Below are 113232 nucleotides of genomic sequence, written 5' to 3' on the forward strand. Positions count from 1 at the left end.
TGGCCCGGCTAGCGGATGTCCTGTGCTCACTGACTGGCCAGCTACGCGGCACGCTGCCTCGCCGCCGGTCGGTGCAGGCCGGAACAAGCCTGATGCCTGACCCTGGCCACCGCCGCAGCAATCGCTTGGACCACAGGTATTACGGGCTGGCCGTGGAGCAGATACGCAGGGCCGGGCAGCGGATCGACGACGAAGTCGCGGCCCACACGATATAGATGGGAACAGGACTGACCAGATAGATGGGAACAGGACTGACCAGCGGTTTCTTGCTGGAAAGTTGGTGATCGAAGCCGATTTCGCCCTGAATAGTCGCAAAGCGCCAGGCGGTCGTTGAATGGCCACTCCCGCTGACGTCGGCGCGATGGGAGGGTTATAGCATCGCCGCGATTTTGAAGAGGGTCGGTTGGGCCTGCTCTAGGCTCGGGCCGTGCAGGGCTGTATCGATCTCGTAGAGCTTCTCCCATAGGGCCTCTGACTCGCTGGCAGCGTCGAATGCTTGTCCTTGTCTGCATGAAGCGCTCAGCAGATGGCACGATTCAAGAGGGTCCGCGCGAGGTATCCCTTCCGAGAAAGCGGGGGAACCTCAAGTCGCAGTTGCTCACTTTTCGCGTGACCAGACTTGCCGCTGGGGGCTTACAACCGAGAAGTGACCAGCGGGGGTGAAAGGCAGATCGAAATCAATCTGCGCAATGGGCGGTCAGGGGAACATAGGCGAGAGTTTCGGCTGTCCGTCCGCGTAGCTGCAGGGCGCGATGGAACTGCCAGTGACGGGCCTCGGCAGGATCGGCGGTGATCGTGAGGGAGGAGGCGAGTACGCCCTCGGGTATCGCTTTGGCGTGTTCGGTCAGTCGCGCTGCCTCGTTCACCGCGTCGCCGATGACGGTGTACTCGTAGCGGTCGGCGGCGCCGATGTTGCCGGCGAACACTACGCCGGTGGAGACGCCGATCCCTGCGTCGAGGTCGGGATGCCGCTGTCGCAGAGTGATCAAGCTCCTGCGTAGTGCGCGGGCGGTGCGCAGTGCGGCGGCGGCATGCCCGGCGTGGTCGCCGGGCGGGCCGAATACGCACAGTGCCGCGTCACCTTCGAACTTGTTGACCCAGCCGCCCTCGGCACTCGCACAGGCGACGACCGCGGCGAAAACATCGTTGAGCATGACGACCATTGCTTCGGGTTCGAGACGCTGAGCCAAGGCGGTGGATCCAATCAGGTCGATGAAAAGCACACTTGCCGAACATCTTTCGCCGCCCATGTGGACGCCGTCGGCCAGCGCGGCGCGCGCGACCTCGATGCCTACGTGACGGCCGAACAGGTCGTGCAACCGCTGACGCTCCGCCAGGCCGTGCACCATGTGGTTGAAGCCGGCCTGCAGCATGCCGATCTCGCCCGCATCCTCGACGGGCACATGAACGGACAGATCGCCGTCCTGAACGCGATGTTGGGCCAACCGAAGACGGGTGACCGGTTCGATCAGTGTGCGCGCCATCGCGGAGGTGACCGCGACGCCCCAGGCAATCGAGACACAGGCAATCACGACCGAGGCGACCGACACGGCTGTATGCCCTCGGGCCGACGGGCCGGTGGGCGCGGTGGCCAGCAGCACGACAGGCACGGCGCCGGTCAACATCCAGGCCAGCAGCAGGCGCAGGCGCAGGCCGATCGTGGTGGCCTCGGTCGGCGCGTTACCTGCCAGCGCCAACCGGGTCAGTGGCCGAGTGGCCTGTTCCAGCAGCAGAAACGACAACGATGAGGCCGTGAGGCTCGACAGCAGACTCGCGACCAAGGCGCGCACGACCGCCGTCGCCCCGTATCCGAGCCCGGTGTAGACGGCGAGGGGGATGATCACGGCGATCAGCCATCCGATCAGAACGTCCAGCGTTGTCGACCACGGCACCCGCAAAACCGCTACCTGTTCGGCTGCCGACGGTGATCGACGCTGCGGCATCCATGCGGTCACTCGTGAGACACGACGCCGTCCACGCAGATCCACAACCGCGACCGCACAAAGCGTGTACAGGGCGATGGCCGCGACCAGACCCGCCGTCTCTGCGACGGATGGCCCAACGGGCCCGCCGCCGTAGACGACCAATTGCGCTGCGGCCAAAACGAATCCGGCCAGGTTCGCGGCAAGCAACGTCCGGCGAGCTCGCCGGACGACTTGCCCGACCTCACGCGAATGCCCTGGGTTGTCGTCGAATCGGGTTTGTCCCGCATCGAACATAGGCGCCTCGGCGTCGCTCATGGCGCAAACACTAGGCCGTGTCATCGAGACGCGGAGCCGTTGCGAACCGGCTCTCGACCGTTCGGTGTGTTTCCGTCTCGCGGTCATCGCCCGCAATCGACGCGGTCGGCTATCGGCTCGGTCAGTCGTTCATCGGACGTGCCGATCAGGCGCGACGATCGTGCCGTAGTTCAGGCCGCCGTGGGTGAAAGTCGGGATCAGCGGCCACTGTCGCTTCCACGACACGCATTCCGAGGACGGCACCACCTGCAGCCAGCGTGGATCGCGCGGCGAGCGCGATGCCATCGTCTTCTCCTTGATCATGGAATCGTATTGATCGAGGCTGTCTTCGAGGGTGTTCGCATTGAGCACCACTTCGCGGCCGTAGAACTCGGCTTGCTGTTTGATGCCGGGGATTTTCGACAGGTCCGGCTGCCAGCTGTCGGCGGCCATCCCGTTCTCCGAGGAGACCCACACCCCGTCGGGTGTATTGACGCACAGGGAATGGTTGCCGTCGGTGTGGCCGGGAGTCCACAGCAGGCTCACGCCCACGCCGAGTTCGACATCGCCGTCGAAGATCTCGAGCCGCTCGGGCGGGACACCGGCCATCCCGTCCTTGACGTACCACGCCCATTGCATCGGGTGCATCGATTCGAAAGTGCCGAGTTCTCTGCGGTGCACCAGCAGTTTCGCGTTCGGGAACATCGGTGCGCGCGCTGTGGCCTCGCCCTCGATGGGCGTGTCACTGCCCATGATCATCCGTACGTCCTGCACGTGCAGGTGGTCGAAGCTGACGTAGTCGACATCGGCGTTGCTGAGCCCCAGACTGGGCAGCACCGTGTGGGGGTCGTTGTAGTACTTGACGAAGAATCGGCTGGCGCGCACGGCATTGCCGAGCTTTTCGATCTTGTTGTAGAACGGTGCCTCCGCCGATCCGGCGGCGACGGTCGGTTCCCACACCAGTGTCTTGAGTTTGCCGTCGAAACCGTCGAACTGGATCACCATCATCCGGTTGACGATGCTCATCACCGGATTGACGTGCAGCGAGTAGCCCTGGAATGCGAAGCGGGACGGGTACGGGGCCGCGGCGATGTCGACACTGCGGATGGCCCGCACCTGCCCTTGGGTCAGAAACCGCTGCCGGTATTCGCCCGCCGCCTCACGGATAGCCTGCAGGCGGTCGCCGCGTGGCCAAATCTCGTGCACGTCTTCGAATTCCGGTATCGGGCGCAGGGCCGTGGTCGGTTCGAGCATGGTCATCAGGTGGTCTCCGTTTCGGTGGCCGAGTGGGCCCGTGCGGCGAGGTCGCGGATGTGATCGGCGATCTGGGTGGCGCTGTCCTCGGGGAAGAAATGCCGCCCGGGCAACACGACCGGGGCGTCGAGATGGGCCACCCTCGCGGCGTATCGGCCGTGGTGTTGCAGGGGAATGGCCGGATCGTCCGCGGCCCACAGCACCTGGACCGGGTAGCGGCGATCGGCCACGACCGCGGTGTACAGCGCGGTTTTGGCGCGAGTGGTCTGGAAGGAGTGCATGATCCGCAGGAACGCCTCGCCCTCGTCACCTCGGGTGAGCAGTGTTCGGTGGACGTCCATCTCGGGTCCGGAGACCGTCGTGTGCGGGGCAAGTCCGACGCGCCGCATCACCAGCCGGAAGATCGGCTGCTGTTTGGAGCCCGCGAGCCACAGCCGATCCAGCACCGGAATGCCGTAGGGGCGCATCGGCCACGGTTTCACGAACGTATGGGCTTCGACCATGGTGTCGAGCACCGTCAACGAGGCGACGCGTTCGGGCCGCTGTGCGGCGGCCTCAAACCCGACGGGACCACCGATGTCGTGGACCACCAGGTGGCAGCGCTCGATTCCCAACGCGTCCAGCGTATTTCCCAGGTGCCGCCCCAGACCGGTCCACGAATAGTCGAAATCGGTTGGCCGGTCCGACAATCCGAGACCGGGCAGGTCCGGAGCGATCCCGCGCAGCCCGCGGTCGGCCAGTGCGGGCAGCACGCGACGCCACAGATAACTCGACACCGGAACACCGTGCACACAGACGACGGGGACCTCGCCGGTTCCCTCCTCGCGCACGAAGGTGCGCACCCCGCCGACGTCGACGTATCGTCCTGCTGCCTCGTGTGCCGCGATCAGCGCGTCACGCTCCATACCGTGTTCCTCCTAGTGGTCGTTTGCCGTGAACCGCGTGCCTGGTTGGCAGAGCATCACGACAGCCGTTCCAGGACCATGGCCATGCCCTGGCCGCCGCCGACGCACATGGTTTCCAGCCCGATCTGCTTGTCGTGGAACTGCATCGAGTGGACCAGCGTGCTGGTGATGCGGGCCCCGGTCATGCCGAACGGGTGACCCAGGGCGATGGCTCCGCCGTTGACATTGAGCTTGTCCATCTCGACGCCGAGCTCGCGCGCGGACGGGATGACCTGCGCGGCGAAGGCTTCGTTGATCTCGACGAGGTCGATGTCGGCGATGCTCATTCCGGCCCGCCGCAGCGCCTGCCGCGACGCCTCCACCGGACCCAGCCCCATGATTTCGGGTGACAACGCGCTCACACCGGTCGACACGATGCGTGCCAGCGGTGTCACGCCGAGTTCGGCGGCCCGGGTGTCGGACATGATCACCACGGCCGCGGCGCCGTCGTTGAGGGGACAACAGTTCCCCGCAGTCACAGTCCCATCGGGCCGGAACACCGGTTTGAGGGCGGCGACCTGGTCGAGGGTGACATCGGCGCGGGGCCCGTCATCGGCGGAGACGACACTGCCGTCGGGCAGCCGGACCGGGGTGATGTCACGCTGCCAGAAGCCGTTCGCGATCGCTTTCTGGGCGAGGTTTTGGCTGCGGACGCCGAACGCGTCCTGCTCGGCGCGGGTCACCCCGGCGAACTGCGCCACATTCTCCGCGGTCTGCCCCATCGCGATGTACACGTCGGGCAGCTCGCCACGCGTACGCGGATCCGACCAGATCTGGCCTCCGGCAGCGGATTTCGCGGTGCGGGTGATCGCGTCGGCGAACAGCGGGTTGGTGGTGTCAGGGGAGAAGTCGGCGGCGCCACGCGGATAGCGGCTGACCGTCTCCACCCCGGCGGAGACGAACACGTGGCCTTCGCCGGCGCGGATCGCGTGCATCGCCATCCGGGTCGTCTGCAGGCTCGAGGCGCAGTAGCGGTGCACGGTGGTGCCGGGGACGTCGTCGAGACCGGCCAGCACGGCGACCACCCGGGCGAGATTGAATCCGGCCTCACCCGCGGGTGATCCGCACCCGACCATCAGGTCGTCGATGTCGTGCGGATCCAGCGCGGGCACCTGCGCGAGCGCCGCACGCACCATCTGCGCGGTCAGATCGTCGGGCCGCAGCTCCCGCAGCGACCCTTTCGCGGCCCGGCCGATGGGTGAGCGTGCCACGGACACGATGACTGCTTCGGGCATGAATGCCGACCTCCTGTGCGGGTGCTGAGCGGCTAGTGGGTGTGGAAGTACTCAAGTGCGGCGGCGGCGATCGTGTCGCCGTGCTCCTGGGTGAAGTGCCCGGCGTCGAGGAGCATCAGCGGTGGTGGGCAGCCGTTGATCAGTGCGGCCAGCGACTGCATCACGGCGGGGCCGAGGACCGGATCACGGTGTCCGACCGCCATGAAGGTCGGACCGTTCCACCGTGCGCTCCAGAATTCCGCGGCCTCGCGGCTCACCGGCACTCCGGGCATGTCGGGCTCGGTCATCACCAACTGCGGGAAGCGCCGCACCCCGGCCTTGAACGTCTTGTCGGGAAACGGTGCGTCGTAGGCGCGGGCCTCGGCATCGGTCAAGCGCGGCTCGGAGCGGGCGATCAACCGCCCGACCGCCAGGTCGTCGGTCGATGCGGCATAGGCGCGCCACGCGTCGAATCCCGGCCCGGGGCTGCGGCCGACGGCCAAGCCGGTGTTCATCAGCAGCAGCCGCGTGATGCGCGGGGTGATCGACGGCTCCACGGGCAGGGTGAGGCCGAGCAGCCCGCCCCAGTCCTGTACGACGAGAGTGATCCGCTGTAGATCCAGTCGGCCGATGAACTCGATGAGGCTGTCGCGGTGGAAATCGAAGGTGTAGGCCGCGTCGTCGGCGGGTTTGTCGGAACGACCGAACCCGAAGAAGTCGGGGGCGACCACCCGGGCGCCGGATGCGGTGAAGACCGGAATCATCTTGCGGTACAAGAAACTCCACGTCGGCTCACCGTGTAGACACAGGAAGGTGTGCTCGGCGTCGGCGGGTCCCTCGTCGATATAGGCCATGCGCAGCCCGCCGATGTCGACGTAGTGCGGCTGGTAGGGGAAATCGGGCAGATCGGCGAATCGCTCGTCGGGTGTCCGCAGAATGACGGCCATAGGAGGTCGAGCCCCTTTCACGCATCTTGGAACAATCATTTCAAGATTGATGCGGCGGCGATGGGTTGTCAAGAGTTATCTTGGAATCGTCGTTCCATGAAGGGAGAATGCGGCGTGGCCGATATCAAGCATTTCGATCCGGACCGGGCGCTCGCGCAGGTCGAGCGGTTGTTCTGGGAGAACGGCGCCGCGGCGACGTCGATTCAGGACGTCTCGAGTTCCACCGGGCTCAATCGGTCCAGCCTGTATGCCACTTTCGGGGACAAGCGTGAGCTGTACCGCGCGGCACTGCGCCGCTACCTCGACCGTCGGGCCCTGCCCGCGTTCGAGGCGCTCGCCGCCGACGGGCGTGGTCTGCCGGGTGTTCGGGACTTCTTCAGCGCGCTCATCGACTACCGGAGCTCCGGTAAATACGCGGGCTGGGGGTGTCTGGTCGTGAACGCGCACGGCGGGACCGAGCGCGACGATCCCGAGGTGTCCGCGGCGCTGGACGAGCATCACGCGCGGCTGCGCGACGCGTTTCGCCGGGCGTTGGCGGTCGCCGAGGACGCCGGGCAGCTGCGGCCGGGGACCTCGCTGGACGCCAGCGCCGAAATGCTGGCCATGCTGGCGTACGGAATCAACGTGCGGTCGCGTGCCGGGGCCTCGGCCGATGTGCTGCACGAGGTCGCCGCCGCGTCGATCGGACTGCTCGCGGCGCCCGAAGCGCAGCTCTGACCACCGCCCGCCGCCCGGATGTGAGCCTGCCCGATCGGATCTCACGGTCCTGTCGGCCGCGGAATCCGAACGGGCACGCGGTCCATGGCTCAGCAGCCCAGTTGTTGTGCCAGGTCGATGAACGAGGTGACGGCCAGATCGCTGGTCGTGTCGTCCGCGCGGTCGGCGTTGCGGTGTGGTCCCTTTTCTTGTGGGCGTTCGAGGAAGGCGGTGCGCAGACCCGCGCCGCGTGCACCGTCGATGTCCCAGCCGTGCGCCGCCACCATCAGTATTCGCGCCGGGTCCATGTCCAGCAGAGTCGCGGCGCCACGGTAGGTCTGGAGTGCGGGCTTGTAGGTGCGCATCATGTCCGCGGACAGAATGCAGTCGAAGGGCAGACCTGTCGTCTTCATCAGGCGGGTCTGCATGGCGAGACCGCCGTTGGACAGGGTGGCGACCACATAGCGTCCGCGCAGACGCGCCAGTCCTTCCGCGGCATCCGGCCAGGCCGGCAGCCGATGCCAGGCGCGCACCAGACGTTCGCGCGCGTCGTTGCCGACCAGCCGGTCCACGCCGTGCCCGTCGAGTAGCCGATCCAACGATTCCCGGTGCAGCACATCGAGATTGGCGAAGGGGCGGGCGCCGGACTCCACCTGCTCCAGGGCGGGCAGATACATCGCTCGCCAGTCGTCGGCGAAGGTGGCGGTGTCGAGATCGACGCCGAGCGGGCCGAAGACCTCGGCGGCGGTGTCGCGGACTCCGCTGTACCAATCCACGGTGGTGCCGAAGACGTCGCACGCGACGACGTCGATCGATTCCGGGTCGAATGCCGACATGTGCTGGCTTCCTTTCGCTGTGGTCATGCTCGGGTTTCGGGCACGAGGAGGAGGTTGTCGTGGTCCGGGCCGAAGTGCAGGCTCGTCGTTCCGGCGAAGCGCTCGGCGGGGCGATCATTGGGATCGGTGTGCAGGAACAGCGAGATCTGTAGGGGGTGCTGACCATCGCGGGTGAAATCCGAGCCCGCGATCGTGAGTGCGAGACGATACCCGGCGGGCAGATGCATACCGGTCGGCCAGATCTCGACGTCGACGGTGTACACCTCGCCCGACCGCACCTCGAGTGCGCCGGTGTGCGGATGCCAGGGCCGCCACGGCAGCGAGCGTTCGGGATCGAGCGCGCGCTGCGACAGCCGCAGCCATCCGCTCGACAGCGGCTGCGCCGAGGCGGCGGAGCCGACGACGGTGACCTCCGTGCCGTCGGGACGCAGCGCCCGCACCGTCACCACCAGATCGGCGTCGGCCGCGGTGGTCGACACCTGTAGTCGGGCGGCCAGCGGACCGACGAGGTCCACCGCTTGCTCGAGCGGCGCGGTGGTGAAGGTAACACCGGCCCCGTCCGGGTCGAAGTCGAGCCTGCCTGCGGGCGAGGAGCTTTCGGCCAGGCCGCCGTCGGCGTGCAGGTGCAGCGGAGACCAGGTCGTCGTGGCGGGCGGCCACAGCTGTGCGGTTCGCTCGGAGAGCGCGCCGTCGGGATCGGGCAGGCTCATCGTGATGCGGGGGGTGTCGGTGAACCTGTTGTCCTCGCCCTTGAGGAAATGGTCGAAGAACCGCAGGAGCAGGGCGACGCTGCGCGGCAGGTAGAACCATTCCTCGTGGCGGCCGGGGTGGATCTCCAGCCATTTGTCGGCCGAGCCCGCCCCGGCGAAGCCTTCGAAGTTGCCGCGATTGTGCATGCCCTGGCCGAACCAGTTGGCCGCCGAGAGCACCGGCACCGTGATCTTCGACAGATCCGGGGTGCGGGCCCGATGCCAGGCGTCGTCGAAGGGATGCTCGCGCAGGGCGGGCAGGGGGTCGGTGCGCCGCGCCGCCAGCTGCTGCTCGGTGAGGGTCTCGGCGCCGGTGGCCGGCGCCGCGGTCCAGGGGTTGATCGGCCCGTTGTCGCCGAGGCCGTGCTGATTCGACAGGACCTGTAGGGGATACCAGAGCTCGTAGAAGACATTCGACAGGATGCCGCCGTGACGGCTCATGTCCCGGTAGCTGTCCACCGCCCCTTCCCAGGGGCAGATCGCCGCCAGATGCGGCGGTTGCAGGGCGGCCACCCGCCACTGGTTGATCGCGTAGTACGAGATCCCGCACAGGCCGACCTTGCCGCTCGACCACGGCTGGACACCGGCCCATTCGATCGCCTCGTAGAAGTCGCGGGTCTCCTGTTCGGAGAAGATCTCCAGATGTCCCGGCGACGCGCCGCTGCCTCGTGAATCCACGCGCACCACCGCGTAGCCCGCCGCGGTCCAGACCTGCGGATCGACCGTCTCGTAGGTCAGGTACTCACACGGTGAGTGCTCCAGGATCTCGGGGTGCTCGGCGACCAACGCCAGCCACCGCGAGGCATATGGTTCGTCCTGGAACCGGCGGCCCTTGCCGTAGGGACCCATCGTCATGATCACCGGCACCTGCCCGACGGTCTCGGGCAGGTACACATCAGCGCACAGGCTGATGCCGTCGGCCATGGGGATCGCGAGATCGAACCCGATCCGCATGCCACCCCGATGCTCGAACTTCATTCGGTTTCTCCGTGTCTGCCTTCGCGGGCCGAGCGCCCGCGCTGTGCCCAATTCCGTTGCACCCAAATCCGTTGTGCCTGCCGTGGTTTCACGGCACCGCCCTGGCCGCCGCGTTGGTGGCGCCGTGCGAGCGGGCTCGGGTGTTCATCCACGACCGATACCGCGCCAGCGCCCGCCGGTCCCCGAGCTGGTCGCGCACCAGCGCCGGGATCGGTCCGATACCCGGGCGCGGCTCGCCGCCGCGAGCCACCCGCTGTATCTGGTAGCGCACCATCGCCATCCCGGCGGCGAAAGCGATCGTCTTGTGCGGCAGGGTGACCGGCTTCAATTCCGCTGTGGCTCCGTCGTTTTCACGCCAGCGGCGGGGAAGCTCGGGGTTCAGCGCCATGGCGGTGCCGATTCCGGCCACGGCGACACCGGCGTCGATCACCTGTCGCGCGGTCTCTCGGCGTCTGATGCCGCCGGTCAACATCAGCGGCAGCGGACTGGTGGCGACCAGTTCGGTGGCCAGATCCAGGAAGTAGGCTTCGCGCGCCCGGGTGCGGCCGTCGGCGGCCCGGCCTGCCATGGCAGGGCTTTCGAAGCTGCCGCCGGACAGTTCGACGAAGTCCACACCCAACGGTGCGAGCATGTCGATCACCCTGGCGGCGTCCTCGGCGTCGAAGCCGCCCCGCTGGAAGTCCGCGGAATTGAGTTTCACCGCGACCGCGAACCCTGGCGACACCGCCGCGTGCACGGCACGCACCACCTCGAGCAGCAGCCGCGCACGGTTGGCTAGTGGGCCGCCCCACTCGTCGGTGCGGGTGTTGACCAGCGGGGACAGAAACTGTGACAGCAGATAGCCGTGCGCGGCGTGGATTTCCACGCCATCGAACCCGGCCTCCTCGGCGCGGGCCGCCGTCACCGCGAAACGTGCGATGGTGGCCTCGATTTGCGCGGTGGTCATCGCGACGGGTTTGCCGATTCGGCTCGAGAACATGCCCAGATCGACCGCGGCATCGGAGGGACCCCAGACGACACCGGGCTGATTGGCGGGAATCTGACGGCCCGGATGACCGATCTGCATCACCATCACGGCCCCGGCTGCCTTGCCCGCTCGAGCCCATGCGGTGAACGGCTCGAGCGGTGAATCGGCATCGAGCACCACACATCCGGGGGCGACCAGCGCCTCGGCATGGATCATGACGTTACCGGTGATCAGCAGACCGGCGCCGCTCGCGCCCCAGCGCCGGTACAGCGTGGCCAGCCGCTCGTCCGGTTGCTGCCCGTAGGCGCCCAGCCCTTCGTCCATCGCCGCCTTGGCGATGCGGTTGGGCAAGACCGAGCCCGACCGCAGCGTCAGGGGAGAGAACAGATCACTCGACATGGATGCCATCACCTACCCTCAGTAAAGCAGAATAATTTGCTTTAGCGAGCGTAGGTGGTCGGGTGATGTGATGGCAAGGAGCGACACGTGTCCGATCCTCGTCGACGCCTGCGGGCTCAGCGCATGTCGAGATCGCGCATCCCACTGGCGAGGTCGTGCATGACCTTCGCGCCGAGCCGGCGTTGGACGTGCATCGCGAAATGCGGAACGGCCAGCCCGAACGCCGAGCTCGCCCGCAACGCGGCCGAGGCGACGTCGATCTCGGCGATGTCGTGTTCGACCGCCCGCACAACCGCTGCCGCGACATCGCCCGGGGAGCGTGTTCCGGCGCCGACCGGCGCGGTCGCGCCCGCTTTGGCGAACATTCCGGCGTCTCGGATGAAACCGGGGTAGACGCTCGACACTCCGACACCTCGACCGCGCATGTCTTCACGCAGGGCGAGCGCGAAGCCGCGCAGGCCGAATTTCGTGGCGTTGTAGATCGATGCCTGCCCGGAGGCGACCTTGCCCGAGAGGGAATTGACGAAGACCAGATGCCCGCGGCCGCGTGCGAGCATCTGCTCACCTGCCAGCCTCGCGAGCAGCATCGGTGCACGCAGGTTGACGTTGAGCGCACGATCGATCTGCTCGGGCGTGAACTCGTAGAGATCACCGATGCCGGGCAGCGCGGCATTGGCGACGACCACGTCCAGATCGCCGACCTCGGCGAGCAAGCCCTCGACCGCGTGGTCGGCCGACAGGTCGGCGGTCACCATCTCGGCGTGGACGCTGCGTGCGATCGGTTCGAGGGCGTCGGCGCGTCGCCCGGAGGCGATGACACTCGCCCCCTGCGCCGCGCAGGCGGCGACGATGGCCTCGCCGATCCCTCCGGTCGCGCCCGTCACCAGCACTCGGGCGCCATTGAGTTTCATTTGTGGGTGGACCTTTCCGGAAATGCGAAGGGACGAAACGGTTACGGGTGTGGACGGGAGCGGCGGCCGTCAGACCCACACGCGCGTGAGGGCGGTGATGAGCGCGGAGGCGGCGAACACCACCAGCGCCGCGAGAATGACCAGCCCCGTCGCGGTCGTCAGGTGGCGCCATTCACTGAGCAACAGGACCAGCGCGATCAGGACCAGCAACCCGTCGAGGGCTACCTCGACGAGCAGGGTGGATTCGTCGCTGAACAATTTCCGGGCCGCTGCGATGGTCCCGATACCGTGGCCGATGAGCACGACACCGACAGCGCTCAGCGTCGCGGTGACCAGACGATCGCCCGGTACCAGACCTTCGACCAGGAAGTACATCGGGAGCAAGCCGTACACGATCTGCACGATCCCCAGACCGCGGATCACGGACTCGGCACGCATCAAGCGGGTGCCGGCGTGGCCCGAGTCGAACGGATCGGTGTGCGCAATGGTGGTGTGCATGGTTCTCACCTTCGATGTGGGGGAGTGGGTTCCTTCGCGGTGTGGGAATGGCCCGGGCTGTCGGGAGACGCCCGGTCAGTGCTGCTCGGCGACGGGGGTGTTCGCGAGGGCCTTGCGGGCGCCGTCGAACATGGTGGTGATGAGCCGGTCGAGGACCAGCTTCAGGACCGGTCCCGGCACCCGCAGGCGGGGCTCGGATTCGATGCGGTAGACGACCTGGGTGCCGCTCGGCGCGTCGGCGAAGGTGATGGTGCCGACATGCCGCCTCACCGGTAGGCCCGCGACGACCTGGTAGACCATCTTGCGGCCGGGGACCAGTTCGATGGTCTCCTCGGTGGGGCCGAGGCCGGCAAGTCCCAGGTGGTAGCGGGCTCCGACACCCGAGGGGCTGTCCGCACCGGGTCGCACGAGCGAGACACGTACGGGCAGAACCGAATCGAGGCCGTCGCGTTCGCGGAACAGTTTGTAGACCACATCGCGTGGGGCGGGCAGGACGGTTTCGACCGTCGTAGTGGCGAGCATCGCGAGATGTCCTTTCGAATCGTTTGGGGCGTACGGACTTTCACGCGTCGACGTGACGGGGTCCGCCCCGTCGGAGGCGGCGCAGCCGCGGCACGAGCCTGAGCTGGGCGGTCATCAGCGCGCGCAAACCACGGCGCACGACCACAACGACGACCGCCGGGGGCTTGCGCTCCCCGACCGCCCACAGCGCCCGGTCGGGGAGCAGTGAGAGCACGATGGAGCGCCCGAGCGGATGCAGCGGTCGCGGCAACCATCGGTTGTCGAACTGCTCGATCAGCGCTTCCGCGCAGCGGTAACCTGCCTCGGTCGGCCGATACCACTGCGGGTCGGCCTCGTAGACGTCCAGCGCCCGCTGCATGCCGGCCCAGGAGTCGGGCATATCGCGCACACGCATCTGCTCGCCGATCGCGTACCAGTGCGCGACCTGGGCGGCCTTCTCCTCCTCGGTGAAGATGTCGAGCCCCAGGACCTGGAAGATCTCGTCGAAGAGCACGGTGAACAGCGCGATGGCGTGCACGAAGGTCTCATTGGACATCGAGTACGACTGCCCGAAGTGGTCGTGCATCCGCACGACCTTGGCGATATCGGCACGACCGTGCTCGCTGTGGGCGCCGTGGGTCATCCAGTCGAGGAAGTAGTTCGTGGTGTCATCGGCGCGGCGATCGCCGTGACGGTGGATCTTGCCCTTGCCCGCCCGGTCCACAGCGTCGGCGCCCTCGACCGAACCGGAGATCCGCATGAATCCCACGGCATAGATGAGGTTGTTGAGCATCGCCGCGCCCATCGGCGGCGTGACGCGCGACCGGATAGCGGTCAGGACGGCGACGGCGTCAGCCGCGTCGGGCGCCGACGTGGGCGGGTTGCTGGGCCGATCGGCGGTGTCGATGCCGCGCGGCGAGGACTGATTCGTGCGGGTCTGACTTGACATGACTGCTCCGGGAGACGAATTGCGTGGGCGGATCGGTGGATCACCGAATGGGACGGACCGGCGCGACGGTGGCGTCGCGCGCCCCGGCTCTCGACTTCATCCACGACCGGTAGCGCCGTGCCGACCGCTGGTCTCCGATCTGGTCGCGCAGTAGCGCGAAGACCGGCCCGGCGCTCATCCGCGGATCCTTGCCGTCGGCCATGCGGTGGATCTGGTAGCGGGCCAACGACAATTCCGTGGCCATGGCCAATGTCTTGTTCGGCCAGTTCACCGGCTGAAGGGTCCCGCTCGCCTCGAGGTTCTCGCGCCAGCGATTCGGCAGGTCGGGGGTGAGGGTGAACGCGGTGCCCATGCCGACGACCTCGACGCCGCTGGCGACGACTCGATCGGCGGTCTCCTGGCGGGTGATGCCTCCGGTGAGCATCAACGGCAGCGGGCTGCCGACGGCCAGTTCGGCGGCCAGATCCAGGAAGTAGGCCTCGCGGGCACGGGTGCGGCTGTCGGCGCGGCGCCCCGACATCGCGGGGCTCTCGAAACTTCCTCCGGACAACTCGACCAGGTCCACGCCCGCCGGCGCGAGCAGGTCGATCACCTTCCGGGCGTCGTCGGCATCGAAGCCGCCACGCTGGAAGTCGGCGGAGTTGAGTTTCACCGCGACGATGAATTCCGGTGAGACGGCCTCGCGCACGGCGTGCACCACCTCCAGCAGCAGCCGGGCCCGGTTCTCGAGCGACCCGCCCCATTCGTCGGAGCGGTTGTTGACCAGCGGAGACAAGAACTGCGACAACAGGTATCCGTGCGCGGCATGGATTTCCACGCCGTCGAATCCGGCCTGTTGCGCCCGCAAGGCGGTGGTCGCGAATCGCTCGATGGTGGCGCTGATCTGTGCGGCATCCATCGCCACCGGCTTGCCGATCCTGCTGCTGAGCGCGCCGATATCGACCGGCAGGTCCGACGGGCCCCAGACGACGCCGGGCAGGTTGGCCGGGGCCTGGCGGCCGGGATGGCTGATCTGCATGAGGAGCGTCGCACCGGCGGCCTTGCCCGCCTGCGCCCACGCGGCGAAGGGCTCCAAGGGGGAATCGGCGTCGAACACGACGCAGCCCGGTGTAACCAGCGCCTCGGCGTGCACCATGACATTGCCGGTGATCAGCAGACCGGCGCCGCCGGCGCCCCAGCGCCGGTACAGCGCCACCATCCGTTCGTCGGGCAGCTGCCCGTAGGCCGCCAGACCCTCGTCCATCGCCGCCTTGGCGATCCGGTTGCGCAGCACCCGGCCGGATCGCAGCCGCAATGGGGAGAACAAGACACTCGACATCCGGGACCTCCTGGTAACCACTGAATGTATACGGCGTTCACATAATGTGGGCGTCGTTAACATTAGCGATGCATGTAAACGGCGTCAACACTTGTTAGATTTGAGCCATGTCACGTGCCCGCACGCCCTACCATCACGGCGATCTACCGGCCGCGCTGGTGCGCGCGGCCATCGAACTGCTCGAAGAGGGCGGGTCCAACGAACTGTCGTTGCGGGCCGCCGCGCGCCGCGCCGGTGTATCGATCGCCGCGCCCTATCGCCACTTCGCCGACCGCCAGGCCCTGCTCTCGGCTGTTGCGGCGGTCGGCTACCGGGAGCTGGCGGCGCATCTGATCGGCGCGCACCCCGCGCCGGAGACCGTCGAGGACCTGGCTGCCATCGCGGTCGCCTACGTGCAATTCGCGATGCAACGGCCGGGCTTGTTCCGGGTCATGTTCGTCGAGCCGACCGACCCCGACAGTCCCGATCAGGTTGCCGCCGTCGACGCGATCCACGAATACCTGCGATACATCGTCGGGCATGCGTTTCCCGACCTCGATCCCGATGATGGGGCCAAGGCGATGTGGTCGGTGGCGCACGGTCTGGCGTTCCTGCATCTCGACAACAAGCTCGATGCCTCGTCGCCTGAGATCGTGGCCGATACGGTCCGCCGGGTCGTGCGCGCCACACTCGCCGCATCCGGCCGAGACCTGTCGGCCTGAAGTCACCCCGCGCCCGGTCGTGCGAAAGCCGCTGTCTCTCAACCTGTCTCACTCTCAGTGTTGACGGCGTTCACATATGGTGGCTAATGTGAACGCCGCACACATTATGTGAACGACGCAAACATCCGGCGGCCGTGGCTCGAGCGGGATGGCAAGCGACGGATCTCCTGGCGAGGTCGGGCCAGTGGCCTTCCCGGACGGCATCGCGGTCCCGGCGTCCCTACCGTCTCGAGCGCACGGCCCACGGTGGGACGGAGCGAGCGATGAAGCCGCAGTTTTGGTTGCGATGGCTGTTGATGCAGGGCACTCCGCGGTTGGCTCTGAAAAGCCTTGCCCGGCGGGGAGATCCGCTCGCACAGCTGCTCTGCACGCCGCAGGGCATGCACGATCCTTATCCGCTGATCGAGTCCGTGCGCGCGCAGGGGCCGATGGTGCGCGGTCCGTTGGGGTGGAGCACCGCCGATTACGAACTGTGCCGGATGATCCTGCGCGACAACACGTTCAGGGTGCGGGCGGCCGAAGGGTTCGTGCCGCGGCCGCTGCGTTCGCTGGCCGGGGCGGCGGTGTTGCCGCCCAACCCGGTGGACCCGCCGTCCATGCTGGTGATGAATCCTCCCGAGCACACGCGGCTGCGTCGGCCGGTGGCGTCGGCGTTCACTCCGCGCGCCGTCAAGCGCCTGCACGATCGGGTCGTATCGGTGACGGCCGAGCTACTGGACCGATTGTCGCGCAGCGACTCCGCCGATCTGGCCGCTTCGTTCGCCGCTCAGGTGCCGATCGCGATCATCTCCGAAATGCTCGGATTCCCCGACGAGGATCGGGACACCTTCCTGGGCTGGGGCGAGCAGTTCTCTCCCATGCTCGACATCGGATTGTCCTGGCGCGCAACAAGTCAGGCGATCTCCGCGATTATGGAGTGGGATCACTACCTCGACACCCACCTGGCCAGGCTGCGCAGCTGCCCCGGCGACGACATCCTCTCCGGCTTGGTCGAAGCCGGCCAACTCGACGACCACGAGCTGAAGGCGACCGCCAGCTTGCTACTGGGCGCGGGCTTCGAGACCACGGTCAATCTGATAGGCAATGGCATCGTGGCCTTGCTCGAACACCCCGACCAGCTGGCCCGTCTGCACGCCGAACCCGACCTGTGGCCCAATGCGGTCGAAGAGATCCTCCGGTTCGACGCACCGGTGCAGCGGTCGGCGCGCATCGCCTCTGCCGACCTCGACATCGGCGGGGTCCAGGTGCGGGAGGGCAGCACGGTGGTGCTGCTGCTGGCCGGGGCGAACCGTGACCCCGCGGTGTTCGGCAATCCCGAGGTTTTCGACGTCGGCCGCGTCAATGCCCGCGATCACCTGACGTTCTCGACCGGAATCCACGCCTGCCTCGGCGCCAGCCTGGCACGCATGGAAGCCACGTACGCGCTGCGGGCATTGTTCGAGCAGTTCCCCGATCTACAGCTCGCAGGCCCGCCGCACCGCACTCCGATGTTCACCCTGCACGGCTTCGATCACATGCCTGCTCGACTGGGCACTCGCCAACTGCAGCCCGCCACGACCTGAGACCACTCCCCGGCGGCTGGCCACCCCCGAATCCGGTCAGCCGCACCGGCCGTGACCCGATCTCCCACAGCGTCGGGTCACGGCCGGGTCATGTCCGTCCATCTCCACCTTTTCCCGAGCATATCGGGTGATGCCCTCACCGTCGCGAACGAAGGACAGCCATGTCTGCAACCATCCGAGCAGTACAGATTGCCGCAATCAACGGCCCGCTCAGTCTCACCGGTCTCCCCGTCGCCGAACCTGGCCCCGGGCAGGTCCGCGTCACGGTGGAGGCGTGTGCCATCTGCCACACCGATTACAACGTGGTGCGCGGCGACTTCGGTGCCGTGCCCTTCCCCCTGACCCCCGGCCACGAGATCGCCGGCCGCATCGACGCGGTGGGTTCGGACGTCGAGGACTGGGCGCCCGGCGACCGAGTCGCCGTCGGCTGGTTCGGCGGCAACTGCGGGCGGTGCGTGCCCTGCCGGGAAGGCGATCCGATCAGCTGTGCCGACGCACAGGTCCCGGGTATCTCCTACCAAGGCGGGTACGCCGAGGCGCTGGTCGTGCCGGTGAGCGCACTCGCACGCATTCCCGACGGCCTGTCCGCGGTGGACGCCGCCCCCATGGGCTGCGCCGGGGTAACCGTTTTCAATGCACTGCGCCGCAGCTCTGCTCGCCCGGGAGACCTGGTCGCCGTCCTCGGGATCGGCGGCCTGGGCCATCTGGCCATCCAGTTCGCCACCAAGATGGGTTTCGCCACCGTCGCGATCGCGCGCGGCGCGGACAAGGAGATCCTCGCCAAGGAACTCGGTGCCGACCACTACATCGACAGCACCGCACGCGACGTCGCCCACGCTCTGCAATCCCTGGGCGGCGCGAAGGTCGTGCTGGCGACCGTCACCGAACCCTCGGCCATGAGCCCGGCGATCGACGGGCTGCGGACCCGCGGCGAATTCGTCGTCGTCGGCGCGTCCCCGCAGCGGCTGGAAATCAGCCCCTACCAACTCATCGCAGGCCAGAAGACGCTGCGAGGCCACGCCGCGGGCACGTCCCGCGACATCGAGGAGACCCTGCGCTTCGCGGTGCAGTCCGGGATACGCGCGAGGTCCGAACTCGTACCCCTGCACGACGCTCCCGCAGCGTTCGCCAAGATGCTGGCCGGACGCGCCCGTTTCCGTGTGGTGCTCACCACCGGTCGGTAGGGTCCTCACCCGGTCCGACAACGATTCCGCAGGCGTCGCCCGGCGCACGTCGTCACCCCGTGGCGCGGTGGTGAAATCGCCACAGGCGCAACCGGATCGGACGGCCGTGTCCGATCTCTGTTCGACCGGTGCGCGGCCCGCGGCAATTTCGAGGCGCTCACCCTTGGCCTGTGTCATCCCGTGCGGCACGCCCGCACCGATCGTCGAGATGACCCCTCGACGGGTGTCGGGTCAGGATCGGACGGCGCGGATCACGCGATTGACGTGCTGGTCGACGAACCTCGCATCGCAGTGTTCACGGGTGAGCAAGTGGCGGAAGTGGATCGGCGCCACCAGCAGTTCGATGACGACCCGGGCATCGGTGCCGGGCGGCACTTCGCCGCGGGCGATCGCGCGGGTGATGATCTCCTCGTTCGCGTGATATCGCGTGTTCCAGAAGCTGTCGCGCGCTTCGGCGATCTCTTCGGAGTCGGTGACGAAGGCCAGTGCCTTGGCGACGCCCTGCCCCAGCGGGGTGTCCAGGTAGTCGATGAGCTGGAAGGCGAGTTCGCTCAGGTCGCCGTAGAGCGAACCGGTGTCGGGTAGCGGCACGGTGCGCTCGCTCACCGAGAGCATCACGTCGAGGATCAGATTCTCCCGGGTACCCCAGCGTCGATAGATGGAGCTGTCGCGGATGCCCGCGCGCCGGCTGACATCGGGGATGCCGACCTTCTCGACACCGTGCTCGAACACGGCCTCGAGTACCGCTCGGTGCACTGCTTCCCGCACTCGAGCCGCACGACCGCCGGGTCGCCGCTGCGGCTCGGCCTTCTCAACTCCGGTCATGCCGAAATTCTAAAGCAGAATTCCTTGCCTTTGCGGCCGCCCCCGGCCTACGCTCGCTAAAGCAGAAGTTTCAGCGATTTGGAGGTTGGACGATGCCGATGCCGGAAATGGCGAAACGCGTCATGGTCACCGCGTGCGCGATCACCCGCACCACCGAACGCGCCACCCACAGGTTCGGCGTCACCCCGTTTCTGCCTAAGCTGCACGCCGACCGGTTCACCCATCTCGGCGGCATGCCCGAGGATCAATTCCGGCTCCAGATGGCCGGGTGCCGCTCCTTCGAGGACACCCACTGGAGCACCTATTGGGGCAGCTTCGCCAGCGAGTATCTGGCACGCGCGGACGAAGCACTGGCGAAGCTGGGCGGGCCGAGCACCCAACGGTTGCTCGATCCCACCGCTACGACCGATCTGCGGGCGCTGGGCGATCTCCTCGCCCCCGCGGTGACACTGCTGGCCGACCGCGGGACGGTCGCCGATCCCCTTGCCGCACAGCGGTTCTGCGCCCAGCATCCGGAGTCCGCCGACGCGGCGGTAGCGCTGGACGCATTGATCAAAGCGCTGGTGTACGAATTCCATGCGGGCTGGCCGGGCTGGAGCCCGGGCCGATTGCGCGCCTACGAACGCTCCTATCGGCTGTGCGAGATCCTGGTCACCGCGCTGGCACCGGCGATGGGTGTCACGGTCGAAGCCGTCGAGATCCCGGTCGGGAATTCCGATCGGGTGCGCGGCCTTCTGATGCTGCCCGCCACCGCCGCGGCGCCGGTGCCCACGGTGCTGGTCACCAACGGGCTCGAAGGCACCATCGCCGAGGCCCTGCTTCCGCTGCTGGCACAACGTGATTCGGGCCTCGGCACTTTCGTGATGGAGATGCCCGGCACCTACTCCTACCGCGAGCCGATGTCGGACGCGTCGCAGGCGGTGTACTCGAAGGTCATCGATTTCCTGGCCGCCGATGCGCGCATCGATGCCGACCGGCTGGGCATGATGGGGTTCAGCTTCGGCGCCTACTGGTCCGCACGGATGGCCGCGGTCGAACCCCGGTTGAAGGTCGCGGTCGCCAACGGTGTTCTGACCGATCACAGCTTCGGCGGATCCAGCTCCATCGGGAAGCCCGAGATCCTGATTTCGACGTTCCGCCAGACCCTCGGCGCCAACAGCCCCCTGGATCTCTCGCGCAAACTCGCGAATCTCTCCCTCGCCGACCGATACCGCGACATCGAGATCCCGATCCTGGTCGTCAACGGCGCCAACGACAGTCTGGCCAGCCCGCAGGACTCCATCGATCTCGCCGCCGGTGCCGTGCGCGGGCAACTCGCCCTGTACGCGGACGACGACCACTGCGCCATGGGACATGCCGTGTTGTGGGAGGAGCTCTCGACCCAGTTCCTGCGCCAGCATCTGCTGCCCGCCGCGACCGCGGCGGTGACCGTATGAACGAATCCGTTGTTTTCGCGCCCCGTTGGCGGCGCGGCCTCAACCGTGCCCAAGGACGCATCGACCTCTACGTCGACACCGGTGAAGGGTGGACGATCGTGGAGGAATCGGTGCCCGCCGCCGACGCCTTCCCGGTGCCGCGAGCCTTCACCGCCGAGTTCGAACTCGCGCGCTACGACGCCCTGGGACTCGGCGACGGCGCCGCGGTGCTGCCCTTCTGTCCGGCTTCTTTCCGCGACTTCATGGTCTTCGAGAAACACGCCGTCGATGCCGCGCGCGGTCTAGCCCGCCGCTTCGTTCCCGCGGGCTATCGGATCGGGCACGCCTACGAAATCGCCACCCGCCGTACCTTTCCGGGCTTCCGGCCGAACGCGCTGTGGTACCGCGAGCCGATCTACTACATGTCCAACGCGCTGACCATCGTCCCGTCCGGGGTCCCGATTCCGTTCCCGCCCTACAGCCGCGCACTGGATTTCGAACTCGAACTCGGTGTCGTGCTCGGCGCACCGCTCGAGAACGCCACGCTCGAGCAGGCCGCGGCCGCGATTGCGGCGGTGGTGGTCGTCAACGACTTCTCCGCCCGCGACGTGCAGTGGGCGGAGATGCGCTCCGGCTTCGGACCGCAACGCTCCAAGCACTTCACCACCTCGATGTCGGCGACGGCCGTGGCGGGGACGGCCGTCGCCGACCGGCTCGACCGCCTCACCGCCACCGTGGCGATCAACGGAACCACGGTCTCGCGCACCGGAACTCACGGCATGCGCTACTCGCTGGCCGAGGCGATCGCGCACGTCTCCCGGGGTGAGCGGCTCTACCCCGGCGAACTGTTGTCCACCGGCACCCTGCCCGGTGGCAGCGGCATGGAGCTGGGCCGCTGGCTGGCGCCCGGCGACGAGCTGCGCCTGGAAATCGACGGCGTCGGCGTCATCCAACACCGAATCCAGCAGTGAGGACGGCCCTGTGAAGATCGATCAGGTCTCCGACTCCGTCTACGTGGTCGCCGGAACGAACGTGAACTGGGCGCTGATCGGCGACGGCGGCGGTGTCACTCTCATCGATGCCGGTTATCCCTGCGACACCGAGGACGTCGTGAGCTCGATCAGCCAAATCGGCTATCAGCTCACCGATCTGGCGGCGGTGCTGGTCACCCACGCCCACCTCGACCACATCGGGGCCATCCCCGCCCTCGTCGAGCGGGCGGGCGTGCCCGTCTACACCGGGGCCGAAGAAGTCCGCCACGCCAAACGCGATTACCTGCAACAGATCACGCCCACCGACATGTTCAAACAGCTCGCCACCGCGCCCGGCCGCCGATGGGTCATTCACACCGCGCGAGCGGTCGCGGGCCACGTCAACATGACCGTGCCGACCGCCGCCGCCGTCGACGACGACACGCTCGCGGGGCTGCCCGGGGCGCTGCTCGCGATACCGGCTCCCGGGCACACATCCGGTCACACGGCGTATCTGATGCCGTCGGAGGGAGTCCTGTTCTCCGGCGACGCGCTGGTCACCGGACATCCGCTCCTGCCTGAGACCGGCCCCCAGTTGCTTCCCCAGGTCTTCAACCACGATGAGTCCGAGACCTTGGACACGGCTCTGCGACTGGCGGGGCGGTCCTTCCGCGTCCTGGTCCCCGGTCACGGGCTGCCTGCCCGCAATGAACCGACCCCCTTGTCACAGCTGTTCCGGCGGCCGTGAAACCGCCTGGTGCCGTGACGATCCCGCCGTGACCGCACCCGGTCCTCACCGCACATCGTGCCCACGAAAGACACAGCCCATGAGCCTCGATCGCCGGACCGAACCGACCATCCGCAGATCTGCCTCCACGACCCGCCGGGCACTCCTCACGGCCTTGCTCACAACCACCGCGCTACTCGTCGGCGGCTGCTCGGCGTTTACCAACCCGATCGCCGGTACTCAGCATTTCACCGCCGACTTCCTCAGTGTGGCGGGCATTTTCGAGGGCAACCCGATCACCGTGCTCGGCCTCGAAGTCGGCAAGGTCGACAAGATCGTCCCGAAGGGTGAATACGTCGAGGTCCACATGAGCGTCGAGCACAGCGTACAGATACCCAAAACCGTACAGGCGGCATTGATCTCGCCGTCCATCGTGACCGACCGCCACATCGAGCTCACCCCGCGCTACACCGGCGGCGATACACTGCCCGACGGCGCGCACCTGACCACCCGGCAGACCAAGACCCCGGTCGAACTGGACACCATGCTCAAAACCATCGACAGCTTCGCCGCCTCGCTCAAACCCCAAGAGGGACAAGATGGTCTGGGTCCCCTGTCGGGCCGGGTCCTGTATCCGATGATGAACGGCAACGGCGAGAAGATGCGCGATGTGCTCAATGCCCTCTCGGGTGCGCTGAAGACCGGCGTCGACAACAAGGACGCCATCTCCACCATCATCATCAAGCTCAACGAGCTGACCAGCATGCTCGCCGACAATGACGATTCGGTGCGCGACTTCAGCAACAAGATGACCCAGATGAGCGGGCTTCTGGCCGATCAGGCCCCGGGCCTGCAGGCCACGCTGGATCAGCTCAATGCCTTCCTGACCAACACCAGTGGCGCGTTCTCGCAGTACTCCGATCAGCTGAACGGCACCCTCACCGGATTGACCGCGGTCACCAACCAGCTGCGCGCCAATGCGGCCGGGGTCACCGAGACCGTCGACCTGCTCCCGCTGACCATGCAGAACCTCGACCGCGCGGTCGACCGGCAGGGCCGGTTCGCGCGCGAACACTTCAGCTTTGGCGCCTCGGTAGCCGACGGTGAGATCGTCAGCCTGTTCTGCGAGCGCATCCAGATGAAATCCGACGGCTGCCGGACCGGCAAGATGGAAGACTTCGGTCCCGATTTCGGGCTTATGGCAGCGGTACTCGGAATGACGAAATAGCAGGTCCCGCTGACGATCCCGCACTGCCGAACATCGGCTCGATGGCGGTTGCGAACCGGCGTCGAAAACGATGCTACTGCAACATCTTTGCGCGTAGCGCCGCGATGTCGGCGTCGGTCAGGTGAAGTCCCTCGTGAACGTAATTGGCGAAGCTGCCGTACGTCTGCTGGACCTGGTCGAAGGCGTCGTCGAGTAGATCCATCGACACGGTGTCGGGATTGTCGTGGTAGTAGTTCGACAGCAGGTAGTCGTAGGTCACCGTGCTGCGATCGACACCCAGGATGGTCAGGATCACCGCCGACGTCCAACCGGTCCGGTCCTGGCCACTCGTGCAGTGGTACAGCACGGCACCATCAGCAGTTTCGATGATGTCGTGAATCACATCGGCGAACCGCCGGCCGGCGCCGGGCGAAGTGACGAATTCGCGATACTCGCCGGCGCTGGCCTGCCCGCCCGCGAACTGCCCGAGTAGTTGCTGCGGCGACCCGAGGCCGAGTAATTCTTGCGGTGACATCGAACCGAGGATGTCGTCAGAATTCTCCACCGCGCCGACAGGCACCCGATCAGGCTGCATCATCCGCTCGGGCTGGCTGCGCAGGTCATCGATGATCCGCAGGTTGTCGCTGGTCAGCGTTGTGAGATCGGCGTCGGTTGCCTTGCCCAGGTCGCCGCTGCGAACTATCAGCCCGGTGCGCACCTCGTGGTCGTCCATGGTGCGGTAACCGCCCAGATCGCGGGCATTGAGCACTCCCTGCAGGCTGAGCGAGCGGGCAGTGGTGTCCAACACTACCGAGTTGGTCGGGGCAGGTGGCTGGACTGCGGCGGGTGTTGGTGCCACCACGGGAACCGGGTCGGCTGGAGCGACAGCCGTCGTCGGTACCAGGGCGAGGACAGTACTGGCCGCGAGTGCGGCGCCGATTCGATTGCGTTGGTGGATCATGACAAGCACTCCCATCAACTCGGCGGCATCCAAGGGGGTGGTCGCGCAGCCGCATCCCGCAGGTAGTTCTCTTCTACCCCAAACGATCGTGCTGGCGATGGCTTGATGGAGATGACGCGGCGGCCTGATATCCATGAGAAGCCGTGGACGGACCCCCGGATGGTGCTCTGGGCCGATCGCCTCACCCGGATCGGGTGGCCGGGCGGTGCTCGAGACGCCCCGGCCCCCCGATCTCGTTGATACCTCGGATCAGTGGCCTGATGGTTGCGAGCCCAGCCTTGCCAGGGTTGGCTCGATGCCGTCGTAATCCGCAGCGGCGTAGAGGCGATCACGGGCATGAACGAGGTCAGCGCGGATGGCCGCCGTGTCGACGCCGACGAGCGACCCGTCCCGCTTCACGAAATCACCATCGATCATGACCGCATCGACATTGCCGCAGTGTGCCGAAGAGACGACCGTGTCGAGCAGGTTGCTGGCGGGCCAGAGATTGGAATCCGAAGCGCGCAACAGGATGAGGTCGGCGCGCTTGCCCGGGGTGAGCGTGCCGACTCGATCGCCGAGCCAGCAACTGTGCGCCGCGACGCTGGTGACGGCCTCGAGGGCTTGTCGAGTGGTGATGCGGTCGCCGTGAGCCACGACGGCCTCGCCGCGGGCGAACCGATCGAGCCCGTAGTCGCTGCGCTCGATGCACAATCCGAGCCTCGCCTCCTCGAAAAGGTCGCCACTACCGGCGGACACCGCATCCGCGCCGAAGCAGGGCGCCAGCCCGTTCTCGCGCATCCGTCGCGACGGCGACGCGCCGAGATTGAGGGAGGCATCGCAACTGGGACACGAAATCGCATGGCCGCCATGGTCGGCCAGCATGCGGAACTCTTCGGCGGTGGTGTTGCAGCAGTGTGCGAAGCTCATATCGGAGCCGAGCAGGCCGTATTCGACCAGGCGTTTGATCGACAGATTCGGCGGTGGACCCATCGGGACGCCGAGGTGGAAGCTCATCGGGACGTTCATCGCACGGGCGGCGGCGATGTCGGTGCGCGTGGTCTCGGGCGTGGACAGATCGAGTCCGGGCAGGGCGAGCGCCATGGTGAGGCGTGCGTCGTCGGAAGCGAAATGCCGCTCACGCAATTGTGTTGCGTGTCGCCAGGATTCGGCGTCGGAGAGGACGGGGCTCAGCTTCTGCGTCATCGATTCGCCGTAGCCGAACACTGCGCGCATCCGCATCTCCTGATGGGCCTGCACTGCGGCTTCGGCATGTTCCGGAGTGTTGATCACGTGGCACCAGTCGAAGAGTGTGGTGATGCCGGAGTCGAGCGCGTTGGCGATTCCCGCGCGTGTGAATGCGTAGACATCCTCGGGTGTGAATGCGGCCGCGAGCTTGCCCCAGGAGCCGGTGTACAGGTCGAAGATGGTCGCGTTCATGTCGTCGCCGCGAATGCCCGCGTACCAGAGATGCCGGTGCGCGTCGATCAGGCCGGGCATCACGATGGCGTCCGACGCGTCGACGATCTCGCAGTCGACGGCTTCGATGGGCGGCCCGACATGAGCGAGTACACCGTTGTCCACGAGCACGTCGCCGCGACGGTGGTCGCCGACGGACGGATCCATGCTCAGGATCGCGGCACCCTTCAACAACGTCCTGGTCATATGCGGTACCTCATATTTCGAACGGCAGCCGGGATCGCGGGCGGTGGTACGCCTCAGCACGCGCTCGGCGTGGTCGAGGACGCACCACCACGGTGTATCGCGAACGCTGGCTGCGGGATTGGGCACCTCGTCGACGAGGGCGGTTGCAGCCGGATGGTTTCGGGGACGCCACAGCCGACCTCCGTTCGGGTCGAGGTGTTCTCACGGGTGCGGCCGCTCGCCCAGAGTAGGCATCAACCCAGGCAAAAGCAAGAACTTCCGCTTTAATGGCAGCATGATGGTTTCAGGTCGCGGCGCGATTAGGCGAGTGCGACGGGCCTCATGTTGACGGCGTTTACATCAAGTTCTAATGTTAACGCCGTATACACGGCGCGGGTGAGCGGCTCCGCCCCTTACCGGCAGCGTGACCACGACGACAGGAAAAGGTTCATGGCTGACAGGGAATTCGATCTGGTGCTCTACGGAGCAACCGGCTTCGTCGGGGTGCTGACGGCGCAGTATCTGGCACAGTCCGCCCCCGCCGGGGCACGCATCGCGCTGGCGGGACGCTCACGGGACAAGCTGGCCGCGGTGCGCAGCCGACTCGGTTCCGCCGCCGCGCAATGGCCGCTGGTACAGGCCGATTCGAACGATCAGGCCAGCATGTCCGACCTAGCGTCACGCACCAAGGTCGTGGTCACCACGGTCGGCCCGTACTTGCGCTATGGCACGCCACTGGTGCAAGCATGCGCCGAGCACGGTACGCATTACGCCGACCTGACCGGGGAGCCGGTGTTCATCCGCGATTGCATCGACCGCTTCGGCCAGCAGGCCGAGCGCACCGGTGCGAAGATCGTGAATTCCTGTGGCTACGACTCGATTCCGTCCGACCTGAGCGTTTACCAGCTCTATCAGCGCAGTGTCGCCGACGCTGCCGGCGAGTTGACCGATGTCACTCTCGTGGCGTCACTGAAGGGCGGTGTCAGTGGCGGCACTCTCGACTCCGGCCGCGCCACTGCCGAGGCCCTGCTCGCCGATCCGGCGAAGTCGTCGATCATGTCGCGCCCGAATTCGTTGTCGCCCGACGAGTCGCTCGAGCCCGACCTCGGTCCGCAGAGTGACCGCGCGCTGCGGCGGGCCTCGTCGATCGACCCCACCCTCGACGGCTGGGTGGCGACGTTCTTGATGGCCGCCCACAACACCAAGATCGTGCGTCGTTCCAATGGCCTGCTGGGCTGGCGATACGGTAAGAGCTTCCGCTACAGCGAGGTGATGAGCGCGGGCTCCTCGCTCGCCGCGCCGCTGGTGGCCGCGGGTATCGCGGGTGGTCTCGAAGCAGCGCATGCCACGACCGCGCTGCTGTCCCGGTCGACGGCGGGCCGCAGGATTCTCGACCGGGTCATGCCCAAGCCCGGCACCGGTCCGAGTGAAAAGTCCCGTCGCAGTGGCTGGTTCACTATGCGCACCATCGCGCAGACCACCTCCGGGACGAAGTACCGCGCCACGTTCTCAGGAACCGGCGATCCCGGCTATCAGGCCACCGCGGTACTTCTGGGCCAGTCCGGTTTGTGTCTGGCCTTCGACGAACTGCCCGAGCAGGCGGGACTGCTCACTCCGGCCTCGGCGATGGGCGATGCGCTCACCGCTCGGCTGCGCGCCGCGGGAATGATCATCGAGGTGGAGCGGATCTGACCGCCACGCCGCTGCCCGCTCATACGGGCAGCGTCGTGAATCCTCACCGCGCGCGGCGACTGTCGATGTCGAGTTCGGTGCCTGTGGCGGCCTGGACTCGGTCGAGGCTCACGCCGGGCGCGAGTTCGCCAGTGTCAGCGTGCCGTCTCGCACATCGAGGACCGCGAGGTCGGTGATGATGGGATGGACGACACCTTGCCGAACGACAACGCCGAGTCGAAGAACGACGCCCCCGGATGGACGGTCACCGTCTCCTTACCGGCATTGATCAGGCCCGGGTCGACGTTCTCGGCCGCGGGATGACGGCGCCGCCCGGGACGACGAGGGCGCCCTACCGCTGGCCGAGCTTGGCGAGTAGCCGCAGCGGCAACCGGGGGAGAGCGAATCCGATCGGAGCCCACGGCCAGGGCGGCACCGCTGCGCGCGCCCTTTCGGCTTCGATGGCGTGCACCATCGCGCGCACGCCCTTCTCGGTGGAGACGCGAAACGGTGGCTTGTGGTCGGCGACTCCGAGCTCGGATTCGATGAAGCCCGGGTAGAGGGTCGTGACGTTGATCGGCGTGGCCAAGGTATCGGCACGAATCGCCTCGGCGAGGGTGGCGACGGCAGCCTTGCTGGCCGAATATGCCTGAAAGCCGGGCATTCCCCGCAACGCGGCAATGGAGGAGACCACCACCAGGTGGCCATCGCCCCGGCCGCGGAAGATCTCCATGGCCGCCTCGCATTGGGCCAGGGCCGCAACGAAATTCGTCTCGGCGATGGCCCGGTTCGCGGCGAACCCGCCGGTGCCGACCGGGCGGCCGTGGCTGATCCCAGCATTGACGATCACACGGTGCACACCGCCCAGCTGCCGGCTGAGCCGCTCGAACACCGCGAACACGTCATCGTGATCGTTCACGTCGAGGCGGGCGATGGCGACCGTGATCTCGGGATGGGCGTCCAACAGCTCGGTGCGCAACCGTTCGAGATTCTCGACGCGACGTGCGCACAGGGCGAGATTGCGTCCGCGGGCGGCGAATTCGCGTGCCATGCCCGCTCCTAACCCGGAGCTGGCTCCGGTGATCAGGATATTGGCTCGTTCAGTCATCGAGGGTCTCCTTGTCGGTGGTTGCGGTCTGCAAGGCGCGCATCACGGAGGCGACGAGGCGGTCGACGAACTGCCCGTCCATCGGCTCGCGGGGTCAGGTAGCGGCGAAAATGAATCGACGCGATCAGCAATTCGAGCACCTTCCGGCGTCGGTATCGGGAGGTAGTTCCCCACGCCGCGCGACGCGAGCGATCATGACCCCGTCTGCGCGATAGCGCCTGTCCCAGAACGCGTTATGAGTGTCATTGATCTGTTTGGAGTCTGATACGAAGATCAGGGCCCGAGTGAGACCGTGCCCCCGAGGGGTATAGAGGTAGGCGATGAGATCGGTGGCGATCCCGGTGAGATCCGCCTGCGGGCTGCCCGCGTCGGGCAGCGACAACTCGCGCTCGCTCATCGTGAGCATCACATCGAGGACCAGATTCTCGCGCATTCGCCGCCGACGGTTGACCGAGCCGTCGTGCACCCTGAGTCGGCGACTGATCTCGAGAATTCCAACGTTGTTGATGCGACCCTCGGAGATGACGTCGGGCACCGCGCGATGCACGGCCTGTCGGAACTGCGCCGTGCCGCCTCCGGGTCGACGATGAGGCGCGACGTTCGCGGGTTCGGACACATCCCCGATACTAAAGCAGAACTTATCGCATTTGCTAGTTCGGTTGGGATCACGTGTCCATGCGAGCAGTTGTTGTTGCCGTCCGCCGCTGCGGTCGTCGGCCGCCAACTGGGATTGAAAATTGCTGGTCAGCGCTGGTGATTTGGCATCAAATTTGGCATCACGACAGCATGGGAACCATTGGACCCAGTGGGATCGGGCGGATATCGGGGACGGCGGAAATTCTGTTGACCTGTACGAACGGGATGCGGTGGCATGTGATGGAAGGAGTGGAACGGCAACCCGTTGGCTCATAACCCAGAGATCGCAGATCGCGTGTCGTCCGGGCTGCCGGTCGGAATCCTGGCAGACGTCCGCGTGGTCGATGCAGCGGAATCGGTGGGATGGCATGGGAATTTCAGTGCCATTTTGCGTGCCATTTTGCGGCCAGAATGGTGGGAATCGAAGGGTATCAGTCGGATCGGGCGGGATGCGTTGGGATGGCGAAATGCCAGGTCAGGATAGGTAGAACCCCCAAGATTGCCACGTCAGCGCATGATCTTGGGGGTTCTACGAGATGATGAAAAAGTGATGCGCTAGGACCAGGCATTTCGGCCGCTCGGTGGCCGTTTTGTGCCTCTGAAGTGCCACTTTGAGTGCCACTTTCAGCCGGTTCGAGAGTGGCCCGTTGGGGTTGAGTCCTTCTTCATCGGTGGGTGGATAATGAAGGACTGTCTGTTTCTGCTGGTCAGGGTGTTGTGCGCGGCTTCGTTGGGCAACAGAGTGCCATTTTGATGTCATCGCAGACGGATTCGGCGGCTCAAGGGATCCGGTGTTGCTGATAGTGGTACTCCCGTACGGGAGGTCTGCCCTTCGGGTGAACCAGCGTGGTCTGCTCGCGCAACGACGATCTCTTCGATGCGGCTGCGTTGCGCGCGGCTGCAGTCCGGTCGATTCCTTCTTCATCATCTCCTGGATGAGGTTTTCGCGAGTGCGGGCCGGCTCTTCGGAGCCGACCGGCCGTAGCGGTGGAGTGATCGGTCAGTTCATGAATCGGAAGCAGGCGCGTTCGCCGCGATCGCCGACGGTGGCCGAGGACATGCACACCATCGAGTAGTCCTTGGCCGGGTGGTCGGACAGCAGGCCGTAGAGGTAGCCGTTGGAGCACGCTTGCGACAGCGGATGTTGTTCGATCTGGCCGGATTTGGTCTGCAGGACCAGGCTGCCCGCGGCGCAGGAGGTGTCGAAGGGCGCCAGGTCGGCGAGCCAGCCGATGGTGAGAATCTGCCAGTCGGGGTTGACCGCCCAGACCGCGCCGTCGAAGGTGACTCCGGCCGGGAACTGATTGGTGTGCTTGAAATCGAAGCCGAGGATGTTCGCGTTGAAGTTGAACGGCGGCAGCAACACCGGGGCCTGCTGGGCCGGGCGTTCGGGAAGGTCCGCAGCGGAGGGCACCGGATCCGGTGCATCCGCGGTCGCGGACGCCGCCATCGACAGCGTCAGCGCGGCGGTCGCCGCGACTACGGTGAGCAGACGGGTTGGGATGTCGGTCATCGGGGCCTCTAGTCGTTGGGGAATCGGAAGCAGGTTTCGGTGTGCTGCACTGCGGCCGCGCCGGCCGGTCGCGCGGGTGCGACGTCGACCACGCCGCACACTTCCGCGTAGTCACCGGCCGGGCGCGCCGCGGCGACCAGGAACGGGAACGGCAGGCCGCAGCTGACGCCGACCGGAACAACTTCCGGCGCACCGTTTTTCGGATGGAACACGAACGAGCCGGTCGCGCAGGTGTCGTCGAGCGGGGTGGCATCGGCGAGCACCCCGACGATCCCGGCGTTGATCCCGGGTTGCAGGGTGACGATGTCGGCGTCGAACAGCGCCCCGTTGGGCACGGTGGTGAAGTGGTTGATGCTGGTGCCGCCGAAGCTGGTCCCGAACGACAGCGTCGGTTCGACCGCGCTCGCGGGCGGTGCGGTGGCCGCGGCGACGGCGAGCGCGCCGCCGAGGACGGCCACCGCGGAGCCCGCGGTGCGAGACAAGGATGTGCGCATGATTCAGCCTCTTTCGCCGCTGCGGTTGACCAGCACGGACACGTCCTCCGACGCGCTGCTCATGCTGAGGAGTTCGGGACGGCCGTCGCCGTTGAGATCGACCGCTTCCATGGCCTGCGGTCCCAGTCCGATGGTGTGCTGCTCGACATAGGTGAAGCCGCGGTGGCCGTCGCCCTTGAAGATCATGGCGGTGGACGGAACATACTGTCCCACAGCGATATCGGGAATGCCGTCGCCGTCGAAGTCGCCGATCGCGATCGTGCACGGCGCGAGCGCGGGCCCGATCAGCTGGGGTGGGCTGAAGTTGCCGTGCCCGTCGCCCCAGTGCACGCCGACGCTGAATCCGGCGACATTGGCGGTGACCAGGTCGAGGTTGCCGTCCCCGTCGACGTCGGCGAGTTTGAGATCCTCGCTGGGCAGCGCGGCCAGATTCCAGCGTGGTGGCAGGAACCCGCCGTGCCGGTCGTTGAGCATCACCCAGACCCCGGAGGTGGCCAGATCATGGAAGGCCAGATCCGGCCAGCCGTCGTTGTCCAGGTCACCGGCCAGCACGCTGGCCTTGCTCAATCCCACGCCGTACCACTGGGGTTGGCTGAACTGCCCGTGCCCGTCGCCGTGCATGATGCCGACACCGCCGGGCGCGGGCAGCAGGCTGTTGAACGCGATGTCGATGTTTCCGTCGTGATCGAAGTCGGCGAGTGCGACGCCGAACGGAATGCCGCCGGTGCGGTAGGTGACGTCGGGGTTGAAGTCGGTGGCGTAGGTGCGGTCGACGTGGAAGTTGCCGTGGCCGTCGTTGAGCAGCACCGAGATGCTCAGGAAGTTGGTGACGACCAGGTCGGGTGCCCCGTCCCCGTTCAAGTCGGCGACCTGGACGGCGTTGGCGCCGACTTCGGTGTGCACGAATTGGTTTCGCCGTAGCGCTCCGGTCCCGTCGCCGAACATGATGCCGACGCCGTCGACGATGCCGGTGGCGGCCACATCCATTTTCCCGTCGCCGTTGAAGTCGGCGTAGGCCATGGTCTGCGAGCCGAAGGCAGGGCCGAGGCCGCCGACGTTGTACTGTGCGGATTCGGCGAAGATCGGGTTCGCGCCCTCGGAGGAGCCCGAGCTCGATCCCGAGGGCAGCGCCGCGGCGGTACCCGTCGTGCACAGGGCGAGCGAGACGGCGAGCAGCGGGGCGAACCCGCGCAGCCGTTGAGTGTCAGACATTTCCGTGATTCCTGTAGTTGGTTCGGCTCAGCTCTGCGGGGTGCAGCTGTAGCGCGGATGGCCGTTGAGGGCGTCGAGGAACCATTCCGGCCGGAGGATCTGGCCGATCGAGGCCCGGTCCGGAATCCGCAGGCACAGATCGGGTCCGGCGGCGCCCTCCGGCGCGTATTCACTGGCGAACGCGCGCGACATGCCGTCGGTGGGCTTGGCGAGCGCATCGCATGCGGCGTCGCTCTTGTCCGGGCGGCCGTAGCAGTCGAACCAGTCCATCGAGTACTTCACCGACAGGGCGGGCGATTTCACGTTGCGCGGTATCCCAACCCAGTTGATGGAGTCTCCGTGGCTGCCGCTCTCGTAGACGATGGTCTGCAACGCGGCGTTGGTGCCGGTGGCCAGGATGTTGTGGAAGCGGTCCATGGTGCCGTAGGGGCCGTCGGTGGCATTGAAGAAGGGCTGGTAGAAGTTGGTGAAGCCGTATCCGGACAGGCCGGGGATGTCGAGGTCGGCGGTCTGCATCTGCAGCGGCACATCGGTGGCCAGGGCGGTGTAACCCGACATCACCGAGGCCGAGGCGACGCGCGGCAACGGCTTGCCGTCGATGCCGTAGCCCTTGACCTGCCAGTTCAAATAGTTGGAGGTGCCGACCGCGCCGACCGACTGCCCGAACAGATTGACCCAGTCCAGGTCCATCTTGTCGATCCACGGGTTGCTGATATTCGCTCCCGCCGGTTGATAGGCCGGGTTCTGCCGTCCGGCGCGCGGCACCATCAGAATGTTGTTGAGCTCGTTGCCCAGATCCACCACCGGGGTGATGGGCTGGTTGAACACCCAGCGCACCGCGTCCTGGACGTCGCGGCACGAGCCGGGCGCGAAGCAATCCGGCACGCTGAGCACCGGCAGCACCATGTCCAGGGCGTTGCCCGAGCTGTCGGGCTGCCCGGACTGTCCGAACGTGACGGTCATGAAGCCGTTGCGCGCGGCGGATTCGGCGTACATGGCGATGTGGTTCATGGCTTCCGCTGCTCCGGGAGCCCCGACCGCTACCGGATACTTTTTATCGGAATCCGCTGCCCCGTAAGGCATCCACAGCATGGCGGCCATGGAGATGCCGCGCGAGTTGATGATTCGGAACTTGTGCACGTCGCCGAGCTTGAACTCGGCACCCGAGTTGCCCGGAGCGCAAGTGCCCGAGAGCGTTTCGTACCAGACGCTGCCGTCCGGGTTGAGGCACGGGTAGCGGAACTTCGCGTCCATGAAGTCGGGCTTCTCGTAGTCGCCGTCGAGGACCGTGTCGGATTCGAAGCCCGGCAGCAGCTGTCCGGCGGTGTCGTCGATGCCGAACTTGCCGTCGTGGTTCCAGTCGGGCAGATAGTCCGGATGCGGCGGGAAGCCGATGCCAAGCGGTTCGACGTGGGCGAGGGTGTCGAAGATCTTCTGCGCGGCCACCGCCAGCCGCTGCGGCGCATCGGGGGAGTTGTAGGTCTCCGGCTTGGCGAGGTCCTCGAAAGCCTGGGTCCAGTTGCCGGCGGCGGTCATGATGCCCGCCTTGACGAAGTAGTCCAGCATGCCGGGCTGGGTCACGTCGCGCGCGGTGCCGCCGAAGATCTCCATGATCTGGTTCAAGACGTAGGTCGGATCCGGTGGCTGGGGACTGAAATCAGTGTCCGCGTAGGCGGGCGCGGAGCCACCACCGGCGACGGCGAGCACTGCCGCCGCTGCCATGGTGAACGCAGCGTGGGCTAGTCGACGGGGATATTGCACCGATCCTCCTGATGTGACGCACGGCTCATTTGTCCCAGACGGTAGAGGGCGGGCGGGCCGGGTGAGGCGTCATGAGGTGCCACGTGGTTGACATCCGCGGACAACCAAGATCAACAGTGAAACGTCGCCGGGCTGTCCGGAATTGTCACCGCAATGGCGGCTGCGGCCGTGGTCAGCGGCGGTCCGCCCCGATTAGCTTCGATGAGCTTTGGTGCGACGGACGTCAGGAGGGCAGAGTGGCCGAGGATCGGGACAGCGCGCGCGATCGCCGCGCGGGCAAGCGCAGGTGGCGCACGGGGGTGGCCGTGGCGGTCAGCGCGCTGGGGGTCACCACCGTGCTCACCACGGGGACGGCGCACGCCGCCGGCGGGGCCGCCTTCGCGCCCGCGCAGTTCTACGACACCTTCGCGGGCGGCCCGTTCTTCATCCGCGCCGTCGACATCAACGGTGACGGCAAGCCCGACATCGTCACCTGCGACTCGCTGCAGGGCGGTTGGGGAGGGCTGTCGGTACTGATCAACCACACCGAGAAGGGCGCGGCCGGCACGGATTTCAGCGCCCCGTTCAATGTGCCGGGAGTGCCGCTGGCGTTCGGGTGCAATGTCGCCGACGTCAACGGTGACGGCAAACCGGACCTCATCGCCACCGACGCCTCCAAACTCGGCGTCGGCGGTGTGGTGGTGATGCTCAACCACACCGAGAATGGTTCGGACGTCCCGAGTTTCGGGCCGCCGCAGTATTTCGCGGGCGGACTGATGCCCGCGGTCGTGGCCGCGGCCGACATCAACAACGACGGGCGGCTCGATCTGATCGTCGGCGACACCGCCAACGTGGTGCTCGGCACCACCCAGGTGCTGATGAACACCACCGCGCCCGGTTCGGACACGGTCACCTTCAGCGGCCCGTTCTTCTTCAACGGCGGGATCACCACCGAAGGCATCGCGGCCGCCGACATCAACGGGGACGGCAAGACCGATCTCGCCATCGGCGAGACCAGTTCGAGCACCGTCACCGTGCTGATGAACTTCACCGCGGACGGCGCGCCGGTCCCGGATCTGCGGCCGACCACCTATTTCTTTCCGTTCGCCACCTGGGTCGGCCTGGCGGACATGAACAACGACGGCAAACCCGATCTCATGTCGGATGTCGGCATCCTGGGCAATCCGCTGGCGGGCATGTTCTCCTCGGTCAACCGGACTCCTCTCGGGTCGCCGGTGCCGGACTTCCCGACCGTGCTCGACGGCGCGCAGGCGCATCAGGCGGGTGGCTGGGCGACCGAGAACACCGCGATCGCCGACTTCGACGGTGACGGCAAACCGGACGCGGTGCTGGCCAGCCCCTATCTGAACCCCCGCAATCAGCTGTCGCTGTTGCGCAATAGGACACCCGATGGCGCACCCGCCCTGACCTTCGATCCGCCGGCGCTCATCGGCGACGCGGGCTGGACGCCCAACGCGCTCGACACGGCCGACTTCAACGGCGACGGCAAACCCGATCTGGTTGCGGGCGCGTTCCTCGCGGTCACCGGGCGCGGCTCGCTGGCCGTGCTGCTCAATACCTCCCGCTGAGATCAACCACGCAGGCCCGCTGCTCGAATCGAGCGGCGGGTCTGCGTGGTCGAGTGTGTCCTGCAACGCCACGACATCGGGGCGTGCGGATCAGGGCTGGGGCGCCGGGTCTTCGTGTGCTGCCGGAACCTGGCTCATCGCGGCCTCGGCCATGGCGCAGATGGTCAGGCTGGGATTGACGCCCACATTGGCGGGGACCGCCGAGCCGTCACACACGAGCAGCCCGGTATAGCCGAAAACCCTGTGGTGACGGTCGATCACGCCGTGGTCGCGATCCGCGCCGACGACTGCGCCACCGAGGAAGTGCGCGGTCATCGGCGCGGAGCCGAGGGTGTCGGCGAGGGAGGCGAGGGGTCGGCCCTTCATACGCCGCGCCGCCAGCGTCGCCACCCGGCGGGCGACGTCGGCGGCGGTCTCGCCGCCCGGTGCGCTGCCGGCCGCCTCGGTCTGCAAGCGGCCCGGCCCGAATCCCCTTCGCAGCCGCAGGGATACGTCGGTGTCCCGCATGACGGTGAACAGTACGGTCCGGCGTGACCACTGTCGGTCGGTGAGCAGTCGACGCAGGTATCCGGGATACGCGCGCAGCAGCTGACCCCAGCGTCCCGAGGTCGTGCCCGCCGTGGTGGCGGGGCCGTAGGTGAGGGCCAGCAGGCCGCCGCCGTCGCCGTAGGTGTTGTTGGTGATGTGGGTGTGCGCGCCGAGGAAGACGCTGGAGGTGATGGCGGCGTCGCTGCGGTAGTCCGCGCCCGGGTCGTCGCTGGTCGCGGCCGGGATGGATTCGTCGTTGGTGCGCACCATTTCTCCGAGCCGGTCGGACAGATCCGGCAGCGAGCCTCGTCGTTTGCACGCGGCCAGCAGTTCGTTGGTGCCCAGCGCGCCCGCGGCGATCACCACGGCGCGCGCGGTGAATGTGCGGCAGCCGCGCCGCGCGAATCCCGGTCGGCGGGCGCGTACCCGATAGCCGAATTCGCCGCTGCCTCCGCCCAACGGTGCGACGTCGACCACCTTGAGATCGGAATGCACTCGCGCCCCGGCCTTCTCGGCCAGCCACAGGTAGTTCTTGGGCAGGCTGTTCTTGGCTCCGAAGCGGCACCCGAGCATGCATTGCCCGCAACGGACGCAGCCGGTGCGCGCGGGGCCGGCCCCCTCGAAGTAGGGGTCCGGCACCGTCTGCCCTGCGGGCCCGAAGTACACCGCGATCGGCGTGTGCCGATACCCTTCCGGTGCTTCGAGATCGGTGGCCAGTTGCCGCATCAGATCGTCGACGGGCCGATCACCGGCGTACGGGTGCACCCCGAACATGCGCCGGGCGGTGTCGAAATGCGGTGCGAGTTCGGTTCGCCAGTCGGCCAGGTCGTCCCATTGCGGATGCCGGTAGAACTCGTCGCTGTCGGGCTGGTACATGGTGTTGGCGTAGACCAGACTGCCGCCGCCCACCCCGACCCCGGCCAGCACGGTGGCGTGCCGGTAGGGCGCGAGCCGCAGGATGCCGTGCAATCCCAGCGCGGGCAGCCACAGGTACTTTCTCAATTGTGTTGCCCGCTCGGCGAAGTCGCTGTCGTCGAAGCGGCGGCCCTGTTCGAGGACGCCGACGCGGTAGCCCTTCTCGGCGAGCCGCAGGGCGCTGACGGCCGCGCCGAATCCGCTGCCGACCACGAGCCAGTCGAAGTCGAAGTTCTGGCCTGCCGGCTGGGAATTGTCCACCTGGTGCCCTCCGTGTTCCCGAATGTCGTGGGGACGCTATCGGGAGGTCGGAGGGGCGAGAAGGACAGCGGCGGACGTGCGGTTGATATTTCCGGACCTGGGTGTGATCAGACCAGCTCGGGTTCGCGGGCCGTGCGGCGCAGCACGCGCGTGCGGTATTCCTGTGGCGGGCAACCGTTCCAGCGTCGGAAGGCCCGGATGAACGACGCGGCTTCGGCGTATCCGAGGCGGGCCGAGACCTGCTCGGTGGTCATGTCGGTGCGATCGAGCAGTTCCTCCGACAGCGCCTGGCGCACCTCGTCGAGCAAGCCGCGGAAGGTCGTGCCCTCCTCGGCGAGTCGGCGTGAGAGCGTGCGCGGGCTGATGAACAGCGCGGCGGCCACGGTGGTCTGATCGGGCACCAAGCCGGGCGTGCGCACCAGCAGATCCCGGACCGTGCCCGCGATGCCGGTGCGTGCGTGCCGCCGCGTCAGCAGTTCGCGGCACATCTGCTCGCAGGTGCTGCGCGCCCACTCGTTGGCCTGCGGCAGCGGCATGTCCAGGTAGGCGGGGTCGAAGGCGAGTTCGTTGCGGTCGGCGCCGAAGCTCGGCTCCACTCCGAACACGGTGCGGTAGCGGGAGGTGTCCGCGGGCCCGTGATGCCGGAAGGCGACGCGGTGGATCGGGATTCCCGCCGAGAACACTTCCTGACCGATCATCTGGGCGCCGGTCATGACCCGTTCGGCGAGAAAAGCACGGACGTCTGCGGGCACGTCGCGATCGTCGTAGACGATGCGGGCCTCGCCGCCGGATTCCTCGAAGTTCAACTGCCCGAACACGAACGCCAGCTCCACGTAGTTCAGCGCCACGCCCACCGCGTCGCGCAAGGTTCGGCTGCTGAGCAGAGCCAGCCCGAACGGGCCGTAGAGCGAGATGTGATAGCGGCTGCCCGCCTCCACGCCCAGTCCGGGTTCGGTCCCGAAGCGTGCCAGCAGGTTGCGCACCACGGTGAGCTCCTGCCGGGCGGTGACTTCGGTGTTCGGATCGATCACGGATTCGGGCGGCAGTCCTGTCCCAGTCAGGCAGGCCGCCGACGCCATCCCTCGTTCCTCCGCCAGTCGCGTCATCACATGGACGCTCGACGTATTGCGCACTAGATCCCAGTCGAACATGTAGCTGTAGTCCTCATTGACCGTCCGGCGCGGCATCGTCCCAGAGGGTTGGTGCCGCAGCGTTGTCTCCCGAGGGTCAGTGTCGCACAAACCATGGCGGCCTGAGTTGTGCATGCTGCCGAATCGTCGCCGCCGATTGATTTCCGCGGCCGCGACATTCACCCTTCGTGCCGCACTCATGCCAGTTCAGGGCATGAATCAGAGCGTCCTGCCTAGTCTGGCTCGGTTGCGAACCGGCAGCCGGAACGATTGGGGAGGTCACCTCGTGACTCGTAGCGAACAGGTCCTGGACACCGCCGACGGCATTCGGCTGAGCATGGTCACCCACCGGGTGCCGTTGCCCGACGGGCACTCCGCGCATCCTGAGGAGTGTGATGAGTTGCGGCATCTGCGGGTTCGTCGTGATATTGCCTCAGACGATCCGTCCACCGCCGACGCCGTGGTGGTTCTGCTCCCGGGTGCGATCGCCGGTGCCCGGTCGTTGCAGCCATTGGCCCGCAATACGGTCCGCACTCTCGCCGCGGCCGGTGCGAGTGTCGAGGTATGGGTCCTGGACCGCCGCGCCAACGGGGTCGAGGACCATCACGCCGTCGAGGTGGCCATGGCGGAGGGCGACTATCACCTCGCCTTCGACTACTACTTCGGCGGGAAGAGCGTCGGCGGCAAGGTCTTCGGGGGCTTTCACCGCGACCGCGAACTCGGGTTCCTGGCCGAGTTCGGAATGGCCCGGACCGTCGAGGACACGCATGCGGTGCTGTGCCGCGAGATCCCCGACGCCGATGTGCGGTCGCGAAAGCTGTTGCTGGGCGGACATTCGCTGGGCGGCATCCAGGCCGGTGCCTACGCCGCCTGGGATTTCGACGGCCGGCCCGGACATGAGCAGATCGCCGGCCTGATCGCCCTCGACACCATCACGCATCTGGACCCGCTGCGGCTCGCGGACCGGCCGCGGGTGGCCGCTCCGGTGGGTGCGCTGGGGCGTGCGCTCGAAGGCATGCCGGTGGCCATGCGACGGGGTCTCGCGCCGCGCAGTACCGCGGTTCTGCGCGGCGGCTGGGGCAATGCCGAGGCGTTCGCGCTCGTCGCATCGGTCGCCGCGGCCGCGGCACTGGCGCCCGACGAGGAGACCGACATCCTGTCGCTGCTGCCCGAGAAGGGCACCGCGGATCTGGTGCTGCGCGGCTCGACCGCCCGCACCTGGCGCGAATACCTCACCCGCACAACCGATTACCGGCGGCTGCGGATGACCAACCAGGCTCTGCTCGGCCTGATCGGCGGCGCGCACACCTCGGTGAACATGGCGGTGTTGTCGATGAGCTGCGGCACCCTCGACAGCGCCGAGGTCGCGCCGCGCAGCTTCCCGATGCCGTTCGAGCTCGGGCAGAAACCCGGCCTGCGCGGCCTCTATCAGGCGGTCTGCGGTACTGCCCCGCGCTACAGCCCCACCTCCTTCGACACCCTCTACCGCTGGCGCGACTACGACCGCTGCGGAACCCCCGACGCCCCGACACAATTCACCAGGACCGGGATTCCCGCGGCCACCGCGCGCAGTGAGGTCGTCAGCATCGTGGAGCTGGCCCGAATCCTGGCGGGCGGGCGGCTCAACGTGTTCGAGGACTACTTCCCGTTCCGTCAGCAGTCCGATGCCGTCGCCATGCTCGCCGGCTGCCGCACCGGATCGCTCGCACCCTTGATTCACGAACGCGGCGCGGCGCGGCTGCCGTTCGTGAACCTGATGGGGGAGTCCAGTTTCACCCGGGTGCTGGCCCGCTGGAACGTCTACCCGGCGCACGACGTGCATTGGTTCCCCGGCTATCTGCACTGCGACCTCGCGGCGGGCGCGCACCCGCGCGCGGACGGCAGTCCCGAGCCGATCGCCGCCGCCCTGGCCGGATTCGTCGGCCGGCAGCTGGCGCCGGAACCGGCCGTGTCGTGACGCGCACGGCCGGTCGGAAACTGTCAATCGCGTGACCGCCCGTGCCATGGGCAGTGCCGGACACGCTGCCTAGCGTGCAATTCAGCACATCGACAGGAAGGAACAGCGAATGCCGCCCGTGCCGTCGGCCCCGCTTCGCGACGCGCCGCTCACCGCGCTGCGAATCGTGCGCAACAGCTTCGCCGACACCGTGTTCGGCGCTCTGCGCACCTTCGGCCGCACGGTGGATCTCGCCGTCGAGTCGGTGTGGGGGATCATCGGCGACCTCGTGCGCCGCCGGTTCCCGCTGCCCGAAATGCTCTCCCAGGCTTGGTATCTGATCACCGTCACCGCGATCCCGGCCATCTTGATGGCGGTGCCGTTCGGCGTGGTGGTCTCGGTGCAGGTGGGCAACCTCATCCACCAGCTCGGCGCGGACTCGCTGCTGGGCGCGGCGGGCGGGCTCGGCGTGATCCAGCAGGGCGCGCCGATCGCCACCGGCCTGCTGCTCGGCGGCGCGGGCGCCTCGGCCATCGCCTCGGATCTGGGCGCGCGCACGGTGCGCGAGGAGATCGACGCGCTGCGTGTGATGGGCATCGATCCCGTGCACCGCTTGGTGATTCCGCGAGTGGCGGCCATGGTGCTGGTCGCGCCGCTGGTCAATATTCTGGTCGTGTTCGTCGGCATCGTCGCCGGATACGTGGTCGCGATCAGCGCGCAGCAGGTGACGCCGGGCAGCTATTGGGCCACCTTCGGCGCGTTCACCGTGCTGACCGACGTGTGGATCTCGCTGGCCAAGGCGGTGCTGTTCGGATTCGTCGTGGTGATCGTGGCCTGCCAGCGCGGTCTGGAGGCGCGGGGCGGGCCGCGCGGGGTCGCCGACGGCGTGAACGCGGCGGTGGTGCTGTCGGTGGCGGCGATCATCGTGATCAATCTGGCGATCACGCAGGTGGTCGCCATGTTCCTGCCGATGCGGGTGGCGTGATGGCGGCCGCGCCGTACGCCCCGAGGGGCCTGCGTACCGTCGGCAGGCTGGCGCGCGATCCGCGCCGGATGCTCTCGCCGCTGGAGAACCTCGGCTTCGCGATGGCCTTCGTGGTGGAGGCGCTGGCCTCGATTCCGTTGGCGCTGCGGCACTATCGCGGCCAGATCATGCGCACCATCACCGATATGACCTGGGGCCGTGGCTCGTTGCTCGTCGGTGGCGGCACGGTGCCGATGCTGGTGGTGCTGGGGCTGTCGATCGGCGCGGGGGTGGGGATTCAGGCGTTCGCGGCGCTGAACCTGATCGGCCTCGGGTCCGTCTCGGGCGTGGTGTCGGCGTTCGCGAACACCCGCGAGTTGGGACCCATCGCCGCGGCGGTCGGATTCGCGGCGCAGGCGGGCTGCCGCATGACCGCCGAGATCGGTGCCATGCGGATCTCCGAGGAGATCGACGCCCTGGAATCGCTCGGCCTGCGGTCGGTTCCGTTCGTGGTGACCACGAGGGTCATCGCCGGGGCGGTGGCCGTGGTGCCGACCTTCCTGATCGCACTGATCCTGTCGTACCTGTCGTGCGAGACGGTGATCGTGCTGCTGCACGGTCAGGCCGGCGGCGTGTACGACCACTACTTCTACCAATTCACCAGCGGCTACGACATTCTCGCGGCGGTCGCGAAGATCCTCGTGTTCGGGGTCGCGGTCATCCTCATCCATTGCTACCACGGCTTCTTCGCCGCCGGCGGCCCCGAGGGCGTGGGGATCGCCTCGGGCCGCGCGGTGCGCGCCAGCTTCGTGGCCATCATCGGCCTGGACATGGTGTTGACGCTGCTGCTGTGGGGCATCGGCTCCTCGATCGAATTCCCCGGGTAGGACATGGCGAACCATTCGATTCCCGGAGTGCGGATCGGCCGTGGCCGCTCCCTGGCCTCCGGGGTGATCACCGTGCTGCTGACGGCGGCGACAGCGCTGGCGTGGCACGCCGCGGGCGAGCGTGACGCGGGTACCCACCTGCGAATCCAGCTGCGGACCGAGCAGATCGGCGCGGGCATCGCGACCGGCACCACCGTGCGTTTCGACGATGTCGCGATCGGCCGCATCGCCGAGGTCCGGCCGATCGAGCAGGGCAGGCAGTTGCTCACCCTCGATCTCGACCCGGCCCAGACCGCCGGTCTCACCGACGCCCTGCGGGTGGATTACGCGCCGGAGAACCTGTTCAGTGTGAGCGCGGTCGCCCTGCGCACCGCGCCCGGTGGGACCCCGCTGCGCGACGGCCAGGTGATCGACCTCGCAGGCCGGGTGAACGACGTGACCATGGGCGCGCTGCTGCGCTCGCTCACCCAGACCGCCACCGACGTTCTCACGCCGAAACTGACCGAACTGCTCACCCAGGCCGACACCGATCTGCGCGCCTTCACCCCCGTGCTGCAGGCGGTGGTGTCGATCAGCCGGGTCGTCGCCGACACTCAGCAGTACCCGTCGTCGTATCTGCTGGCCCGCTACGCCGGGTTCTTCGCCGGCTTCGGCTCTTTCACCTCGGCGACCTTCAAGCTGGCCAAGGCGATCCTGGACATTCCGGTGTTCCAACAGGACCGCGACCGCTACAACCGTTCGATCGAGATGCTGCGCACCGGCGTCCTCGAGGGCCTGGCCACGACGGTGGACACGGTGCACCAGAGCTTCGGCGACTTCACCGACCCGCTCGCTCCCACCCTGCAGGCACTGGCGAATACCGTGCCCGATCCGCAGCTTTCGCACTCCCAGCTCACCGAGACGCTCGATCGCCTCGACCGCATGTTCACCGACACTCCGGACGGTCCGGCGCTGAACGTGACCATCACACTGCTGGGCGGAACACGATGACGCGGCGCATCTCGGCAGGGGTGCTGTGGCGGCTGGGCCTGTTCACGGCCGTGGTGATCGCGCTGCTGCTGGTGGTGATCAATGCCATCGTGCGCCCGATCGGTGGTGAAACCGTCTCGTACCGTGCCGAATTCACCGATGTGAGCGGGTTGAAGACCGGCGACGACGTGCGCGTGTTCGGGGTGCAGGTGGGCAAGGTGACCGCCATCGAGCTGCGCGGAGCGCGCGCGATGGTCGGATTCACCCTCCGCGCGGACCGGCCGCTGTATGCCACCAGCGGGCTGGCCATCAGATATCAGACCCTCACGGGTCAGCGGTATGTCGATGTGCGGCAACCGGATTCGCCGGGGGAGCGGTTGCGACCGGGAGCGACAGTGGGCGCGGACAAGACCGTCCCCTCCTTCGACATCACCCAGCTGTTCAATGGTTTGCAGCCGGTGCTGCAGGAGTTCTCGCCCGGCGCGCTCAACCAGTTCACCGAGAGCGTGCTGGCGGTGATCCAGGGCAACGGCTCCGGAATCGGGCCCGCCCTCGACGCTTTCGAGAAACTCAGCCGCTATGTCAGCGACAAGCAGTCGGTGCTGTCGCTGCTGCTGTCGAATCTGCAGGGCATCTCCGAACAGATCGGCGGCAAGTCACCGCAATTGGTGACCTTGCTCAAAGGACTAGCCGACGTGTTCACCTCGTTCCGCACCGAGCTGGACGGCCTGCTGCACTTCGCGGCGGTCGCGCCGTCCGCGCTGGGGCCGCTGAACTCGCTGCTGGCGACACTGGGCATGAGCGAGGACGCCAACCCGAACCTGGAAAAGGATCTCGCGCAGTTGTTTCCCGACCCCCAGCAGGCATTGGACACCCTCGGCCGGCTCCCGGGCCTGCTGCAGTCGATGGCCAACCTGCTGCCGCCCGCCGGGCCGACCGCGGGGGAGATCGCGCTCGGCTGCTCCAAGGGCGCGGCCGAGGTACCCGCGCCGGTCTCGGTGCTGATCAGCGGGCAGCGGGTGTCGATATGCCGAAACTGACACTCGCCGCGATGATTCCGGCGCGCGGCACGGCCGCCCGGGAATTGCGCCTGGGCCTGTACGGCGCCGCCGCGCTGGCGGTCGTGCTGGTGGCCACCGCGGTCTTCTACGTGCTGCCGCTGGGCAAGTCCACCTACACCGCGGACCTGAGCGAGGCGCGCTCGGTACGCACCGGAGACGAGATCCGTGTCGCGGGCATTCCTGTCGGGACGGTGAAGTCGCTGGAGCTGCTGCCCGATCGGGTGCGGATGACCTTCACCGTCGACGACGGCGTCTTCCTCGGCGATCAGACGAGCCTGGAAGTGCGCATGCTCACCGTGGTCGGCGGCCACTATCTCGCCGCCTTCCCCGCAGGCGACAAGCCGCTGGAGCACAAGACCATCCCCGCCGACCGAGTGCGTCTGCCCTACAGCTTGATCCGCACCCTGCAGGACGCCACCACGCCGATCCGGCAGGTCGACGGCGACACGCTGCGCAAGAACTTCGACGCTTTGAGCGAGTCGCTCACCGACAGCCCGGATGCGCTGCGCCGCATGGGAAACGCCATGCAGAGCCTGGTCGGGCTGATCGACCGGCAGAACGCGGACGTCTCGCGGGCACTACGGGTCATGGACGAGTATCTGACGGCCATCGACGACAACCGCGCGCTGGTCGGGACCTTCCTGCGCAAGATCGGCTCACTCGAAACCGACGGCCTGGCCAAGAAAGCCGAGATCTCCGAATCACTCACCGTCACAGCGGAACTGCTCTCGCGGATCGCGGCCATAGAACCGGCCTGGCGCACGGAACTGGAGCCGCTGGCCGACCAGCTGCAGGCCGCCGTGCCGCAACTCGAGGACCTGGGGCGGCGCTTCGATCAGGCGTTGAACAGCCTGGGCGAGATCAAGACCAGGCTGCAGGCCGTGGCCACGAGCACCGACGGGGTGGTGATCGACCAGTCCGGCGTCGTCCTCGACGGGGCCGGGTTCTGTATCCCCCTGCCGGGAAAGGGATGCTGAGATGAAGCGTTTCCTCGGATCCCAGGGCTTCGTCACCACCGTCGGGGTCGCGCTGCTGGTCGTCGTCGCGGTCGCCGGGTATCTGCTGACGTTCGATCCGTTGAAGAAGACGCTGTCGTACTGCGCGATCATGCCGGACTCGATCGGCCTCTACCCCGGCAACAACGTCACCATGCTCGGTATGCCGGTCGGTGTGGTTGCCGCGGTGGAGCCCGAGAACGGTTCCGTGCGTGTGTCGTTCACCGTCGATGCCGCTCATCCGCTGCGCGGGCAGGTCACCGCCACCACCGTATCCGACACCCTGGTCGCCGATCGCGACCTGGAAGTGCTGGGCGACAACGCCTCCAGCGCCGGCTGGCCGACCGGGACCTGCATCACCAAGACGTTCACGCCCAAGAGCATCACCCAGACGTTGCAGGCGTTCGCCGATCTCGCCGGGCAACTCGACGGCGGCGGCGATCCCGCGCAACAGAACCGGCTGCGAGACGCGGTGCGCGCCTTCGACAAATCCACCACGGGCACCGGCCCCCAGCTCAACCAGCTCATCAAGGGACTCGGTGCGGCGCTGGACCGGCCCGACGCCGCGATCGGGCATCTCAGCGACGCGCTCGACGCCTTCGCCTCACTGGCCCAAAGCGTGTCGCTCAACTGGGGCGACATCAAAGTGGCGCTGACGCAAGCCAACGAGGGCATCGGCTTCATCAACTCGGTGTGGGGCCAGACGGTGAAGATCGTCGACTCGCTGTTGGTGATCCTGCCGTGGTTCAATACCATCGCTCACAAATACGGGCGTTCGATTCTCGACGGCCTCGACGCCGCGGTACCGAAGCTGACCCTGCTGTCGGCCGGTCTCGACTCGTTGCAGCAGCTGTTGCAGATGATTCCGGCGGTGGTGTCGGCGTTCTCGCGGTTCGTCGATCCGCGGAGCGGGCAGGTGAAGATCGGGTACGCGCCGCCGCGGGTCGTATTGGCACCGGAGACGGCCGGCCGGGTGTGCGCGGCGGTGGAGGCGCTGCTGCCGGGCCGCTGCCGCGACGGCGGCAACAGCGTGGCCGAGGTGGATCTGGTGCCGCTGGTCCTGGGATTGGCGGGCGTCCGATGAAGAAGGCCCTGTGCGCGACGACAGCGGCGGTGGCGTTGCTGCTGCCGACCGGTTGCGCCTTCGATCCCGCCTCGATCCCGGTGCCGGGCGCCTCCGTTTCCGGCCCGACCTATGCGGTGCACATCGAGTTCGCCAACGCGCTCAATCTGCCCTCGCAGGCGAAGGTGGTCGCCAATGGAGCGAAGATCGGCAGCCTGCGCACGGTACGGGTGATCGATCCGACCTCCGAGAGGCCCGGCCGCATCGACGCCGTGGTCGACATCCAACGTGCGGTACGGCTGCCGAGCGCCACCACCGCGCAGCTGCGGCAGGACACCCTGCTCGGTGACGTTTTCATCGGACTCACCACGCCCGCAGGCGATTTCGCCGACCCGATCCCGGCGGGCGGGACCATCCCGCTGGCGCAGACCAAACCCGCCCTGCAGGTAGAGGATCTGCTGGCCGGGCTGTCGGGCTTCGTCGGCGGTGGTGCGCTGCACCAGGTCGAGGACATCATCGACCAGGCCAACGCCGCACTGCCCGCCGACTCCCGCGACACGGCCCGGATCTTCGACCGGATCGGCGGCAATGTCGAAGACGTCTCCGATCATCTCGCGGTGCTCGACGAATTCCTCGACGCCTTCCAGAACGACCTCGACGCCGTCCGCGGCAATCCGCGCGAGCTCGACGCCCTGCTGAGTCAGCAAGGCGCACACGATATTCCGGCCGATGTCCAGGCGCTGGTGAACACGCTCGGCATCGTCGGGTCGCTCGGTGACATCGGGCAGGCGCTGGTACCGCTCGCGCCGCTGCTGCGTGCCGGGGACGCGACCGCCAAGGCGTTCGTGCCGATGCTGCTGGCGAACAACCCCCTCGACCTGAGCGCGCCGTCCAACCTCAACCGCCTGGTGGCCCTGGTGGACGACCGGCTGGTCCCTTTCGTCGAGAAGGGGCCGAAAGTCAACATCACCGGGGTGACCACCGGTGCCGGCGATGCGGTGTCCGCCGAGGACCGCATCGACGGCATCGTGCGAGCCCTGCGCATGATCGGAGTGGTGCGGTGAAACCGAGTTCGCTGCTGTCGCTGACGAGCATCGCGGCGATCCTCGTGCTCGGCAGCGGGTACCTGGCCGTGGACGTGGCACGGGTGGACTGGGTGCGCCACGACCTCGAGGCGGCCATGACCGTGCCGCAATCGGGCGGATTGCTGCCCCGCTCGAAGGTGCTGCTGTCGGGCGTGCAGGTCGGGGAGGTCACCGCGGTGACACACACCGCGGACGGAGTGGTGGTGCGCCTTCGGATTTCGGACCGCTACCCGATCCCCGTCGCCAGTCCCGTGCGGATCGACGGTCTGTCGGGCCTCGGTGAGTCGTATGTCGAATTCGAACCGAGCTCCGGCGCCGGACCCTACCTCCGGGACGGACAGACGGTGCGGGCGAACAAGATCGCCGCGCCGACCTCGATCCCGGACGTCGCCGCGGCCACCACCGAACTCATGCACCAGCTGGACCCCGCCGCCATGGCCTCGATCGTGGACACCTTCGGCCAGGCCGTGGCCGGGACCTCGGCGGTGATTCCGGAACTGTCGCGCGCCACCGATCTGCTGGCCGCCACGCTGGTCAGCCGGACCGACCTGATCCGGCGGATGCTGCTGGCCCTGCAGTCGCACGCCGACGATATGGACTGGGCGCAACCGGCGCTGACCGGTGCCGCCGGGCCGTGGGCGGAGTTCGGCCCGCGCGTCGCCGACGTCGCGGCCTCCATCGCCGCGGTCATGAAGGCCGGTGATCTGCCCGACTCCTTCCAGGAGGACAGTGCGAATCGCCTCGGGCTGGTGCCGTTCCTGCAGCAGCTCACCGTTCGCCTGAAGCAGCTGGGACCCGAGCTGGAACCGCTGGCCCCGCTGGTCGCGTCGCTGCTCGAGACGGCCACACCCCTGCTCGGCCGCCTCGATCTGGGCAGCCTGATCGGCCAAGCCCGCGATGCCACCAGCCCCGACGGCGCACTGCGCCTGCGGATGACCGTCCACTGATCGCCGAACCCCTGGAGCGCCATGACCATCGAACTCGACAAGACCGTCGAATCCGACGAAAAAGCGGACAACACAACCGAAAACGTGCAATCGAAGCGGGGAGGTCGGGTGAAACCCGGCGCGGCGGTGACGGTCTCGATTCGCGGCCTCGCGTGGTCGGCGGCGGTCGCCGTGCCGGCGATTCTCGCGCTGGTGCTGGGCATCCTGCTGATCTCCGCGCGTGGCGACCTCAGCCGCCGTGACACCGTCGCCGCCGACGACGCGCGCGCCGAACAGGTGGCCAGCGACTACGCCGTCGGTGCGTCCACCGTCAACTTCGCCGACTTCGACGCGTGGGTGGCGCGTTTGAAGAAGAACACCGCCCCGGCGCTGTCGAACAAGTTCGATGCCACCGCACCCAAACTCCAGGATCTGCTCACCCCGCTGAAATGGACTTCCACCGGTTCCCCGATCTCCGCCAAGGTGGTGAGCGAGTCCGGCGGCGTGTTCAAGGTCAACGTCTTCGTCAACGTCTCCTCCACCAACGCCCAGAACCCGGACGGCGCGCAGACCACCGTCACCTACAACGTCAGCGTGGACCGCGGCGCGGACTGGAAGATCAGCGACGTCGGCGGCCTCAACGGCGCGTTGCCGCTGAAATGACGGAGACCGGCGTGACACACGATTACGACTGGCTGGTCGTGGGCTCCGGCTTCGGCGGCAGCGTCAGCGCATTGCGGCTGGGGGAGAAGGGGTTTCGGGTCGCGGTGCTCGAGGCCGGGCGGCGCTTCGCCGACACCGACTTCGCCGAACGGGCCTCGCAGCTGCGGCGCTACTACTTCCTGCCCGCGCTGGGCATGCGGGGCATCTTCCGGCCGACGTTGTTCAAGGACGTGTTCGTGGTGACCGGCGCCGGGGTGGGCGGCGGCTCGCTCACCTACGCCAACACCCTCTACCGCAGCCGTCCCGAGTTCGCGCGCAACCCGCAGTGGTCGCATCTGGGGGACTGGGACGCCGAGCTGGCCCCGCACTACGACACCGCCGAACGCATGCTCGGCGTCACCGACCTCGACCGCGACGGGGCGGCCGACACGCTGCTGCGCGAATACGCCACCGAGCACGGCTTCGGCGACACCTACACGCGCAGCCGGGTCGGCGTCTTCCTGGGAGAGCCCGGAAAGACCGTCCCCGACCCGTATTTCGGTGGCGCGGGGCCGGATCGGGCCGGTTGCCTGCGGTGCGGTTCGTGCCTGCTCGGTTGCCGCCACAACGCCAAGAACACGCTGGTGAAGAACTATCTGTGGTTCGCCGAGCGGCAGGGCGCGACGATCCTGCCCGAACGCACCGTCGTCGACATCCGCCCGCTGGGCGCGGCCGACGGCAGCGACGGGTACACGGTGACCAGCGAACGCACCGGGCGCTGGCTGCGGCGCGACCGCCGCACCCACACCGCGCGCGGGGTCGTGGTGGCCGGCGGCGCGCTGGGCACCAACCGGCTGTTGTTGCGCTGCAAGCTGTCCGGCTCGCTGCCCGCGCTCTCGGACCGGCTGGGAGAGCTGGTGCGCACCAACAGCGAATCCATCCTGGCCGTCACGGCTCCGGACGACGCCCGCGATTTCGCGCGCGGTCTGGCGCTCACCTCGGGGGTGTATCCGTCGCCGAACACGCACATCCAGCCCGTGACCTACGGAGCGGGCGGCGATTTCATGTCGCTGCTGACCACCCTGGCCGCCACCGGCGGCACCCCGCGCACCCGTGTGTTCCACTACTTCGCCACCGTCGCACGACATCCGGTCCGCTTCGCCCGCGCCTCCCGAATCCGGCACGCCTCGCGCCGCACCATGCTGTTGACCACCATGCAGTCGGTGGACAACGCGATCTCGCTGCGGGTGCGATTCCGGCTGCCGGGCGGCTATCCGGTGCTGACCACCCGGCAGGATCCGCAACATCCCATACCCCGCTTCATTCCGGCCGCCTATGCCGCCGCCGAGGCGATCGCCGGGAAGATCGGCGGGGTGGTGCGGGCCGCGGTCCCCGAGGCGGTGGCCTCGATCCCGACCACCGCGCACATCCTCGGCGGTGCGGTCATCGGTGACAGCGCCGACACCGGGGTGATCGACGCTCGTCATCGTGTGTACGGCTACCGGAACCTGCTGGTGTGCGACGGCGCGGCGGTACCGGCGAATGTCGGCGTGAATCCGAGCCTCACCATCACGGCCATGGCCGAACGGGCCATGGACCTGCTCGACCAGCCGTGAATCAGCGTCCGCTCCACCGTGGTTCGCGGCGTTCGAGGAACGCCGCGACGCCCTCGGCGGTGTCCTGCGAGGACAGGGTCGCCGCCATCGCCGCCTCGGTGACCGCCCAAGCCCGTTCGTCGTCGGCCGAGTTCAGCCGTTCGAGCGCGGTCAGGCTCTCGCGCACCGAGACCGGGGCATTGCGGCAGATCCGTTCGGCCAGGCCGCGCGCGGACCGCTCGGCTTGCCCAGCTTCGGCCACCGCATTGACGAAGCCGAGCTGATACGCCCGCTCGGCACTGAGCGGGTCGCCGGTCAGCAGCAGCTCCTTGGCCACATTCAACGGCAGCGCGCGCCGGGTGCGAAACAGCCCGCCGCAGGTGGCGATGACGCCGCGGCGCGGCTCGGGCAGTCCGAAGGTGGCGGTCCGCCCGGCCACCACGAGGTCGCAGGCCAGCACCAGTTCCATACCGCCGCCGAGCGCGTACCCTTCCACCGCGGCGATCAGCGGCTTGCTCATGCGGCGACGGATCACACCGTATTCGCCGCCGCGCGCGGTCTTTCCGCCCGAACCGGCCGCCAGATCGGTGCCCGCCGAGAACACGGACTCGGTGCCGGTCAGCACCGCCACCCACAGCTCGGGATCGTCCTCGAATTCGTCGAGGGCCGCATCCAGGCCCGCGGTCATCTCCGCGTCGATGGCATTGCGCTTGTGCGGGCGATTCATTCGGACGACGAGCGTCCTGCCGTCGCGTTCTCGTTCCACGGTCATGCGCCGATCATGGCCGACCGGTTTCCCGGCGCCCAGGCGGGTGGCGCCTGCGGTCAAACAGTTGGCGTGCGCGGAAAGGGGATCCGGTGGCGGCCCGCCCTAGGTTCGGGAGTCGGACACCGTCGAAAGGAGCCCGGCCGCGATGAAGCCGCCATCTCAGCACCATCCGCAGACCGAACCCGATCTGGAGGTCGTCGTCATCGGCGCGGGCTTCGGCGGTCTGGGCGCGGCGGTCGAACTGCGCCGCGCGGGCATCGACAACTTCCGCATCCTGGACAAGAACGCCGACATCGGCGGCACCTGGTATGCGAATACCTATCCCGGTGTGGCTGTGGACATTCCGTCGGTCTACTACAGCTTCTCCTATGCCGCGCCCAAGACGTGGACGCGGCTGTTCGCGCCCGGCGCGGAGGTCAAGGCGTACGCCGATCAGATCGCGGACGACTACGGGCTGCGCGACAAACTCTCGCTCGACACCACGGTCACCGGCGCGTCCTGGGACGAGGACAACCATTGCTGGTGGATCGAGACCACCGAAACGCTGCTGGCGGCCCGATACCTCATCGTGGCGGTCGGCGGGCTGGAGATTCCCCGCATGCCCGAGCTCCCCGGCATCGACGAATTCGCGGGCAAGGTGGTGCACACCGCGCGATGGGATCACGAGTACGACTATCGCGGACGCCGTATCGCGGTGATCGGCACCGGAGCCACAGCGCTGCAATTGATTCCGGAACTCGCACAGGACGCCGGGCGGCTCACTGTCTTTCAACGGACACCCATCTGGGTGATGCCCAAACCCGACTTCGGGGTCGCGCCGGTGGTCAAGCGGGCACTGGACCGGGTGCCCGGACTGCGCCGCCTCGTCCGGCTCGCGGTGATGACGTCCTTCGATGCGGGGGTCTCGACGGCGGGCGTGTTCTACCGGTTCACCAACCCCACCATCCGCGGCTCGGCGCGAATACTGCGGCGCTGGTACCGGACTCAGGTCGGTGACCCGGTGCTGCGGGATCGGCTCACACCGGATTACACACTGGGCTGCAAACGTCCGTCGGTCTCCAACCGGTATCTACGGACCTTCACCGAGGATCATGTCGAGCTCGTCACCGAGCCCATCGAGAAGATCACCCGCACCGGCGTGGTCACCGGCAGCGGCACCGAACACGAGATCGACGTGCTGGTGTGCGCGACCGGATTCAAGGTGATGGAGGCGGGCGCGACACCGCCGTTCCCGATCCGAGGACGCGCGCAGGAGCTCGGAGAGTTCTGGCAGGCCAATCGCTTTCAGGCATACCAGGGAGTGTCGATACCGGACTTCCCGAACCTGTTCATGGTCACCGGGCCCTACGGATTCGCGGCGGCGTCTTACATCGCCATGATCGAGTGCACCACCCGGCACGCTCGCCGGGCCATCACCGCCGCTCGTGCGCGCGCGGCGACCGCGGTCGAGATTCGGCGCGAGCCCCACGAGCGGTACTGGCGCAAGAGCCTTCGTCGGCACCGAAATGCGCTGTGGCTCAACAACGACTGCGAATCGTCGAACACCTACTACATCAACGGCCACCACGACGTGGCTGCCATCCGGCCCAGCACGCACGCCGGAATGTGGTGGGGCAACAAGCATTTCCCGCTGCGGCACTACAGCTATTCCCGGCTGGAATCACGGCCCGACCATGCCGAATCCGCATCCTGAACCCAGCATATCGAGGACATCATGGAGCTCAAACCCGACGTCGCCGCTCGCACCGACGCGGCCGGCCACTGGCGGGCCGCATCCGCCGATCGCGCAACCGAACTCGGGCGATGGCGGCACACCGCGCCCGGCGCCTGGCTGCTGTCCCGGATCGGGGGTCGGATCGGCGGTGGACGCCAGATCCGGCTCGTGGAGGTCATGGGCCAGTCGGGCAGCCTGTTCTGGCAATACCTGCCGTTGGCGCTGCGTCTGGTGCCCGGCAGCCGGCTCGGCCGCGTCGACTGCGAACTGGCCACGCTCCGCACCGCCTGGAACACCGGGGCACGCTACGAATGGCACCACCACGTCTACGCGTCGCGGCTCAGCGGCCTGTCACTCGACAGCGTCGAACGCGTCGCGGCGGGCCCCGATGCCCCCGGCTGGTCCGAGCGACACCGCCTGCTGCTGCGCGCGGTCGACGAATTGCATTCCGGGCACATGATTCTCGACGACACCTGGGCCGGTCTCTCCGAGCACTACACCGCGGCCCATCGTGTCGACCTGTGCATGCTGGTCGGCCATTACGAAATGCTGGCCATGCTGCTGAAAACCCACGGCATCGAACCCGAACCGGAAATGTGGCGACGCGGCCCCCTGCGCTGGGTCCGAGACAGCGCCTCCGGGGACGGCCTCACCCCCCGCCGCCTGCCCGCTTTCAACAAGGTGGTCACCAACCGCCTGATCGCCCCCGCCGCCGGAAAATACCCGCCCTACACCGTGATCCACCATCGAGGCCGAAAATCCGGTCGCCCCTTCACCACCCCCGTCCTGGCGATCCACCGCGACGGCCTGCTCATGGTCCCCCTCCTCTACGGCGACCGCTCCGACTGGGTCCGCAACACCCTCGCCGCAGACGGCGGCGAAGCAACCTACCGCCACCGAACCCGAAAGTTCGCCTCGCCCCGGATCGTCGACGCCACTTCGGTCACAGACCTGCCCGCCCCCGCTAAACACCTCACCCGCCTGCTGAGACTTCTTGTCGCCGAAGTCGAGTCCTGAGGCCGGCGGAACAGCCGGAATGAACCGTCGCGTCAATCGCGACCGTTCAACGCAAATCGTCCCTGGATCAGCATTTTCCGCCGCGTGCTTACCGGAAGTCGCCACTGTCCCAGACTCTCGCTGTGGGTTGATCATTCGTGATCCAGAGTCGAATCGAACGACCGCGCCCAGCGTCCGCAGCGGCGTGAGACCCACGAGGGGAGAGTCATGTTCGGTAGACGACGACTGCTAGCGGCCGGCTCTGTGCTGGCCGGGCTGCTGTTCACAGCGGCCGCAGTGCCGAACCCGGTCCTGGCGACACCGGCCGACCCGGTGACGGCCAGTGGCGAGTTGTATCCGGCCCCGGATCATTATCCCGCACCACAGCAGCCGGATCCTTCCTATGTGTTCTCCGAGATCGGGCAGTTGTTCTCGGGGTCCGCCGTGGACGCGATGACGCCCGGGCAGGTGGAATACTTCATCAAGGCAGGCATCCTGACCAACGCGAAGTTGCTGGCACAGCCGTTCGCCGATCTGGCCAAGCCGGAGACGTGGCGTACGCCCGAAGGTGCGGCTCCGGCCGCCGCGGCGGCGCAGAAGATCGCCGACGCGCTGATCCACCTGCCGCCCTTCGGCCTCACCGCCCCGCCGCACCCGGCCTACCTGCCCGACTGGAACCATGACGGGGTCTTCGGCGTCACTCCGGGCAGTCTCGACGACGTAGCGGACGCCAACCTCGACGACGACTTCGACGATCCACAGGCATCGTGGGCGCATTTCCGGTTGCCGTGCAACAACTCCGACGGCTCGGTCTGGTTCGAGACGTCCGACGGGACCTGCGCGCCCGGCGACTCCGGAGCCGACTTCAAGCTCGGCATCGTGAAGAAGTTCCGAATGGTCAATTCACGAGGGGTGTCACTGGCGGGCAAGGCGTTCTTCCCGGCGGGAGTCGATCCCGACCATCCCGACGCGAACACGAAATTCCCTGTCACAGTAGGACTTCCGGGGGCCGCCGAGACCGCGAACGACGTCGGCATGTATTCCGAGGCCGCTGCGCGCGACGGCTACGTCAGCTTCGTCGTCTCGCAGGCCGGTCAGCCCGCCAGCGACGGCAACCTCACCGACATCTGGATGGACGCGCCATTGCAGCTGCCGAACTGCGGCTGGGCGTCCGGATCGTGCCTCGACGCCCAGGACGCGGTGCGCTGGGTCCACGGCGACGACATCACACCGATCGTCGACCTGCACAATGAGGTCGCCAACCTCCTGAACGGGAAGGCCCCCAGGCTGATTCGACTGGATCCGGCCTACACACCCGTCGGGGTCAACCAACTCAATCCGTGGCTGTCGATGCTCGACCTCGACCACATCAACCTGTGGGGCCAGTCCATCGGCTCCATCGGCACCTCCAACTATCTCGACTATCAGGCGATGGGACACGGCTGGGACGGCCGGCCGCTCCCGCACGTGTCGGCCTTCGCCGGGATGTCCGGCTTCACCCAGCATCCGGCGTCGGCGGCGGTGATGTACCAGACCGCGGACTTCGACTTCCCCGGACTCAACCAGTACGGGGTCGTCTTCCCGAATGCCCTGTTCCAGTCCACCGACGGCCCGATCGGCACCAAGGACCTCTACGACATGGAGCGGCGCGACCCACGCAGCACCAACCCGATGATGTTCATCACCGACGAGGGCGGCTTCCACACCGACTCGATCAACCTGCTGGGAATTCCGCACGCTGCGCCGGCACCGGCGCTGTCGGTGCACTACGCGATGGACTGGTTCGACTGCTACGGCCGCGCGGACGTGCGCCAGGCCGCCTGCGACGGCCTGCGCAAGCCCTACCCCGGCCTGTCGCGCGCCGTGGCCACCGAATACGCACCCGATGGCCACAACGGGCCCAGCTACTGTGTGACCATCCCGGACCGCGCCACCCTCGAACAGGTCCTGCGTCCGCAGATCTTCATGCAAAACCTCACTGGCCCATCCTGGTACGACTGCACACCCCAGCAATAACAACACCACACCTCTCCTCTGACGATCAACGTGGATCGCGGGCAGCCACGCCAAAACCGCAGCGGAGGATCGTACGGTGCGGCGGTCGTCGGTGTGAATGACGCACCGCCGACGACGAACTGCCCGATCAGCAGGTCCTCATCTCGCCGGACCGGCCGATGCCACGCAAGAAGCGTCAGGTCAGTACTTTCGAGCCCCCGCCGCCACTGCTCGGCGTCTACGATGGCGGGGCGCGGCCACCGCTGACTCAGTTGTGTTGCACACAAATACAATTGATCCCGCGGTGGTCGCTCTACGTCCAGCCCGTCAGCCGGCATCGTCGAGGGCCGCCGGTCTGGCTGGAACACTTGGGTGATCGAGCGGGGGAGAACGCGATGGAGGGTGCGTACAGCGGGACGCTGGGCGGGTACGCGATCACCGGCTTGATCGGCCAGGGCGGGATGGGAACGGTGTACCGGGCCCGGCATCCGCGACTACCTCTCGTGGTGGCGCTCAAGGTCCTCAATCGGGACGCGTCGGCCGATCCGGAACTGCGGGCCAGGTTCGAACGAGAAGCAGCCGTCGTCGCGCACCTGGATCATCCGGGCATCGTGTCGATCCTGGACTGCGGTCTCGAGAACGAACAGCTATGGCTGGCCATGCAATACATCGAAGGGACCGATGCCAGCCGACTCGATCCCCGCGCGGTGACCACCGAGCGGGCGGTGCGGATCATCGGGGAAGTCGCAAACGCACTCGATTACGCACACGGCCGGGGCGTGCTGCACCGGGACGGGAAGCCCGCGAACATCCTGCTGGCATCCGAGCAGGCCGGGCGTGCGGAACGCGCAGTGCTCACCGACTTCGGCATTTCCCGCTTGCTGAGCGCCAACACCCAGCTGACCTCGACGGGAACCTTCACCGGCACACTGGCTTTCGCTTCCCCCGAACACCTCTCCGGTCTCGAGATCGATCACCGCTCCGATCAGTACTCTCTGGCCTGCACACTGTTCGCGCTGCTCGAGGGCCGCACCCCATTCACCGCGAGCGATCCCGGCCAGGTGGTGGCTGGGCATCTAGCGAAACCAGTTCCGCCGCTGGTCCGCCCCGACGCGCCGCCGCAGCTGGATGCTGTGATCGCGCGGGCGATGGCGAAGAACCCCGCCGCCCGTTTCACCAGCGCCAGGGAGTTCGCGGCTGCCGCGTATCAGGCGATATCCGGGTCGGCCGTCCGGCAGACGACACAGCATCGGGCGAGGCCGGCCGATCGCCATCACGCTCCGACCGATGCCGATTCCGCTCCACTCGAATCTGCCGCCGAAGGCGGGTCGTCGCAGCCGAATGCCTCGCCGACCCCGCGAACCCCGACCCGGTCGGATCCGCCCCCGTCACCTCGGTGGGCCCGGCTCGGCGGTATCGCCCTGATTGCGACCGTCGTCCTCGCCGCCGCGGCGGGCCTGGTGTATTTCACCGGCAGCTCGCACAGCCCCCCGAGCCCGCACCCCACGACCACCACACCCACCGTCACGACGATCGCTCCGACCACCACGCCGCCGGTGGGGAACACCGGTGACGTCCGCTTCGACAAGCTGCTCGGGGCCCACCCGATGTTCCTCGCCGCCGGAGTGAGTCCAGCGCAGGTGGATTGCCAACTACCAGCGTGGTCCACCGCCGAGAACGCCAAACACGCCTACTACCAGGCTGAACTCAACTGCCTCGATTCCGCCTGGCAAACCGTGCTGACCCGGTTCGGCTACACCGGACACCCGGTAACGCTGTACACCGGCAACAGCAGCGACTATCACGGCGCCTGCACGGCGTACTACGCGCATCAAACGTTCTACTGTCCCACCGATGACAGCGTCATCATGCCGATCGACCAAACCACCGGCTACGACCAGGGCAGCGACACCCAGGTACTGGCCCTCTTGTACGGGTACCACCTGCAGAGCATCCTGGGCATCCTCAGCGAGGTCACCATCCGGGTGTCGCAGGTCGGTGACGGCTCCGAGGCCGGCCTGCGGATCGACCGCCAGTATTCGCTGCAGGCCCGCTGCCTGGCCGGAATGTTCTTCGGCGTCAACGTCGGCCACAGATCGATCACCTCGAGCCTGTTCGACGCGGTCGTGGCCGGCACGGGCGGCGACACCCCAGGCCAACCTCGAATCCTGGGCAGCAACGAGAACGCTGTCCGCTGGTTGCGCTGGGGCTATAGTCCCAGCGCCGACATCACTATCAAGGCCCAGCCCTCCACCTTCGAATGCAACCCCTGGAACCCCCACGACCCCGCCTGGATCGAGTAGCTTTGCCTCGGCGATGCCGAAGCAAGGCCACCCCCGACTGAGAAATTCCTGTGAGACATTCGTGCCGTAGCCTTGCTCGCTCTGGCGATGGTGAATTCACCTGTGGCCGTTGGAAGGACGACAAGAGGCATCGAAGATCGATGGGCTGAGATCTTTTGTCGCACAAGGGTTCGTACGTGCGGGATACAGAGGAATCGAGATCACCTGCGGTGGCTTCCTCGACCGCCGTGAAGTGGTGGCCGTGGTCGGTGAGGAAATGCAAATAGTGGCGACCACCGCGGTCGGCGTGACGCCACGCGTCCTTGCCGGTGCGCTTCAAGTAGGCTCCGAGCACCAGTCCTAGGGTGATCACCTGGCAGCGACCGGGTTTCGCGTTGGCGATCTCCCTCAGCAACTCGCTGCGCCACCCGGTGATTCCCAGCAGCGCATGCGAAGTGCTCGTCATCGTCCCCCACGGGGCATCTCCGCGCCGTCCGCTCTTGCCGAATGTCGTACAAGTGCTTGGGTTGCATCGGTGATTCAGGATCCTGCGCCGGAGTGGGTCTCACCAGCTTGTGGCGGTGTGGGATTCGGTGTGCGGGAATCGGTCAGTCGAGCGATCGGCTGGCCAAGCGGGTGACCGTGTTGCGTTCGTATGCGTTGTATTCGGTGTCTTCCCAGAGTCGCAGTGGCACACCGCGCAGGTGGCGGCCGTGGGGGTCGAGGAGGTGGCCGCCGAGTTTGACCGGCCACATGGTGACGGCGCGGTCGGCGATGGTGAGTGCGGGGAATCGGTCGGCGAGGCGTTTTTCGAACTCGGCGAGGTCGGCGACCGAGCGCAGCCACACCTGCAGCAGTAGGTTGTGGGTGCCGGTCAGTTCGGCGCAGAGGCGAGTTTCCCTGAGCTGTGCGAGTTCTCGTGCTATGCGGGTGGTGTCCGCGGGGCCGGTCGCGCACCATAGGTGGGCGCCGATCGGCCAGCCTGATACCACGCGCGCGACTTCGATCCGGTAGGTGAGTGCGCCGTCGGCTTCGATTGCCGCCAGCCGTCGTCGCACGGTGGGTGTGGACAGCCCGGTGCGCGCGGCGAGGCGGGACAGCGAGGCGCGGGGATCGTCGGAGATCGCGCGCGCCAACTCCATGTCGCGCTGCTGGATCGCGCGGGTCGGCAGATGATCGGGCCGCGTCCGATCCGGTTGGTTCGCTCGTTTCAGCTTGGTTTCGTCGACTCGGTCCAACCGCCATTGACCGGGGGAGGAGTGGACGACCACCAGAATGTCGGCGTTGAGGCCGACCACGCCGGGGATTCGGGCCAGTCGCAGGTCTCGGTAGCGGGCCAGTTGTGCGAGGTCGGCCACGATCGCGGTCACCAGCATGCTGCGGCGAGCGGAGACGTGTTCGAGGTTGAGCACGTGTGAGTCGTGGCCGATGATCCGGGCGATCTCGTGGACGCGGTCGGGTGCGCAGTCGACCTCGATGAAGGCCGCCTGCACACTGCGGTTCTCGAGTCGCGTCGCGCGACAGGCCATCCAGGCGTTGCCCGCCTGTTCGAGGCGGCTCCAGCGCCGCGCGGCGGTGGTGGCGTCGATGCCGAGAGCGTCGCCGATGGCCTGCCAGTCCGCTCGGGGCGCGACTTGCAGTGCGGTGATCAGCAGATAATCGAGTTCGTCTAGCTGGCTGTGTGGATCTCGCATCTCAATTCCCGCATGTCACTGCCGTCGTTTTCCTCTTTGCTGCAGATTTCAGGCCGGCCTCGATGTGATGCGCACCATAGTCGCAGTCGGTCGAAAGAATCGTGACCGGCAGCACACAGGAAGGTCATCGCATGAGTGTTCGGGCTCTTACCGTCGTCGCATTGCCGGTCATCGCCGCTGTCGGCCTGGGCGCCGGATCCGCCGCTGCCACACCGGATTCCGTCGACACGGCAGCGATCCACTACACAGTGAACAGGTCCGGAGACTCCGCTGTACTCAGCGCGCCCGGCGCCCGGTTGTCGGCCGCCGACGGTCAACTCATGATCGCGGATGCCAGCGGTGCTGTGGCGGCCTCGATTCCGTTGTCGTATCGGATGGACGCGACCGCGTACCCGATCGATCTGCGCATCGACGGTGACACCGCCACTCTCACACCGGTACGCGCGAACGGTGTCGCGGTGATCGATAGGGCGGGGCCTACGGACATGGTGCCGGCCTCGAAGCTGGAATCCGTGGCCGAATCCTTCAATATCCGTGACCAGCAGGCGTTGCTCGCGCTGGGCCAGCGGGCGGGCATCGGCAGCGTGACCAGCGCGGTGCTGGGTGCGATCGTCGGCGGTGGGGCGGGATGCCTGCTCGGTGCGGCTGTCGGTGCGACCGCGGCCGGTGTCGCGACGCTGCTCGCGGGCCTGCTGCCCGGCGCAGCGATCGGCTGCCTGGTGGGTATGGGCACCTTGGGCCCGATCGGCGCGGTCGGCGGCCTGATCACGGTGGGCGGCCCGATCCTGGCTTGGTCTGCGTTCCAATACTTCTCGACCATTCTCTCGCCGTGCACGGGGCCGGCCCTGTACTGCCAGGATCCGGCCACCGTGCCATCGGCTCCCAAGCCCTGAGACGGGATGAAGCGTCATCGCTGGAGCTACTCCGGTGTGACGATGGCGAAGTCGGGGTTGGGTTCGTCGAACAGGCCCGCGAGTTTGACGAAGCTCTGGGCGTCGCCGTCGATGGTGATTGCACCGGTTTGCACGGCCGCGCCCAAGTCCTCACCGGCGAGCAGTACGCCGATGAGGGTGGCGCGGGTGAGGGTGAAGGTCACGTCGGCGGGCGGGAGTTTGTCGCCGTCGCGGCGGTCGAAGTGGATGAGCACGCCGTTGCGCAGTTCGAGGCGGTGGGTGCGTTTCTCGTCGGTGAAAATCCAGTCGCTGACGGCCTTTTCGTGCCATGCCTTGGGTCCGTCGAGGCGTAGCGACATGGCGTCGAAGACCTGGTCGATGGTCAGGGCGGCCATCATGGTGGGGGAGTTCGCCTTGGTGGGGGTGCCGATGTTGCCGTTGCGTAGTTCGTAGGCGCCCATGAGGAAGAAGTTGCGCCAGGTGGCGTTCTCGGCGCCGTAGCCCAGCTGTTCGAAGGTGCTGGCCTGCAAGGTCTTCGCGGCCTCGTTGGTCGGGTCGGCGAAGATGACGTAGTTGACGACCTGGGCGACCCAGCGGTAGTCGCCGTTGTCGAAGGCCACCCGCGCCTTGCGTAGCACCTCCTCGGCGCCGCCCATGAATTCCACATGGCGGGTGGCTGATTCGACCGGTGGGTGCTCCCACAGGTGCGCGGGGTTGCCGTCGAACCAGCCCATGTAGCGCTGGTAGATGGCCTTCACATTGTGGCTGACCGAACCGTAGTAGCCGTGGGTGCTCCAGGCCGCGTTCAGCGCCGGTGGCAGTTGGATGGTCTCGGCGATCTCGGCGCCGACATAGCCTTGGTTGAGGCGGCGCAGGGTCTGGTCGTGCAGGTAGGCGTACAGGTCTCGTTGCAGGGCAAGGTATTCCACCAGGCGTTCGGTGCCCCAGGTGGGCCAGTGGTGGGAGGCGAACACGACGTCGGAGTCGTAGCCGAACAGGTTGATCGACTCGGTCAGGTACTGCGACCATACGTGCGGGTCGCGCACCAGCGCCCCGCGTAGGGTCAGCAGGTTGTGCAGGGTGTGGGTGGCGTTCTCGGCCATGCACAGGGCCCGATGGTCGGGGAAGTAGAAGTTCATCTCCGACGGGGCCTCGGTGCCGGGGGTGATCTGGAAGACGATGCGCACTCCGTCGATCGTGTGTTCCTGCCCGGTCTCGGTGATGTCGAGGGTCGGTGCGATGAGGGTGACGGTGCCGGTCGAGGTGGTCTGTCCGAGGCCGGCTCCCACCTGTCCCTTGGGGCCGCGGGGCAGGGCCGCGCCGTACATGTAGGCGGCGCGGCGTGCCATGGCGGTTCCGGCGTAAACGTTTTCGGCAACCGCGTGTTCGAGGAATCCTGCGGGTGCGATGACCGGGCAGCGGCCCGCGTCCACGTCTTCTTGCGTGGTGACGCCGAGTGCGCCACCGAAGTGGTCGACGTGGGAGTGGGTGTAGATCAGTCCGGTCACCGGCTTGTCGCCGCGGTGTGCACGGTAGAGATCGAGTCCGGCCTTGGCGGTTTCGGCGGAGATGAGCGGGTCGATGACGATCACGCCGGTCCGGCCCTCGATCAGGGTCATGTTCGACAGGTCGAGTCCGCGGATCTGATAGATCCCCTCGGTGACCTCGTAGAGACCCTGGCGGATGTTGAGCCCGGACTGCCGCCACAGGCTGGGGTGCACCGACGCCGGGCAGGCGCCGTTGAGGAAGCCGTAGGAGTCGTTGTCCCACACCACGTTACCGTCGGCGTCGGTGACGACGCCGGGTTCGAGCGCGGCCAGAAACCCGCGGTCGGCGTCCTGCTGATCGGTGGTGTCGGCGAAGGGCAGCTCTGCGGTGGCCCGCTGCTGCTGGTCGAGAATGTACTGACTCGGATCGGTCATCGTGCTCACCACATGCCTCCTGTTCCGCCGGTGGTACCGGCGATCGACAATTTTCTAGACAGCCACCGGATCGGTCAGGCCGATCGCGGCGGCGACGAGTGCCACGCCCACGACCATCAGCGTCACCGCCGCGATCGGGAGTGCGCTGTCACGGATCTGTCCGTGCAGCAGGATCTGGTTGCGCCGCATGGCGATGAACGCCAAGGCGGTCAGCGTCAGCGCGGCGACGACCGGTGCGGCGCTCGCGCCGCGCCATCCGTTGCTGACGGCGTGATTGAGGAACAGGGCCGCGGTGCCCATGCACGCCACCGCGGTTCGCCGCCAGGCCAGGGCGGTCCGCTCGACGGCGAAGGTGGGGGCGGTCACCGGAACAACACCGCCCACGCCGCGAAGACCGAGACCACGGCGATACCGATCGCCAGAATGGGCACCATCCGGGTATCCCGCAGCGGCACACCGCGATTCATTGCGTCGCGGATGTCCTTCCAATGCTGGTACGCGCCGATCGAGACGACGATCGCCAGTGCGATGCAGCTCAATGCCAGCGCGCGCCGCACACCGGAATGATGGAATGGCTGAACGAGAGTATGGACGGCGACACCGCCGGCCAGCAGGCCGAGCGCGGTGCGGATCCACGCCAGGAAGGTGCGCTCGTTGGCCAGGGTGAACCGGTAGTCGACCGGGGTGTCCGGCACGGGCCGGGCGTCGCCGCTCACCCGATCGCTCGTTCGTCCGCTGTGACGAGCGAGGGTTCCCCCGCCTGCGGGCTGCGGCGGCGGACCCACAGCCAGGTGAGCGCGAGCATGACCACCAGCGCGGGTTTGCCGAGCACCAGGGCGACGGTGCCCAGCGCCACGACCTTGTTCGCGACATACAGCGGCACCATGATCACCAGATGCGCGGCCCAGAACACCAGCCAGGCCGATGACACCTTGCGGTGCAACCTGATCCGAGCCTCGAACTCGTGCTCACGACCCCGCTCCAGGCCGAGTTTCCGACACGCCCAATGACTGAGCGGGCGACCGGTGAGCAGCGTGATCGCGAAAGCGAGAGTGCATACCGCGCAGATGAGCAGATCGGGCAGATAGAAGCCCCGTCCCTCCCCGGTGATGCCGACGAACAGGGAGAACACCACGACCGTTGCCAGCGAGGCCGACACGACCTTGACCGAATCGCCCTTCAGCAACCGGTACAGCGAGATCAGCCCGGCGACCCCGAGCGCGACCAGCACACCGATCTTGGCGTTCACCGTGGCGTACCCGAGCAGGAAGCCGATCGCGGGTGCCGCGCCGTCGAGAAGGTGCGCCGGCCCGCCCAGCGCCCGGAACTTTCCCCACATCTCGGCCGCCGTGGACCGCTGCCGTTCGGATTCGTGCATTGCCACCCCAGTCACCAGAGTCATAGCTATCTCCCAGCTATTAGAGGCTGTCATGGATTGAGTCGCGGATGTGGACGACTCGCGATATCGATTCGATCTACATCGAGCCCCAGGACTGCAGCAGGTAGGTGGTATTCGCTGCCAGCTGGGTGACCGTGGCGGCCAAGTCCAGGGTGGCGGAGCCGAGGTTGATGATCGGGAAATTCATGGTGGGTGCCTTCCGTCGAATCGCTATTGCAGTCTGACTGTAATAAGCGGACCGGCTGCGGGCAATGCCTCTATGACTCGATCAACCCACCGCTTCATGCGTGATCTGGACCACCTCTTGCGGGCGTCGTTTGCGAACCACCCATCGAGATCGCAACTCCGCCCTGTCGGGTGGCCGACAATGGCAACAGCACTCGACCAGCTACTACATTCGGGAGGCATGCCATGGGCGAGGCCGTTGGCCAATTTCTCAGTCACGCGGTCGGCGTCGCGATCAGCCCGCTCGCACTCGTCGCGGTGATCGCGATCCTCACCGCGCCGCGTGGCCGCGCCAACGCACTCTGGTTCGCCCTCGGCTGGATGCTGGCCGTCGTGGCGGTCTTCGCGGCGCTGCTCGTGGTGGGCGCGCGTGCCGGTGCGCGCCACGACGGGCACCCCGGCGCCTGGGTGTCATGGTTTCGCCTCGTGTTGGGAGTCCTGCTGGCTCTCATGGCGTTACGCCAACTCCGTTTGGCGGCCGCCTCCGAGGAAGGCGCGCTGCCGCCACGCCTACGCAACCTCGAGCAGTTCACTCCCGCGAACTGCCTCACTCTGGGAATCGTGCTGGCACTGGCGAATCCGAAGAACGTCACCCAAATCGCCACCGGCGCAGTCGGCGTCGCCTCCGAGATCTCGCATACCGGCGGCCGCATCACCGCCGAAGCCATCTTCGTCGCCATCGCCTCCCTGGGCGTACTCATCCCACTACTGGTGCATTTCAGCGGCCACCCCGCCGCACACCAGACCCTGCAACGATGGAGAGACTGGACCGTCCGCAACCACTACGCCATCATGGCCGTCCTGTTCATCCTGCTGAGCGCCAAGACCCTCGGCGACGCCATCAGCGGCCTGCTCTGATCCGTCCCCAAATGGATTGCGCTGTGCTGCCGCAATCTAGGGGCCAGCTACGGGATTACTCACAGTCGCGATTCACCGATAGCCCCAGTGCTGAGTCCGAGATTAGGCGTGTTGGTCGTCGCTCCAGCCCCAAGGGGTCCGGAATGTCGGGATGTAGTGGGAACCGCAGTGCCACTTTGTGCACCATTTTGCGGCCCGAACGGTGGGAATCCAGGGGTTTCGGCCAGACATGATGTGAGGTCTCGGGATCGGTAAATCGCAGGTCAGAATAGGAGAACCCCCAAGATCGGCAGGTCAGGGGATGATCTTGGGGGTTCTACGAGATGATGAAAAAGTGATGCGCTAGGACCAGGCATTTCGGCCGCTCGGTGGGCGATTTGTGGCTGTGAAGTGCCACTTTGGGTGCCACTTTGAGCTGGTTCGAGAGGGGGCCTCTACGGTTGAGTCCTTCTTCATCGGTGGATGGATGATGAAGGACTGACTGTTTCTGCTGGTCAGGGCGTTGTATGAGGTTTCGTTGGGCTGTGGAGTGCCATCTTGGTGTCATTTCTAATGGATCGGCGGTTCGAGGGTTCGGTGTTGCCGATAGACGTGCTCGTGTCCGCCTTCGAGTGAATCAGTGTGATTTCCTGCGCAAAGAACGGTCTTCGGTGTGACTGCGCTGAGGGCGGCTGCAGAACGGTCGATTCCTTCTTCATCATCTTGTGGATGAGGTCAGGTGGTGGATCAAGCGGATACGGTAGGACGGTGCTCGTCGGCTAATCAGCTGTTCAGATGATTCCTTCGGCGCGCAGTGCGGACCGGGTTTCGGTGTTCAAGCCCAGCAGCTCCGCCAGGATGTCGTCGGTGCTGGATCCCAGTTCGGGGCCCAGGCTGCGGATGCGGCCGGGGGTGGCGCTCATGCGTGGTAGGGGTGCGGCCATGCTGATGCGGCCGTGGTCGGGGTCGTCGACATCGACGATGGTGCCGCGGGCGCGGTAGTGCGGGTCGGCGGCTATGTCGGCGATCGACATGAGTGGTGCGGCGGGGATGTCGTTGTCGCTCAGTAGTTTTGCCGCCTCATCCGCGGTCCGCCCGGCGGTCCACTCCGCTACCAGCGCATAGAGTTGCCGCTGATTCTGGATACGGGCCGCCACCGTTGAGAAGCGCTCGTCCTCGCACAGTTCGGGCCTGCCCATTACCGTGCACAAGCGCCGGAAGAGGGGTTCGGTTCCGGCGTGTACCGAGATGCGTCGACCGTCGGCGGTGTCGAAATCGCTGGCGGGAACGATGAACGGGTTGGTGTTGCCGGAGCGTTCGCGCACCGCGCCGTTGGCGGAGTAGTTGAGCAGGGCGTTCTCCGAGGCTCGAAATCCGGCTTCGTACAAGGCCAGGTCGATCACCTGGCCCTGGCCGCCGTTGAGATCGCGGTGGTACAGGGCGGTCATGGTGGCGAAGGCGGCGAGGTAGGCGCTCATGAAGTCGATGACCGAGTAGCCCGAACGCACCGGCGGCCGGTCGGGATCACCGCTGACATAGGTCAATCCGGCGAAGGCGCTGGCGATCCGGTCGAAGGCGCCACGATCCCGATATGGGCCGGTCAGGCCGTAGCCGGTCAAGTAGACCAGTACCGCACGCGGATTGAGCTGCTGCAGCGACTGCGGATCCATTCCCCATTTGTCCAGCGTGGGCGGACGGTAGTTGGTGATCACGACGTCGAAGTGCGGGATCATGCCGCGCAGCAGTTCCCGCCCGCGCTCGGTGCGCAGGTTCAGCGTGACCGAGCGTTTGTTGCGACCCTCCTGGGACCACTGCAGCGACCGGCCCCCGGGGTTGTCCGCACCGAGTCTGGTGAAGTCGCCGCGGCCGGGTTCCTCCACCTTGACCACGTCGGCGCCGAAGTCGCCGAGCAGGGTGGCGGTGACCGGTGCGGCGAGCACGGTGGAGACATCCAGGACGCGAATGCCGTGCAGTGCCTGCTCTGTCATGTTGCCTACTTCCCGCGTGTTCTCGCCGGTCCGGGCCCGACTGAAGTAACTATCCGTTATTAACGAAACGTTAGTTTAGTGGAGCGGGCGAGACAAGAGGCCAGCGGGGCACGGCCTTGCCAGGGTCAGTCGACAGGACGCTGCAGGGCGGAGACCATCTGCTCGAATGCGGCTGTGGCGCGGGCGTCCAGCTCCGTCGCTGGAATGCCCAGATCGCGAGCGAAGGCTTCGCGGAAGATGCTGTACCCCAGGTAGGTCGCTGCGGTCAGGGCATGCAAGGCTTCGCCGTCCGCGTCGGCGGGCAGGGTGCCGGCATCCAGGTCGCGGTCGAGCGCCGCCCGGGTTCGGGTGATCTCGGGGAATATGTGCAGTTCCTCGTCCCCGTCGAGGGCCAGCAGGGCCTCGAGCCGGGCCAGCTCCGGATTCTGCAGCGCCAGTTGCCACATGGCGATGCGGCGTTGGGTGAACGGCTGGTCCCAATGGCTGTCGGTGTCGCGATGGCGATCGATCAGATACGAGATCGCGGCCCGCACCAATGCTCGCCGCGTCCCGAAATATTGATAGATCTGCCCATGATTGACCCCCGCTTCCTGCGCCACTTCGCGCAGCGTGATGCCCGACAGCACACCATCGCGTTCGAGCAGGCGCGATACCGCCTGGAAGAGTTCCCGCTCAGTTTCTTCCCGGGTGCCACGGGGGCGGCGACCCGACGTGGTCTTGGCCCGTTCACTCATCGTTGCCTCCTCGATCCGCCATCGGTCCGATACTAACTGTCCGTTAATAGGTCGGAGGCGCTCGACCTGGGCTGTTGCCGACCTCAGGGAACGCCGACGGCGGTGTTGTCCAGTGCGTGGACGGTGTGAGCGGCGGCGGTACGGACGTGGCCGTCCGCGTCGGACTTTCCGGGCGCGCTGGACGCGGTGACGAGTTGCGGGCGTGCCGCGCGGGCGCGCTCACCCAGATGGTCGAGGGCGTTGGCGGCCTGCAATCGGACCCAGCCGTCGGGGTGTGAGACCACGGTGTCACCAAGATGGGCCACGGCCTGCAGGTCGCCGACGGTCCGGACGAGGGCTTCCGCGAGTGCGACTTTCACATGCGGTGACGGTTCGGCGTCGAAGGCTCGGCGCAGGTCGTCGACCGCCGATACCGCGTCGGAGTCGAGCATGCAGCAGCCGGTCGCCGCCCAGTAACGCACGATCTCGTTGCCCGAAGCCAGCTTTCGCGCCAGTGCAGGGAGCGCGGCGGGGTCGCGGCGGATGGCGATGGCCGCCAAGTCCATGACCTCGCGCAGCGGGTAGGTCTCCGGATCCCGGCTCGCGGTATAGCCTTCGGCGGCTTCGCTTTCGGGGATGAAGCCGTCGTCGACTACGGCCAGCATGTGATCGTCCAGGGCCGCGCTCATCCGCCGCAGATCGGCCGTGTAGGCGGGATCGGTTGCGAGATTGTGGATTTCGTCGGGGTCGGCGAGGGTGTCGTAGAGCTCCTCGGCGGGTCGGGCCCGCCAGAACCGGTCGGTGACCTCGTCGAGGTGGCCGTCGTGGTGGAGTTGATCCCATTCGCGATATCCGGCCTGGAACCACATGAACTGCACGTGCAGGCCGTTGGGCAGATGGGGCAGGTAGTTGCGGATGTATCGGAAGCGTTCGTCTCGCGCGGTGCGGACCATGTCGTAGCGCTCGTCCATGCGATTGCGCATGGCGAACGCGTAATCCGCCGTCGCCCGGCGCGGACCGGCGAAGGCGGTGCCGTCCATCCACGCCGGTGCACCGACACCGGCCAGGTCGAGAATCGTCGGCGGCAAGGCGGTTCCGCTGCACACGGGCTCGTCGAGCACGGTGCCCGGCGGAGCAGGTGCGAGATGAGCGACATTGCGGCCGAAACGGGCGATCAACGGAATATGCAGGCCGCTGTCGTAGCAGAAGCGTTTGGAGCGCGGCAGCACGCCGGCGTGGTCGCTGTAGTAGAGCACGATCGTGTCGTCGGCGAGTCCCGCTTCGTCCAGTTCTCGTAGCCGGGAAGCCATTTCCTGATCCATCTGGTTGATCTGGTTCATGTATAGCGCGGCGTCCGAACGAGTGGTCGGGGTGTCGGGATAGTAGGGCGGAATGCGCACCTGGTCGGGTGTGGTGGGTCCGCCGACGATCGGCGTCAGGACCGCCGAGTGAACGGATTGCAGTTCCTGCAGATACGGAGTGGACACCTTGCCGTCGAGTTGGTCGAGCCCGGGCGCGTTGAGGAACACCGACATCTCGTGTGTGGTCATCGGATTGAAGATCGCGAAGAAGGGCGTGCCCGCAGGGCGATTGCGCCAGTGCGCCCGTCCCGAGGATTCGTCCCAGGTGGCGCCGACATCGAGGTCGGCGGTGTTGTAGTCCTCCTTGGCGTTGTTGGTGCAGTAGTAGCCCGCCTGCCGGAGCAGTCGCGGCCAGCCGGCGTGATCGAGAAACGGCGGCAATGCTCCGGCGGCACGCATGTGATTGGCCGGGGCGCAGCTCTCCGGGGTGATTCCGGAGATCATCGCGAACCTCGACGGTGCGCACACGGGGGCAGCGGAAAAGGCGTTGCGCCACCGGACTCCCTGCGCGGCAAGCTGATCCAGGGTCGGGGTGTGCGCGATGCCGCCGTAGCAGCCGAGGTGCTGCGCGCCGCAATCCTCGCTCACCAGACACAGAATGTTCGGCCGCGGTCCGTCCTCGGCGCGGGCGAGCGCGGGTGCGAGGGCGGCCGCCGCGATGGCCGCCGCGCCGCCCAGAAAGGCACGGCGGGTGGGCACGGCGTCGGTGTGCCGGATGGGTGTGGTCATGGCCGCGATGGCCCCTCTCGATCTGTCGGATGGCCCTGGGGTCAGCGCGCGACCCTGAATCCGGTATTGCCACTGCTGGATTCGGGCGAGTTCTGGATGCGGGCGGCGACCCGGTAGCGGTTGCAGTAACTGTCGTGACACATGTGCGACCCGCCGCGCAGCACCCGGCCGTCGCCGGTGGCCGGGCCGCGAGGGTTGGCGACGAGGTTGCGAGAGTGGTCGGTGCGCCAACGGTCGGCGCACCACTCCCACACGTTGCCGACCATGTTGAACAGCCCGAACGCATTGGGCTCGAACGCATTCACCGGTGCGGTGCCGCGGTACCCGTCGGCGGCGGTATTGCGGGTCGGGAAGGAGCCGCGAAAGATGTTGGCGCGAAACCGGGTTCCCGATTCGGGTTCGTCGCCCCACGGGTACCGGGCCTGTTCCGAGCCGCCACGGGCGGCGTACTCCCATTCGGCTTCGGTGGGCAGTCGCGCGCCCGCCCAGCCGCAATACGCCTGCGCGTCATGCCAGGACACGTGCACCACGGGATGATTGCCGCGCTCGGTGAGGTCGCTGCCCGGTCCTTCCGGGGCCCGCCAGGTGGCCTCGGGGACCGCGCACCACCACGGGGTCGCGTCGGGGCGGCGCGCGTTGCGACGAAGCGCGGCGGGCAGGAATCCGGCGAATACATAGGACCAGCCATAGCGTTCGGCGTCGGTGTGGTACCCGGTCGCGGAAATGAACTGGGCGAACTGGTCATTGGTGACCGTGTGCGCCGCGAGCCCGAAGGGTGACACCCGCACCGGGCGCACCGGACCCTCGCCGTCGGCCGGATAGCTCTGCGAATCCTCACTGCCCATCAGAAACTCACCGCCGGGCAATGCGATCACGACCGGAGCCGGACCCGTCGCCTCTTGTGCGCGCGTGACCGCTGGGGTGAGCGCGACCTCGGAGCGAGCCGGTGCGCAGCAATTCGAGCGGGCACCCGGTCCCACGTCGGCGGGATTCGGGTCGGGCGATCGCACGGGTAGGTCTTCCTCCTGAATGCGGTTGTCACAGGCCGAGACCGAGCATGGCTGTGGCCGCTGCTGTGGACACCGCCGCTCCCATGATGGTGGTGAGTACGCCGATCTCTCGCGGCAGACGCGCCCGCAACTGGCGACCGCGCAGATGACAGCAGCCCGCGGTGACCGCCAAAGCTCCCGCCGCGGCGGCGGCGCCGACGGTCGACGCGACGTTCGAGGCGTTGACCGCGGCGTGGGCGAGCACAGCGAACGCCAGTATCGACGAGAGCGTCGTGCGCCGCCACGCGAGGGCCGTGCGCTCGACAGCCAGGCCCGGATCCGCCCGCCATGGTGTAGGCGAGGTCACGACACCACCACCGCGGTGCCCGCGGCCAACGCGACCACGGTGACACCCAGAGCCAGCAGCGGTGCCAGCGTCGAGTCGGGCAGGTGATCACCGCGACGCATGGCAGCCTCTACCCGCCTCCAGCGTTGATGCGCCACGCTCGCGAGCATGACCGCCAGACCCGCACAGCAGGCGGCGATGGCCCGCCGGAAGCCCGGGGTGGAGAACTGCTCGGCGAGAGATTGCACCGCGACTCCTCCGGCCAGCAGTCCCAGCGCCGTGCGGATCCACGCCAGGAAGGTGCGTTCGTTGGCCAGGGTGAATCGGTAGTCGATCGGGGCCGTGGGCTCGGGGCCGTCCACGGGCACCGCGTCGAGTTCCGGCTTCGGACCGCGGATTTCGCTGTGCACCTGGTGGATCCTCGTACTGTCGATGGAAGTTCAGTATCGGCGAATTGCTCGGGAGAGCCCTCAGCGCTCGGCCGGTGCTGTCAGGGTGAGTACGGCGGCGATGACGGCACCGGCGGCGCACAGTCCCCAAACCGCGAGATAGGCAGTCACGCTGGGTAATGCGGTGTGTGGAAGAACCAGGGCCCCGAGCAGTGCGGAGAACCCGGCGCTCGCGACGCTGCCGCCGATCGTGTACACGTTGTTGTACACGGCGACGGTGCCGGCGGATCGGTCCGTAGCACTGGACTCGACGATCACCGTCGGCAGACCCGCCAACGCGAGCCCGGCGCCCGCTCCTGCGATGGCATACGCCAGTCCGAACAACGGCAGCGATGCATGCGCCACCATCAAGCCGCCGTATCCGATCGCGATCAAAACGAAGGCGAGACAAAGCATCCGGCGCATGCCGATACGGCCGGCCACGGTCGCGGCGATCGTCGAGGTCGCGAAGGCCAGCACATGCGGAATTCCGGCCCAGATGCTGAGCTGCCAGGCCTCGAGGTGGAAGCCGTAGCCTGTCTTCTCCGGCGCCGAGTCCAGATAGGCGATCGACACGATCGGTGCGGCGAGCAAACTGACGCCAAAGATGAAGGCGGACACCAGGTGTGGCGCGACCGCGCGATTGGCCACTGCGCGGATGTCGATCAGCGGGTCCGGGCGGCGTCGCTCCACCCGAACCCATACGCCGAACAGCGCCAGGGCGACGAGGACGGCCGCAGGGATTAACGGTGATCCCCAACCGAGGGAACGTCCCTTGGAGACCGCTGCGAGGAATATCACCAGCGCTCCGCCGAGTAGTACGGCGCCCGGCCAGTCCATCGCGTCGGTCGATCGTTTCCCGCTCTCGGGCACCGCTGTCCAGCTGATGAGGACACAGGCGGCCACCAGCGCGACGAAGACCCACAATACGTAGCGCACATCGCCCATGAAGTGGTAGATCGGTCCGGTGAGCAGCGTTCCGAGCAATGATCCCAGTGCCAGCGCGGCCGCCAGCAGCGCGACTGCCCGTCGATTCTCCTTGTGGTTCAGCCGATCTCGGCACAGTGCGATCTCCAGTGGCAGCAGCGCCGCCGTCGTGCCGCCCAGCACCCGGCCGATGAGCAACACCGGCAGGGTGTGCGCCAGCGCGACCAGTGTCGCGCCGATCGCGATGCACGCCAAGGCGATTCGCAGGATTCGGCGGTGCCCGTAGAGGTCGCCGAGTCGGCCGAGCACGGGGACGGACACGGCCGTGGCCATGAACTGGACGGCGACCACCCATTGGATCTGCGCGGTGCTGAGGTGAATCATGTCGCGGACGGCCGGAGTGAGCAGCACGGTGCCGCCCTGGACGAATCCGCTGACGAGTTCCACACAGACGAGCAGCCCGACGACGGCACGCACACTGCTGGCGCTTGCTGGGGCGATGGTGGGAATTGCGGGCTGATCGGCGTTCATCGGCGACCAGCACCTCCTAACACGATGGGTAGTGCGGGGCAGGTCGTCAGGCCGCGGTCTCGGCCAGGCGCTCGACGGCCAGTTCGGTCAGGACCGCGGCCTGGTCGGCCAGCACCGTGTCGTCGAAAACCGCACGCGGCGAATGGTTCATCGGGGCGTCCTCGTGGTTCTGCCCCGGAGGCACCGCGCCCAGCAGCAGCATGGCGCCGGGCACCTGCTGCAGCACGAACGCGAAGTCCTCGGAACCCGAGGCCGGATTCGGAGCCAGCCAAACCCGCTGGGGGCCCATGATTTCCCGGGCATGGTCCAGCGCGAACGTGGTCTCCGACGCGTTGTTGACAGTCACCGGATACTGCCGCACGTAGTCGACGTCCACGTCGAGACCGTGGGCCGCGGCGATGCCGCGCACGAGGCGGGGCAGTCCGGCGGCCAGCCGATCCCGGCTCTCCTCGGAGAGGCTGCGAATCGTCGCCTCGAACCGTGTGGTGTCCGGGATGACGTTGGCCTTGGTTCCGGCCTGCAGGCGCCCGACGGTCACCACGACCGGGTCGTGGATGTCGAAGCTCCGGGTTACCCAGGTCTGAATGGCGGTGATCATTTCGCAGGTGGCGGGGATCGGGTCGAGCGAGACGTGGGGTGCGGACCCGTGCCCGCCCCGGCCGCGCACGGTGACGTGCAGTTCGTCCGATGCCGTCGACACCGTGCCGGGACGGGTGGCAATGATGCCGTGCGGCAGGCGATTAGCGGCGACGTGAATGGCGTAGGCCGCGTCCAGCGGCTTGCCAGCGGCGTTCAGCACGCCCTCTTCGATCATGAGGCCGGCACCGTTGTGGCCCTCCTCGCCGGGCTGGAACATGAACACCACGTCGCCGTGCAGCTGGGAGCGTCGTTCGGACAGCAGCTTGGCCGCGCCGACCAGGCCCGCGGTGTGCAGGTCGTGACCGCAGGCGTGCATGTGTCCGGCGATCCGTGAGGAGTACTCCACGCCGGACGCCTCCTGCACCGGCAACCCGTCCATGTCGCCGCGCAGCAGGACCGCGCCGCCGGGACGGCCACCACGCAACACCGCGGTCACCGAGCTGAGGTTCTTACCGAGGGTGATCTCCAACGGCAGTCCGTCCAACGCCGCCAGCACCTTTTCCTGCGTGCGCGGCAGGTCCAGCCCCAGTTCGGGTTCCTGGTGCAGCGACCTGCGCAGCGTGACGAGTTCGTCACTCAGGGCATTGGCATCGTTGAGAATCGACATCTGTCTCGGTACCTCGCTCGAAAAAGACCTCGGCCAGGATTCGATTCGTGGCCGACCGTTGACTCCAACTCTCGGGCCGGTTAATTGCAGCCGACTAGAAATTGACGGAATTACGCAATACCGTCCCAATCGTGCAGGATTTCATTCCACTGGACGAGATCGACGCCGCTATTGTCAGCGCACTGCAGATCAGCCCGCGGGCCAGCTGGACGCAGCTCGCCCGGGTCCTGCAGATGGATTCGGTGACCGTGGCGCGGCGCTGGAAGCGGCTCACCGATGCGGGCGCGGCGTGGGTGGTCGGCCACCCGGGGCCGGTGCTCGCCGCATCGGGCGCCGGTTGCTTGGCGTTCATCGAGGTCGACTGCGTCAACGGCCGACTGCTGGAGGCCGCGGAGTATCTGATGCGCCAACCGATGGTCGTCGGCGTCGAGCATGTGACCGGCGATCGGGACCTCCTGGTCACCGTTATCGCCGCCGGGCTCGGTGAGCTGTCCCGATGGGTCACCGGCACCTTGGGTTCGTTGAGTTCGGTGGTCGCGGGCCGGACGCATCTGGCGGGTACGGTGCACATGCACCGCAGTCGGTGGCGCTTGCATGCCCTGCCGACGGACCGCGTGGAGCGGCTCGCCGCGGCGGGGTCGACCCGTCGCGGGCGTACGGAACCTCAGCTGTCCGGCCCGGATTGGGATCTCGTGGCCGCGCTGTCGGTGGACGGCCGGGCCTCCTACACCGAGCTCGCCGCGGCCTGCGGCCTCAGCATCGACACCGCGCGCCGTCGCACCATGCAGTTGATCGAATCGGGTGCGGTTCAACTGAGCTGTGACCTCGCCGCGCCGCTGGCGAGCAGGCCGGTGTACGTGGTGCTGTGGGTGAGCGTGCCCGCCAACGGTTTCACGCAAGCGGCGCAGGCGATCGCCGGTATTCGGGATGTCCGGATGTGCGTGGGCATCACCGGCCGGCAAAACCTGATGGTCATGGCCTGGGTGCAATCCGCTCAGGATATTCAGCGCTTCGAAACACGGGTCGCGCAGCAGGCGCCCGGAATCGAGATCGTCGACCGGGCGGTGGCGTTGTCGCTGATGAAGCTCAACGGTCAGCTCTTGGACGACAACGGCTATCGGCGTGGTGCGGTCCCCATCTCGCCCGGGGGTCCGGCGTCCGCGCCGCCGTTGGATTAATCTGCGTCGATGCGGGTGTACCAGGGCCAGGCAGGCTCGGCCGGGGCATCCGCGAGCTGGTGCGTGAGCTGGGTCGCGGTCTCGGAAACCGGTGCGGTGAGTATGCCCACTGTGGCGTCGACGAGGTTGGCGCAGAACAGATCGGAACGGGCGGAGTCGACCGGATTATCGTGTGGCGCGGCATGTTCGAAGTTCGCGAGCGCATGGACGGCGAGGGTTGTGCTCAGCGACAGCCGGGTTCGCAGGACGGGTTCGGGAATTCGGTCGAGTCGCGATGCCAACGTGGACAATACGAACCGCAGGCTGCTGGTGACTTCGGGATCGGCCTGTGTCAGCGCATAGACCCAGGGCGGATTCGACACCTGGGACAGGAAGCGCAGAAAGTATCCGCCCGGGGGTCGGGTCAGCTCTGCGAAGGGCCGGATCAGGGCTCCCGCGAGTTCTTGCACACTCAGCCGACGGGTGTCGTAGCCGAACTCGGCGAGCAGTTCCCAGCGGCGCTGGTTCACCGTGCCGGTGTGTTGTTCGAAGATCTCGCGGACCAGTTGTTCCTTGGTGCCGAAGTGGTATTGCGCGGCGGATTTGTTGCGCTGTCCGGCGGCGGCGGTGAGCTCCCGCAGGGAGACCGCGTCGATGCCGCGTTCGGCGAACATGCGCAGCGCGGTGACCGACAGTGACCGCTTGGTGGAGAGACCTTCTGACACGTCGACAGCCTAATGACGGGACCCGGCCGGGCCGGAGGAACGCGGCCGGGTCGCGGCGGCTACTTGGCGGCCGGAGCCGGAGGGGTGAACGGCTGGTTGATGGTGGTGAAGTATTGGATCGCGGAGGCGATGGCCACCGGCGCGGTGACGAAGAGTTGGCCGGCGATGGTCCCGAGGAAGCCGACGGTGGAGGCGCCGATCAGGCAGCCGGCGACGGGGCCGACACCGAACATGGTGGCGAGCGGGGCGGTGGCGGCGGCGAAGACGACGCCGCCGATGACGCAGCCCAGGGCGGCCCCGCCGAGGCCGCCGACCAGGGTGCCGACGGTAGCGCCCATACCGATGGTGTCGCGCAGGCGACTCCAAGCGGCCTGTTCGCGGTCGTACTGGGTCTTCCAGGGGGCCTGGTCCTCGAAAGGCAGGGCGACCGGCTTGTACACGGCGTGGGATTCGTCGAACCGGGGCGTCAGGGTGGCGGTGTGGTCGGTGAGCTGGGCGGCGATCGGGAAGACGAAATCGTCGACGCGGAAGGACAATTCGGTGCCCGCGAGGATGGTGCCGTCGGCGGCCTTGATCATGAAGACGCCGTTGTCGACGCCGAGTGAGCCCGCGTCGGTGCGGATGGTCATGGTGCCGTCTTCGGTGGCGTTGGCGACGTAGTTCACGCCGGATTCGGTTGTCGCCGAGCGGGTCTGTGAGTCGGCGGAGGCGGTCGCGGTGACGGTTGTGAGGGTAGCGGTCGCCAGTGCGGCGGCCGTGACCAAGGTGGTGATCCTCATCGGTATTTCTCCTCGAATTCAGCGTCACGGGTGTGATGGGTGCCGGATTTGCTCGGCGATCGATCACCGGTGATGCACCAGAAAGTGGTGTGTGGAACATGTCACGGCCAGACGTGTCCTCGATCACTCCAGTCCCGGTGAGTGGGACTCTCATCAGGCGCTCAGGGCAGGTTCGGCTGTGCCGAGTCGGAGCTCTATCCAGTTGAGACGGGCTGACCCTCGTGGCTAGTTAAGGCAAACGCCTTAAGGCGATTGCCTTAATAGGGCAATCGCCTGGGGTAGCGCGCTATTGGAGGTTTGGTGTCAGTCGGTGCGAACGGCCTTGGCCATCGGATATGTGCCGTCCAGCAGTCCTGAGGTGGGGCCGTAGAAGCGAGCGGCCAGTTGGAAGTGGTCCTTGGGTGGAGTCGGCAGCCAGTTGCGTTTCTGGTCGGGGTCGGTGGGCGGGTCGGGTTGCAGGTAGAAGGTCAGCTTGCCGTCGGTGACCGTGTATGCGCCGGAGGCGAATTGGCCGCTGGTCACGCTGTATCGGTTGATCGGGTTGTCGATGAAGTAGCCGGCCGAGTCGTAGATCGGCAGCTCCCAGAATTCGGTTGTGGGCGGCAGTGTGCCGGTATCGAAGGTGAGCGTGTACCGGTGGCTGCCGTCCAGGTCACGGCCCCCGCTGTCGGTGAACAGGTAAGCGATGGTGTGCGATTGGTAGGGCACCGGCGTGCCCCAGGCGACGTCGTCGGCACCGGCCTTGGCTCGATAGTCCAGCGGGTCGGCGAACAGGTCCGATTGCAGTCGCCAGCCGTTCATGTCGATCTGGGTGGCGGTGAAGGCGTTGCGCGCGTTGGTGCGGGCGCGGGTGAAACCCTCATCGATCTTGGCGCGTCGATCCGCGTCGATCTTGTCCGGATCGAAGATCGCGCCCGGCTTCAGACCCAGCCGAGCCAGGCCGTTGAGAGTCTGAATCTCTTTGGCCGAGTCGGCTTTTCGGGTCAGGGTGGGATCGTTGAGCGCCAAGCTGAGCAGGTGTAGGTAGTCCAGTGCGGTCATCGACTTGGCGATGTCGGTGATCTGATCCATGCGTGGGAAGCTGCGATAGTCGCCCTTGACCTTCGGCTGTTGATCCAGCGCGGGGATGTGGCCCCCGGCTGCGGTCCACTGGCTCAGCGGGACCGCGCCGATGCCGAGCACGACCGCTCGTGCCGCGGCCATGTCCGCGTCGGTGCGGGAGGTGACCGCGATACGTGCCGACAGCACGAAGGAGTCGGAAGGCGCGCGCACGATCTGGGTTCCGGTGAAACCGGCCGGTAGTTTGCCGTGCCAGTCGGGTCCGATGAGCAGATATCGTTGTGGCGCATTGCCACTGAACTGCGAACCGGCTTTGAAGAACCAGTCGGCGTATTGGTCGCCGGCCTGCACGCTCCAGTACCGGCCGTCGGTCACCGCCGGCGTCTCGACGACGATCGGATCCTTCGACAGGTCGAACATGCCGCCCGAGTACAGCGTCGAGGCGTTGACGGTGGTGGCGACGCGACTGGTCTTGGCGTTGAACAATTCCAGTTGCGGTTGCAGGCGGTTGAGTCCATGGAAAGCGGGGCCGTCCTGCTGGGTGTACAGGTGGCGCAGTTCGTAGAATCCCGCGATATTGAGACCCCAGTCGAACGCCTGCTCGGTCAGATCCGCGATCTCGTTGCCGGACAGGGAACTATCGATCTGACCGGTGTCGGCGGTGGGAGAGCCGCAGGCGGCGATCATCGGGATGAGCGTCACCGCGGCGGCGGCCGCGGTACCGGCCCGCAGCAATTTGCGTCGGTTCTTCCTCAAGGGCCACCAGCCTCTCGTGTCATTGGTGGATTCGGGATTCATGCGGCAGTGATGTCAGGTAGCGGCCAGCTCCCGGTGTAGTAATCCGCAGTAGGTGCGTAGAGCCGGAACAGGACGAGGAATCCGCGCCCGGGAACGGTCTTGATCCAGTTCGATTCGCTGGTTCCGGCGGGCAGGCTCGGGCCGAAATGCGCCTCGATGGTGCCGTCGGGGTTGACCGTCGGATTCTTCAGCGACGAAATCGACGGGCGGCGAGTATCGGTGACGACGAAATGGAAGTCGTCCGCGTCGTAGGCGGAAGCCGACCAGTACGCCAGCATCGGGGCCTTGGGCGGCACCCGCAGCACATAGTGTTTCGAGCCGTCGAGGAAGCTGCCGGATGCGTCGCGGAAGCTGGTCAGGTACGCCGCGCCGGAACCGACGGGAGGCTTGGCACCCGGGTCGAGGAACTTCTGCATGGCGAAGCCGAACCGGAACAGCGCCGCGCGCTCGTCCACCTCGGTGATCGAATCTCGTTCCTGGGTATGAGAGGCCATCCCGGTCGGACTGCGCCACTGTGTTTTCGGATAGACGCTCTGCCGAGGCACGCGGGGATCGACCTCCAACGCGGAGACCATCTTCCGGCCGGTGTCCGAGGCTCGGGTCAGGATCGATGTCAGCCGATCGTCGGGCTGGAATGTGCGCCCGATGCCCAGGCCGAGCGGGGCGAGCATGCCGAGCATGATCCGGTCGCGTTCTTCGGGATACTCCGCCGCGAGGGCTTTCCCGAGCAGGGTGAAGTAGTCCGGTCCGTGCGGGGTCAGTCCGTCGTAGTCGTCGAAGTTCATGAGCCGGAACCGTGGAGCGGGCGGGTTCGACACCGCGGAGTAGGCGAAGAGGCTCGCCCGCTGCAGCCGGGCCGCAGCGTCGGCGACGCTGTCGCCACGGTTGCGGACCGCGCGTAGGAAGAGCATGCCGGTGTTCGTCTTCGATTGGCGGACAAAGAATCCCGCTTCCGGGGATGGGCCGGTGTACCCGGGTGGCAGCACCAGGTAGCGGCCGCCGCGCCCGGCATCAGGGCCGGTGCCGCCCACATCCTCGATCGGCCGCTGCCAGGCGTCCAAGAGCACGCCGTACTGGCCGCCACCCGGAATGTCGACCACCAGCGGGCCGGTGGCGGTGAGGTCGAAATAGGCGAAGGAGTAGACAACATCGTCGTTGCCGGTCTGCAGTTTCTGGTTGACCTGCTCGAGCTGGTTGAAGATGAACAACTCCAGCGGCGCGATGCCCAGTCGCCGTGCGCCCTCGGCCATCGCGGCCAGGCCGACCAGCGGCTGCGCCCAGATGTAGCCCTGTACGGCGCGCTGATAGTCCAGTTCGTCGTAGAGCGCCGCCGCGGTGTCCGCGCCCGGATAGCCGGTGGCATCGAGTTCGAAGACCGGATCGCCGGGATCGTTCGACCGGCGTTGCGGCGCTTCGGTTCTGGTGCAGGCGGCGGCGGTGGCGAGCCCGCCCGTGGCCAGTGCCGAGGCCAACAGTGCCCTGCGATTCATGGTTCGGCTCCCTTGCTGTCACCCATCGCGCGCACGCGAGCGAGGACCGTATGGCACGATGACAAATATTCATCATCATGTGTCCAATATTTGGCAGCCGGACAGGATAGGTCGTCGCCATGACGGAAAGCAAGAGCGCCGAGAGCGCCGGGCCGTCGGGATCGCCCCCGACCGAGCGGGTCGTGGCCGTAGTGGAACTGCTCGCGGGCCGCGGTGAGCCGATGTCGGTCTCGGAGATCGCCGGGGGACTCGATCTCAACAGATCGACCGTCGGCCTGATCCTCGGTGCGCTCGAGGGCGCCGGATGGGTAGCGCGGCGGCAGGATCGGCGCTATGAACTGGGCGTCGGCCTGGTCGGGGTCGCCGAGGCCGTGCGGGAGACCGTTCCGCTGCTGCACGGTCACGATCACGCGCTGCGCGCACTGGCGGACCGCACCGGATGCGGTGTCGCCCTTGCCCATATCGGGACCCGAGAGGCGACCATCGTCGGAATCGCGCGCGGCAACGCGGGCATACCCACTGAGGTCGGCATCGGCACCCGTCTGCCGCTCGCGGCACCGTTGGGCGCGACCGTCGTCGCACATCGCCCGCCCAACTTGCGGCGGGCCTGGCTCGACACGGCCGCACCCGAACTGCGGCAAGCTCTTTCGTCGGCCCTCGAGATCATCGCCGACACCGGACTGGCGGTGTTCGCTCTCGGCCGCACCGATCCGCGGCTGTTCGCGATGCTCGCCGAGATGAGCGAAGTGCTGTCCGCGCATCCGGGGCGGGTCGCTCTGCGCCGCAGAGTCTTCGACATGATGACCGAGTTGGCCGCCGCACCGTACGACCCCGATCGGATCGCTGCCGAGGGACCGTTGTCCATCAGCTTCCTCGCGGCCCCGATCGCCGTTGGTTCCGGTCGCCCGGCGTACGAACTTCAACTGGGCCCCATGCGAACCGGGGTCGAACAGGCCGAGCGGGAGCTGATGATTCGCGAATTGCTCGGCACAGCACGGGAATTGGTTAGCATCTGACGATGTTGCCGGGGCTTTGATCGGTATCGCGGTGGCCGTCAACGAATCGTCGGGCCGGGGCGCAGTTGTCCGACGTTCTGCTCGATCGAATACGCCGCACGGAGGACTTGGCCGTCTCGGTGATGAGGTCCGACAAGCTGAACCCCGACCGGCAGTCCCTGCGGGCTCAGTGAGATCGGCACGGTGATCGCCGGATTGCCGGTGTCGTTGAAGACCGAGGTGTAGGCGATGGGCAGTGTCCGGGTGCGCAGCGCGGTGGCGAGGTCCGGTCCGGTGGCGGGCCATGCGGTGGTCGGAGTGGTCGGTGTGAGCAGCAGATCGCAGGTATCGAACACGCGCGCGGCCCAGGCGTCCAGTTGTGCGCGATGACGCCAATACGCGGCGAATTGCGCGACGTCGGTGCCGCGAGCTTGGTCGAGTTGCGCGGCGAAGCCGGGTTCGAGATCGCCCGGGCGTTGGTCGAATTCGGATTCGAGCCGGGTCAGCCGGACGAAGGCGAGCACGTGCTGGCGTGCTCGCAGATGTTCTGCGTAGTCGTCCGCGCCGGGCAGCTTCGACGTGTCATGGATGACGTCGTGACCCGCCGCGTGCAGGATCTCCGCGGCGGTATCGAGCGCCACCCGCAATGTCGGTTCGGGGTCGGCGACACCGAGGGTGGGGTTGACCGCGATCCGCAAGGGCCGCAACGGTTCATCCAGCAGAGCGCGATAGGAGACGCCGGGATCCGGCAACGAGAACGGGTCCGACGCATGGAATCCAGCGGCCACGTCCAAGTGCAGGGCGGTGTCGCGGACCGTACGGGCCATCGGCGTCGCGCAGCTGTGGCGCGCCCACCCGTGCATGGTGGACGGTCCTTCCGGAATCCGCCCACGAGTCGGTTTGAGCCCGATGATGCCGCACAGGGCAGCGGGGATCCGAGTGGAGCCGCCGCCGTCACTCGCGGTGGCGAGGGGAACCATCCCGGCCGCGACGGCGGCCGCCGAACCACCACTGGAACCTCCCGGTGACCTCTCGAGATCCCAAGGGTTGCGGGTGATACCGAACAGATCGTTGGCGGTATGAATGGCCGAACCCAACGGCGGGGTGTTCGTCTTACCGATCACGATGGCACCTGCGGCCCGCAACCGCGAAACGTGCGTGCTGTCACTCGTACGCGCGGGAGCATCCCGAAATCCGCTGGTACCGAAGCTGGTCGGGAACCCAGCCGCATGCTCGAGATCTTTGACGACCACCGGGATACCGGCGAGGGGCCCGATTTCGTCGCCACGCGCGATCCGATTCGCACAGATCTCGGCCGCAGCGATCGCCGCATCGTGATCGAGGCTGACGATCGCATTGATCTCGCCGTTCAGCTCATCGATCCGGTCGAGAGTGTGCTGCATGAGCTCGGTGGGAGACAGTCGGCGCGACCGGATCAGCTCCGTGAGCTCGGTCGCGGATGTGAACGCCAGATCTGTCATCGCGCAGCCTGCAGGGACATGATGCCTACTTCCTTCAGCGCCCTGGCATCGCTGCCACGGCCACAATCAAATCAACGATCCGATAGTAACTAATCGTTAATAAGATGCATACCGTGCGTGGCAAGGGCGAACGTCGGCATGGGCAGACCCTGCCGCTCGGCCGACCTTCGGCCCATGTCGGCAAGCCGAACCCGCCTGCGGCACCGTGCCGCACAACGGCCCGTGTGGACGGGTCCTCGTTGCCTCATGGGCCAGAAGGTGCGGCTGCAGGTCCGAAGCCGGGCGTACGTCCGAACGGTCGATGCGGCGGAACCGGTGGGATGCATTGGGAATTCAAGTGCCATTTTGCGTGCCATTTTGCGGCCGAAATGGTGGGAGTCCACGGGCTCTGGTCGGACATGATGGGCAGCGTCGGGATCGTGAAATCGCAGGTCAGAATAGGGGAACCCCCAAGATCGCCAGGTCAGCGAATGATCTTGGGGGTTCTACGAGATGATGAAGAAAGACTAGCTAGTACCAGGCATTTCGACAGCGCGGCGGGGTTATTTTCGGCTGGCGGAGTGCCACTTCGAATCGGTTCGGGAGCTGTAGGTGCGGTCGGGTCCTTCTTCGTCGGTGGGTGGATGGTGAAGGACTGACTGTTTCTACTGGTCAGGGCCGACCTGCCTACCGCTCACTTGCGGATGGCTGTGACGACGCCTTCACCGGCGTAGGCCCCGACAACGATCGCCTCAACACCGATGGGTGTGAGCGTCGGCCGACGGCAGCGGGAACTCATGATCGGTCACGAACGCGTGCTATGAGAACGACGGATCATGTTGCGGCAGTATCCATCGCGCCTGCTCCGGACCTTCATCGAGGCGGCACACCGCATACACGCTCTCGGGCCAGACGACGAGTCCCTCGTCTTCGGGGCTCTCGCCGAAACGATCGGTCGGGTGGGCAAGCGGCAACTCCACCACGTGCCGTCGCATAGGAGACCGAGCGCACAACTCGGCCGCCAAACGTGCTCCGATCACGGTCGGTCGAGCTGTGCCCACCGCGAACTGGATGAGGAAGCCGGAATCGCCCCGGTTCGCGGTGAAGAATCCCAGGGCCGGGTCAGTTACGGCGACCCGACTCCAGGCGTACGAGCGTGAGTTCGAGCCATGCGATATAGCTCGCTGTGGAGGCGTATCCCTGTTCGTGTGCCAGGGTTTGCAGTTCGCGGGCCCAGGACGGATCCAGGTCCGGGATCTGTGGTTCGTAGTCGGCCGGGAACGGTGCGGCCGCGGAGAGGTTGTCGTGGCGGCGGCGGTATTCCAGTTCCGTACGCACGATATCGATGGCGATCTTGCGGTCCAGTTGGCCCGCGAAGATCAGACGCAGCTTGAAGTCCGGATCCATCGGGCGCGGCGACGGCTCGAACGGTGACCGCGCCCATTCCAGTAGTGCTTCGCGACCGGCGGCGGTCAGCGAGTAGATCTTCGCGTCGGGCCGGCCTTCACGCGGGTCCACCTCGAAATCCACCCAGCCACTGTCGACGAGTTTGCTCAGCCGGCGGTAGATCTGCGGCAGTTGCACGCCGTATCCGATGTAGCGGCCCGGGCCGTCCATCCAGCGGCGCAGGTCGTATCCGGAGTATCGGCCCAAGGCCAGCGCACCCAGCATCACGCAATCGAGCTGCATCCGTATACTATGTTCCTAGGAATGTAGATGCGCGCCATCCTCAACCGAGGCGGCGATGTCAAGCGTCAAGCGTCAAGCGGTCAGTGCTCAGCGGAAGCCCGTGTGCCCGGCTGAAGAATCCGGGAATTGGCCGAGCGTGCCGCCACCCGGTAGCGGAAGCAGTACGAGTCGTGACACATGTGAGAGCCACCGCGGATCACCCGATTCGCTCCGGACGGCAGGTCCATCGACAAGGCGGGCGAGTTCTCGCCGTGCTGAACGGTCCAGGCGTCGGCACACCATTCCCAGACATTGCCGCAGCTGTTGTAGAGGCCGAATCCGTTGGGCGCGAACGCGTTCACCGGTGCGATGCCCTTGCAGCCGTCCGCTGCGGTGTGCTTGGCCGGAAACGAGCCACGCCAGATGTTGCAGCGGTATTCACAGCCGGGATCGAGTTCGTCGCCCCAGGGATACCGTGCCTGCGCACGCCGCCACGGGCGGCGTACTCCCATTCGGCCTCGGTGCGGTAGCCGGTCGCGTCGGCAAAGGCCGCGAAGCGATCGTTGGAGACCGCGCAGGCGTCGATGAGGAACGGGCGCAAGCGAACCCGGCGCACCGGCCCCTCGCCGTCACCCGGATATCCACTGCCGTCCTCGGTGCCCATGAGGAACTCGCCGCGGCCTCCTCGGCTCAAATCATCGCCTGATATGTTCCAAGGTACATAGTCTGGTCTGGATTAGCGGCAACCCCCGCCGAGAAAAGCAGAGGAGGCGTTTTGCCGAAGAAATTGTCGACCGCGTTCCGGGTGGTCGGTGGGCGGATCGGGATCCTCGGCGGCGTGGCCGTCGTAGCGCTCACCGTCGCGGCATCGCCGGCCCCGGCCGAGCCGGTCGCCGAACCGGGTGCCTGGCTGCATGCCGATGGCTCGGCGATCCGTGATGCGTCGGGGCGGCAAGTGCTGCTCCACGGCGTCAACGTCGTCGCGAAGACCGCGCCGTACTACGTCTCTACCGATGGGCCGCTGGCCTTTGGTCCCGGCGATGCCGACGCCATCGATGCGGCCGGGTTCAATGTGGTGCGGCTCGGTCTGCAGTGGAAGGGTCTCGAACCGGGAACCTTGCCGCCCGACAGCTCGCAGATTTGCGGTCCCGGTGCGGTCGAGGATCCGGGTCAGTACGACCCGAAGGTGGTGTCCGACTACCTGGACCGCATCGAGGACACTGTCGATATGCTCGCCCAGCGCCACATCTACACGTTGCTGGACATGCATCAGGATGTCTTCTCCGAACGATTCGGCGGTGACGGGGCACCGGATTGGGCGCTGTGCACCGACGGCGCTCCGATCGTGACGACGCCCAGCAAGATCGGCGGAGTGATGCCGGCGGCGCAGAACGCAGTGGGCCATTTCTGGCGTAACGACGTCCGTGGCGGCCTACAGCAGGAATTCCAGCGCGTATGGCGTGCCGTGGCAACGCGATTCGCCGACGATCCGTGGGTGCTGGGCTATGACCCGTTCAACGAGCCGATGAGCTTTCGATCCGCCGGCACCTCGATGGACACCTTGACCCAATGCTTCTACGCCGGAAGACAGGATCCCGGCCGATCGGCCATCGGTGATGAGCTCTCCTGCCCGGCGACGGTGCCGGACGATGGTGTACTGCAGGCGATCAGGTCGGTCGATGCCCGGCATATGCTGTTACCGGAACCCCCCGTCGTCGGCGGCAGCGATCTCGGCCCGATGCCGTTGTCGAATACTGCGGTCAACGTCCACGACTACTGCCTGCTGAGCGTCGTGTCTCGTAATCTGCTGGGCGGTACCGGATTCAGCACCGGGTGCCGCGACTCCGAACAGGCTGCCATGGATCGAACCGTCGCCCATGCGAACGGGCAGCCACTCCTGATGACCGAATTCGGGGCCGAGGACGATCAATCCGACCTCGCCACCGTCGCCGACCTCGCCGATCAGTACACGACCGGATGGGTTTACTGGGACTGGGCTACCTATGGTGCCGGTGGCGACCAGGCGGGCACCCAACCGCTGCAAGACGATCTCCGACTGCGCCCCAAGGCCGTTGCCCTGGTCCGCGCGTATCCGACTCATATCGCGGGCACGCTGACCGCCCTGCAATACAACCCGGACACCCGCGTGATGACCGCGACCTACCGCGCTACCTCGTCGGACCCCACGGATATCGTCGCCCCGGCCTTCGCCTACCCCGACGGCTTCTGCGCCACCGCCGGCGATGCGCAGGTCCACACCGCCGGCGATCGAGTCTCCGTCGTCGCCGAGGCTGGGCAGAATCCGGCCGTCACCATCCGTCCGGGGCGTTGCCCGGCCTGAATCCCGTTACACAGCAAGCTGATTGCCGATTGACGGCGCCGGTGATCAGCGCCCCTGACTCGAGAGGGCGGGGTCGAGGTTCCGGGCTCGATCTGGCGCCGCAGTGGTGTTTGACGTAATGATTGCGTCAAATTATCGCGGTGTCATGCTGTTCCCGACGCCTGAATTGACCGCCGCTGACGTTCGTGTCCTTGCTGATATGGACCGGATGCGTGCCGATCTGCGTCATGAGCTTCAGGGCAAGCCTGGCAAATGGGTGGGTGGGCTGCGCAAATTCTTGACGGCGGATGCTGTCGCTGCGTCGAACTCCATCGAAAGGTTCAAGGTCTCCACCGTTGATGTGCAGGATCTGATCGCCGGTGAACGAGATGTCGAGGTTTCGGGGGAGAACAGGGGCGAGACGCTGGCGTACGAGCGGATGATGACCTACATCCAAACATTGCATGATGTAGGCGATTTCGGCTAGGGCAAGGGTTTTTTCAACGCGCTCCATTGGATGCTGCAGGGGCACCGGCACGCCGAGCGTCGCCCGGCCGGGCAGTGGCGTCGCGGCCCCGTGTACGTGACCGATGCCGCGATCCGAGCATCGCTGCCTACACCGCCCCCGATGCTGAGCTGGTGCCAACCTTGATGGAAGAGCTTGTGGGTTGGCTCGGTGTCGAGCACGGGACGCACCCGCTCGTGCGTGCGGCGATGGCGCACCTGCATCTGGTGTCCATTCATCCGTGGGCCTATGGCAACGGACGAATGTCGCGATCACTGCAAACCTTGATGATCGCCCGTGAAGGTGTTCTCGCGCCGGAGTTCTCGTCCATCGAGGCGTGGCTCGGCCGGCCGGGTAACACGTGGGAGTACTACCATGTGCTCGGTCGACGGGGCAGTACTTACCGTCCGGATCAGGATGTGTCCGAATGGATTCGGTTCAACTTGACGGCCTATCACCAGCAAGCGCAAACCGTGCACGCTCGATGGGTTCGGTCCGGCACGGTGTGGGCGAAGCTCGAGGAGTACGTCACGGGTATCCGCCTCGATGAGAGGGTTGTGAGCGCGTTGCATGATGTCGCGATGTCCGGTCGCGTCCGTCGAACCCGATATGAGCAAGCCGAAGGGTTGAGTCTGCAACAGGCGCAACGCGATCTGCGTGACCTTGTCGTGCTGGAGGTGCTCGAGCCGGTCGGTCGCACCCGAGCACGCTTCTATACTGCCGGACCGCGTTTTCCCGCCGACGTGCTGGAGGTCGCCGGCACCCCTACGACCCTCCAGAATCCGTACGCCGGGTAGGGAAAGGCGTTCGCGCTGCCCGCGGCAGCCGAGTGGTTGCTCATCACTGGGATGATGACGAAGGCGCTGGGCTCATAACCCAGAGGTCGCAGGCTCAAATCCTGTCCCCGCTACCAACGAGGGCGGTTCTGACCGGTAGGTTCAGGGTCGCCCTCGACTTTTGTCGAGGTTCGTGGCAGCGGATTTGGCATCATCCCGATTCGGCTGTGCCGACGGTCACCGGATTCTCCTTCTGCCTCGCTGTATGTGGTGTCCATGCGAGGAGGACACCGCTCGTTTCGAGCCGGGCAGACCCTTTCCAGCAGCTCCCGCACGGCACCCAGTGGGAGGTAGGCCGTGTTCCCCTATAGATGGTCGAGGAGGAAGGTGATGGTCGGGGTGGTGGCGTCGTCGGCGTAGCGCATGGCGTGGCGGTTTCCGGGGAGGGTTCGGGTTTCGACGGGGGTGCCCACGGCGCGGAGCCGGTCGGCGAAGCCGGTCATCTGATCGGTGTCGACCAGTTCGGATTCGGAGTTGAACAACAGGGTGGGCGGACCGGCGGTGGTGACGTTGTGGGTGGGCGAGCCCTGTTCGGCGAGGGCGTTGCATTCGGGCGTGGCGGGGGTGCAGCCGAGGAACTTCTGCGCGGCATACACGGCCATGGCTTGATCGCGGACGCCGCCGTGCGGGTCAGGTCGTAGGGGCCGGACCAGCCGACGATGGCTTGGAGTGGAGTGTTGCCGGTGGTGACGGCCAACAGGAGCAGGTTGGCGCCGGCGGAGGTGCCGAGTCCGCCGATGCGGTCCGGGTCGATGCCGAATTCGCTTGCGTGGGAGCGGATGTAGGTGATGGCGGCGGCGGCGTCGTCACGTTCGCGGGGGAAGCGGGGTGCGTCGAGGTCGTAGTCGATGTTGACGACGACGAGTCCGGCGTCGGCGGCTTGGCGGGCGGGCGGGTCGAGGTGAGTGCGCGAGCCGCCGCTCCAGCCGCCGCCGTGCACCATGACGACGGCGGGCGCGTTCGCTCGGGGGTTCGGCGGGCGGTAGATGGTCATGGGTTCGGATCCGTGGTCGGTCGGGTACGACGATTCGATGGTCGTCACGCCGGACTCGTCGGCGGCCATGGCGGGTGCCGCGGTCGCGGCGGCGGGCACAATCAAGACGGCCGTTGCCAAGGCGGTGCGCAGTAAGGGGTTCAGCCGGGGCATGGCATTCCTTCGTCGAGGTGGGTGAGATGGCTGTGGCTGGTTCACCGTTGTGTGACAACGGTTTCCGAATAGGGCGGCAGCGTGATCGTGGTGTCGGCGTCCGCCTCGGTCGTGGTGACCCGATCGGCGGGATCGAATGCGGGAGTGGCGGCGCCTCCCGCTTGAAAGGTGATGGTGTGCAGGTGATCCGGCACGTCACGTGGAAGATTCACCGTCACGGCGGTGCTTCCGTTGTTGATCAGGATCGCCGACCACCTGTCCGCGTCGCGCAGTTCGACAGCGGTCACCGCGGCCGCCGCCGTCGCGGTCGGCGGCGAGACGAGCACGGTCGGAATCCGCGGTGGATCCTGCAGCGCCAGTTCGGCTACGGTGTCCGACCGGCGCAGCGCTCGTGAGATCGGGGTCAGGGCGTGATACAGCGCGGTGCGCCCGAACAGCTCCGAACCGTCGGTGCCGTCGGCGAGGAAGGCATGGATCACGACGTTGGGTTTGGACGCGGGCTGGTCGGCGACCGTCGCGCCATTGAGTCCCGAGTGCAAGATCGCCATGTCGACGCGTGGATCGGCGAGCGCGCGCAGGGTGAACGACGCCACCGAAAGCCCGTGCGCCCATGTCTGTTTCGGTGTGGAGAGGGAGTCGCCTCCGGGCAGCTTGCTCAGATAGTTGGTCCGGTTGTATTCGGTCAGCCACACCCGCAGTCCGGAGGGCACCGCGTCGAGTACGCCGCGGGAGAAGCGTTCCCAGGTCGCCGATCCGGCTCCGGCGGTCGAGTCGATATCGGCGGCGACCGGGTCCGGCTGCCAGTAGACGTGGAAGACGACCGCGTCCGCGTCGCGGATGGTGTCGTACAGGCCGCGGTTCCAGGTGGCGAAGCGCTTGTCCGTGGTCAGCATGGCTGTTTCGTCCGCGCCGCAGACTGCGATCCGCGCGTCGGGAAACTCCTTGCGCAACACCGGTATCCAGTCGTTCATGGCGTGTGCGTAGTCGGCTCCGGTGGGATAGACCCGGCGGTAGTAGGCATGGGTGTCCCATAGCTCGTTGCCCAGTTCGATGTGGCGCACCCGCATGCCCAGCCCTTGTGCGGCGTGCAGCATCGCCACCTGCTCGTCGAGGGTGGAGGTGAGCACGTTCAGATCGAACACCGGTTGCGCGCCGACATGCGTGACGATCTCGGCCCAATCCTCGAGCCGCAACGGGCGGCGGCCTTCGTTGTTGCCGGCGAACAGTCCATCGGGCTCCTGGATGAACTCTCCGGTCCGCCAGTCCAGCCACTCGGCGGTAGTGCCGCCGAACACGCGGATGAATCCGGGCCGTGCCTCGGCCAGGGCATCGAGGTATCGGGCATCGACCCATTGCGCGGCATTCTGCGGTGACACGATGCGCGCCCCGTTGAGGCCGAAGAACTCCGGCTCCAGCGGATGGGTCGGGCCGGGTAGCAGCGGCAGTCCGCTCGGTTCCGCAGCGGCCGTACCCGGCCTGTTCAGCGTGGTGGCCAGTGCGGCCATTGCCGCGGCCCCCGCGACGCCGCGAGCGAATCCGCGACGGGTGAGGTGTGTTCCGTTTCGACCTTCCATGAGATGGTATAGTAACCATCATTCATATGAATGAAGTTACTTATGATCTAAAGAACATATGAAAGGGTGGCTCGATGCTGGAGCAAGTGGTCCTCGGAATGCTCGCTCTGCGCCCGTTTTCCGGTTACGACCTCGGGAAATGGATGCAGGGCCCGGGCCAGTTCATCGGTTACCGCGCCCACCTGCCGCAGATATACAAGGTCCTCGCGAAACTGACCGATCGCGGGTGGGTCGAGTACGAAGTGGACCGGCGCGAGGGCAAGCCCGACGCCAAGGTCTACCAGCTCACCGAGGCCGGACGTCAGGCGCTGATCGATTGGGCGCACACGCCTTACGAGCCGTCACCTCGCCCCAAGGATCCAGATTTCACCTTGCGCTTTCTGATCGCGGGCCAGCTCGATCGCGAGCTGGCCCTGTCGATCCTGCGCACCGAACTCGCCTACCGCCTCGAACAACGCCGCAACCCGACGCGGCTCGAAGAGATCACCGCCTCTATCGACCCCATACCGGGCATCGACCCCGCCTGGGCCGCCCGGATTCTGGCACTGTCCCACGGACGCGGCCGAGACGCCGGGAGTCAGCACATCGCCTGGCTCGAAACCACCATCGCCGAACTCGAAACCGAGAACCCCCACGGCGCACCGTGAACACCGGCCGGAGGTCTCGCCGGACTGGTGCTCGGGGGCGACCGCCATCGCCTCCGCACTCACATACTTCTCCGTCATGCAGGCCCGGGCCCGGCACCAGCAAGTACGCGCCCTACGTGGGAGTGCCACGTCGAATTGGTTCGGGAGCTGTCGGTGCGGTCGGGTCCTTCTTCGTTGGTGGGTGGATGGTGAAGGGCTGACTGTTTCTGTTGGTCAGGGGACCGTGCGCGGCTTCGTAGGGCAGTCCCGTCTGCGAGGTGTGCCCTCCGGGTGAGTCAGCGTGGTGTGCCCGCGCGACGGCGGTCTCTTCGATGCGACTGTTTCGTCGAGTGCCTGAGCATGGGCGAGATCCCTTGCCGGCGCTGTGCGTTCGCGCCGACGCAGGGTGTTCTGGTCATGGTGTGTCGCGGAGGCGATCGCGCTCGGCGGTGAGCGCGGCGTTGGAGTGGCGTAGTGCGGTGTTGGTGTCTTCGAGGTCGAGGATGCGCGCGATGGCGGCGAGGTTGATTCCTTCGCCGGCCAGTGCGGCGATGCGCGCCAACCGGGCCAGATCGTCGTCGCTGTAGCGGCGGGTCCCTCCCGGGCTGCGGGCCGGGGTGACCAGACCGTGCTGCTCGTACAAGCGCAGCGAATGCGCCCCCATCCCGGCCAGTTCGGCAGCCACCGAGATCCCGTACACCGCTTGCCCCGGACCCGGCCGGTGATCACCGCTCGGATCGGGCAAGGGGGCGTGTCGATCCAGCATGCTGCTCCTCATTTCTCGGTGTCATCAGATTACCTCAGCGCATCACTTGCACTCTTCTGAGTAGAGTGCTAAAACAAATCTAAGCCATCTGGCAGAGGTTATCTGATCACCGCCGAGAGAGAATGGAGTGAGTGGAGGTGGCGACCATGCTGATGCGCACCGATCCGTTCCGGGATCTGGATCGCCTGACCCAGCAGATGTTCGGCACATCGGCCCGCCCGGCAGTCATGCCGATGGACGCCTGGCGTGAGGGCGACGACTTCTACGTCGAACTCGACCTGCCCGGCATCGACCCGCAAACCCTCGATCTGGATATCGAACGCAACGTGGTGACCGTCAAAGCGGCACGCCCGCAACTGGACCCCGACCGGTCCATGTTCGCCGCCGAACGCACCCGCGGCGTGTTCTCCCGCCAGCTGTTCCTGGGCGAGAACCTCGACACCGACGCCATCCGCGCCGACTACCGCGACGGGGTGTTGCGCCTGGTGATCCCGGTCGCGGAGAAGGCCAAACCCCGCAAGATCGAGGTCGTCCACCACAACGGTGAACATCAGGCCGTCAACGCCTGAGCCCACCGCCCGCACGAGAACGCCTCACAGGGAAGTCCTGTTCAGATTCGTTCCGTCGACGGGTGGGCCCGGTCAGCTGTGGTTCTTCCGGGCTCACCCGGCCCTTTCGCTTCATCGACCACGATCGACACGAGGAGGAGCAAAGAGCAATGACCAGCACCGCGACCAGCCTGGATCACCCCGCTGGACTGCGATGACGACTACGACCGCGACAATGCCGAGTGACAGCCCAATCCTCACTACCTCCCGGCGTGAGCCCCACGCCCACGACGCGCAGCGGCTGCCGCGCTGGCAGCACGGCCACGTCGCCTGGTTCAACACCGAGAAGGGCTTCGGGTTCCTGACACCCGATACCGGTCCCGCGGTGTTCGTCGACTACCAGGTGATCGATGTCCCCGGACTCAAAACCCTCACCGCCGGACAACCGGTGGTGTTCACCGCCACCGACACCAGCCGCGGCCCCGAAGCCACTCGCGTCGTGCCCTACATCCGCACCAGCAGCGTCCTACCCACGCCGGGCACCGGCGGGCCGCGCCGCCGAACCGGGCCCGATCGGCCATATCGATCCCGCTGCCGTGCGCGCGCCGCATGAGCCGGATACCCGCTGGCGGTGGCCGACGCTGCCACCGCCGGCATCGACCACCCGCCCGCAGCGGTACGAGACGAGACCGCATCACAGTCCAACTCAGGTAATCGCCATGACTTCCACGCACCCGCCCCAGGCCACCCGCCACCCGAGCCCTCACGTCACCGCGCGCCGGATACCCACCGACGCAACCGATCCCGACGACCCGTCCGTGGTGTACTGGCCCGAGCCCAGCCCCCTGCGCCCGTGGTGGGACACGATCATGCAGCCCGCCATGCGCGCCGATCCGGTCGCGCCTCGATCCCCCGACCCCCGTCATCCCCGCGCCCGCAGCCCCTACCCGCGCCGCACCCGATCCGCCGCACGCGCAACCACCGCTCACTGAGCCACGTTTCGAGCCCCGGCGTGCGCGCGGCGGCGATCACCGGCCTGCTGATGCTGAGAGTTCCCGAGCCGCGCTCTTTCGGTCTGGGTGGCTTCCCTGGTGTCCCGCGAGGTCGGCGTGGTCAATGGTGCTGCGACTGATCTGCGGGCACCGCTGCAGGTGTGGGGGCGCACCTCGCGGCAGCTGTGTCTATGGGGTCGAGTCGACGCGCGGCAGGTCCAATGACGGCAGCGGTCGGCGGCAGATCTCGTGGGCTTCCTCGGGGGAGAGGCCGAACATGCGCAGCAGGTCCTCGGCCACCTGGTCGGAGGCTTCGGCGTCGTCGCGTTCGGGGTGGTCGTGCAGCAGCTGTCCGAGGCACACGGCCGCGCCCGCGACGATCGTCATCGACAGTTCCGGATCGCGAATGTCGAAGCGCCCGGCCTTGACCGCGGCCTCGATATCGCGGCGGGCGCGGGGTGCGAGCCCTCGGTCCGAATTCGCCAGGCGGAGACCGTCATTGAGCAGGACCTTGCTCAGGGTGGGATGCCGGCGGTGCAGGCGGCCGGTGAGGCGGAAGCTCTGCGCGAAGACCTGGGCCGGGTCTTCGACGTCTTCGCACAGCAGGTCGAGTAGTGCGCCGTGCCGGTCGAGTGCCTCCTCGACGGCGGCTTGGAACAGTTCCTCGCGGCTCTGGAAGTGGTTGTAGAACGAGCCCATGCCGACGTCGGCGGCCTGGGTGATCTCGAGGATCGGCACGTTGATCTTGCCCTCGGCCAGCAGTGATTGCGCCGCGCCGACCAGTGCGGCCCGCGTGCGGGCCTTGCGGCGTTCCAGGCGGTTGGGTTCCGACCCATTGCTCGCGGTCATCGATGCACCTCTCCTGCTGTCCAGGCCAACCATCGTAGCCGTTCGACTCAATATTGACGGAATCGTCAGGTAGCCCTTGACTGACTCCCTACTCGTAAGTGACGATATCGTCAGTACTTGGAAGGGAGTGGTCGATGAGCGGCCATCACGATGTACACACCGGTCTGCACAGCGAGCAGGGGGCGTACGCCGGTGAGCACCCGGGCCGGGCGGGCAATCCCGTGATCAAGGTGCTCGACCTGGCATGGCTGGAGTTCGAGAAGCCCGACCTGGACCGGGCGGAGACGTTCGCCCACGCCTTCGGATTCGCGACCGCCACGCGCACGGTCGACGAGTTGCAGCTGCGCGGGACCGATCCGGGCGCGCCCTGCGTGCTCATCCGGCGCGGGGATCGCTCGCGCTTCGTCGGTCCGGCCTTTCGCGCCGCCGATTCCGCCGATCTGCTGCGACTGGCCGACGCGACCGGTGCGCGCGCCGTGCCGTTGCCGGAGTCGCTGGGCGGACTGACCGTCGACCTGGCGGATCCGAGTCGCCTGCGGGTGCGGGTGGTCGCCGAGACCCACGAACTGGCAGCCCTGCCGACGCAGCAGTCCCACGTCTTCAACTTCGGGCACGAGGTGGCCCGGGTGAATGCCACGCAGCGACCGCTGCGCGCACCGGCCCGCGTGCGCAGGCTCGGACACGTGGTGATCCAGTCGACCAGATACCGCGAAACCCTCGACTGGTATCTGCGGAATCTGGGCCTGATCGTCAGCGACTTCCTCTATTACCCGGGCCAGCGGGAGCGCGGTCCGGTCATGAGTTTCATTCGCTGCGACCGGGGTTCGGTGCCGACCGACCATCACACGCTCGCGCTGACGCTCGGTCCGTCCAACCGTTATGTGCACTCGGCGTATCAGGTCGCGGACCTGGACGCGCTCGCGGCCGGTGGTGAATACCTGCGCGAGCAGGGGTATCACCGGTCGTGGGGGATCGGCCGCCATATCCAGGGCAGTCAGATCTTCGACTACTGGCGCGATCCCGACGGGTTCATGGTCGAACACTTCAGTGACGGCGACATGTTCGACTGCACCCTCGAGCCGGGCTGGGCCCCGATGAGCGCTTCCGGTCTGGCGCAATGGGGTCCGCCCGCGACCAAGGACTTCCTCGGCATCAAGCCCGGCGCCGAATCGCTGCGCGAACTGCGCTCGATCGTCGACGCGCTGCGTGAGGACAACGAATTCGATCTCCGCCGCCTGCGCGGCCTGTTGAAAGTGGCCAATTCATGAGCACATCCATCCTCCGCACCGCCGACGCCTGGTGGGTGCGGACCCCCGCCGGTGCCGCCCGTATCGATACCGCGGCGACGACCACGCGGGAACTGCTCGCCGATCGTGAGGCGATCGCCGCGGCCGCGTCCGGCACGGAAACCGTGGCGGTGGACAGCCTGTCGCTGATTTCACCGGTGACCGCGCCGTGTCGGGTGGTGGCGCAGATGACGAACTTCGCCTCCCACGTGAAGGACTCGGGGATGGACCCCGAGACGGTGCCGCTCACGTTCTTCCGCAAGACATCCGGATCGATCAGCGGACCCCACGACGACGTCGTCCGGCCCGCGCATGTGCGGCTGCTCGACTACGAGGTGGAGATCGGCCTCGTGTTCGGCCGTGAAATGCCGGTCGGCTCCGAGATCTCGGCGGAGAACCTCGCGGACTACGTTGCGGGCCTGGTGGTCACCAACGACATCTCCGCGCGCGACGTGCAGCTGCCGAAAACCCAATTCTACGAGGCGAAGTCGTATCCGACCTTCACGCCGGTCGGCCCGGCGCTGGTGCTGCTGGACGCCGATGAGCTGAAGCGCTTCGGGGATCTGCGGCTGCGGTTGTGGGTCAACGGTCAAGTGCGCCAGGACATGACGGTCGCGGACATGATCTACCGGCCGGTCGAGACGCTGCGCGCGCTGACCCGATTCCAGCGCATGGACGCCGGGGACCTGCTGCTCACCGGAACCCCCGTGGGCACCGCGATCAGCGCCCCACCCAAGGCTGTGGAGATCATCGGCTCGCTGCTGCCGCCGAAGGTCAAGTGGAAGATGTTCTTCCAGGGCCAGGCCAAGAACCCGAAGTACCTGAAGGACGGGGACGTGGTCGAGGCCGCGATCGGCACCGACGACGGCGCCCTGGACCTGGGCCGCCAGCGTACCCTCGTGAGGTACGCCCGGTGACCGACAATACAACGCTCGAGACCTCGGCCGAGGACCTGCTCTGGCCTCGGTACGACGGTCCGGAGGACCTGGCCGCCATCGAAGCGGTACCGCTCGAGGCGCGCGGCCTGCCCGATTCGACCTACGCCCTGCTCGTCCGCGCGGCGACGCGATGGCCGGAGCGCACCGCGATCACCGTGCTGCCGGATGCGGCGCGGTGGCGAGAGCCGTTGCGGCGCAGCTACTCCGAGCTGCTCGCCGACGTGCACAGGTACGCGAACCTGCTGCACGAGCTGGGTGTGCGCCGCACCGATGCGGTCGCGCTGATCGCGCCCAACTGCGCCGAGCTGATCCCGGCCACCCTCGCCGCGCAGCTGGCGGGCATCGCCGCACCGATCAATGGCGGTCTGTCGCACGAGCACGTCGCAGAACTGCTGCGCCGCTCGGGCGCTCGGGTCCTGATCGCCGCCGGTTCGGAACTCGCGCCCGAAACCTGGAACGCCGCATGCGAACTCGCCGCACAAGGTCTGTTGGATGCCCTGCTGGTGTTGCGCCCGACGGCGGCCCCGGAGCCATCGCCGACCCTGCCCGGCATCGACGGTCTCCGGGTCGGTTACCTCGATACCCTTGCCGCCGAACAGGATTCGAGCCGATTTCGCGGAGCGCCGCCGACCGCCTCGGATCTGGCGGCGCTGTTCCACACGGGTGGCACGACGGGAGTGCCGAAGCTGGCGGCGCACCGCCATTCCGGTGAGGTGTCCAATGCGTGGATGATCGCCGCCAACTCGATGCTCGATGAGCGCTCGGTGGTCTTCGCCGCGCTGCCGCTGTTCCACGTCAACGCACTGGTCGTCACCCTGCTCGCGCCGCTGTTCCGCGGTCAGCCGGTGGTCTGGGCCGGTCCGCTGGGATACCGGGACTTCACGCTCTACGCGGAGTTCTGGAATATCGTGGCGCACTACCGGATTGCCACGATGAGCGCGGTGCCGACGGTGTACGCGGTACTGGCCCAATGCCCGATCGACACCGACATCACCAGCCTGCGCTACGCCATGGTCGGCGCGTCCCCGCTGCCTCTGGCTGTGCGCGAGAACTTCCAGTTGCACACCGGGGTCACGCTGGTGGAGGGATACGGCCTCACCGAGGCGACGTGCGCCACCGCGCGCAGCTTCCCGGACGCTCCCCGGCCCGGCGCGGTCGGACAGCGCATGCCCTATCAACAGGTCGCAGTCGTCCGCACGGCTGAAGACGGCGTGTGGGAGACCCTGCCCGCCGGGGAGACCGGCGTCCTGGTCATCAGTGGCCCAACGATTTTCGCCGGATATGTCACCGGCCGCGACGACCACGGTCATCGCCTCGACGGCCTGGGCACCGTGGTCGACGGCTGGCTGAGCACCGGCGACCTGGCCCACATCGACGATGCGGGATTCATCCATCTACACGGTCGCGCAAAGGACCTCATCATCCGCGGCGGCCACAACATCGATCCCGCGAGCATCGAGGACGCCCTGTTGAGTCACCCACTGGTGAGCGCTGCCGGTGCGGTCGGCCGCCCGGACGTACACGCGGGCGAGGTCCCGGTCGCCTACGTCGCGCTCACCGCGGGCGCGGAGGTCGCCGAGGCCGAACTGGTGGCGTGGGCGGCCGAGCGAGTGCACGAGCGCGCCGCCGCCCCCAAGACGGTCACCATCCTCGACGCGCTGCCCGTCACCGATGTCGGAAAGCCCTACAAGCTGGGTCTGCGCGCCGATGCCACCCGCCGCGAACTCCTCGACGCGCTCGCCGACACCACGGGCGTGGCCGACATCGCCGCCGCGGTGCAGGACGGCGCGATCGTCGCCACCGTCGTACTGAACCCCGATGCCGACTCGGCCACGGCCGAGGCGATCCTGAGCCGCTACGCGATCGACGCGAGAATCGAGGTGCGGCAATGAAAACCGTGGCGAAGGTACTCGGTGGCGTGCTGGCGGCCGAATTCCTGTCCCTCGGAACGGCCAAGGTCGCGGCGGTCGCGTCGATGCGCGAACGCGCGGCGCATCTCGGCTACTCCACCACCGCTTATCGTGGCATCGGCGCGGTCGAACTCGTTGCGGCTGCCGGGGTGCTGGCGGGACCGGTCCGCCCTGCGATCGGCCGGGCGGCCGGGGCCGGGCTGGTGCTGTTGATGGCCGGTGCGGTCGCCAGCCATCTCCGAAACGGCGACGGCGCAACCGACATCGCGCCCGCGGCCGGTACGGCGCTGGCCGCCGCGGCCTACGTCGCCGCGTTGACCGGTGGGTCCCGATGAGGTCGCCGACAGTGCCGGTGGTGATCGTCGGGGCGGGACCGTCCGGGCTCACCGCGGCCACGCTGCTCGCCCAGTACGGCATCGAATCGCTGGTCCTCGAGCGGTGGGAGGGCGTCTACCCGCAGCCGCGCGCGGTCCATCTCGACGGTGAGATCCGGCGGATCGTGGAACGTCTCGGCATCGGTGCGGGATTCGACTCGATCACCCGGCCCGCACTGGGGTTGCGACTGGTGGATCCGCGGCATCGGGTGCTGGCGCAGTTCGACCGCGATCCGGCCGGGGGCCGCAACGGATTCCCCGAAGCCAACCTGTTCGACCAGCCGGAACTGGAGGCGCTGTTGCGCGCCAATCTGGCGCCGTATCCGGCCGTCTCGCTGCGCGGCGGGGTGGAAGTCACCAGGCTGGCGATCGAGAAAGACTGTGTCCGAGTGGATTTCGAAGACCGTGCGACCGGCGGGACCGAGTCGGTGCGCGCCCGCTACGTGCTGGGTTGCGACGGCGCGAACAGCCTGGTGCGCACCGCGATCGGCGCGCGCATGCGGGACTTGCGATTCGAGCAGCGCTGGCTCGTCGTCGACCTCGCGACCACTGTCGATCCCGGGCACTGGGGCGGCGTGTATCAGGTGTGTGACCCGCGCCGAGCCGCGACGTACATGCGCATCGGCACGACCCGTCACCGCTGGGAATTCCGTTTGCGGCCCGGCGAATTCGCCGACGACTACCGCGATCTCGACCGCGTGTGGCCGCTGCTGGCCCCGTGGCTGGCCGATGCCGACCGCGCGAGCTTGGAGCTGGTCCGGGTGGCGGAGTACACCTTCCGTGCGCAACTGGCCGACCGGTGGCGCGCCGGGCGGGTGTTCCTGCTCGGCGACGCCGCCCACCTCACCCCGCCGTTCATCGGACAGGGCATGGGCGCGGGCATGCGCGATGCCGCCAACCTCAGCTGGAAACTCGCCGGGGTGCTGCACGGCGAGCTGCCGGAATCGGTGCTCGACACCTATGAGACCGAGCGGAAACCACACGCGCACATGATGATCCGGCTGGCCAAACTCATGGGTTTGACGATGACCGAGGGCGGCGAACTGGGCAATCGACTGCGCAGCCTGCTCGCTCCGCGCCTGCACCGGCTGCCCGGGCTGACCCGGACGATCATCAGCGGAGAGTCCCCGCCCCTGCACCGCTCCGCGCTGGTGACCGCACCGCCGCTGCGGCGCGGTCTGGCCGGACGGCTGGTCCCGAACGACCGGCTGACCGACGGGCGTCGGGTCGACGACCTCATCGCCGGGCGCTACGCGGTCATCACGACAACCGCCCCGGCACCGGCGGAGTCGGCGACCGTCGAACAGCGCGGCGGTGTGCTGCTGCATGCGGTGCCGGGCACCGCGCTACACCGCTGGCTCCGCGGCGGGCGCGCGAGCACCGTGCTCGTCCGCCCTGACGGCACCGTCCAGACCTGCGGGAAGACGCTGTCGACACTCTGTTCGTCACTGCCGGATTTCACGCCGAGCGCCCGCCCGGCGCACACCGGATCGGCCGCTCCGAAAACGACTGACTGATGCCATTTGCACTCATGACGATGCCGTCAGAGCCCATGTTAGGGTAGCGAAAAACTTATGCGTGATCGCTACCACTGAATCCTTGTCGGTGCCTGGGTAGGAGGAATCGCGTGTCTCGTTATCTGTTCGCTCTGGGCCGGTTCGTAGCCCGTCGCCGCTGGTGGATGCTGGCGATCTGGGCCGTCCTGCTGATCGGCGCGATCACGTTCGCAGCCGGCACCGGCGGTAAGACCAACGACAACTTCACCGTCCCCGGCACCGAATCGCAGGATGCGGTGTCGCTGCTGCAGGACCGGCTGCCCGCCTTCAGCGGCGCGCAGATGCAGGTCGTCTTCGCCGCGCCGGGCATGGTCAAGGTGACCGATCAGCGGGTCACCGCCGAGATCGAGCAGGTGATGACCGGCCTGAAGGGGCTGCCGCAGGTCGCGGCGGTGGTCGACCCGTTCCAGTCGCAGGCTGTGTCACCGGATCAGCGGGTGGCGCTGGGCAGCGTGCAGTTCGCGGTATCGGCCGGAGAGGTCGAGCAGAGCACCCTCGACGCGGTGAGCCGGGTCGCGGATCAGGCACGAGACCAAGGGCTTCGGGTGGAGTTCGCCGGTGGCGTCTACCCGGGCTTCTCCGCCGAAATCCCGCATACTCCTGAGGTTCTCGGCATCATCGCGGCCTTCGTTATTTTGTTGGTCACCTTCGGCGCGGTCGTCGCCGCGGGCCTGCCGATCGTCACCGCGTTGGTCGGGGTGGGCATCGGGCTCACCGGCATCCTCGGCATCGCCGCCTTCGTCGACGTCCCCTCGGCCGCGACCTCGTTGGCGCTCATGCTCGGCCTGTCGTGCGGCATCGACTACGCCCTGTTCATCCTTTCGCGGCACCGACACCACATCGTACTGGGAATGACTGCGGCGGAATCGATTCCACTGGCCGTCGGCACCGCGGGCAGTTCGGTGGTCTTCGCGGCGGTCACGGTCATCATCGCGCTGTGCGGGCTGGCGGTCGCGGGCATCCCGTTCCTCACCGTCATGGGCCTGACCGCGGCGGGCGCGGTCCTGGTGGCCATGCTCGTCGCCCTGACGCTGCTGCCCGCGCTGCTGTCGTTCGCCGGTGGCCTGGTCGCCAAGTTCATCACCCCGCCGCTGCAGCCGGGCAAACCCGAACAGGTGGCGCGACTGGCCGCCTATGAGCCCGAACGCACCTGCGGGCACGCATGGGGGCGGTTCATCACCCGATTCCGTATCCCGCTGCTGGTAGCCGGTGTCGCCGTGCTGGCGGTACTGGCCGTTCCGGCCACGCGCATGGATCTCGGCTTGCCCAGCGGTGCCACGCAGGCCGAATCGAGCACGGCGCGTAAGGCTTACGACCTGGTGAGTGGATCGTTCGGCGCGGGCTTCAACGGCCCGCTGCTGGTGGTGGCCGACCTCTCGCATGCCACGTCCGCCGACGCGGTGCAGACCCTGATCGGGCGATTGCAGCACGAACCGGGCGTCGCGGTCGTGCAGCCGGCGGCCTCGGACAACGGGATGGTCTTGATCCAGGTCGTCCCGGCGACCGGCCCCACCGATTCCGCGACCGACGACCTGGTGAACCGATTGCGTGACGACCGCGCCGTCATCGAGAATGGCACGGGGGCAACGTATCTGGTGGGCGGCACCACCGCCGCCAACATCGACACCTCCAAGCGGCTGGGCCAGGCGCTGCCGGTGTTCCTGGTGGTGGTCGTCGGTTTGGCGCTGGTGCTGCTGACCATCGCATTCCGTACTGTTCTGGTGCCGCTGACCTCGATCGCCGGATTCATCCTGTCGGTCTTCGCTGCCCTCGGCGTGCAGGTCGCGGTCTTCCAATGGGGCTGGGGCGCAAGCATTTTCCACGTCACCAAGGGGCAGACGCTGAGCTTCCTGCCGATCATCACCCTGGCCATCATCTTCGGCCTGTCGAGCGACTACCAGATCTTCGTGGTCTCCCGCATCAAGGAGGAATTCACCCGCACGGGCGACGCCGTTACCTCAGTGCAGAACGGTGTCGCGCACTCCGCCCGCGTGGTGACCGCGGCGGCGCTGATCATGTTCGCCGTCTTCGTCGCCTTCACCACCGTCGACAGCCCGATCGTGCGCCCGCTGGCGTTCACCCTCGCCGTCGGTGTGCTGTTGGATGCCTTCATCGTCCGCCTCACCCTGGTGCCAGCGATCACCGCGCTCATCGGCACCCGCATGTGGTATCACCCGGGCTGGTTCGCCCGCTACGTTCCCGACCTCGACATCGAAGGCGTCGAACTCGAAAGCCGCTTCACCCCGGAGACGGAATCCATTGCACCGCAGCAGGTCCCCGAGTTCTCCTGACGGCGAGGGGATCGGTATGTCTGTGTCAGCAGGAGTCGCCGCTGCCGTGAAGGGTGGTCTGACCGCCACCGAGTTTCACGCTGATTCCGGTGTTGGTCACCGTCAGGCTGTCGGCCTTCGTGTCCAGCGGCAGGGTTTGCAGGCTTTGAGTGAGGACGCCCATGATGTCGTCGACCAGCCCGCTGGGCAGGCCACGGCTGGAGACGGTGTTGATCTGGATTGTGTGGTCGACGACCTGTGGGCGCACCTCGAAGTGAGCGAGGCCGCCGAGGACGGTCATGCTGACGGTGCCCGTGCCGGCATTCGACGTGACGTCGGATGCCAGGCCGTGCAGCGTCTGCGTGATCGCCTGGTCACTCCAGATGGCCTCGGCGCTCGTGCTGCCGATGGTGGCGGTTCGGCCGCTGTCCTGCAGGTGGATGTCGTTCAGGCGCGCATGCACGGTCATATTGATGGCCGGGCCGAAGTGGGCGTTGTCGGTGTCCACGGTGAGGGTGGGGATGCGGTTGTCGAGTCGGGTGAGCAGCAGCGGACGCAGCCCGAAATGGGCCGAGACATCACCCAGTTGCTGTTCGGTCTGCGCGGCGATACAGCCTTCGACCCGGTGCCGGTAGTAGATCTCGGCGGCGGCCGTACCGGCCACGGCCACCAGAACTACCACTCCGAGGACCGCGATGGCCGTGGGTAGGCGGCGTTTTCGGCGGTCGGGGCCGGGGGTCGTGGTCTGCGCGGGCTCCGGCTGGATATCGGTCATGAAACGGCCCTTCTGTGATGTCGACTTGTTATGACGTTTTCGTCATAACTCTTGACTGAGTATATCGGCGTAACTGACGATATCGTCAATGCAAAGTGAGCCACGTCGAAAGGACTCCCATGCAAGCCCTGCGTCGCGTGATCCTGATACCTGCGACCCTCGCGCTCGTTGCCGCGACAGGTTCTCTGGCCGCCGGATGTAGTCGATCCGGTGATGACAGCTCGGCTCCGTCGAGTTCGGTTTCCAGTTCCGGGGCCTCGTCCTCCTCCACTACTGCCGCGAAGCACGCCGACGGCGATGCCGATCAGGCGACGGTGGCCGCGGACAAGGCCGGTCGATCGTGGGCGACGGCCGCCGCGGCGACCATCACGCCGGGTACCCAGACCTATACCGAGGGCGCCGGTCAGTGCACGTCCAACTACGTGTTCACCGATGACGCCGGAAACGTCTACCTCGGGCAGGCCGCGCACTGCGCGACCACCGGGAAGTCCGACGAGACCAACGGGTGCAGCGCCGGGAGCCTCCCGGTCGGTACCGCGGTCACCTTCAACCGTCAGGGCTCGCCGATGGACCACGGCGCCACCATCGGAAGCGGTCAACTCGTCTACAGCAGCTGGCCGGCCATGCAGCAGGACGGTGAAAAGGATCAAAACGTCTGCGCCTACAACGATTTCGCTCTCATCGAGATCGCCGATGCGGACCTGGCCAAGGTGAATCCGAGCCTGCCTTACTGGGGCGGTCCGGTCGGCATCAATACCGGCGGAACCGGTAACGGCGATCGCGTCTACAGCTACGGCAACTCCAGCCTGCGCGGCGGCATCGCGGGCCTGTCACCACAGACCGGTGAAAGCAAGGCCGACGATCCCGCGACCGGTGGCTGGACGCATGAGCTCGCCTCTCCCACACCGGGCATCCCGGGCGACAGCGGCAGCGCCTACCTCGACCACGACGGCCGTGCCCTCGGCACCCTCTCGACCTTGGGCGTCTCGCTGCCGATCGTCAACAATGTCGGCGACATCTCCCGCGAACTTGCCTACGCCCGAGCGCATTCCGGCATCGCAGGGCTTCGCCTGGTGCTGGGAACCGAGAAGTTCGACGCCAACCGCTGACGGAAGGATCGACGACCATGACCACGTGGACAAAAGTTCGCGCGACGGCCGCTCTCGCGACCTTGATGGTGCTCGCCACAGGATGCGGTGGGAACGACAAGCAAGACAACCACGCCGCCGAAACCTCGATGACGACCACCACCACCACCATGCGCACCTCCAGCGATCACCTGCTGCTCAGCTCGAACGAATTCCCCACCGGGGCGCTGAAGATCGAGCTACCCAAGGAGTCGGTGGTCACGGGCTTCGGCAATTCCACCGGCGCGTCCGACAACAAGAACGCCCAGGGCCCGGTCACCGTCACCCCCGCCGAATGCTTAGGCGCGCAACAGGATCTGGCCAACCAACTGCAACAACTGATGCAGAACGCGTCCTTCACCGGCGCGCAGCAGGCCGACGGCACGGTCTTCACCGAGGTGATCTCCATGACCGCCGCCGACCTCGGCAAGATCTCCGACGTCATCACCCGCTGCGCTCAGATGAGACTCACCACCACGGTTCTGGGCAAGCAGCTCACCAACACCACGGTGACCATCGAAACACTGCCGCTGCCCGACGGCGTGAACGGCACCGGCGCACTGGCCTACCGCACGACCTCGCAATCCCAGGTCGGTGACCAGTCGATGCCGACCAGCTCCTACACCGGTTACGCGGTCGTCGACGGACTCACCGTCGCACTGCATTCGCAGAATCTGACGGGCCAGCAGGCCGACGAGTCGACGTTCGAGAATCTGTTCGGCCAAGCGGTGCAGAAGGTCCGCGACATTCAGTGACACCACGCCGAGCAACCGTCGGCGGGATCTATCGCATTGCGACGTGGTGGGATTCGGTCTGTCACGCGCACCCTGCTTGGGGCTCAATGCCGTTCGCGCAGAGCGGCCACCGGACAAGCACCTATTGCTGCTCGAGCTGCGGGTAGGTATTCGGCGGGTATGTCGGTGTCTTCGAATCGTTGGTTCAGTTCCGTGTTGTCGTCGAGGCTGAATACGGCGGGCGCCTGCTGTGTGCAGAGGCCGTGGCCTTCGCATCGGGAACGGTTGACGGAGATTCTCATCGCGGTGTCCTTCAGGCCGGGATCAGGTGCAGGGGAAGGCGTTCGAAGCGGTGGATGATGTTGTTCACCGCCCGCTCGGGGTCTCCGGCGACTTCGATGTGGGCGACGCGGTCGGTCAGTGCCTGGAGCATGGCCTGGGTTTCCAGACGGGCCAGGCCCTGCCCGGCGCAGCCGTGGGTGCCGTGCCCGAATCCGATCTGGCGGGAGGCGTCGCGGCGGATGTCGAAGGTGTCGGGGTCTTCCCACTCGCGTGGGTCGCGGTTGGCGGAGGAGTAGATCACCACCACCCTGGCGTCGGCCGGGATCGTGGTGCCCCCGAGCTCTGTCTCGCGAATGACTTTGCGGGAGAACGCGCGTAGCGGGGACTGGTGGCGCACGACCTCGTTCACCGCGTTGGGGATCAGACTCGGATCCGAGCGCAGCAGCTGCCACTGCTCGGGGTGGGTCGCGAACAGATGCAGGGCACTCGAGATCGCACTGATCGTGGTGTCCAGTGAGGGCGCGAGGTAATCGATCAGCAGGGCCGGGCATTCCGCATGGGACAGCGTGCCCTCTTCGGCCGCCTGAAGCACCTCTGCTCCCAGGCTCTCGGGCCGCAAGTCCCCGTCGCGGGCGAGCCGGCGGGTGTAGCGCATCATCTCGATGCTCGCGGGGGAGGTGCGCAGCGTCCGGCCGTTGAGGGGACCCAGCGCGTCGAATGTCGCTGCGGCCCAGCGCAACAGATGTTCACGGCCGTCGGCCGGCCATCCGATCAGATCCGGGACGACCGACATCGGCAAGGCGGTCGCGAGTTCGACACCGTCGACCGGACCGCTCGCCATGGCCTTTTCGACCGCGGCGACTGCTTGCCGGTCGACGGCGTCGCGCATGGTGCGCAGCGACTTGGGAGTCATGTGCTGCGCCAGCAGTTTTCGGCGGCGGCGGTGGTCGTCGCCATCGCTGTTGAGCGTGGTCCCGCGTGAGAGTCGGTTGGCCACCGGATTGAGCGCGACACCTGCGCCTGAGATGAAGGTGTCGTCATCGCGCAGCGCGGCTTTGCATTCGGCATATCGAGGCAACGCGTAGGCGCGCTGCTTGGCCAGCCACACCACCGGGCCCAGTTCTCTCAATCGCGTGTAGTGCGGGTATGGGTCGAGGATGGCTGCCCGTGAGTACAGGTCGGGCTGATAGGTCGGGGTGGCAACGCGGTTACGCATCGAAACTCCTCGGACACCGGAGACTCTCGTCCGGCGTCGCAGATATGGCCTCGCCCGACGAACGGGGGCGGCCTGAGTGGTGGTGGAGGTGAATCGCCTGAGCGATGACTTCGAGGCTAGCGCTGTGGCTGACTTTGAGTCAATGACTCATAATCAATTTGTGGCTCGCCCTGGCTGGGCAGCAGTATCGGAGTAGGTGGACCGTCGATGGAAGGGGTGCCGGTGGCCGCAGCGACAGCGCGGGGAGGTGCGACTCGTGCGGAGCGGGCAGCCGAGACCCGTCGACGTCTCGTCGACGCCGCGGTCGAACTGTTCTCCGAGCAGAGCTACGAAGAGGTCGCCGTCGCCGATATCGCCAAGGCGGCCGGGGTTGCCCACGGGCTGGTCTTCCATCACTTCGGCAACAAGCGCGGCATCTATCTGGAAGCCATGCGTGAGGCGTCCAACATCCTCGTCGGTGTGCCAACCGCGGATTCGGCCCTTCCCCTCCCGCGCCGAATCCGCGCCGGATTGGCTGCTCACCTGCGCTATCTCGCCGCGCACCGCGGGTTCGCGCTGCGTTTGGTGCTGGGCGGACAGGGGTCCGACCAGGAGACCTGGGATGCATTCGAAGTGGGTCGCTGGCGGGTGATCGAGCAATGGGCTCCGGCGATCGGACTCGATCCCGGCAACGCCGCCGTGCGGATGATGCTGCGGTCGAGCATCGGTGCACTCGACCAGGCCACCGTCTACTGGCTGCGCAACGACGAGCCGTTCGAGGTGGAATCGATGGTCGACTGCCTCCTCGAACTGACCCTGGCCGCGATCCACGCCGCCGCGAAGCTCGATCCCACCCTCGATGTGACCGCTGCGGTCGAGGTCATGCGCGACGCTCTCGACGGGCAGGAGTGGGCCGGTCTTGACTGACGCAATCTTCTTAGGTGACGATATCGTCAGCTAAGGGAGTTTCGCCTCCGAATACTCCGCTGCCGCAGAGGAGACGTCCGAGTGTCAGAAACCGTCGTGTCAGACTCGGCCGTACCGCTGCCCGGTGCCATCGATGTGCACGCGCACTTCCTCACGCCCTGGCTGCGACAGGCGCTGGTGGCAGCCGGGCATGATCGACCCGACGGGATGCCGGCCCTTCCCGAGTGGAGCGCCACCGCGGCGCTCGAATTGATGGATCGCACAGGCGTCGAAGTCGCGCTGCTGTCGGTGTCCTCCCCGGGCGTATTGATGCAAGACCCGCGCGAAACCCGGGGCCTCGCGCGGACCGTGAACGAGGAAGGCGCACAACTGGTTCGCGATCACCCGACCCGCTTCGGACTACTGGCCTCGGTACCGCTGCCCGATGTCGACGCGGCGATCGCCGAGGTCGCTCACGCCTTCGATGAACTGGCCGCCGACGGCGTCGCCCTCGAAACCAACTACGGCGGCACGTATCTCGGCGACCCCGCCTTCGCCCCGTTGCTGGCGGAACTGGATCGTCGCCACGCCGTCGTCCACCTGCACCCCACCTCACCGGCCTGCTGGCAGCACACCAGCCTGGGCCGCCCCCGGCCCATGATCGAGTTCCTCTTCGACACCACTCGAACCGTCGCGCAACTCATCCTCGACCGCGTCACCGAGCGCTACCCGAACATTCGGTTCATCGTGCCGCACACCGGCGCCGCGCTCCCGGTACTGGCCGACCGCATCGCCGGTTTCGGCCTGCTCGACTCGCCCGGATCACCGGTGGACGTCCTCGCCGCACTGAGCCGAATGCATTACGACGTAGCCGGATTCGCGCTGCCCCGCGCCCTGCCCGCCCTGCTGCAACTCGTCGGCCCCGACCGCCTGCTCTACGGCAGCGACTTCCCCTTCACCCCGGACTGGGCGGTACAGGGACTCGCCCAGGCACTCGCCTCGACCACGGCATTGAATCCCGCCGAACACCGGCTCATGCTCCGCGACAACGCGTTGGCGCTGTTTCCCCGGTTGCGGTCTCCGCAACCATCCGAACCGGAAACCGCATCGTGAAGATCGCCGAACACGATTCTCCCGCCCCAGAGTGCCCTCGGGGAAACATGATGCATGTCTAGTTCCAGGACGTCGTCGTAATCCGCCGGTCATTCCGGCGCCGCGTCGGCGTAGCAGGTGGTGTCGGTAGGTGGCAGGATTCCGGTGCTGAGGTAGGCGTTGATGGCGGTGTCGACGCAGGTGCTCAGGTCGGGGCGGAAGGTCATGTGGATGCGGACATCCTGCAAGGTGACCAGGCGGGATCCCGTCAGATGTTGGTGCAGTCGAACGCCGTGGGCGTAGGGGGTGCGGGCGTCGCCGGTGGCTTGGAGGATCAGCGCGGGGACGGAATTCCTTACGAGAGTGGGCGGTTCGACCGGGGCGGGCCAGAATCCGCAGGGCTGGATATTGTTCGCGAGCGCTCCGAAGATCGGCTGGGTGGTGCGGGTGGCTGCGATATTGGCCGCGTACCACGCGGGGTCGGTGGGCGCGGGGGCGTCGCCGCAGGCGATCTGGGCGAGGGTGGAGTTCTCCTCCGATTGCAGGACCTGCAAGGTGCCGCGCAGGCGTGGCGAGCGAGCAGCGACCGGCGGACCGCCTGCGGCGTCGGCGATTTCGCGGAGGATGTCCGCGAGCGGCTGGTTTCGGCGAGCGTCGGTGAGCAGATTGTGGAGCAGAAACGGGAGCCAGTGATCGTCGATCGGGAAGCCGTCGATGACGATCGGGCGGCGGGCCGCGGTCGCGAGCAGATCGACCACCGTCGCACGCACGTCGGTCGCGGTCGCTCCGAAGTGATACGTATCGTCCTTCGCCGCAGCCCAATTCGCCCAGTCGTCCAGTGCCCGCTCATCGGAATCACCCCAATCCTGAACGAGTCCTTCCCAATATCGATCCGGATCGATCGCGCTGTCGAGGACGATGCGGTCGCTGCGCTGCGGGAACATCTGAGTGAAGACCGCACCGAGGTAGGTGCCGTATGAGGTGCCGTAATAGCTGATCTTCTCCTCGCCCAGGGCGATTCGAACGATGTCCATGTCGCGGGCGGTGTTCCGGGTGGTGAGCTGACGCACCTTCTCCGGATCATCGGAGACGCAGCCCGTCGCCATGCGTGCTGCCTGCCCGGTCTCGCGCGCGAACCCCTGCGGATCGATACCCGCGGAGTGAATCATCTCCCCCACCGGCCACCCACAGCGGGGAGTCCGTCCCGAGCGGCCGACCCCGCGCGGATCCATCCCGATCAGATCGAAGCGTGCCCGTACCTCGGGCGAAAGCACATCGCCGAGTAGATCGACACTGTCCAGCCCCTCCGCGCCGGGGCCGCCCGGATTGGACAGCAGCACACCGAGACGCTTGGCCGGATCGGTCGCCTTCACCCGGGAAATCGCCACCCGCAAAGTGCGCCCCTCGGGCCGCTGGTAGTCCAATGGCACCAGCACATCGGCGCATTCCGCTCCCGCCGCATCCAGATCCGCTGCACCGCAAGGCTTCCATCGCAGGCTCTGATGATAGAACCGCGCCGCCGGATCGACCTGCGAACCTGCCACCACGAGCATCGAGAATGCCACCGCCACCAGCACCGAACACCGAACCAACCTCGCCGACAACCCGTTCCCTCTCACAACGCCGCTTTCCTTTGACAGCAAAGCCCGGGCGGTTCGCATTCCCCAGAGCAGTTCCAGGAGGTCGTCGTGGTCGACCGCGGGTCAGTGGTTCGCGAGGGACGGTTCGAGCGTTGTGGCCACGCGCAGGACCGTGGTGCAGGCATCGTCGGTGCGGGTGAGGTCTTCGACGTGGGGGAGGACGTCGATCTTGACCGCGCCGGTGTCGGCTCGCAGCGTGGTGGAGCAGCCCAGCGGGATGCTCTTGTCGTCGGAGTCGATCTCCTCGGCGTGGGTGAACGCGTCCCGCTTGTTGATTACCGAGACCGTGGGTACGGCACGGCCGTTGGCCGCGGCTTTGGCTCGCGCATCGGAAAGCAGTTTGTCGTAGCCGTCGGTGAGCAGATCGATCCGCAGCATGCCCTCGACCGAAGACGTGTAGGTGCACTCCCGGGCCGGAGTCCCGTCGATATCGTCCTTGATCAGCTTGGTCCTCGGATCGAACCCGGCCGTCTGAACGGCCGGCCCCTCGATCTGCCGGCACGGATCCAGCGCCCCGCTGCCCTTCGAATCCGAAGAACACCCGGCTGCACCGGCAACCGCCATCACCGCAATCACAATGCGGACCAAATGCTTCCGCACGACCCCTCCTGAAACTCCACTGACGAGCGGATGACGAGATTCGAACTCGCGACCCTCACCTTGGCAAGGTGATGCGCTACCAGCTGCGCTACATCCGCATGCTCACCCGGCCCCGAGAGCCGATCGGCGTGCGGGAGAGAACATTAGCCTATGGAAGGCCGAAGCGCGCAAATCACGCCACGCCCAGCGAGGAAGCCATTCGGCCGATCTCGGTGACATGGTGATTCGGGAAATCGGCCGATCGGCCGATACCGGTCGCGCTGATCGACGCGACACTTCTGAGATGGTGCGAAACCACAGTCCGAAGAAGCCGGGTGGGGTCGGGCAGGGCCGTGTGATGGCCGCGGCGGTGGCCCGATGAGCGCGGAGGAGCTCGCGATCTGGCTGTTGCTGGCCGGCGCCGGGGTGGGGGCCGTCGTCGGTGTGCGAATGATTCACGAATCTCGGCGGCTGTCGATCGATGTGCTGCTGTTGCTCATCGCGTTCGCGCTGCTGATCGCGGGGGCGCTGACGGCGGTCACGAACATGAATCCCGACCTGGTGGGGCCGAGAGGCGAGCGGGTGATGACGTCGCCGCGTGCACTGCTGGACCGCGGCGTTTCGGAGGAGCAACTGTGAGGAAGGACGACTCCATGGAACCCACTGCGGCAGTCCAGGCTGTCACCGCGGCGGAATTCGAGTCGGTGGTCACCGCCGACCGGGGGATCATCGTCGTGAGTTTCGCCGTCGACAACGCGGCCTTCGAGGAACACAACGCATCGCTCGAATGGTTCGCCGTCACCCAAAGTCGCCG

The 113232-nt window shown here is 67.0% G+C and carries 103 protein-coding genes, 2 tRNA genes and 2 pseudogenes (1 of these 107 only partly in view); 49 read left to right on the forward strand and 58 right to left on the reverse strand.

Annotation, left to right across the window (positions count from 1 at the left end):
* Positions 1–677: 677 nt before the first annotated feature.
* From GPX89_RS07920 to GPX89_RS07940, 5 genes are all read right to left on the reverse strand, one after another.
* A complete protein-coding gene (locus GPX89_RS07920; protein WP_198347295.1) occupies positions 678–2240 on the reverse strand; it encodes an adenylate/guanylate cyclase domain-containing protein in 1563 nt (520 codons plus the stop codon).
* A gap of 129 nt (positions 2241–2369) precedes the next feature.
* Positions 2370–3479: an MBL fold metallo-hydrolase gene (locus GPX89_RS07925; RefSeq protein WP_198347296.1), complete on the reverse strand. Its 1110-nt coding sequence runs from the start codon at positions 3477–3479 to the stop codon at positions 2370–2372.
* Entirely contained in the window at positions 3479–4378 is a 900-nt protein-coding gene (locus tag GPX89_RS07930) for an alpha/beta fold hydrolase (protein ID WP_157386557.1), read from the reverse strand. The genes GPX89_RS07925 and GPX89_RS07930 overlap by 1 nt, the downstream gene beginning before the upstream one ends.
* Before the next feature lie 56 nt (positions 4379–4434).
* Entirely contained in the window at positions 4435–5652 is a 1218-nt protein-coding gene (locus tag GPX89_RS07935; RefSeq protein ID WP_157386558.1) for an acetyl-CoA C-acetyltransferase, read from the reverse strand.
* Between the two features lie 32 nt (positions 5653–5684).
* Positions 5685–6578: a haloalkane dehalogenase gene (locus GPX89_RS07940; protein WP_157386559.1), complete on the reverse strand. Its 894-nt coding sequence runs from the start codon at positions 6576–6578 to the stop codon at positions 5685–5687.
* A gap of 114 nt (positions 6579–6692) precedes the next feature.
* Between GPX89_RS07940 and GPX89_RS07945 the strand changes: the two genes are divergently transcribed.
* Positions 6693–7295 (forward strand): TetR/AcrR family transcriptional regulator, encoded by a 603-nt coding sequence (locus GPX89_RS07945; protein ID WP_198347297.1) that lies wholly within the window; start codon positions 6693–6695, stop codon positions 7293–7295.
* A gap of 89 nt (positions 7296–7384) precedes the next feature.
* Here GPX89_RS07945 and GPX89_RS07950 read toward each other — a convergent pair whose 3' ends face one another.
* From GPX89_RS07950 to GPX89_RS07985, 8 genes are all read right to left on the reverse strand, one after another.
* Entirely contained in the window at positions 7385–8110 is a 726-nt protein-coding gene (locus tag GPX89_RS07950; RefSeq protein WP_157386561.1) for a haloacid dehalogenase type II, read from the reverse strand.
* 23 nt (positions 8111–8133) lie between these two features.
* Positions 8134–9837, reverse strand: coding sequence for a CocE/NonD family hydrolase (locus GPX89_RS07955; RefSeq protein WP_235946695.1), 1704 nt, complete (start codon positions 9835–9837; stop codon positions 8134–8136).
* 88 nt (positions 9838–9925) lie between these two features.
* Complete coding sequence (locus GPX89_RS07960; RefSeq protein WP_157386562.1) at positions 9926–11203, reverse strand: NADH:flavin oxidoreductase/NADH oxidase family protein; 1278 nt, start codon at positions 11201–11203, stop codon at positions 9926–9928.
* Positions 11204–11319: 116 nt separating this feature from the next.
* The gene (locus GPX89_RS07965; RefSeq protein ID WP_157386563.1) at positions 11320–12114 is read right to left on the reverse strand and encodes an SDR family NAD(P)-dependent oxidoreductase; all 795 of its coding nucleotides are present in this window, start codon (positions 12112–12114) and stop codon (positions 11320–11322) included.
* A 69-nt stretch (positions 12115–12183) separates the two neighbouring features.
* Entirely contained in the window at positions 12184–12612 is a 429-nt protein-coding gene (locus tag GPX89_RS07970; RefSeq protein ID WP_157386564.1) for a hypothetical protein, read from the reverse strand.
* A 75-nt stretch (positions 12613–12687) separates the two neighbouring features.
* On the reverse strand, positions 12688–13134 hold the full coding sequence (locus tag GPX89_RS07975) for an SRPBCC family protein (RefSeq protein ID WP_157386565.1): 447 nt from the start codon (positions 13132–13134) through the stop codon (positions 12688–12690).
* Positions 13135–13174: 40 nt separating this feature from the next.
* Positions 13175–14062, reverse strand: a complete 888-nt coding sequence (locus tag GPX89_RS07980; protein WP_157386566.1) for an oxygenase MpaB family protein — start codon at positions 14060–14062, stop codon at positions 13175–13177.
* Positions 14063–14102: 40 nt separating this feature from the next.
* Positions 14103–15380 (reverse strand): NADH:flavin oxidoreductase/NADH oxidase family protein, encoded by a 1278-nt coding sequence (locus GPX89_RS07985; RefSeq protein ID WP_157386567.1) that lies wholly within the window; start codon positions 15378–15380, stop codon positions 14103–14105.
* Between the two features lie 107 nt (positions 15381–15487).
* On the opposite strand from GPX89_RS07985, the gene GPX89_RS07990 reads away from it, so the two are divergent.
* The 3 genes from GPX89_RS07990 (at position 15488) to GPX89_RS08000 (ending at position 18827) form a co-directional block, all read left to right on the forward strand.
* Positions 15488–16081 (forward strand): TetR/AcrR family transcriptional regulator, encoded by a 594-nt coding sequence (locus GPX89_RS07990; protein WP_157386568.1) that lies wholly within the window; start codon positions 15488–15490, stop codon positions 16079–16081.
* Positions 16082–16344: 263 nt separating this feature from the next.
* Positions 16345–17643 (forward strand): cytochrome P450, encoded by a 1299-nt coding sequence (locus GPX89_RS07995; protein WP_157386569.1) that lies wholly within the window; start codon positions 16345–16347, stop codon positions 17641–17643.
* A gap of 161 nt (positions 17644–17804) precedes the next feature.
* The gene (locus GPX89_RS08000; RefSeq protein ID WP_157386570.1) at positions 17805–18827 is read left to right on the forward strand and encodes an alcohol dehydrogenase; all 1023 of its coding nucleotides are present in this window, start codon (positions 17805–17807) and stop codon (positions 18825–18827) included.
* Positions 18828–19058: 231 nt separating this feature from the next.
* Here the strand turns inward: GPX89_RS08000 and GPX89_RS08005 are convergent, their stop codons facing one another.
* A complete protein-coding gene (locus GPX89_RS08005) occupies positions 19059–19652 on the reverse strand; it encodes a TetR/AcrR family transcriptional regulator (protein ID WP_157386571.1) in 594 nt (197 codons plus the stop codon).
* 92 nt (positions 19653–19744) lie between these two features.
* Here GPX89_RS08005 and GPX89_RS08010 point away from each other — a divergent pair, with 92 nt between their 5' ends.
* The 4 genes from GPX89_RS08010 to GPX89_RS08025 all read left to right on the forward strand — a co-directional run bounded on the left by GPX89_RS08010 (position 19745) and on the right by GPX89_RS08025 (position 23993).
* Positions 19745–21088 (forward strand): alpha/beta hydrolase family protein, encoded by a 1344-nt coding sequence (locus tag GPX89_RS08010; protein WP_235946696.1) that lies wholly within the window; start codon positions 19745–19747, stop codon positions 21086–21088.
* Positions 21085–22038, forward strand: a complete 954-nt coding sequence (locus tag GPX89_RS08015) for a fumarylacetoacetate hydrolase family protein (protein ID WP_157386572.1) — start codon at positions 21085–21087, stop codon at positions 22036–22038. Before GPX89_RS08010 ends, GPX89_RS08015 begins: the two co-directional genes overlap by 4 nt.
* Before the next feature lie 10 nt (positions 22039–22048).
* Positions 22049–22786, forward strand: a complete 738-nt coding sequence (locus GPX89_RS08020) for an MBL fold metallo-hydrolase (RefSeq protein ID WP_328601596.1) — start codon at positions 22049–22051, stop codon at positions 22784–22786.
* A gap of 79 nt (positions 22787–22865) precedes the next feature.
* Complete coding sequence (locus tag GPX89_RS08025) at positions 22866–23993, forward strand: MCE family protein (protein ID WP_157386573.1); 1128 nt, start codon at positions 22866–22868, stop codon at positions 23991–23993.
* A 73-nt stretch (positions 23994–24066) separates the two neighbouring features.
* Here GPX89_RS08025 and GPX89_RS08030 read toward each other — a convergent pair whose 3' ends face one another.
* A complete protein-coding gene (locus GPX89_RS08030) occupies positions 24067–25068 on the reverse strand; it encodes a tyrosine-protein phosphatase (RefSeq protein WP_235946697.1) in 1002 nt (333 codons plus the stop codon).
* 114 nt (positions 25069–25182) lie between these two features.
* The gene (locus GPX89_RS08035) at positions 25183–26577 is read right to left on the reverse strand and encodes an amidohydrolase family protein (RefSeq protein WP_157386574.1); all 1395 of its coding nucleotides are present in this window, start codon (positions 26575–26577) and stop codon (positions 25183–25185) included.
* 429 nt (positions 26578–27006) lie between these two features.
* Between GPX89_RS08035 and GPX89_RS08040 the strand changes: the two genes are divergently transcribed.
* Positions 27007–28248: a saccharopine dehydrogenase family protein gene (locus GPX89_RS08040; protein ID WP_157386575.1), complete on the forward strand. Its 1242-nt coding sequence runs from the start codon at positions 27007–27009 to the stop codon at positions 28246–28248.
* 191 nt (positions 28249–28439) lie between these two features.
* On the opposite strand, the pseudogene GPX89_RS44370 reads toward GPX89_RS08040, so the two are convergent.
* The 7 genes and pseudogenes from GPX89_RS44370 to GPX89_RS08075 form a co-directional block, all read right to left on the reverse strand.
* A pseudogene (locus GPX89_RS44370) lies at positions 28440–28541 on the reverse strand (succinyl-CoA--3-ketoacid-CoA transferase); the annotation flags it as partial.
* Positions 28542–28579: 38 nt separating this feature from the next.
* Positions 28580–29335: an SDR family oxidoreductase gene (locus GPX89_RS08050; RefSeq protein WP_157386576.1), complete on the reverse strand. Its 756-nt coding sequence runs from the start codon at positions 29333–29335 to the stop codon at positions 28580–28582.
* 124 nt (positions 29336–29459) lie between these two features.
* Complete coding sequence (locus GPX89_RS45785; protein WP_157386577.1) at positions 29460–29951, reverse strand: TetR-like C-terminal domain-containing protein; 492 nt, start codon at positions 29949–29951, stop codon at positions 29460–29462.
* A gap of 1020 nt (positions 29952–30971) precedes the next feature.
* The gene (locus GPX89_RS08060) at positions 30972–31484 is read right to left on the reverse strand and encodes a hypothetical protein (protein WP_157386578.1); all 513 of its coding nucleotides are present in this window, start codon (positions 31482–31484) and stop codon (positions 30972–30974) included.
* A gap of 8 nt (positions 31485–31492) precedes the next feature.
* The gene (locus tag GPX89_RS08065) at positions 31493–31978 is read right to left on the reverse strand and encodes a hypothetical protein (RefSeq protein WP_157386579.1); all 486 of its coding nucleotides are present in this window, start codon (positions 31976–31978) and stop codon (positions 31493–31495) included.
* Between the two features lie 3 nt (positions 31979–31981).
* On the reverse strand, positions 31982–33190 hold the full coding sequence (locus tag GPX89_RS08070) for an FG-GAP repeat domain-containing protein (RefSeq protein WP_157386580.1): 1209 nt from the start codon (positions 33188–33190) through the stop codon (positions 31982–31984).
* Between the two features lie 27 nt (positions 33191–33217).
* Positions 33218–34912, reverse strand: a complete 1695-nt coding sequence (locus tag GPX89_RS08075; RefSeq protein WP_157386581.1) for an alpha/beta hydrolase family protein — start codon at positions 34910–34912, stop codon at positions 33218–33220.
* 275 nt (positions 34913–35187) lie between these two features.
* On the opposite strand from GPX89_RS08075, the gene GPX89_RS08080 reads away from it, so the two are divergent.
* Positions 35188–36519, forward strand: a complete 1332-nt coding sequence (locus GPX89_RS08080; RefSeq protein ID WP_198347298.1) for an FG-GAP repeat domain-containing protein — start codon at positions 35188–35190, stop codon at positions 36517–36519.
* Positions 36520–36609: 90 nt separating this feature from the next.
* On the opposite strand, the gene GPX89_RS45790 is transcribed toward GPX89_RS08080, so the two are convergent.
* Both GPX89_RS45790 and GPX89_RS08090 read right to left on the reverse strand, forming a co-directional pair.
* Positions 36610–38223 carry a GMC oxidoreductase gene (locus GPX89_RS45790; RefSeq protein ID WP_198347299.1) on the reverse strand — a complete coding sequence of 538 codons (1614 nt, stop codon included), beginning with the start codon at positions 38221–38223 and terminating at the stop codon, positions 36610–36612.
* A 107-nt stretch (positions 38224–38330) separates the two neighbouring features.
* Entirely contained in the window at positions 38331–39410 is a 1080-nt protein-coding gene (locus GPX89_RS08090) for an AraC family transcriptional regulator (RefSeq protein ID WP_198347300.1), read from the reverse strand.
* A 229-nt stretch (positions 39411–39639) separates the two neighbouring features.
* Here GPX89_RS08090 and GPX89_RS08095 point away from each other — a divergent pair, with 229 nt between their 5' ends.
* The 11 genes from GPX89_RS08095 to GPX89_RS08145 all read left to right on the forward strand — a co-directional run bounded on the left by GPX89_RS08095 (position 39640) and on the right by GPX89_RS08145 (position 51497).
* Positions 39640–41310, forward strand: coding sequence for a hypothetical protein (locus GPX89_RS08095; protein ID WP_157386584.1), 1671 nt, complete (start codon positions 39640–39642; stop codon positions 41308–41310).
* A 109-nt stretch (positions 41311–41419) separates the two neighbouring features.
* A complete protein-coding gene (locus GPX89_RS08100) occupies positions 41420–42274 on the forward strand; it encodes an MlaE family ABC transporter permease (RefSeq protein WP_157386585.1) in 855 nt (284 codons plus the stop codon).
* Positions 42274–43140, forward strand: a complete 867-nt coding sequence (locus GPX89_RS08105) for an ABC transporter permease (protein WP_157386586.1) — start codon at positions 42274–42276, stop codon at positions 43138–43140. The genes GPX89_RS08100 and GPX89_RS08105 overlap by 1 nt, the downstream gene beginning before the upstream one ends.
* A gap of 3 nt (positions 43141–43143) precedes the next feature.
* Positions 43144–44130 (forward strand): MlaD family protein, encoded by a 987-nt coding sequence (locus tag GPX89_RS08110; RefSeq protein WP_157386587.1) that lies wholly within the window; start codon positions 43144–43146, stop codon positions 44128–44130.
* The gene (locus GPX89_RS08115) at positions 44127–45149 is read left to right on the forward strand and encodes an MlaD family protein (protein ID WP_157386588.1); all 1023 of its coding nucleotides are present in this window, start codon (positions 44127–44129) and stop codon (positions 45147–45149) included. The genes GPX89_RS08110 and GPX89_RS08115 overlap by 4 nt, the downstream gene beginning before the upstream one ends.
* The gene (locus tag GPX89_RS08120; RefSeq protein WP_157386589.1) at positions 45137–46147 is read left to right on the forward strand and encodes an MlaD family protein; all 1011 of its coding nucleotides are present in this window, start codon (positions 45137–45139) and stop codon (positions 46145–46147) included. The genes GPX89_RS08115 and GPX89_RS08120 overlap by 13 nt, the downstream gene beginning before the upstream one ends.
* A 1-nt stretch (position 46148) precedes the next feature.
* Positions 46149–47249: an MlaD family protein gene (locus tag GPX89_RS08125; protein WP_157386590.1), complete on the forward strand. Its 1101-nt coding sequence runs from the start codon at positions 46149–46151 to the stop codon at positions 47247–47249.
* Positions 47246–48292, forward strand: coding sequence for an MlaD family protein (locus GPX89_RS08130; RefSeq protein ID WP_157386591.1), 1047 nt, complete (start codon positions 47246–47248; stop codon positions 48290–48292). Before GPX89_RS08125 ends, GPX89_RS08130 begins: the two co-directional genes overlap by 4 nt.
* On the forward strand, positions 48289–49260 hold the full coding sequence (locus GPX89_RS08135; protein WP_157386592.1) for an MlaD family protein: 972 nt from the start codon (positions 48289–48291) through the stop codon (positions 49258–49260). Before GPX89_RS08130 ends, GPX89_RS08135 begins: the two co-directional genes overlap by 4 nt.
* A gap of 21 nt (positions 49261–49281) precedes the next feature.
* Entirely contained in the window at positions 49282–49902 is a 621-nt protein-coding gene (locus GPX89_RS08140; protein ID WP_235946698.1) for a hypothetical protein, read from the forward strand.
* Between the two features lie 11 nt (positions 49903–49913).
* Complete coding sequence (locus GPX89_RS08145; RefSeq protein ID WP_328601597.1) at positions 49914–51497, forward strand: GMC family oxidoreductase; 1584 nt, start codon at positions 49914–49916, stop codon at positions 51495–51497.
* 1 nt (position 51498) lies between these two features.
* Here the strand turns inward: GPX89_RS08145 and GPX89_RS08150 are convergent, their stop codons facing one another.
* Positions 51499–52248 (reverse strand): enoyl-CoA hydratase-related protein, encoded by a 750-nt coding sequence (locus GPX89_RS08150; RefSeq protein ID WP_157386594.1) that lies wholly within the window; start codon positions 52246–52248, stop codon positions 51499–51501.
* A gap of 142 nt (positions 52249–52390) precedes the next feature.
* Between GPX89_RS08150 and GPX89_RS08155 the strand changes: the two genes are divergently transcribed.
* From GPX89_RS08155 to GPX89_RS08170, 4 genes are all read left to right on the forward strand, one after another.
* Complete coding sequence (locus tag GPX89_RS08155; protein WP_157386595.1) at positions 52391–53938, forward strand: flavin-containing monooxygenase; 1548 nt, start codon at positions 52391–52393, stop codon at positions 53936–53938.
* A 21-nt stretch (positions 53939–53959) separates the two neighbouring features.
* Positions 53960–54976, forward strand: coding sequence for a carboxymuconolactone decarboxylase family protein (locus GPX89_RS08160; RefSeq protein WP_157386596.1), 1017 nt, complete (start codon positions 53960–53962; stop codon positions 54974–54976).
* Between the two features lie 207 nt (positions 54977–55183).
* Complete coding sequence (locus tag GPX89_RS08165) at positions 55184–56971, forward strand: hypothetical protein (protein WP_157386597.1); 1788 nt, start codon at positions 55184–55186, stop codon at positions 56969–56971.
* A 158-nt stretch (positions 56972–57129) separates the two neighbouring features.
* Complete coding sequence (locus GPX89_RS08170) at positions 57130–59253, forward strand: protein kinase domain-containing protein (protein WP_235946699.1); 2124 nt, start codon at positions 57130–57132, stop codon at positions 59251–59253.
* Between the two features lie 587 nt (positions 59254–59840).
* Here the strand turns inward: GPX89_RS08170 and GPX89_RS08175 are convergent.
* Positions 59841–60926, reverse strand: a complete 1086-nt coding sequence (locus tag GPX89_RS08175) for an Lrp/AsnC family transcriptional regulator (protein ID WP_157386598.1) — start codon at positions 60924–60926, stop codon at positions 59841–59843.
* 131 nt (positions 60927–61057) lie between these two features.
* Here GPX89_RS08175 and GPX89_RS08180 point away from each other — a divergent pair, with 131 nt between their 5' ends.
* Positions 61058–61819 carry a hypothetical protein gene (locus GPX89_RS08180; RefSeq protein WP_157386599.1) on the forward strand — a complete coding sequence of 254 codons (762 nt, stop codon included), beginning with the start codon at positions 61058–61060 and terminating at the stop codon, positions 61817–61819.
* Positions 61820–61845: 26 nt separating this feature from the next.
* Here GPX89_RS08180 and GPX89_RS08185 read toward each other — a convergent pair whose 3' ends face one another.
* From GPX89_RS08185 to GPX89_RS08200, 4 genes are read right to left on the reverse strand one after another with little or no spacing between them, the layout of a single operon-like run.
* Positions 61846–63741 (reverse strand): alkyl/aryl-sulfatase, encoded by a 1896-nt coding sequence (locus tag GPX89_RS08185; RefSeq protein ID WP_157387163.1) that lies wholly within the window; start codon positions 63739–63741, stop codon positions 61846–61848.
* A 54-nt stretch (positions 63742–63795) separates the two neighbouring features.
* Positions 63796–64107, reverse strand: a complete 312-nt coding sequence (locus tag GPX89_RS08190; RefSeq protein WP_157386600.1) for a DUF202 domain-containing protein — start codon at positions 64105–64107, stop codon at positions 63796–63798.
* Positions 64104–64457 carry a YidH family protein gene (locus tag GPX89_RS08195; protein WP_328601599.1) on the reverse strand — a complete coding sequence of 118 codons (354 nt, stop codon included), beginning with the start codon at positions 64455–64457 and terminating at the stop codon, positions 64104–64106. Before GPX89_RS08195 ends, GPX89_RS08190 begins: the two co-directional genes overlap by 4 nt.
* Positions 64454–65143 (reverse strand): DUF3159 domain-containing protein, encoded by a 690-nt coding sequence (locus tag GPX89_RS08200; RefSeq protein WP_157386601.1) that lies wholly within the window; start codon positions 65141–65143, stop codon positions 64454–64456. Before GPX89_RS08200 ends, GPX89_RS08195 begins: the two co-directional genes overlap by 4 nt.
* A gap of 408 nt (positions 65144–65551) precedes the next feature.
* Between GPX89_RS08200 and GPX89_RS08205 the strand changes: the two genes are divergently transcribed.
* Positions 65552–66223 (forward strand): GAP family protein, encoded by a 672-nt coding sequence (locus GPX89_RS08205; protein ID WP_157386602.1) that lies wholly within the window; start codon positions 65552–65554, stop codon positions 66221–66223.
* A 770-nt stretch (positions 66224–66993) separates the two neighbouring features.
* Here the strand turns inward: GPX89_RS08205 and GPX89_RS08210 are convergent.
* The 8 genes from GPX89_RS08210 to GPX89_RS08245 all read right to left on the reverse strand — a co-directional run bounded on the left by GPX89_RS08210 (position 66994) and on the right by GPX89_RS08245 (position 75460).
* Positions 66994–68190 carry a CaiB/BaiF CoA transferase family protein gene (locus GPX89_RS08210; protein ID WP_157386603.1) on the reverse strand — a complete coding sequence of 399 codons (1197 nt, stop codon included), beginning with the start codon at positions 68188–68190 and terminating at the stop codon, positions 66994–66996.
* 125 nt (positions 68191–68315) lie between these two features.
* Positions 68316–68924, reverse strand: coding sequence for a TetR/AcrR family transcriptional regulator (locus tag GPX89_RS08215; RefSeq protein ID WP_157386604.1), 609 nt, complete (start codon positions 68922–68924; stop codon positions 68316–68318).
* An 83-nt stretch (positions 68925–69007) separates the two neighbouring features.
* Positions 69008–70993: a sulfatase-like hydrolase/transferase gene (locus tag GPX89_RS08220; protein ID WP_157387165.1), complete on the reverse strand. Its 1986-nt coding sequence runs from the start codon at positions 70991–70993 to the stop codon at positions 69008–69010.
* A 41-nt stretch (positions 70994–71034) separates the two neighbouring features.
* Entirely contained in the window at positions 71035–72003 is a 969-nt protein-coding gene (locus tag GPX89_RS08225) for a formylglycine-generating enzyme family protein (protein WP_157386605.1), read from the reverse strand.
* Positions 72004–72031: 28 nt separating this feature from the next.
* Positions 72032–72349 carry a DUF202 domain-containing protein gene (locus tag GPX89_RS08230; RefSeq protein ID WP_328601600.1) on the reverse strand — a complete coding sequence of 106 codons (318 nt, stop codon included), beginning with the start codon at positions 72347–72349 and terminating at the stop codon, positions 72032–72034.
* A complete protein-coding gene (locus GPX89_RS08235) occupies positions 72346–72690 on the reverse strand; it encodes a YidH family protein (RefSeq protein WP_328601663.1) in 345 nt (114 codons plus the stop codon). Before GPX89_RS08235 ends, GPX89_RS08230 begins: the two co-directional genes overlap by 4 nt.
* 108 nt (positions 72691–72798) lie before the next feature.
* Positions 72799–74214: an MFS transporter gene (locus GPX89_RS08240; RefSeq protein WP_157386606.1), complete on the reverse strand. Its 1416-nt coding sequence runs from the start codon at positions 74212–74214 to the stop codon at positions 72799–72801.
* Positions 74215–74260: 46 nt separating this feature from the next.
* Entirely contained in the window at positions 74261–75460 is a 1200-nt protein-coding gene (locus GPX89_RS08245) for a M20 metallopeptidase family protein (RefSeq protein ID WP_157386607.1), read from the reverse strand.
* Positions 75461–75591: 131 nt separating this feature from the next.
* Between GPX89_RS08245 and GPX89_RS08250 the strand changes: the two genes are divergently transcribed.
* The gene (locus tag GPX89_RS08250) at positions 75592–76638 is read left to right on the forward strand and encodes an Lrp/AsnC family transcriptional regulator (protein ID WP_328601601.1); all 1047 of its coding nucleotides are present in this window, start codon (positions 75592–75594) and stop codon (positions 76636–76638) included.
* On the opposite strand, the gene GPX89_RS08255 is transcribed toward GPX89_RS08250, so the two are convergent.
* The 4 genes from GPX89_RS08255 to GPX89_RS08270 form a co-directional block, all read right to left on the reverse strand.
* On the reverse strand, positions 76635–77342 hold the full coding sequence (locus tag GPX89_RS08255; RefSeq protein ID WP_157386608.1) for a TetR/AcrR family transcriptional regulator: 708 nt from the start codon (positions 77340–77342) through the stop codon (positions 76635–76637). The genes GPX89_RS08250 and GPX89_RS08255 overlap by 4 nt on opposite strands.
* Positions 77343–77401: 59 nt before the next feature.
* Positions 77402–78121, reverse strand: coding sequence for a hypothetical protein (locus GPX89_RS08260; RefSeq protein WP_157386609.1), 720 nt, complete (start codon positions 78119–78121; stop codon positions 77402–77404).
* Between the two features lie 303 nt (positions 78122–78424).
* Positions 78425–79936 carry a DUF1254 domain-containing protein gene (locus tag GPX89_RS08265; RefSeq protein ID WP_235946700.1) on the reverse strand — a complete coding sequence of 504 codons (1512 nt, stop codon included), beginning with the start codon at positions 79934–79936 and terminating at the stop codon, positions 78425–78427.
* Between the two features lie 38 nt (positions 79937–79974).
* Positions 79975–81468, reverse strand: a complete 1494-nt coding sequence (locus tag GPX89_RS08270) for a DUF1214 domain-containing protein (protein WP_157386611.1) — start codon at positions 81466–81468, stop codon at positions 79975–79977.
* Between the two features lie 119 nt (positions 81469–81587).
* On the opposite strand from GPX89_RS08270, the gene GPX89_RS08275 reads away from it, so the two are divergent.
* Positions 81588–82484: a helix-turn-helix domain-containing protein gene (locus tag GPX89_RS08275; RefSeq protein WP_157386612.1), complete on the forward strand. Its 897-nt coding sequence runs from the start codon at positions 81588–81590 to the stop codon at positions 82482–82484.
* A 38-nt stretch (positions 82485–82522) separates the two neighbouring features.
* Here GPX89_RS08275 and GPX89_RS08280 read toward each other — a convergent pair whose 3' ends face one another.
* From GPX89_RS08280 to GPX89_RS44380, 4 genes and pseudogenes are all read right to left on the reverse strand, one after another.
* Positions 82523–83944 carry an amidase gene (locus GPX89_RS08280; RefSeq protein ID WP_157386613.1) on the reverse strand — a complete coding sequence of 474 codons (1422 nt, stop codon included), beginning with the start codon at positions 83942–83944 and terminating at the stop codon, positions 82523–82525.
* Positions 83945–85045: 1101 nt separating this feature from the next.
* Entirely contained in the window at positions 85046–85612 is a 567-nt protein-coding gene (locus tag GPX89_RS08285) for a PadR family transcriptional regulator (RefSeq protein ID WP_157386614.1), read from the reverse strand.
* 80 nt (positions 85613–85692) lie between these two features.
* Complete coding sequence (locus GPX89_RS08290; protein WP_235946701.1) at positions 85693–86103, reverse strand: SUMF1/EgtB/PvdO family nonheme iron enzyme; 411 nt, start codon at positions 86101–86103, stop codon at positions 85693–85695.
* Between the two features lie 68 nt (positions 86104–86171).
* A pseudogene (locus tag GPX89_RS44380) lies at positions 86172–86255 on the reverse strand (formylglycine-generating enzyme family protein); the annotation flags it as partial.
* Between the two features lie 111 nt (positions 86256–86366).
* On the opposite strand from GPX89_RS44380, the gene GPX89_RS08295 reads away from it, so the two are divergent.
* The 4 genes from GPX89_RS08295 (at position 86367) to GPX89_RS08305 (ending at position 89329) form a co-directional block, all read left to right on the forward strand.
* Positions 86367–87932: a cellulase family glycosylhydrolase gene (locus GPX89_RS08295; protein ID WP_157386615.1), complete on the forward strand. Its 1566-nt coding sequence runs from the start codon at positions 86367–86369 to the stop codon at positions 87930–87932.
* Between the two features lie 145 nt (positions 87933–88077).
* Positions 88078–88398, forward strand: a complete 321-nt coding sequence (locus GPX89_RS43755; protein ID WP_198347302.1) for a Fic family protein — start codon at positions 88078–88080, stop codon at positions 88396–88398.
* A 152-nt stretch (positions 88399–88550) separates the two neighbouring features.
* Positions 88551–89213, forward strand: coding sequence for a Fic family protein (locus tag GPX89_RS08300; protein ID WP_328601602.1), 663 nt, complete (start codon positions 88551–88553; stop codon positions 89211–89213).
* Between the two features lie 23 nt (positions 89214–89236).
* Positions 89237–89329: transfer RNA gene (locus GPX89_RS08305), tRNA-Met, on the forward strand.
* 228 nt (positions 89330–89557) lie between these two features.
* Here the strand turns inward: GPX89_RS08305 and GPX89_RS43760 are convergent.
* Genes GPX89_RS43760 through GPX89_RS08315 form a run of 3 tightly spaced genes read right to left on the reverse strand, consistent with a single transcriptional unit; the run spans position 89558 to position 91973 of the window.
* Positions 89558–89695, reverse strand: coding sequence for an alpha/beta hydrolase family protein (locus GPX89_RS43760; protein WP_198347304.1), 138 nt, complete (start codon positions 89693–89695; stop codon positions 89558–89560).
* On the reverse strand, positions 89692–90399 hold the full coding sequence (locus GPX89_RS08310) for an alpha/beta hydrolase (RefSeq protein WP_157386616.1): 708 nt from the start codon (positions 90397–90399) through the stop codon (positions 89692–89694). The genes GPX89_RS43760 and GPX89_RS08310 overlap by 4 nt, the downstream gene beginning before the upstream one ends.
* A 41-nt stretch (positions 90400–90440) precedes the next feature.
* Positions 90441–91973 carry a hypothetical protein gene (locus GPX89_RS08315; protein WP_157386617.1) on the reverse strand — a complete coding sequence of 511 codons (1533 nt, stop codon included), beginning with the start codon at positions 91971–91973 and terminating at the stop codon, positions 90441–90443.
* Positions 91974–92047: 74 nt separating this feature from the next.
* On the opposite strand from GPX89_RS08315, the gene GPX89_RS08320 reads away from it, so the two are divergent.
* A complete protein-coding gene (locus GPX89_RS08320; protein ID WP_157386618.1) occupies positions 92048–92620 on the forward strand; it encodes a PadR family transcriptional regulator in 573 nt (190 codons plus the stop codon).
* A gap of 394 nt (positions 92621–93014) precedes the next feature.
* On the opposite strand, the gene GPX89_RS08325 is transcribed toward GPX89_RS08320, so the two are convergent.
* Positions 93015–93365, reverse strand: coding sequence for a MerR family transcriptional regulator (locus GPX89_RS08325; protein ID WP_157386619.1), 351 nt, complete (start codon positions 93363–93365; stop codon positions 93015–93017).
* Positions 93366–93496: 131 nt separating this feature from the next.
* Between GPX89_RS08325 and GPX89_RS08330 the strand changes: the two genes are divergently transcribed.
* From GPX89_RS08330 to GPX89_RS08340, 3 genes are all read left to right on the forward strand, one after another.
* Entirely contained in the window at positions 93497–93934 is a 438-nt protein-coding gene (locus tag GPX89_RS08330; protein WP_328601603.1) for an Hsp20/alpha crystallin family protein, read from the forward strand.
* A gap of 214 nt (positions 93935–94148) precedes the next feature.
* Positions 94149–94526, forward strand: coding sequence for a cold-shock protein (locus tag GPX89_RS45355; protein ID WP_157386621.1), 378 nt, complete (start codon positions 94149–94151; stop codon positions 94524–94526).
* A 106-nt stretch (positions 94527–94632) separates the two neighbouring features.
* Complete coding sequence (locus GPX89_RS08340; RefSeq protein WP_157386622.1) at positions 94633–94905, forward strand: hypothetical protein; 273 nt, start codon at positions 94633–94635, stop codon at positions 94903–94905.
* Between the two features lie 189 nt (positions 94906–95094).
* Here the strand turns inward: GPX89_RS08340 and GPX89_RS08345 are convergent, their stop codons facing one another.
* Positions 95095–95754 (reverse strand): TetR/AcrR family transcriptional regulator, encoded by a 660-nt coding sequence (locus GPX89_RS08345; protein WP_157386623.1) that lies wholly within the window; start codon positions 95752–95754, stop codon positions 95095–95097.
* Positions 95755–95888: 134 nt separating this feature from the next.
* On the opposite strand from GPX89_RS08345, the gene GPX89_RS08350 reads away from it, so the two are divergent.
* From GPX89_RS08350 to GPX89_RS08375, 6 genes are all read left to right on the forward strand, one after another.
* On the forward strand, positions 95889–97022 hold the full coding sequence (locus GPX89_RS08350; protein WP_157386624.1) for a VOC family protein: 1134 nt from the start codon (positions 95889–95891) through the stop codon (positions 97020–97022).
* Entirely contained in the window at positions 97019–97957 is a 939-nt protein-coding gene (locus GPX89_RS08355) for a fumarylacetoacetate hydrolase family protein (RefSeq protein WP_157386625.1), read from the forward strand. Before GPX89_RS08350 ends, GPX89_RS08355 begins: the two co-directional genes overlap by 4 nt.
* A complete protein-coding gene (locus tag GPX89_RS08360; RefSeq protein WP_328601604.1) occupies positions 97954–99870 on the forward strand; it encodes an acyl-CoA synthetase in 1917 nt (638 codons plus the stop codon). The genes GPX89_RS08355 and GPX89_RS08360 overlap by 4 nt, the downstream gene beginning before the upstream one ends.
* Entirely contained in the window at positions 99867–100223 is a 357-nt protein-coding gene (locus tag GPX89_RS08365; protein WP_157386626.1) for a DoxX family protein, read from the forward strand. Before GPX89_RS08360 ends, GPX89_RS08365 begins: the two co-directional genes overlap by 4 nt.
* A complete protein-coding gene (gene mhpA / locus GPX89_RS08370) occupies positions 100220–101779 on the forward strand; it encodes a bifunctional 3-(3-hydroxy-phenyl)propionate/3-hydroxycinnamic acid hydroxylase MhpA (protein ID WP_157386627.1) in 1560 nt (519 codons plus the stop codon). Before GPX89_RS08365 ends, mhpA begins: the two co-directional genes overlap by 4 nt.
* Positions 101780–101889: 110 nt before the next feature.
* On the forward strand, positions 101890–104109 hold the full coding sequence (locus GPX89_RS08375) for an MMPL family transporter (RefSeq protein WP_328601605.1): 2220 nt from the start codon (positions 101890–101892) through the stop codon (positions 104107–104109).
* A gap of 25 nt (positions 104110–104134) precedes the next feature.
* Here GPX89_RS08375 and GPX89_RS08380 read toward each other — a convergent pair whose 3' ends face one another.
* Entirely contained in the window at positions 104135–104863 is a 729-nt protein-coding gene (locus GPX89_RS08380) for an LmeA family phospholipid-binding protein (RefSeq protein ID WP_157386628.1), read from the reverse strand.
* Between the two features lie 95 nt (positions 104864–104958).
* Between GPX89_RS08380 and GPX89_RS08385 the strand changes: the two genes are divergently transcribed.
* On the forward strand, positions 104959–105972 hold the full coding sequence (locus GPX89_RS08385) for a hypothetical protein (protein WP_328601606.1): 1014 nt from the start codon (positions 104959–104961) through the stop codon (positions 105970–105972).
* A 17-nt stretch (positions 105973–105989) separates the two neighbouring features.
* Positions 105990–106745: a hypothetical protein gene (locus GPX89_RS08390; RefSeq protein WP_157386629.1), complete on the forward strand. Its 756-nt coding sequence runs from the start codon at positions 105990–105992 to the stop codon at positions 106743–106745.
* 83 nt (positions 106746–106828) lie between these two features.
* Here GPX89_RS08390 and GPX89_RS08395 read toward each other — a convergent pair whose 3' ends face one another.
* Both GPX89_RS08395 and GPX89_RS08400 read right to left on the reverse strand, forming a co-directional pair.
* On the reverse strand, positions 106829–107026 hold the full coding sequence (locus GPX89_RS08395) for a ferredoxin (RefSeq protein WP_157386630.1): 198 nt from the start codon (positions 107024–107026) through the stop codon (positions 106829–106831).
* 11 nt (positions 107027–107037) lie between these two features.
* A complete protein-coding gene (locus GPX89_RS08400; RefSeq protein ID WP_157386631.1) occupies positions 107038–108222 on the reverse strand; it encodes a cytochrome P450 in 1185 nt (394 codons plus the stop codon).
* Positions 108223–108444: 222 nt separating this feature from the next.
* On the opposite strand from GPX89_RS08400, the gene GPX89_RS08405 reads away from it, so the two are divergent.
* A complete protein-coding gene (locus GPX89_RS08405) occupies positions 108445–109128 on the forward strand; it encodes a TetR/AcrR family transcriptional regulator (RefSeq protein ID WP_157386632.1) in 684 nt (227 codons plus the stop codon).
* A gap of 81 nt (positions 109129–109209) precedes the next feature.
* On the forward strand, positions 109210–110220 hold the full coding sequence (locus GPX89_RS08410) for an amidohydrolase family protein (protein ID WP_198347306.1): 1011 nt from the start codon (positions 109210–109212) through the stop codon (positions 110218–110220).
* 89 nt (positions 110221–110309) lie between these two features.
* Here the strand turns inward: GPX89_RS08410 and GPX89_RS08415 are convergent, their stop codons facing one another.
* The 3 genes from GPX89_RS08415 to GPX89_RS08425 all read right to left on the reverse strand — a co-directional run bounded on the left by GPX89_RS08415 (position 110310) and on the right by GPX89_RS08425 (position 112537).
* Positions 110310–111752: an alpha/beta fold hydrolase gene (locus GPX89_RS08415; RefSeq protein WP_157386633.1), complete on the reverse strand. Its 1443-nt coding sequence runs from the start codon at positions 111750–111752 to the stop codon at positions 110310–110312.
* A gap of 150 nt (positions 111753–111902) precedes the next feature.
* Positions 111903–112439, reverse strand: a complete 537-nt coding sequence (locus GPX89_RS08420; RefSeq protein ID WP_157386634.1) for a hypothetical protein — start codon at positions 112437–112439, stop codon at positions 111903–111905.
* A 25-nt stretch (positions 112440–112464) separates the two neighbouring features.
* A tRNA-Gly gene (locus tag GPX89_RS08425) sits at positions 112465–112537 on the reverse strand.
* A gap of 259 nt (positions 112538–112796) precedes the next feature.
* Here GPX89_RS08425 and GPX89_RS08430 point away from each other — a divergent pair.
* Together GPX89_RS08430 and GPX89_RS45795 are read left to right on the forward strand one after the other, a co-directional pair.
* Positions 112797–113057, forward strand: coding sequence for a hypothetical protein (locus GPX89_RS08430; RefSeq protein ID WP_157386635.1), 261 nt, complete (start codon positions 112797–112799; stop codon positions 113055–113057).
* Positions 113054–113232, forward strand: partial view of an META domain-containing protein gene (locus GPX89_RS45795; RefSeq protein WP_157386636.1) — the 5' end (the start) only. It continues 943 nt past the right edge of the window; only the first 179 of its 1122 coding nucleotides appear in the window; it begins with the start codon at positions 113054–113056; the stop codon falls past the right edge of the window. The genes GPX89_RS08430 and GPX89_RS45795 overlap by 4 nt, the downstream gene beginning before the upstream one ends.

It is taken from the genome of Nocardia terrae, from assembly GCF_009760405.1.
Lineage (GTDB): Bacteria > Actinomycetota > Actinomycetes > Mycobacteriales > Mycobacteriaceae > Nocardia > Nocardia terrae.

What these genes read in the sequence shown, in the direction of transcription:
- GPX89_RS07920 (WP_198347295.1), bottom strand. Translation starts at nt 2,240, where the DNA reads ATGAGCGACGCCGAGGCGCCTATGTTCGATGCGGGACAAACCCGATTC.
- GPX89_RS07925 (WP_198347296.1), bottom strand. Translation starts at nt 3,479, where the DNA reads ATGACCATGCTCGAACCGACCACGGCCCTGCGCCCGATACCGGAATTC.
- GPX89_RS07930 (WP_157386557.1), bottom strand. Translation starts at nt 4,378, where the DNA reads ATGGAGCGTGACGCGCTGATCGCGGCACACGAGGCAGCAGGACGATAC.
- GPX89_RS07935 (WP_157386558.1), bottom strand. Translation starts at nt 5,652, where the DNA reads ATGCCCGAAGCAGTCATCGTGTCCGTGGCACGCTCACCCATCGGCCGG.
- GPX89_RS07940 (WP_157386559.1), bottom strand. Translation starts at nt 6,578, where the DNA reads ATGGCCGTCATTCTGCGGACACCCGACGAGCGATTCGCCGATCTGCCC.
- GPX89_RS07950 (WP_157386561.1), bottom strand. Translation starts at nt 8,110, where the DNA reads ATGTCGGCATTCGACCCGGAATCGATCGACGTCGTCGCGTGCGACGTC.
- GPX89_RS07955 (WP_235946695.1), bottom strand. Translation starts at nt 9,837, where the DNA reads ATGAAGTTCGAGCATCGGGGTGGCATGCGGATCGGGTTCGATCTCGCG.
- GPX89_RS07960 (WP_157386562.1), bottom strand. Translation starts at nt 11,203, where the DNA reads ATGTCGAGTGATCTGTTCTCTCCCCTGACGCTGCGGTCGGGCTCGGTC.
- GPX89_RS07965 (WP_157386563.1), bottom strand. Translation starts at nt 12,114, where the DNA reads ATGAAACTCAATGGCGCCCGAGTGCTGGTGACGGGCGCGACCGGAGGG.
- GPX89_RS07970 (WP_157386564.1), bottom strand. Translation starts at nt 12,612, where the DNA reads ATGCACACCACCATTGCGCACACCGATCCGTTCGACTCGGGCCACGCC.
- GPX89_RS07975 (WP_157386565.1), bottom strand. Translation starts at nt 13,134, where the DNA reads ATGCTCGCCACTACGACGGTCGAAACCGTCCTGCCCGCCCCACGCGAT.
- GPX89_RS07980 (WP_157386566.1), bottom strand. Translation starts at nt 14,062, where the DNA reads ATGTCAAGTCAGACCCGCACGAATCAGTCCTCGCCGCGCGGCATCGAC.
- GPX89_RS07985 (WP_157386567.1), bottom strand. Translation starts at nt 15,380, where the DNA reads ATGTCGAGTGTCTTGTTCTCCCCATTGCGGCTGCGATCCGGCCGGGTG.
- GPX89_RS07990 (WP_157386568.1), top strand. Translation starts at nt 15,488, where the DNA reads ATGTCACGTGCCCGCACGCCCTACCATCACGGCGATCTACCGGCCGCG.
- GPX89_RS07995 (WP_157386569.1), top strand. Translation starts at nt 16,345, where the DNA reads ATGAAGCCGCAGTTTTGGTTGCGATGGCTGTTGATGCAGGGCACTCCG.
- GPX89_RS08000 (WP_157386570.1), top strand. Translation starts at nt 17,805, where the DNA reads ATGTCTGCAACCATCCGAGCAGTACAGATTGCCGCAATCAACGGCCCG.
- GPX89_RS08005 (WP_157386571.1), bottom strand. Translation starts at nt 19,652, where the DNA reads ATGACCGGAGTTGAGAAGGCCGAGCCGCAGCGGCGACCCGGCGGTCGT.
- GPX89_RS08010 (WP_235946696.1), top strand. Translation starts at nt 19,745, where the DNA reads ATGCCGATGCCGGAAATGGCGAAACGCGTCATGGTCACCGCGTGCGCG.
- GPX89_RS08015 (WP_157386572.1), top strand. Translation starts at nt 21,085, where the DNA reads ATGAACGAATCCGTTGTTTTCGCGCCCCGTTGGCGGCGCGGCCTCAAC.
- GPX89_RS08025 (WP_157386573.1), top strand. Translation starts at nt 22,866, where the DNA reads ATGAGCCTCGATCGCCGGACCGAACCGACCATCCGCAGATCTGCCTCC.
- GPX89_RS08030 (WP_235946697.1), bottom strand. Translation starts at nt 25,068, where the DNA reads ATGGATATCAGGCCGCCGCGTCATCTCCATCAAGCCATCGCCAGCACG.
- GPX89_RS08035 (WP_157386574.1), bottom strand. Translation starts at nt 26,577, where the DNA reads ATGACCAGGACGTTGTTGAAGGGTGCCGCGATCCTGAGCATGGATCCG.
- GPX89_RS08040 (WP_157386575.1), top strand. Translation starts at nt 27,007, where the DNA reads ATGGCTGACAGGGAATTCGATCTGGTGCTCTACGGAGCAACCGGCTTC.
- GPX89_RS08050 (WP_157386576.1), bottom strand. Translation starts at nt 29,335, where the DNA reads ATGACTGAACGAGCCAATATCCTGATCACCGGAGCCAGCTCCGGGTTA.
- GPX89_RS08060 (WP_157386578.1), bottom strand. Translation starts at nt 31,484, where the DNA reads ATGACCGACATCCCAACCCGTCTGCTCACCGTAGTCGCGGCGACCGCC.
- GPX89_RS08065 (WP_157386579.1), bottom strand. Translation starts at nt 31,978, where the DNA reads ATGCGCACATCCTTGTCTCGCACCGCGGGCTCCGCGGTGGCCGTCCTC.
- GPX89_RS08070 (WP_157386580.1), bottom strand. Translation starts at nt 33,190, where the DNA reads ATGTCTGACACTCAACGGCTGCGCGGGTTCGCCCCGCTGCTCGCCGTC.
- GPX89_RS08075 (WP_157386581.1), bottom strand. Translation starts at nt 34,912, where the DNA reads ATGGCAGCGGCGGCAGTGCTCGCCGTCGCCGGTGGTGGCTCCGCGCCC.
- GPX89_RS08090 (WP_198347300.1), bottom strand. Translation starts at nt 39,410, where the DNA reads ATGCCGCGCCGGACGGTCAATGAGGACTACAGCTACATGTTCGACTGG.
- GPX89_RS08100 (WP_157386585.1), top strand. Translation starts at nt 41,420, where the DNA reads ATGCCGCCCGTGCCGTCGGCCCCGCTTCGCGACGCGCCGCTCACCGCG.
- GPX89_RS08105 (WP_157386586.1), top strand. Translation starts at nt 42,274, where the DNA reads ATGGCGGCCGCGCCGTACGCCCCGAGGGGCCTGCGTACCGTCGGCAGG.
- GPX89_RS08110 (WP_157386587.1), top strand. Translation starts at nt 43,144, where the DNA reads ATGGCGAACCATTCGATTCCCGGAGTGCGGATCGGCCGTGGCCGCTCC.
- GPX89_RS08115 (WP_157386588.1), top strand. Translation starts at nt 44,127, where the DNA reads ATGACGCGGCGCATCTCGGCAGGGGTGCTGTGGCGGCTGGGCCTGTTC.
- GPX89_RS08120 (WP_157386589.1), top strand. Translation starts at nt 45,137, where the DNA reads ATGCCGAAACTGACACTCGCCGCGATGATTCCGGCGCGCGGCACGGCC.
- GPX89_RS08125 (WP_157386590.1), top strand. Translation starts at nt 46,149, where the DNA reads ATGAAGCGTTTCCTCGGATCCCAGGGCTTCGTCACCACCGTCGGGGTC.
- GPX89_RS08130 (WP_157386591.1), top strand. Translation starts at nt 47,246, where the DNA reads ATGAAGAAGGCCCTGTGCGCGACGACAGCGGCGGTGGCGTTGCTGCTG.
- GPX89_RS08140 (WP_235946698.1), top strand. Translation starts at nt 49,282, where the DNA reads ATGACCATCGAACTCGACAAGACCGTCGAATCCGACGAAAAAGCGGAC.
- GPX89_RS08150 (WP_157386594.1), bottom strand. Translation starts at nt 52,248, where the DNA reads ATGACCGTGGAACGAGAACGCGACGGCAGGACGCTCGTCGTCCGAATG.
- GPX89_RS08155 (WP_157386595.1), top strand. Translation starts at nt 52,391, where the DNA reads ATGAAGCCGCCATCTCAGCACCATCCGCAGACCGAACCCGATCTGGAG.
- GPX89_RS08160 (WP_157386596.1), top strand. Translation starts at nt 53,960, where the DNA reads ATGGAGCTCAAACCCGACGTCGCCGCTCGCACCGACGCGGCCGGCCAC.
- GPX89_RS08165 (WP_157386597.1), top strand. Translation starts at nt 55,184, where the DNA reads ATGTTCGGTAGACGACGACTGCTAGCGGCCGGCTCTGTGCTGGCCGGG.
- GPX89_RS08170 (WP_235946699.1), top strand. Translation starts at nt 57,130, where the DNA reads ATGCCACGCAAGAAGCGTCAGGTCAGTACTTTCGAGCCCCCGCCGCCA.
- GPX89_RS08175 (WP_157386598.1), bottom strand. Translation starts at nt 60,926, where the DNA reads ATGCGAGATCCACACAGCCAGCTAGACGAACTCGATTATCTGCTGATC.
- GPX89_RS08180 (WP_157386599.1), top strand. Translation starts at nt 61,058, where the DNA reads ATGAGTGTTCGGGCTCTTACCGTCGTCGCATTGCCGGTCATCGCCGCT.
- GPX89_RS08185 (WP_157387163.1), bottom strand. Translation starts at nt 63,741, where the DNA reads ATGACCGATCCGAGTCAGTACATTCTCGACCAGCAGCAGCGGGCCACC.
- GPX89_RS08200 (WP_157386601.1), bottom strand. Translation starts at nt 65,143, where the DNA reads ATGACTCTGGTGACTGGGGTGGCAATGCACGAATCCGAACGGCAGCGG.
- GPX89_RS08205 (WP_157386602.1), top strand. Translation starts at nt 65,552, where the DNA reads ATGGGCGAGGCCGTTGGCCAATTTCTCAGTCACGCGGTCGGCGTCGCG.
- GPX89_RS08210 (WP_157386603.1), bottom strand. Translation starts at nt 68,190, where the DNA reads ATGACAGAGCAGGCACTGCACGGCATTCGCGTCCTGGATGTCTCCACC.
- GPX89_RS08215 (WP_157386604.1), bottom strand. Translation starts at nt 68,924, where the DNA reads ATGAGTGAACGGGCCAAGACCACGTCGGGTCGCCGCCCCCGTGGCACC.
- GPX89_RS08220 (WP_157387165.1), bottom strand. Translation starts at nt 70,993, where the DNA reads ATGACCACACCCATCCGGCACACCGACGCCGTGCCCACCCGCCGTGCC.
- GPX89_RS08240 (WP_157386606.1), bottom strand. Translation starts at nt 74,214, where the DNA reads ATGAACGCCGATCAGCCCGCAATTCCCACCATCGCCCCAGCAAGCGCC.
- GPX89_RS08245 (WP_157386607.1), bottom strand. Translation starts at nt 75,460, where the DNA reads ATGTCGATTCTCAACGATGCCAATGCCCTGAGTGACGAACTCGTCACG.
- GPX89_RS08260 (WP_157386609.1), bottom strand. Translation starts at nt 78,121, where the DNA reads ATGAGGATCACCACCTTGGTCACGGCCGCCGCACTGGCGACCGCTACC.
- GPX89_RS08270 (WP_157386611.1), bottom strand. Translation starts at nt 81,468, where the DNA reads ATGAATCGCAGGGCACTGTTGGCCTCGGCACTGGCCACGGGCGGGCTC.
- GPX89_RS08275 (WP_157386612.1), top strand. Translation starts at nt 81,588, where the DNA reads ATGACGGAAAGCAAGAGCGCCGAGAGCGCCGGGCCGTCGGGATCGCCC.
- GPX89_RS08280 (WP_157386613.1), bottom strand. Translation starts at nt 83,944, where the DNA reads ATGACAGATCTGGCGTTCACATCCGCGACCGAGCTCACGGAGCTGATC.
- GPX89_RS08285 (WP_157386614.1), bottom strand. Translation starts at nt 85,612, where the DNA reads ATGCAGCTCGATTGCGTGATGCTGGGTGCGCTGGCCTTGGGCCGATAC.
- GPX89_RS08290 (WP_235946701.1), bottom strand. Translation starts at nt 86,103, where the DNA reads ATGGGAGTACGCCGCCCGTGGCGGCGTGCGCAGGCACGGTATCCCTGG.
- GPX89_RS43755 (WP_198347302.1), top strand. Translation starts at nt 88,078, where the DNA reads ATGCTGTTCCCGACGCCTGAATTGACCGCCGCTGACGTTCGTGTCCTT.
- GPX89_RS43760 (WP_198347304.1), bottom strand. Translation starts at nt 89,695, where the DNA reads ATGACCGGCTTCGCCGACCGGCTCCGCGCCGTGGGCACCCCCGTCGAA.
- GPX89_RS08310 (WP_157386616.1), bottom strand. Translation starts at nt 90,399, where the DNA reads ATGCCCCGGCTGAACCCCTTACTGCGCACCGCCTTGGCAACGGCCGTC.
- GPX89_RS08315 (WP_157386617.1), bottom strand. Translation starts at nt 91,973, where the DNA reads ATGGAAGGTCGAAACGGAACACACCTCACCCGTCGCGGATTCGCTCGC.
- GPX89_RS08320 (WP_157386618.1), top strand. Translation starts at nt 92,048, where the DNA reads ATGCTGGAGCAAGTGGTCCTCGGAATGCTCGCTCTGCGCCCGTTTTCC.
- GPX89_RS08325 (WP_157386619.1), bottom strand. Translation starts at nt 93,365, where the DNA reads ATGCTGGATCGACACGCCCCCTTGCCCGATCCGAGCGGTGATCACCGG.
- GPX89_RS45355 (WP_157386621.1), top strand. Translation starts at nt 94,149, where the DNA reads ATGCCGAGTGACAGCCCAATCCTCACTACCTCCCGGCGTGAGCCCCAC.
- GPX89_RS08340 (WP_157386622.1), top strand. Translation starts at nt 94,633, where the DNA reads ATGACTTCCACGCACCCGCCCCAGGCCACCCGCCACCCGAGCCCTCAC.
- GPX89_RS08345 (WP_157386623.1), bottom strand. Translation starts at nt 95,754, where the DNA reads ATGACCGCGAGCAATGGGTCGGAACCCAACCGCCTGGAACGCCGCAAG.
- GPX89_RS08350 (WP_157386624.1), top strand. Translation starts at nt 95,889, where the DNA reads ATGAGCGGCCATCACGATGTACACACCGGTCTGCACAGCGAGCAGGGG.
- GPX89_RS08355 (WP_157386625.1), top strand. Translation starts at nt 97,019, where the DNA reads ATGAGCACATCCATCCTCCGCACCGCCGACGCCTGGTGGGTGCGGACC.
- GPX89_RS08365 (WP_157386626.1), top strand. Translation starts at nt 99,867, where the DNA reads ATGAAAACCGTGGCGAAGGTACTCGGTGGCGTGCTGGCGGCCGAATTC.
- mhpA (WP_157386627.1), top strand. Translation starts at nt 100,220, where the DNA reads ATGAGGTCGCCGACAGTGCCGGTGGTGATCGTCGGGGCGGGACCGTCC.
- GPX89_RS08380 (WP_157386628.1), bottom strand. Translation starts at nt 104,863, where the DNA reads ATGACCGATATCCAGCCGGAGCCCGCGCAGACCACGACCCCCGGCCCC.
- GPX89_RS08390 (WP_157386629.1), top strand. Translation starts at nt 105,990, where the DNA reads ATGACCACGTGGACAAAAGTTCGCGCGACGGCCGCTCTCGCGACCTTG.
- GPX89_RS08395 (WP_157386630.1), bottom strand. Translation starts at nt 107,026, where the DNA reads ATGAGAATCTCCGTCAACCGTTCCCGATGCGAAGGCCACGGCCTCTGC.
- GPX89_RS08400 (WP_157386631.1), bottom strand. Translation starts at nt 108,222, where the DNA reads ATGCGTAACCGCGTTGCCACCCCGACCTATCAGCCCGACCTGTACTCA.
- GPX89_RS08415 (WP_157386633.1), bottom strand. Translation starts at nt 111,752, where the DNA reads ATGCTCGTGGTGGCAGGTTCGCAGGTCGATCCGGCGGCGCGGTTCTAT.
- GPX89_RS08430 (WP_157386635.1), top strand. Translation starts at nt 112,797, where the DNA reads ATGAGCGCGGAGGAGCTCGCGATCTGGCTGTTGCTGGCCGGCGCCGGG.